The organism is Burkholderia sp. S-53 (assembly GCF_025560745.1).
Classification (GTDB): Bacteria; Pseudomonadota; Gammaproteobacteria; order Burkholderiales; family Burkholderiaceae; genus Burkholderia; species Burkholderia pyrrocinia.
The window spans coordinates 173015-288357 of the sequence record NZ_CP090482.1; the positions used below are offsets into that span (position 1 = coordinate 173015).

General features: G+C 67.0%; 68 protein-coding genes and 7 pseudogenes (2 of these 75 running past the window's edge). 37 read left to right on the plus strand and 38 right to left on the minus strand.

What is annotated here, in order from left to right:
* From LXM88_RS00660 to LXM88_RS00710, 11 genes and pseudogenes are all read right to left on the minus strand, one after another.
* Positions 1-20452 carry the 5' portion of an SDR family NAD(P)-dependent oxidoreductase gene (locus LXM88_RS00660; protein ID WP_262531134.1) on the minus strand. 10103 nt of this gene lie to the left of the window's left edge, so the window shows 20452 of its 30555 coding nt (coding positions 1-20452); the start codon lies at positions 20450-20452; its stop codon lies beyond the left edge, outside the window.
* On the minus strand, positions 20453-30142 hold the full coding sequence (locus LXM88_RS00665) for an SDR family oxidoreductase (protein ID WP_262531136.1): 9690 nt from the start codon (positions 30140-30142) through the stop codon (positions 20453-20455).
* A complete protein-coding gene (gene asnB / locus LXM88_RS00670; RefSeq protein WP_262531138.1) occupies positions 30135-32132 on the minus strand; it encodes an asparagine synthase (glutamine-hydrolyzing) in 1998 nt (665 codons plus the stop codon). Before asnB ends, LXM88_RS00665 begins: the two co-directional genes overlap by 8 nt.
* Positions 32133-32226: 94 nt before the next feature.
* Positions 32227-32469, minus strand: coding sequence for a phosphopantetheine-binding protein (locus LXM88_RS00675; protein ID WP_262531139.1), 243 nt, complete (start codon positions 32467-32469; stop codon positions 32227-32229).
* A 41-nt stretch (positions 32470-32510) separates the two neighbouring features.
* Complete coding sequence (gene fabD / locus LXM88_RS00680; protein WP_262531141.1) at positions 32511-35912, minus strand: ACP S-malonyltransferase; 3402 nt, start codon at positions 35910-35912, stop codon at positions 32511-32513.
* 78 nt (positions 35913-35990) lie between these two features.
* A complete protein-coding gene (locus LXM88_RS00685) occupies positions 35991-36692 on the minus strand; it encodes a histidine phosphatase family protein (protein WP_262531142.1) in 702 nt (233 codons plus the stop codon).
* A gap of 771 nt (positions 36693-37463) precedes the next feature.
* Positions 37464-37733 (minus strand): annotated as a pseudogene (locus tag LXM88_RS00690) (IS5/IS1182 family transposase); the annotation flags it as partial.
* A gap of 15 nt (positions 37734-37748) precedes the next feature.
* A pseudogene (locus LXM88_RS00695) lies at positions 37749-37909 on the minus strand (ISKra4-like element ISBusp5 family transposase); the annotation flags it as partial.
* 212 nt (positions 37910-38121) lie between these two features.
* Positions 38122-38433: pseudogene (locus LXM88_RS00700) on the minus strand (integrase core domain-containing protein); the annotation flags it as partial.
* Positions 38434-38437: 4 nt separating this feature from the next.
* Positions 38438-39835 (minus strand): IS30 family transposase, encoded by a 1398-nt coding sequence (locus tag LXM88_RS00705; protein WP_262531143.1) that lies wholly within the window; start codon positions 39833-39835, stop codon positions 38438-38440.
* A gap of 48 nt (positions 39836-39883) precedes the next feature.
* A pseudogene (locus LXM88_RS00710) lies at positions 39884-40980 on the minus strand (IS3 family transposase); the annotation flags it as partial.
* Between the two features lie 321 nt (positions 40981-41301).
* On the opposite strand from LXM88_RS00710, the gene LXM88_RS00715 reads away from it, so the two are divergent.
* Positions 41302-42015 carry a dienelactone hydrolase family protein gene (locus LXM88_RS00715; RefSeq protein WP_262531144.1) on the plus strand — a complete coding sequence of 238 codons (714 nt, stop codon included), beginning with the start codon at positions 41302-41304 and terminating at the stop codon, positions 42013-42015.
* 182 nt (positions 42016-42197) lie between these two features.
* Here the strand turns inward: LXM88_RS00715 and LXM88_RS00720 are convergent, their stop codons facing one another.
* From LXM88_RS00720 to LXM88_RS00730, 3 genes are all read right to left on the minus strand, one after another.
* On the minus strand, positions 42198-43169 hold the full coding sequence (locus LXM88_RS00720) for an aliphatic sulfonate ABC transporter substrate-binding protein (protein WP_262531146.1): 972 nt from the start codon (positions 43167-43169) through the stop codon (positions 42198-42200).
* A gap of 304 nt (positions 43170-43473) precedes the next feature.
* On the minus strand, positions 43474-44415 hold the full coding sequence (locus LXM88_RS00725) for a LysR family transcriptional regulator (RefSeq protein WP_096475729.1): 942 nt from the start codon (positions 44413-44415) through the stop codon (positions 43474-43476).
* Positions 44416-44714: 299 nt separating this feature from the next.
* The gene (locus LXM88_RS00730) at positions 44715-46013 is read right to left on the minus strand and encodes an adenylosuccinate synthase (protein ID WP_262531149.1); all 1299 of its coding nucleotides are present in this window, start codon (positions 46011-46013) and stop codon (positions 44715-44717) included.
* A gap of 140 nt (positions 46014-46153) precedes the next feature.
* Here LXM88_RS00730 and gcvA point away from each other — a divergent pair, with 140 nt between their 5' ends.
* Entirely contained in the window at positions 46154-47059 is a 906-nt protein-coding gene (gene gcvA / locus LXM88_RS00735; RefSeq protein WP_262531150.1) for a transcriptional regulator GcvA, read from the plus strand.
* 179 nt (positions 47060-47238) lie between these two features.
* On the opposite strand, the gene LXM88_RS00740 is transcribed toward gcvA, so the two are convergent.
* Positions 47239-47547, minus strand: a complete 309-nt coding sequence (locus LXM88_RS00740; RefSeq protein ID WP_096475725.1) for a hypothetical protein — start codon at positions 47545-47547, stop codon at positions 47239-47241.
* Positions 47548-50138: 2591 nt separating this feature from the next.
* Between LXM88_RS00740 and LXM88_RS00745 the strand changes: the two genes are divergently transcribed.
* Positions 50139-51455, plus strand: coding sequence for a replication initiation protein (locus tag LXM88_RS00745; RefSeq protein WP_174380715.1), 1317 nt, complete (start codon positions 50139-50141; stop codon positions 51453-51455).
* A 93-nt stretch (positions 51456-51548) separates the two neighbouring features.
* Here LXM88_RS00745 and LXM88_RS00750 read toward each other — a convergent pair whose 3' ends face one another.
* The 3 genes from LXM88_RS00750 to LXM88_RS00760 all read right to left on the minus strand — a co-directional run bounded on the left by LXM88_RS00750 (position 51549) and on the right by LXM88_RS00760 (position 56480).
* A complete protein-coding gene (locus LXM88_RS00750) occupies positions 51549-52580 on the minus strand; it encodes a ParB/RepB/Spo0J family partition protein (protein ID WP_262531154.1) in 1032 nt (343 codons plus the stop codon).
* Positions 52573-53268, minus strand: a complete 696-nt coding sequence (locus tag LXM88_RS00755) for a ParA family protein (protein ID WP_069750801.1) — start codon at positions 53266-53268, stop codon at positions 52573-52575. Before LXM88_RS00755 ends, LXM88_RS00750 begins: the two co-directional genes overlap by 8 nt.
* A gap of 2084 nt (positions 53269-55352) precedes the next feature.
* Positions 55353-56480 carry an MBL fold metallo-hydrolase gene (locus tag LXM88_RS00760; protein ID WP_262531156.1) on the minus strand — a complete coding sequence of 376 codons (1128 nt, stop codon included), beginning with the start codon at positions 56478-56480 and terminating at the stop codon, positions 55353-55355.
* A gap of 83 nt (positions 56481-56563) precedes the next feature.
* Here LXM88_RS00760 and LXM88_RS00765 point away from each other — a divergent pair, with 83 nt between their 5' ends.
* Together LXM88_RS00765 and LXM88_RS00770 are read left to right on the plus strand one after the other, a co-directional pair.
* Positions 56564-57220 (plus strand): TetR/AcrR family transcriptional regulator, encoded by a 657-nt coding sequence (locus LXM88_RS00765; RefSeq protein ID WP_262531158.1) that lies wholly within the window; start codon positions 56564-56566, stop codon positions 57218-57220.
* 176 nt (positions 57221-57396) lie between these two features.
* A complete protein-coding gene (locus LXM88_RS00770; protein ID WP_262531160.1) occupies positions 57397-57888 on the plus strand; it encodes a flavodoxin family protein in 492 nt (163 codons plus the stop codon).
* A gap of 97 nt (positions 57889-57985) precedes the next feature.
* On the opposite strand, the gene LXM88_RS00775 is transcribed toward LXM88_RS00770, so the two are convergent.
* Positions 57986-58570: a DUF2889 domain-containing protein gene (locus tag LXM88_RS00775; RefSeq protein ID WP_262531161.1), complete on the minus strand. Its 585-nt coding sequence runs from the start codon at positions 58568-58570 to the stop codon at positions 57986-57988.
* Positions 58571-59326: 756 nt separating this feature from the next.
* Here LXM88_RS00775 and LXM88_RS00780 point away from each other — a divergent pair.
* Both LXM88_RS00780 and LXM88_RS00785 read left to right on the plus strand, forming a co-directional pair.
* On the plus strand, positions 59327-60010 hold the full coding sequence (locus LXM88_RS00780; RefSeq protein ID WP_262531162.1) for a ProQ/FinO family protein: 684 nt from the start codon (positions 59327-59329) through the stop codon (positions 60008-60010).
* Between the two features lie 494 nt (positions 60011-60504).
* On the plus strand, positions 60505-61566 hold the full coding sequence (locus LXM88_RS00785; protein WP_262531164.1) for a DMT family transporter: 1062 nt from the start codon (positions 60505-60507) through the stop codon (positions 61564-61566).
* Positions 61567-61755: 189 nt separating this feature from the next.
* On the opposite strand, the gene LXM88_RS00790 is transcribed toward LXM88_RS00785, so the two are convergent.
* The 8 genes from LXM88_RS00790 to LXM88_RS00825 all read right to left on the minus strand — a co-directional run bounded on the left by LXM88_RS00790 (position 61756) and on the right by LXM88_RS00825 (position 68820).
* A complete protein-coding gene (locus LXM88_RS00790; RefSeq protein WP_262531165.1) occupies positions 61756-62121 on the minus strand; it encodes a bleomycin resistance protein in 366 nt (121 codons plus the stop codon).
* Between the two features lie 59 nt (positions 62122-62180).
* Positions 62181-62783, minus strand: coding sequence for a nitrogen fixation protein NifQ (locus LXM88_RS00795; protein ID WP_262531167.1), 603 nt, complete (start codon positions 62781-62783; stop codon positions 62181-62183).
* Positions 62784-62867: 84 nt separating this feature from the next.
* Entirely contained in the window at positions 62868-63293 is a 426-nt protein-coding gene (locus tag LXM88_RS00800; RefSeq protein WP_262531169.1) for a TOBE domain-containing protein, read from the minus strand.
* A 190-nt stretch (positions 63294-63483) separates the two neighbouring features.
* Complete coding sequence (locus LXM88_RS00805; RefSeq protein ID WP_262531171.1) at positions 63484-64983, minus strand: efflux transporter outer membrane subunit; 1500 nt, start codon at positions 64981-64983, stop codon at positions 63484-63486.
* Complete coding sequence (locus tag LXM88_RS00810; protein ID WP_262531173.1) at positions 64980-65975, minus strand: efflux RND transporter periplasmic adaptor subunit; 996 nt, start codon at positions 65973-65975, stop codon at positions 64980-64982. Before LXM88_RS00810 ends, LXM88_RS00805 begins: the two co-directional genes overlap by 4 nt.
* A gap of 1 nt (position 65976) precedes the next feature.
* Positions 65977-66189 (minus strand): DUF1656 domain-containing protein, encoded by a 213-nt coding sequence (locus tag LXM88_RS00815; RefSeq protein ID WP_039369242.1) that lies wholly within the window; start codon positions 66187-66189, stop codon positions 65977-65979.
* A gap of 34 nt (positions 66190-66223) precedes the next feature.
* Positions 66224-68356, minus strand: coding sequence for an FUSC family protein (locus LXM88_RS00820; protein WP_262531186.1), 2133 nt, complete (start codon positions 68354-68356; stop codon positions 66224-66226).
* On the minus strand, positions 68353-68820 hold the full coding sequence (locus LXM88_RS00825; RefSeq protein WP_262531187.1) for a MarR family winged helix-turn-helix transcriptional regulator: 468 nt from the start codon (positions 68818-68820) through the stop codon (positions 68353-68355). Before LXM88_RS00825 ends, LXM88_RS00820 begins: the two co-directional genes overlap by 4 nt.
* Positions 68821-69133: 313 nt before the next feature.
* On the opposite strand from LXM88_RS00825, the gene LXM88_RS00830 reads away from it, so the two are divergent.
* The 10 genes from LXM88_RS00830 (at position 69134) to LXM88_RS00875 (ending at position 81886) form a co-directional block, all read left to right on the plus strand.
* Positions 69134-69991 carry an FAS1-like dehydratase domain-containing protein gene (locus LXM88_RS00830; protein WP_262531189.1) on the plus strand — a complete coding sequence of 286 codons (858 nt, stop codon included), beginning with the start codon at positions 69134-69136 and terminating at the stop codon, positions 69989-69991.
* Between the two features lie 410 nt (positions 69992-70401).
* Positions 70402-72870, plus strand: a complete 2469-nt coding sequence (locus tag LXM88_RS00835; protein WP_262531191.1) for a type VI secretion system Vgr family protein — start codon at positions 70402-70404, stop codon at positions 72868-72870.
* Positions 72871-72896: 26 nt separating this feature from the next.
* Positions 72897-73757 carry a DUF4123 domain-containing protein gene (locus LXM88_RS00840; protein ID WP_262531192.1) on the plus strand — a complete coding sequence of 287 codons (861 nt, stop codon included), beginning with the start codon at positions 72897-72899 and terminating at the stop codon, positions 73755-73757.
* Between the two features lie 50 nt (positions 73758-73807).
* Positions 73808-76336 carry a T6SS effector BTH_I2691 family protein gene (locus LXM88_RS00845; protein WP_262531194.1) on the plus strand — a complete coding sequence of 843 codons (2529 nt, stop codon included), beginning with the start codon at positions 73808-73810 and terminating at the stop codon, positions 76334-76336.
* Positions 76337-76339: 3 nt separating this feature from the next.
* A complete protein-coding gene (locus tag LXM88_RS00850) occupies positions 76340-77410 on the plus strand; it encodes a DUF6708 domain-containing protein (protein WP_262531196.1) in 1071 nt (356 codons plus the stop codon).
* 112 nt (positions 77411-77522) lie between these two features.
* Positions 77523-78596: a DUF6708 domain-containing protein gene (locus tag LXM88_RS00855; protein ID WP_262531198.1), complete on the plus strand. Its 1074-nt coding sequence runs from the start codon at positions 77523-77525 to the stop codon at positions 78594-78596.
* Positions 78597-78609: 13 nt separating this feature from the next.
* Positions 78610-78870 carry a PAAR domain-containing protein gene (locus LXM88_RS00860; protein ID WP_262531199.1) on the plus strand — a complete coding sequence of 87 codons (261 nt, stop codon included), beginning with the start codon at positions 78610-78612 and terminating at the stop codon, positions 78868-78870.
* Positions 78871-78930: 60 nt separating this feature from the next.
* Complete coding sequence (gene tssF, locus LXM88_RS00865; protein WP_318654673.1) at positions 78931-80922, plus strand: type VI secretion system baseplate subunit TssF; 1992 nt, start codon at positions 78931-78933, stop codon at positions 80920-80922.
* A gap of 155 nt (positions 80923-81077) precedes the next feature.
* A complete protein-coding gene (locus LXM88_RS00870; protein WP_262531200.1) occupies positions 81078-81365 on the plus strand; it encodes a DUF1330 domain-containing protein in 288 nt (95 codons plus the stop codon).
* A 50-nt stretch (positions 81366-81415) separates the two neighbouring features.
* Positions 81416-81886, plus strand: coding sequence for a hypothetical protein (locus LXM88_RS00875; protein ID WP_262531202.1), 471 nt, complete (start codon positions 81416-81418; stop codon positions 81884-81886).
* Positions 81887-81920: 34 nt separating this feature from the next.
* On the opposite strand, the gene LXM88_RS00880 is transcribed toward LXM88_RS00875, so the two are convergent.
* The 3 genes and pseudogenes from LXM88_RS00880 to LXM88_RS00890 all read right to left on the minus strand — a co-directional run bounded on the left by LXM88_RS00880 (position 81921) and on the right by LXM88_RS00890 (position 84705).
* Complete coding sequence (locus tag LXM88_RS00880) at positions 81921-83621, minus strand: dihydroxyacetone kinase family protein (RefSeq protein WP_262531203.1); 1701 nt, start codon at positions 83619-83621, stop codon at positions 81921-81923.
* A 233-nt stretch (positions 83622-83854) separates the two neighbouring features.
* Positions 83855-84058, minus strand: a pseudogene (locus tag LXM88_RS00885) (sigma-54-dependent Fis family transcriptional regulator); the annotation flags it as partial.
* Complete coding sequence (locus tag LXM88_RS00890; protein WP_262531205.1) at positions 84058-84705, minus strand: LysE family translocator; 648 nt, start codon at positions 84703-84705, stop codon at positions 84058-84060. The pseudogene LXM88_RS00885 and the gene LXM88_RS00890, both read right to left, overlap by 1 nt.
* Positions 84706-84811: 106 nt before the next feature.
* Here LXM88_RS00890 and LXM88_RS00895 point away from each other — a divergent pair, with 106 nt between their 5' ends.
* Positions 84812-85663: a LysR substrate-binding domain-containing protein gene (locus LXM88_RS00895; RefSeq protein WP_262531207.1), complete on the plus strand. Its 852-nt coding sequence runs from the start codon at positions 84812-84814 to the stop codon at positions 85661-85663.
* A 37-nt stretch (positions 85664-85700) separates the two neighbouring features.
* Here LXM88_RS00895 and LXM88_RS00900 read toward each other — a convergent pair whose 3' ends face one another.
* Entirely contained in the window at positions 85701-86591 is an 891-nt protein-coding gene (locus LXM88_RS00900) for a LysR substrate-binding domain-containing protein (RefSeq protein ID WP_262531209.1), read from the minus strand.
* A gap of 152 nt (positions 86592-86743) precedes the next feature.
* On the opposite strand from LXM88_RS00900, the gene ydiJ reads away from it, so the two are divergent.
* Entirely contained in the window at positions 86744-89791 is a 3048-nt protein-coding gene (gene ydiJ, locus LXM88_RS00905; RefSeq protein WP_262531211.1) for a D-2-hydroxyglutarate dehydrogenase YdiJ, read from the plus strand.
* A gap of 86 nt (positions 89792-89877) precedes the next feature.
* On the opposite strand, the gene LXM88_RS00910 is transcribed toward ydiJ, so the two are convergent.
* The 3 genes and pseudogenes from LXM88_RS00910 to LXM88_RS00920 form a co-directional block, all read right to left on the minus strand.
* Positions 89878-90180 carry an XRE family transcriptional regulator gene (locus LXM88_RS00910; RefSeq protein ID WP_262531213.1) on the minus strand — a complete coding sequence of 101 codons (303 nt, stop codon included), beginning with the start codon at positions 90178-90180 and terminating at the stop codon, positions 89878-89880.
* 87 nt (positions 90181-90267) lie between these two features.
* Positions 90268-91422 carry a branched-chain amino acid ABC transporter substrate-binding protein gene (locus LXM88_RS00915; protein ID WP_262531215.1) on the minus strand — a complete coding sequence of 385 codons (1155 nt, stop codon included), beginning with the start codon at positions 91420-91422 and terminating at the stop codon, positions 90268-90270.
* A gap of 636 nt (positions 91423-92058) precedes the next feature.
* Positions 92059-92211, minus strand: a pseudogene (locus LXM88_RS00920) (EamA family transporter); the annotation flags it as partial.
* On the opposite strand from LXM88_RS00920, the pseudogene LXM88_RS00925 reads away from it, so the two are divergent.
* From LXM88_RS00925 to LXM88_RS00940, 4 genes and pseudogenes are all read left to right on the plus strand, one after another.
* A pseudogene (locus LXM88_RS00925) lies at positions 92197-92925 on the plus strand (LysR substrate-binding domain-containing protein); the annotation flags it as partial. The pseudogenes LXM88_RS00920 and LXM88_RS00925 overlap by 15 nt on opposite strands.
* A gap of 171 nt (positions 92926-93096) precedes the next feature.
* The gene (locus tag LXM88_RS00930) at positions 93097-93759 is read left to right on the plus strand and encodes a nitroreductase (RefSeq protein WP_262531217.1); all 663 of its coding nucleotides are present in this window, start codon (positions 93097-93099) and stop codon (positions 93757-93759) included.
* Between the two features lie 112 nt (positions 93760-93871).
* On the plus strand, positions 93872-94333 hold the full coding sequence (locus LXM88_RS00935) for a sodium:proline symporter (RefSeq protein WP_262531611.1): 462 nt from the start codon (positions 93872-93874) through the stop codon (positions 94331-94333).
* Positions 94334-94557: 224 nt separating this feature from the next.
* Entirely contained in the window at positions 94558-95091 is a 534-nt protein-coding gene (locus tag LXM88_RS00940; RefSeq protein WP_262531218.1) for a hypothetical protein, read from the plus strand.
* On the opposite strand, the gene LXM88_RS00945 is transcribed toward LXM88_RS00940, so the two are convergent.
* From LXM88_RS00945 to LXM88_RS00955, 3 genes are all read right to left on the minus strand, one after another.
* Positions 95088-96557, minus strand: a complete 1470-nt coding sequence (locus LXM88_RS00945) for an acyltransferase family protein (RefSeq protein WP_262531220.1) — start codon at positions 96555-96557, stop codon at positions 95088-95090. The genes LXM88_RS00940 and LXM88_RS00945 overlap by 4 nt on opposite strands.
* A 136-nt stretch (positions 96558-96693) precedes the next feature.
* Positions 96694-97866: a porin gene (locus LXM88_RS00950; RefSeq protein WP_262531221.1), complete on the minus strand. Its 1173-nt coding sequence runs from the start codon at positions 97864-97866 to the stop codon at positions 96694-96696.
* Between the two features lie 161 nt (positions 97867-98027).
* Positions 98028-98861 (minus strand): helix-turn-helix transcriptional regulator, encoded by an 834-nt coding sequence (locus LXM88_RS00955; RefSeq protein ID WP_262531223.1) that lies wholly within the window; start codon positions 98859-98861, stop codon positions 98028-98030.
* Between the two features lie 240 nt (positions 98862-99101).
* Between LXM88_RS00955 and LXM88_RS00960 the strand changes: the two genes are divergently transcribed.
* The 9 genes from LXM88_RS00960 to LXM88_RS01000 all read left to right on the plus strand — a co-directional run bounded on the left by LXM88_RS00960 (position 99102) and on the right by LXM88_RS01000 (position 109625).
* A complete protein-coding gene (locus LXM88_RS00960; RefSeq protein WP_262531225.1) occupies positions 99102-100223 on the plus strand; it encodes a polyamine ABC transporter substrate-binding protein in 1122 nt (373 codons plus the stop codon).
* Positions 100224-100234: 11 nt separating this feature from the next.
* Positions 100235-101368: an ABC transporter ATP-binding protein gene (locus tag LXM88_RS00965; protein WP_262531226.1), complete on the plus strand. Its 1134-nt coding sequence runs from the start codon at positions 100235-100237 to the stop codon at positions 101366-101368.
* A gap of 10 nt (positions 101369-101378) precedes the next feature.
* On the plus strand, positions 101379-102362 hold the full coding sequence (locus LXM88_RS00970) for an ABC transporter permease subunit (protein WP_262531228.1): 984 nt from the start codon (positions 101379-101381) through the stop codon (positions 102360-102362).
* On the plus strand, positions 102359-103288 hold the full coding sequence (locus LXM88_RS00975) for an ABC transporter permease subunit (protein WP_262531230.1): 930 nt from the start codon (positions 102359-102361) through the stop codon (positions 103286-103288). Before LXM88_RS00970 ends, LXM88_RS00975 begins: the two co-directional genes overlap by 4 nt.
* A 21-nt stretch (positions 103289-103309) precedes the next feature.
* Positions 103310-104875, plus strand: coding sequence for a DUF3138 family protein (locus LXM88_RS00980; protein ID WP_262531232.1), 1566 nt, complete (start codon positions 103310-103312; stop codon positions 104873-104875).
* Between the two features lie 26 nt (positions 104876-104901).
* Positions 104902-106194 carry an NAD(P)/FAD-dependent oxidoreductase gene (locus tag LXM88_RS00985; protein ID WP_262531234.1) on the plus strand — a complete coding sequence of 431 codons (1293 nt, stop codon included), beginning with the start codon at positions 104902-104904 and terminating at the stop codon, positions 106192-106194.
* Positions 106195-106265: 71 nt separating this feature from the next.
* Positions 106266-106646 carry a cupin domain-containing protein gene (locus LXM88_RS00990; protein WP_096476330.1) on the plus strand — a complete coding sequence of 127 codons (381 nt, stop codon included), beginning with the start codon at positions 106266-106268 and terminating at the stop codon, positions 106644-106646.
* A gap of 47 nt (positions 106647-106693) precedes the next feature.
* Positions 106694-108109 carry an amidase family protein gene (locus tag LXM88_RS00995; protein ID WP_262531237.1) on the plus strand — a complete coding sequence of 472 codons (1416 nt, stop codon included), beginning with the start codon at positions 106694-106696 and terminating at the stop codon, positions 108107-108109.
* 25 nt (positions 108110-108134) lie between these two features.
* Positions 108135-109625: an aldehyde dehydrogenase gene (locus tag LXM88_RS01000; protein ID WP_262531239.1), complete on the plus strand. Its 1491-nt coding sequence runs from the start codon at positions 108135-108137 to the stop codon at positions 109623-109625.
* A 63-nt stretch (positions 109626-109688) separates the two neighbouring features.
* Here the strand turns inward: LXM88_RS01000 and LXM88_RS01005 are convergent, their stop codons facing one another.
* Entirely contained in the window at positions 109689-111542 is a 1854-nt protein-coding gene (locus LXM88_RS01005; RefSeq protein ID WP_262531241.1) for an ABC transporter ATP-binding protein, read from the minus strand.
* 290 nt (positions 111543-111832) lie between these two features.
* Between LXM88_RS01005 and LXM88_RS01010 the strand changes: the two genes are divergently transcribed.
* The 5 genes from LXM88_RS01010 to LXM88_RS01030 all read left to right on the plus strand — a co-directional run.
* Positions 111833-112399, plus strand: a complete 567-nt coding sequence (locus LXM88_RS01010) for a TetR/AcrR family transcriptional regulator (RefSeq protein WP_262531242.1) — start codon at positions 111833-111835, stop codon at positions 112397-112399.
* A 223-nt stretch (positions 112400-112622) separates the two neighbouring features.
* On the plus strand, positions 112623-113048 hold the full coding sequence (locus LXM88_RS01015; RefSeq protein ID WP_034182523.1) for an organic hydroperoxide resistance protein: 426 nt from the start codon (positions 112623-112625) through the stop codon (positions 113046-113048).
* A 57-nt stretch (positions 113049-113105) separates the two neighbouring features.
* Positions 113106-114140, plus strand: a complete 1035-nt coding sequence (locus tag LXM88_RS01020; protein ID WP_262531244.1) for an alpha/beta hydrolase — start codon at positions 113106-113108, stop codon at positions 114138-114140.
* 340 nt (positions 114141-114480) lie between these two features.
* Positions 114481-114852 carry a CidA/LrgA family protein gene (locus LXM88_RS01025; RefSeq protein WP_096476319.1) on the plus strand — a complete coding sequence of 124 codons (372 nt, stop codon included), beginning with the start codon at positions 114481-114483 and terminating at the stop codon, positions 114850-114852.
* Positions 114849-115343 carry the 5' portion of an LrgB family protein gene (locus LXM88_RS01030; protein WP_262531246.1) on the plus strand. Its footprint extends 240 nt past the window's final position, so only the first 495 of its 735 coding nucleotides appear in the window; the start codon lies at positions 114849-114851; its stop codon lies beyond the right edge, outside the window. The genes LXM88_RS01025 and LXM88_RS01030 overlap by 4 nt, the downstream gene beginning before the upstream one ends.

Here is a 115343-nt window from a genome sequence, read left to right on the forward strand (position 1 = left end):
CGTCCTCGGCCTGCAAGTCGATATGCGCCGCCTGCGGCGTGCCCGGCTCGACCGTGAACGGCCGCGACCAGACCACCTGATTCAACTGGACGCGATCCGAGGCGCGGCAGGCGCCCGAGCGCACCAGCGCGGCATGCGCCATCTCCAGATAGGCGACGCCCGGCAGCACGCGCCGGCCCTGCACCTCGTGATCGGCGAGGAACGGCTCGCTGCCGTCGAACTGCGAGCTGAAACGCTGCGCCTCCAGGCTCGAGGTGTTGGCATGCAGCAGCGGATGCAGTTGCGCTGCGCCGAGCACCGGCGCCGCGCCTGCCGTCGTCGTCGCGCCCGGCTCCACCCAGTGCCGTTCGCGGGCGAACGGATAGGCCGGCAGATGCAGACGGCGCGGACGCGGACCCTGATAGAGCCGGTCCCACTTCACCGCGATACCCTTCGCCCACACGCCCAGGAGGCGCGTGAACTTGCCCTTCTGCTGCCAGCTTTGGAGCAGCACGGCCATATCGTCGTCGCCGGTCAGGCCGGCGAGCGCGTCCTTGTTGCGCTTGACCTGACCGCGCACGCCGCTGCCGAGCCGGCCGTCCTGCGTGAACGCGCCGAGCCGCTCGCGCAGTTCGTCGAGCGAATCCACCGCCCAGGCCAGGCGTTCGTCCATCGCGTCGCGGCCCACTTGCAACGTATAGGCCAGCGCGTACAGATCCGCGTCGGGGTTGCGTTCCAGCCACGCGAGCAGCTGCGCCGCGCGTTCGGTCAGCGCCGCTTCCGTGCGGGCCGACAGCACCACCAGCGCCGGGCCGCTTGGCCGTGCCGCCTGCTCCTCCGGCGCCACGTACTCTTCGAGCACCACGTGCGCGTTCACGCCACCGAAGCCGAACGAGCTGACACCCGCGCGACGCGGCAGCGGTCGGCCCGCCTCGTCGACCGGCGCCACCCACGGACGGTTTTCACGCACCACATAGAACGGGCTGCCCGACAAACCGATATACGGATTCTCCGGCTCGCTGTGCAGGCTCTTGACCAGCGTGGCGTGCTTCATCTGCATCACCACCTTGATCACGCCGGCCACGCCCGCGGCCAGCTCCAGGTGGCCGATGTTGCTCTTGACCGAACCGAGCCCGCAGAACGGCTGCTCGCCCGACTCGACGCCGAGGTTTGCGAACGCGCTCTTCAAGCCAGTGATCTCCACCGGATCGCCGAGCTTGGTGCCGGTGCCGTGTGCCTCGATATAGCTGACCGTGCGCGGATCGACACCCGAGCGGCGATACGCGTCCGTCAGCAGGGCCGCCTGCGCCTGCGGGTTGGGCGCCGTCAGCGAACTCGCCCGGCCGCCGTGGTTCTCGGCGCCACCGCGGATCACGGCGTAGATCGCATCGCCGGCCGCCTGCGCGTCGCTCAGACGCTTCAGCACCAGCATCCCCACGCCCTCGCCGCGCACGTAGCCGTTGGCGGCTTCCGAGAAGGTCTTGCAGCGGCCGTCCTCGCTGAGCATGCCGGCCTTGCTGAAGCTCACATGCGCATCGGGCGTGACGATCGTGTTGATGCCGCCGACGATCGCCATCTCGCAGGTGCCGTCGCGCAGCACCGCGATGCCGCGGTTGATCGCCACCAGCGAACTGGAGCAGGCCGTCTCGATCGGCTCGCTCGGACCGTGCAGGTTCAGGAAGTAGCTCATCCGGTTGGGGCCGATGGACGGCACCACCGAGGTCGCGCTGTAGCCCTCGCCCGCCCGCGCCTCGGCCGAGAACAGGTTCTGGTAACCGCTCAGCCCGGTGCCGACGAACAGCGCCGTGCGGCTGCCCGAGATCGACTCCGACGCATAACCGGCATCCTCGATCGCCTTCCAGACGTAGGTCATCAACAGGCGCTGCTGCGGATCCATCACCAACGCCTCGCGCGGCGAGATGCCGAAGAACAGCGGATCGAACTCGTCGACGCCGTCGATGAAGGCGCCCCACTTCACGCGCGTGCTGCCTTCGCCGCCCGCCAGCTCGGCGGCCACCGCGCGCCAATCCCAGCGCTTCGCCGGAATCTCGGTCACGCAATCGCGGCCGTCGAGCAGGTTCTGCCAGAACGCGTCGGCATCCTCGGCCATCGGCATGCAGGCGCTCAGGCCCACGATCGCGATCGGCTCGTTCGCGTGGGCCGTGGCGGTGCCTTGCGTCGTCGCCGCAGCGGGTGTGACCGCCGCCGCTGCCACGACCGTGGCAGCCGCCGACGGTGCCGCCACGGCGTGGCTCGCCACCGTCGCTGGCCAGACGCGCGCGAGCCGCTCGCGCTCGGTGCGCAACAGATACTGGGCGAGCGCTTGCAGCGTCGGGAATTCGAAGAACAGCGCCGGCGTCAATTCGAAGCCGAACGCCGCGTTGAGTTGGTTCGTCAGCTCGGTCAACTGCACCGAGTCGTAGCCGTATTCGCTCAGCGCCGTGCCCAGCTCGATCTGCTCGGGCGTGACATGCAGACGCCCTGCCACGTGTTCACGCAGCGCGCCGCACAGACGATCGCGCAGCTCGGCGTCGGCGCCGGCCGATGCGGCCGAAGCCGCGGCGGCCACGACCGGCTCGCGCGCCGCCATCGCTGCCTCGACCTCGACCTCGACCGCGATGGCCGATGCCGGCGTCTCATGGACCGTCGCGGCCAACGGTGCCGGCGCGAACCTGTGCGTCAGCGGCACGGCATGCGCCTCCACCAGATGGCCCGCCAGCCCTTGCAGGCTCGGGTATTCGAAGAACAGCGCCGGCGTCAGTTCGAGCCCGAGTTCGCGATTGACGCGATCGGCCAGATCGGTCAGCGAGATCGAGTCGTAACCGTATTCGCTCAGCGCCAGATCGAGGTCGATCACGTTGGTCTCGACCTTGATCAGCGCGGCCGCCTGCTCGCGCAGGTAGGCGCCGACGCGATCGCGCAGCTCGGTCGCGGAGATCGCGACGGCCGGCGCCACGGGCGCGGCGACGGCTGCCGGCACCGTCGGCGCCTCCGGGACGGCAACCGCTGCCGCCGGCGCGAGACGCGCCGCGAGCGGCGCGCGCTGCGTGGCCAGCAGATGCCCGGCCATGCGTTGCAGCGTCGGGAATTCGAAGAACAGCGCCGGCGTCAGGTCCAGGCCGAACTCGCGGTTCAGGCGATTAGCCAGTTCGGTCAGCGACACCGAGTCGTAGCCGTATTCGCTCAGCTCGGCGTCGAACTCGACGAGCGTCGGCTCGACCTTGATGAGGCTCGCCACCTGCTCGCGCAGGCGCGCCAGCAACCGGTCCAGCAGCTCGGAGTCGGCGATCGCGGCCGGCTGCGCGACGGGTACCGTCGCGCTGGCGGCCGGTGTGATGCGCGCCGCGGCGGCCGGCGCGGGCGCGCCGTTGGCCTCCTCGCGCGAGCCCGGCTTGCGGGCAACCACGCCGAAGGTGTCGATCAGGCGCCGACGCTCGCCGGTGGCGACCAGCACTTGCGCGTGACCGCTCGCGAACGCCGCGTCGAACGCGGCCATCCCGGTGGCGTCGTCCATCGTCGCGAGGCCGAAGTTGTCGAACATCAGCTTGACGCTGGTCTCGTCCGGACGCATCCCGCCGTCGGCCCACAGCGGCCAGTCGAGCGAGAGGCTGCGGCCCTGCCGCTCGCCGCTGCGCACCCGCAGTTCGCGGCCGGCCATGTAGTGGTCCATGAACGCGTTGCCGGTGGTGTAGTCGGCCTGCCCGGGATTGCCGGTCACGCCGGCCAGCGACGCGAAGGTCGCGAACACGTCGAGCGGCGCGGCGCGGGTGGCGAGATCGAGGTTGACGAGCCCCCGCACCTTCGGCTCCAGCACCGCGACGAAATCCGCCTCGGACTTCTTGAGCAGATAGCTGTCGCGCAGGAAGCCGGCGCCGTGCAGCACGGCGGTGAGCGGCCCGAACTCGGCGCTCAGGCGGTCGACGAGCGCGTGCACGGCACTTGCGTCGACCACGTCGAGCGAGCGGTAGACCACGCGCGGGCCGAGCGCCTCGAGCGCCGCCAGCCGCGCGCCATCGAGCTGCGAGCGGCCGGTCAGCACGACCGTGCTGGTCGGGCTCGCGGCCAGGATCGCGCGGGCGAACACCAGCCCGATCGCGCCGGCCCCGCCCGTGATCAGCACCACGCCGTTGTCGCGCCAGACCGGCGTGGCGGCCGGCGCGGGTGCGATCTCGACCAGCGAGGCGAGCTCGCGGCGGCTGCCGCGATAGCGCAGCAGCTGTCCGCGCGCGGGCAACTGCGCGCGCTCGGCGCGCAGCAGCCCCGCGAGCCTGGGCAGGCCGATGCCGTCGGCCACCAGCACCACCTGGGTGCGGATCCGCGGATTCTCGAGCTGCGCGGTGCGCAGCAGGCCGGACAGGCCCGCGAACGCGGCCGCCTCGCCGGTGGCCGGCAGCACCAGTTGCAGCAGCGTCTCGCCGCGGCGCTTGTCCTGCAGGATGCCGCGCACCGTCGCGAACAGCTGGCGCGACAGGCTCATGAAGCATTCGCCGGCATCGGCGCCCTCGGCTTGCAGCGTCTCGCACTGCGCGTCGCCCAGACGGTTCGCGAGCGCCGGCGCGTCGATGTCGGGCAGCGCGTACAGCAGCACGCGCTGCACGCCGCCCGTCGGCACCGTGGCGGGGAACGCCAGCGGCTGGTCGACCCATTGCGGGCGCGCCAGCAGCACGCCGTCCAGCGCGGCCGCGGCCGGCTGGGCGGCAGCGGGTACCGATACGGGCGCGCGCGGCGCGCTCACGGCCGCCGCCGGGCCGACCACCGGATCGAGCTCCACAGCGGCAGCCGGCGCCGGCTGCCCGGCTTGCAGCCCGGGCACCCAGAAGCGCGTCTTCGCGAACGGATAGCCGGGCAGGCTGAGGCGGCGCGGCCGCGCGTCGCCGTACAGCAGCGTCCAATCCATCGCCAGGCCCTGCACCCACATCGCCAGCAGCTTGTCGAACTTGCCCTTGGCGATCCAGCTGTGGATCGCGTCGCGCAGATCGTCGTCGCCGCTGAACGCGGCCAGCGTCTGCCGGCCGGTGCGCACGTTGCCGCGATGCAGATCGGCGGTGGCGTCGTCGCCGCTCAGGAACGCGTCGAGCCGCTCGCGCAGCTCGGCCACCGAGCCGACCACCAGCCCGAGCCGTTCGTCCATCGCCTCGCGGCCGGTCTGCAGCGTGAACGCGAGTTCGGCGAGTGCCGGCTCGTCGAGCGCGAGCCGATCGCGCAGGCGCCGGGCGGCCTCGCGCAACTGCTCCGGGTTGCGCGCCGACAGAACCGCCAGCGCAGGCCCGCTCGCGGCGGGCGCGGCTTGCGGCGCGCCCCGGTATTCCTCGATCAGCACGTGCGCGTTCGCCCCGCCCGCCCCGAACGAGCTGACGCCCGCGCGCAGCGGATATTCGAGCAGCTCGCCGTCCACCTCGAGGCACGGCCGCTCCCAGGCGGCAAGCTGCTGCTGCACGACGAACGGCGTGGCGGCGAAATCGATGTGCGGATTGAGCTGCGCGGAATGCAGCGACGGCACCAGTTCACGGTGACGCATCTGCAGCAGCACCTTGGTGACGCCGGCGATGCCGGCCGCGCTCTCGCAATGGCCGATGTTCGATTTCACCGAGCCGATCGCGCAGAAACCGGTATCGCGCGTCTGCCGGCGGAAGCTGTTCGACAGGCCGGTGATCTCGATCGGATCGCCGAGCGAGGTGCCGGTGCCGTGTGCCTCGATGTAGCTGATGGTGCGCGCATCCACGCCGGCGCGCTCCAGCGAGCGGGCGATCACCTCGGCCTGCGCGCCGGGGTTGGGCACCGTGTAGGCGTTGGTCTTGCCGCCGTGGTTGACGGCGCTGGCCTTGATCACGCCGTAGATGTGGTCGCCGTCGGCCTCGGCCTGCGCGAGCGGCTTGAGCAGGATCGAGCCCACGCCCTCGCTCGGCACATAGCCGTCGCCGCTGTCGCCGAACGCCTCGCAACGGCCCTTGCTCGACACGAACTTGCCCTGGCCGAGCGCGAGATACTTGTTCGGATGCAGCGTGAGATTGACGCCGCCCGCGATCGCCATCGCGCATTCGCCGTCGCGCAGGCTCTGGCAAGCCAGATGGATCGCTGTCAGCGACGACGAGCACATCGTATCGAGCGCGAGGCTCGGGCCGCGCAGGTCGAAGTAGTAGGACACGCGATTGGCGATCGACGCCTGGCTGCCGGACAGCGCCATGCGGCGCCCCTGCAGGCTCTGCTCGGCGCCGTAGAGCTGGTATTCCTCATACATCACGCCGACGAACACGCCCACCTGGCCGCCCGCGCGCGCGAGCGACTGGCGCGTGTAGCCGGCATCCTCGAAGGTATGGAACACGTTCTGCAGGAACACGCGCTCCTGCGGATCGATGATCTCGGCATCGCGCGGCGAGATGTTGAAGAACAGCGGATCGAACTCGTCGACGCCGTCGATGAAGCCGCCCCACTTGCTGTTGACCGTGCCCGGCTGCGAGCGGTCCCGGCTGTAGTACGGCGTGTGGTCCCAGCGCTCGGCCGGCACCTCGGAAACGCAGTCGCGGCCGGTGCGCAGGTTGTCCCAGAACGCGTCGACGTCGGCTGCCATCGGATAGCGGCCGGCCAGGCCGATGATCGCGATGTCGCCGCCCGCCGCCGGCTGACGCGACGGCGTCGCGGCGGCCGGAGCCGGGGCCGCGGCGCGCGCGACGGGCTTCGCCGCCGCTGCCGGCACGGCGCGCGCGGGTGCCTTCGCGGCCGGGACCGGAGCCGGCGTCGCGGCGGACCGGGCCGGCGCGGGAACGGCCGCCGCCGTGCGGCGCGAGCTGCCGAGCAGCGTGTCGAGCTGCTCGGCATGGCCCTCGACGAAGTAGCCGGCGAGTTCGGCGAGGCTGCCGTACTCGAAGAACAGCGTCTTCGACAACGCGCCGAAATGCTTCTCCAGCTCGCTGGTGAGCTTGATCACCATGATCGAATCGAGCCCGTATTCCTCGAACGGAACGTCGGGCGTGATCTGCTCGGCCGCCATGCGCGTCGCATTCGCGAGCAGCGACTTCAGGTAACGCTCGGTGCGTTCATGCAATTGCGTATCGGTAGTCAGGGGAATCTCCTCGGCGGACGCGTCCGCCACACGGTTCGATGTCACGGCCGGCTCTCCGGCCAGGGCCATGCTCGCGAATTCGGCGTCGGCGTCGGCCGGCAGGCCGGGCGCCGCCACGGCCTGCGCGGTGCCGCCCGCGGACGGCTGGCCCGCGAAGCGGCGCGCGGCGAAACCGAGAATGCGCGCGCACACGGCGCCCTGCGCGTCGCAGACCAGGAACTCGAGCTTCTGCACCGCGCTGGCGGCGGTCGAGCCCGCCTCACGGCGCACCCACACCCACATGTCGTCGACGCACGGCGCCAGCGCCTCGACGCGCGCGGCCGCGAACGGCAGCACGGTGGTGCTGTCGCGCAGCCTGCCGTCGTCTCCGAGCAGGAACGCGACGCTCGCCTGCAGCGCCGAGTCCATCACGCCCGGATGCAGCACGAATGCCGGCACCCCGCCGGGCGCGGCCACCGGCAGCGCGAGGCGCGCCAGCACGGCGTCCTCGCCCGCGTAGACGGCGGCCAGCCCGCGATGACCCGGCCCGTAAGCGAGACCCAGTTCGGCGAACGCGTCGTAGCACTGCGCCGGACTGAACTCGGCGCGGCCCATCGAGGCACGCAGCGCGTCGAGATCGAGCGTCTCGGCCACCGGCGCCGGATCCCAGCGTGCGCTGCCCTGGCTGTGCACGCCGTCGTCGCTGTGGATGCTGAACGCGAGGCGCCCGTCCTCGTGCGGCACGAGCCCGATGTGCAGGCTGGCCGGCGCGTCGTCGAGCGCGAACGGCCGCGACCACACCACGTTGCTGAGCACCGCGGCGGCGCCTTCCGGCGCGGGCGACAGCTCTGCGAGCGCGGCACGCGCCATCTCCAGATAGGCGACGCCCGGCAGCACGCGCCGGCCCTGCACGACGTGATCCGCCAGGAAGAACTCCGCGCCGCGCAGGCGCGCGCTCAGGCGCAGGCCGTCGAGATTCGAGGTGTTCGCGTGCAGCAGCGGATGCAGCACCGGTGCCGCGCGAGGCGGATCCATCGCGCCCGGACGGTACGGCAGCGTCAGCCAGAAATGCTCGCGCGCGAACGCATAGGTGGGCAGGCTCACCCGGCGCGCGCCGGGCGTGAGCGCGTAGGCGGCCCAGTCGAGCGCCGTGCCGCTCACCCACAGCGGCAGCAACGCGTCGTAGCGGCGCTCGGCGGCCCAGGCCGCGCAGCGCGCCGGCAGGCCGTCGTCGCGCGCGGCCGTGGCGCCGCGGCGCGTCTCGCGGCGGCCGAGCCAAAGGCCGGCCTCGTCGTGGCGGCCGGCCAAATAGGCGGCCAGCTTGTCGCGCGCCTCGTCGAGGCTCGCGGCCACGAAGGCCAGCCGCTGGTCGAGCGCGACCCGGCCGACCTGCAGCGTGTGCGCGAGATCGGCCAGCGCGGGCGCCTGCGGCTCGCCGAGGAAGTCGTGCAGCGCCTGGGCCATCTCGCGCAGCCGGTCGGCGTCGCGCGCCGACAGCAGCACCGCGTGCGGGCCCGCGTCGGCCACGGCCGGCGCGGCGGCCCGCTGCGCCGGCCGGTATTCCTCGACGATCACATGGGCGTTCGCGCCGCCCGCGCCGAACGAACTGATGCCCGCGCGCAGCGGCACCTCGCGGCCGTCGATCACGGGCCGCTCCCAGGGGCCGAGCGCCTGCTGCAGCACGAACGGCGTGGCGGCGAAGTCGATCTCCGGATTGACCGTCTCGGCATGCAGCGACGGCGCGATCTGGCGGTGCTTCATCTGCATCAGCACCTTGGTCAGGCCGGCGATGCCGGCCGCGCTCTCGGCGTGACCGATGTTCGACTTGACCGAACCGATCGCGCAGAAACCGGTGTCGGCGGTGTGCTCGCCGAACGCGCGCGTGAGCCCGCTGATCTCGATCGGATCGCCGAGCGAGGTGCCGGTGCCGTGCGCCTCGATGTAGCTGACGGTGCGCGGATCGACGCCGGCGCGCTCGAACGCGGTGCGCACCAGCGCGGCCTGCGCCGTGGGGCTCGGCACCGTGTAGCTGTGAGTCTTGCCGCCCGCGTTGATCGCGGTGCCCTTGATCAGGCCGTAGATGTGGTCGCCATCGGCGATCGCTCGCGACAGCGGCTTGAGCAGCACCGCGCCCACGCCCTCGCCGTCGACGAAGCCCTGCGCGCCGGCGCCGAACGAATGGCACTTGTCCGAGGCCGTCAGCATCACCATCTCGGAGAGCGTGATGTAGTGCTGCGGCACCGAGATCAGGTTCACGCCGCCCGCGATCGCGCAATCGCTCGCGCCGCTGTGCAGGCTCTCGACGGCCAGGTGCAGCGCCGTCAGCGACGACGAGCACGCGGTGTCGACGGCCAGGCTCGGGCCGGTGAAGTTGAACAGGTACGAGACGCGGTTGGCTGCCGACCAGTAGGCCGCGCTGGTAGCGTAGCGGCCGTTCATGATGCCGACGAACACGCCCATGCGCGGATGCGCGTCGGCCAGTTGCGCCGGCGTGTAGCCCGCGTCCTCGATCACCGCGTGAGCCTGCATCAGGAACAGGCGCTCCTGCGGATCCATGCGCTCGGCTTCGGCCGGCGAGATGCGGAAGAACAGCGGATCGAACTTCGAGAAGTCGTCGAGGAAGCCGCCGTACTTGCTGTACATCGCGCCTTCCTTGCCCTTCTGCTCATCGAAGTAGTCGCGCCAGTTCCAGCGCTCGGCCGGGATCTCGCCGATGCAGTGACGGCCGTCGCGCAGGTTTTCCCAGAAGCGTCGCACGTTCTCGGCCTTCGGATAGCGGCCCGACAGGCCCACGATCGCGATGTCCTCGCGCGGCACCGCCGCCGGCAGGGCCGCCGCGACGGCGGCCGGCGCGGTCCGCTGGACCGGCGGCGTGGCGACGGATGCCTCGACTGCGGCCGGGTCGGCCGCCTCGACCGGCGACGCGGTGACGGGGGCTGCCGCCTCGGCGACAGACGCCGCCTCGGCGCCGGCCAGCAGCGCGCGCAAGGCCGGCGCGTGCGTGACGAGCAGACGGTCGGCCAGCCCGGCGACGCTCGCCACCTCGAACAGCAGCGTGCCGCCGATGTTCGACAGCACGCTGCGCAATCTGGCCGTCAGTTGCACCACCAGCACCGAGTCGATGCCGTAGCTTTCCAGCGGCTCGGCCGGATCGATCTCGGCGGCCGGAATGCGGATCACCTCTGCCACCAGTCCGCGCAGGTAGTCGAGCGCGCCGGCGCGCAGCGCGGCGCCGCCATCGGCGTCGGAAGACGCGGCGGGCGCCTCGGACGCAACTGCGGCGGCCGGCTCGGCCGCGACGGGCGCCCGTGCCGCCGGCACGACGGCCTCGCTCACCGCGCCCGCCGCGTCGGCCACGACCGACGCCGCCGCCTCGGCGCCGGCCAGCAGCGCGCGTAGCGGCTCCGTATGTGTCGACAGCAGGCGCTCGCTCAGCGCGTCGATGGTCGCCACCTCGAACAGCAGCGTGCCGCCGATGTTAGGCAGCACGCTGCGCAGCCTGGCCGTCAGTTGCACCACCAGCACCGAGTCGATGCCGTAGCTTTCCAGCGGCTCGGCCGGGTCGATCTCGGCGGCCGGAATGCGGATCACCTCCGCCACCAGTTCGCGCAGATAGTCGTTCGCCGCTCCCCGCGACGGCGCCGCCTGCGCCGCCTGCGTCGAATCGACAGCGGCGGTCGCCTCCGCGCTTCGCGGCGCGACGCTCACGCTGGCACGCGCGACGCTCGACGCCGCGCTGGCGAGGAGCGGCGCCCGCCGCTGCGCGGCGCGCGCCGGCAGGCGCATCGCCACCGAGGCGCCCGGGCCGACCGGCTGACGCGCCAGGCCGTCGCCCTCGCCGACGATGATCTGCTGGGCGAGCGCGCGCGCCGAGGCGGCCGGCAGGCGCACCGAGCGGAAGCCCTCGGCTTCCATCACGGCCTGCCAGACCTCCGGATAGAGGCCGGGCGAGCCCGGCAGCCGCAGCGCGGGATCGTCGTAGAGCCACCAGCCCTCGAGCAGGCCGAAGGTCAGATGGCTGAACAGCAGGTTGTCGCTCATCTCGTTGAGCAGCAGCATGCCGTTCGGACGCAGCGTGGCCTTCACGTTGCGCAGCGTGTTCCGGATGTTCACGGTGGCGTGCAGCACGTTGGTGGCGATCACCACGTCGTAGGCCTGCGCGTCGATGCCCTGCCCGTCGAGCGGCTTGCCAGCGTCGAACAGCCGGTAGGCCAGATACGGATTGGCGGGCCCGAACTCACGCTGCGCGTGCATCAGGAACGCCTTCGACAGGTCGGTGTAGCAGTACTCGGCGATATTGTCCTGGTACGGGCGCAGCGCCGGGAACACGCGTGCGCTGGTGCCGCCGGTGCCGGCTCCCACCTCCAGGATGCGCACCCGCGCGGCCGGATCGCGCGCCACGCGCGCCTTCACCCAGGCCACCAGCGCGTCTACCAGCACGGCGTTGAAATGGTCGGAGACGGGGTTGTTCTTGTACACCCCCTCGACCAGCTTCAACGACGACTTCGGGAACATCACGGCGGTGGCCGGACGACGCTCGCCCAGAATCTCGGGCAGCGCGCGCAGCATCGCCTCGACCAGCTGCACGCGCGAGCGCCGGTTGTCGTCGGACAGCCAGCCGGCGGTGTCGCGCTCCCAGTCGGCCCAGGCCGCTCCGGCATCCACCGGCTGCAGCGCGTGATAGGCACCGTCGGCGTGCCGCGCGATCCAGCCATGGCGTTGCAGCACGGCCAGGGTCTCGTCGAGCCAGCGCTCGTACATGGCCGGCAGCCGTGCGCGCAGGCCCGCCAGCGTGGCACCCTCCGCGCCGAACAGACCGAACTCGCGCAGTTGCGCGTAGAGCAGTTTGGCGAGATGGCGGTCCATCTCCGCGGTCTGCGCGACCACGCGCTCGCACAGGCTCGTCACGCCGACGTCGGCGGCCGGGCCCGGCAGCGTCGCGACCAGCGCGGGCAGCGGCGCGGCGGCGGCCGTCACGGCCTCGCTCCGGCTGGTGCCGTCCATCGCCGACAGGCGCGTGACCTTGATCAGCGCGAGCTGCCGGCTGGGGCCGGCGAGCAGCACGTCGAGCGCCGTCATCGCCTCGGGCGGCTCGACCGAGGCGATCCCGGCGCGCGCCATGCGCGCCTGATAGTCGGCCGTCGCGGCCACCCCGACCTCGCCCCAGTAGCCCCAGTTCATGATGCGCACCGGGAAGCGGCCGGTCTGGTCGAGATAGGTCGCGAACGCGTCCTTGAACACGCAGCCGGCCGCGTAGTTGGCCTGACCCGGCATGCGCGCGAACGACTGGATCGACGAGAAGAACAGCATGAAATCGAGCGGCAGCTCGCCGAACACCTGCGCCATCCGCACGCTGACGTCCGCCTTCGCGCGATAGCTCGACAGGAACGCCTGCTCGTCCATGCGCGCGAGCGTGCGGTCCTGCAGCACGATCGCCGAATGCAGCACGCCGTCGATGCGGCCGAAGCGGCGCAGCACCTCGTCGCGCGCGGCCTGCAACGACGCGCGGTCGCCGGCGTCCGCGCTCAGGTAGAGCGGGCGCGGGCCGTGCGCCGCGAGCGCGTCGAGGCGCGCCTCGACGCGCGCGTCGGCGGCGGAGCGGCCGAGCCAGACGATCTGCGCGCGATGGTCCTGCACCAGCGCCTCGCTCCACGCGCCGCCCACTCCGCCGGCACCGCCGATCACCACGTAGATGCCGCCCTCGCGATACGGCGGCAGCGCCTCGGCCTGCGGCACCAGCGGCACGTATTGGCGCCGATACCACTGACCGCCGCGATACAGCCACGCGTCGCCGTGCGCGTCGAACGGCAGTTCGAACACCTGCTGCAACGGCGCGTCGCCTCGCGAGTCGAAATCGATCACGCGCACCGGCCAGTTCGGATATTCACGCGCGAGGGAACCGAACAGGCCGTGCAGGCCGGCGTCGGCCGGCTGCACCGCGTCGTTCGCGTCGAAGCCGTGGGTGCGCGTGGTGAGCAAGGTCCAGTGCAGCGGGTGCTCGTCGCGGCCCGCGGCCAGCAGCGCCTTGATCAACCGGAATGCGCGCAGTACGCCGAGGGGCTGACGCGCCAGCAGGGCGTCCTCCTGGCCCGGCACGGTGGGTGCCGTGTCGCCGGCCCACACCACGTGATCGAAGCCGCGCAGCGCGGCCAGCCGCGCGACCAGCGCGTCGCGGCTCTCGTCGGCCGCGAACGCGAGCGTCTGCAACTCGGGATCGAAGCGCCGCAGCGCATCGACGAGCGCCGGCTCGGCGCCGATCACGAGCAGCCGGCCCACTTGCAGCGCGGCGCTCGGCAGCGGCGTGACGTCCCACACCGGCTGCAGCAGCACCGGGAACGCCGAGTCGTCGGCGACGGCGTTCGCGCCTTGCGCCGCCGTGCCCGCCGGTGCCGCGTTGCCGCGCGCGGCGGATGCCGCGTTCGCCGCGCCGTCGGCGTCGGGACGCGGCGCGAGGATCCGCGAGCTGTAGCCGCTCAGGCGCGCGCACAGCGTGCCCGCTTCGTCGCACAGCTCGATGTCGAGCTCCTGCGAGCCCGCGCGCGGCTCGTGCAGGCGGATCGCCGCCCACAACGTGCCCACGCACGGCGCCAGCACGTCGAGCGAGCGCAGCGCGAACGGCAGCGCGGTGCGGTTCTCTCCCATCAGCAGCGCGATCGAGGCCTGGATCGCGGCGTCGAGCAGGGCCGGATGCAGCACCACGCCGCCCGCCTGCGCGCCGGCCGGCTGCACCAGCCGAGCCAGCGCGAGGCCGGCGCCGGTGCGTACCGACTCGATGGCGCGCAGGCTCGGGCCGTGATCGATGCCCATCGCGCGGATCGCGTCGTAGCAGCGCTCGCGCGAAACCGTCGCGCTCGCGCAACGCGCGTGCCACTCGGCCAGATCGAGCACGGCCGGCGCGGCCGTGCCGGCCTGCACGAAGCCCTGGGTATAGATGAACTCGGCGTCGCCGGCGGCGCGCACGCGGAATTCGTAGCGGCCCGCCGTGTCGGGCAGCAGGTCGACACAGACCTCGGGCATCGGCTCGCCGGTCACGAACGGCCGTACCCACACCACGTCGGAGATGTTGACGCCGGTCTGCTTGCCGGTGACGGCCGCGAACGCGGCGCGCGCCAGCTCCAGCGAGACGACGCCCGGCATGATGGTGCGCCCCTGCACGACGTGATCGACGACGAAAAACTCTCGCCCGCTGAAGCTGGCGCGCAGCGACGGCGTGCCGACGCCGACGGCGCCCGCCGCGAGCCACGGATGCGCGCCCGCCACCGCCTGCGTCACCGCCGAGGCCGGCGTGGGCAGCGGGACCGGCAGCGCGCCCGGCTCGATCGGACGCGCGTCGAGCGCCAGCGTCATGGCCGCCGCGTCGAGCCAGTAGCGCTCACGCGCGAACGGATAGGTCGGCAGCGGCATGCGTCGATAGCCGCCGTCGGCGTACAGCTTGCGCCACTCCGGCTCGGCGCCCTGCAGATAGGCGTCGGCCAGCGCGCCGAGCGCGGCGCGGTACTCGCCGTCGGAGCCTGCGGCGGCGAGTGCCGCCACCTGCTCCGCCCAGGCGCTCGCCGGCGCCGCGACGGCCGCGGCCTCCGTCTCGCGGCCCGCGTCGAGCGCGGTGCCGAGCGCCGCCACCAGCTCGGCGAGATCGCGCACCACCCAGGCCGCGCGGCGGCCAAAGTGCTTGCGGCCCGCCAGCAGCGTGAAGCTGAGGTTGCCGAGGTCGAGCGACGGCTTGCGCAGGCAGTGCGCGCGCAGGCGTTCGATCTGCTGGCGCAGCTGACCCGGGGTGCGGGCCGACAGCGTGACGAGCCACGCCGGCTTGTCGGCATGGCGCAGCGTGCTGGCCGGCGCGTCGCCGATCACCAGATGCGCGTTGGTGCCGCCCGCGCCGAACGAGCTGACCGCGGCCAGCCGCGGCCGCTGCGCCTCGCGTGCCCACGGCTGCAGGCGCGTGTTGACGTAGAACGGGCTGTCGGTGAAGCGGATCGCCGGATTGCCGCTACGGTAGTGCAGCGACGGCGGAATCTGCTCGTGCTCGAGCGCCAGCAGGATCTTCATCACGCCCGCCACGCCGGCGGCGTACTGGGTGTGGCCGAGATTGGTCTTCAGCGAGCCGATCGCGCAGTATTCGCGGCGCTCGGTGTCGACGCGGAATGCACGGGTGAGCGCGCCGAACTCGATCGGGTCGCCGAGCCGGGTGCCGGTGCCATGCGCCTCGACCATGCCGATCTCGCCGGCGTCGATGCCGAAGCGCTCGTAGATGCGGCGCAGCAGCGCCTCCTGAGAGCGCGCGCTGGGCGCCGTGATGCCGTTGGTGGTGCCGTCCTGGTTGACGCCCGAGCCGCGGATCACGCCGTGGACGTGATCGCCGTCGGCCAGCGCGTCGGAAAGCCGCTTGAGCACCAGTACGCCCACGCCCTCGCCCGGCACGAAGCCGTCAGCGCTGGCGTCGAAGGTGTGGCAGCGGCCGGTGGCCGACAGCATCCCGGCGCGATGGGCGGCCGTGTAGAGCTTCGGCGTGGCCTGCAGGAACACGCCGCCCGCCAGCGCCATGCGCGTGTCGCCGCTGCGCAGGTCCTTGCAGGCCAGGTCGATCGCGACGAGCGAGCTGGAGCAGGCGCTGTCGATCGCCATCGAGGGGCCCTTCAGGTCCAGGTAGTAGGCGATCCGCGACGGGATCACCGAGGCCATGTTGCCCCACAGCGATTGCGGCGACGGCTTGCCGAGGAACAGATCCTGGTAATCGCCGCCACAGCAGCCGACGTACACGCCGCAATCGGTGCCGGCCACCTGCGAGCCGGCGTAGCCGGCGTTCTCCAGCGCCTTCCAGGCTTCCTGCAGGAAGTGCCGCTGCTGCGGATCCATGTAGGTCGCCTCGAGCCCCGAGATGTTGAAGAACAGCGGGTCGAATTCCGCGATGCCCTCCACGAAACTGCCATGACGGCAGGCGGCCTCGCTGGCTTCGGCGTCGGCCGGTAGCGGCCAGCGCGTGACCGGCTCGATCAGGTCGCGGCCCTGCGCGAGGTGCTCCCAGAGCGCGTCGAGATCGTCGGAGCGGCCGAAACGGCCGCTGATGCCGACGATCGCGATGGCGTCCTCCCGCGTCGCCGCCGCAGTGACGGACGCCGCGCCGGAGGCCGCGGCCACGGCCGCCTCGCGCGGGGCCGCCGCCGCCGCGACCGGCCCCTTGTATTGCGAGACGAGGTGCTCGACGAGCCGCTGCAGCGTGCTGTAGTCAAACAGGCAGGTGGTGTCGAGATCCAGGCCGAGCGTCGCGTTGAGGCCGTCGACCAGTTCGACGCCGAGGATCGAGTCGAGGCCGTAGTCGGCGAACGACTGATCGGCGCGCACCTCGTCGGGGCGCAGGTCGAGCGAGGCGCAGAGCCGCTCCACCACGATCCGCTCGACGTACTCGCGGGTCTCGGCGGCGCTGGGCGCCGCTGCCGGCGCGACCGGTGCCGCCGGCCCGAAGGCGGCCGCCTGCGGCGCGACCGATGCGTCCGACGCGATCGACGAGGGCGCGAGGCCGCGATAGCGTTCCGCGATCCAATAGGTGTTGCGGGCGTACGGATAGCTCGGCAGATGCATGCGGCGCGGTCGCGCGTCGCGATGCAGCGCGGCCCACTCGATGCGCTGGCCGCTCACCCACAGGCTCGCGAGCGTGCCGAGGTCGCGCGCGGCCACCGCCGCTTCGACGGCGGACTGGTTGCGGCGCGCCAGCGCCTCGCGCTCCTCGCCGCCCTGCGCCGCCTGCCCGGCGTGGACGCCGGGCGCGCCGACGTCGCCGGCCAGATACTGCTCGAGGCGCGTGGTCAGTTCGGCGAGGCTGCCTGCCACGCAGGCCAGCCGCCATTCCATCGGCTCGCGGCCGACCTGCAGCGTGTAGGCGATGTCCTCCAGGCGGCCGCCGTCGACGGTGGCCGGCTGCAGGCAGGCCGCCAGCTCGGCGACGCTGCCGCAGTCGCGCCACGCATCGTCGGGCGCCACCAGCCCGGCGATCTCGGCCAGCCGCTCCAGCAGTTGCCGCAGTTCGAACTCGCCGGCCCCGTAGTCGCTGAAGCCGACATCGGCCTCGATCTGCGCCGGCGCGACGTGCAGCAGGCCGGCCAGCTGTTCGGCGATCAGCGGTTCGAGGTTGACGGCCGGCGTGCGATCGGTGCGCGACAGGTACGACAGCAGACGCCCGGTGCGCCCGCGCAGCGCCGCCTCGGTGCGCGCCGACAGCACCACCAGGCTCGGCGTGGCGGCGGCCGCACGCGCGGGCAGCGCAAGCGGCACGAATTCCTCGACGATCACGTGCGCGTTGGCGCCGCCCGCGCCGAACGAGCTGATCCCGGCGCGCAGCGGCCGTTCCCCGCGCGGGCCGGCCATCCGCCGCCATGGCGCGGAGGTGCGCTGCAGCACGAACGGCGTGCGCGCGAAATCGATGTTGGGATTGATGACATCGGCGTTGAGGCTCGGCACCAGCTGGCGATGCTTCATCTGCATCACCACCTTGGTCAGCCCGGCGATGCCGGCGGCCGCCTCCAGATGGCCGATGTTCGACTTCACCGAGCCGATCGCGCAGTAGCCGAGCGCGTCGGTATCGCCGCGGAAGGCCTGGGTCAGCCCCTCGATCTCGATTGGGTCGCCCATCTCGGTGCCGGTGCCGTGCGCCTCGACGAAACCGATGCTGCGCGCGTCGATGCCGGCGCGCTCCAGGGCGGCGCGCACCACGTCGCGCTGCGCCGACGGGTTCGGCACGGTGTAGCCGTGGGTCTTGCCGCCGTGGTTGATCTGGGTGGCGAGGATCACGGCGTGGATGGGGTCGCCGTCGGCCTGCGCCTGTGCCAGCGGCTTGAGCAGCACCGCGCCGACGCCCTCGCCCGGCACGAAACCGTTACCGCCCTCGCCGAAGCTCTTGCAGCGGCCATCGGACGAGAGCATCTGCGAGGCGCTCAGCTCGACGAAGCTCGACGGATGCAGGTAGAGGTTCACGCCGCCCGCGATCGCCAGCTCGCAGTCGCCGGCGCGCAGCGCGCGGCAGGCCTCGTGGATCGCCGTCAGCGACGACGAGCACATGGTGTCGAGCGGCAGGCTCGGGCCGTTCAGGTTCAGCGTGTAGGAGACGCGGTTCGCCACCGAGCTGAAGCTGGTGCGCGGATGCAACGTCTCGCCGTCGCGCCACAGCGCGGGGCCGTACAGGTTGAAGCCGGTCTTGGTGATGCCGGCGTAGACGCCGACCTTGCCGCCGTATTGCGTGGCGAGCGTCTCGCGGCTGATCGCCGCGTCCTCCAGCACGTCCCAGCAGGCCTGCATGAACAGACGTTCCTGCGGATCCATGCCGCTCGCCTCGCGCGGCGAGATGCCGAAGAACAGCGGATCGAAATCGGCGAAGCCGTCGAGGAAGCCGCCCCACTTGCCGTAGCTCTTGCCCTGCGCGAGCGCGAGCTTGCGGTCGGCCTCGTAGAAGCCCTCGAGCGGCCAGCGCTCGGGCGGGATCTCGCCGATGCAGTCGCGGCCGTCGCGCAGGTTGTTCCAGAATTCGGTCGGCGACGCGGCGCGCGGATAGCGGCCGCTCAGGCCGATGATCGCGATCGCGTCGTCGTGCGCCTCGGCCGCGCGGCCGGAGGCCGTGGCGGCCCGGGCCGGCCCGGCGGCGGCCACACCGGTGACGGCGCCGCGCGCCGGATCGGCCGCGTCGGCACCGGCCGCCCGCACCGACGCGGCCGGCGCGGCATCGAGCCCGGCCCAGCGCCTGCTCGCCGCCGCGTGCTGGTCGAGCAGATAGCCGGCCAGCGCGGCCAGCGTGCGGTGCTCGTAAAGCAGCGTCTTCGGCAGGCTCGCGTAGAACGCGGCGAGCCGCTGGTTCAGCCGCGTGATCATGATCGAATCGATGCCGTAGCTCTCCAGCGGCTCCAGCGCGTCGAGTTCCTCGACGCCGTAGCGCGTGCACTCGGAGAACAGCGCCTTGAGCCGCGCGAACAGCGCGGCGCGCAGCTCGGCCGCCTCGGCCTCGGGCGCGGCCGAGGCGGCGGCCCCGGCGGCCTCGAGCGCGGGTGCCGCCGTGACGGGCGCGGCGCCGTTGAAGCGCGCGGCCAGCCTCGCCAGATCGCCGCAGGCCACCAGCACCTGCGGCCGGGCGGCGGCGAGCGCCTGATAGAACGCCGCGAAGCCGCGTTCGCTGTCGATCGGCGCGAGGCCGAGGTTCTCGCGCAGCGCACGTTCGGTCTCCGCGTCGATGCGCATGCCGCCCTCGCGCCACAGCGGCCAGGCGATCGAGATGCTGCGGCGGGTCTGCAGCGCGCGGCGGTCGAGAAACGCGTTGGCGAGCGCGTAGTCGGACTGGCCGACATTGCCGAGCACGCCGGCCAGCGACGAGAAGCTTGCCAGGAACTCGACCGGCAGCGCGCGGCTGGCGCGTTCGAGGTTCAGCAGGCCGCGCACCTTGGGCGCGCAGACGGCGGCCAGATCGGCGGCCGACTTGCCGAGCGCGAAGCCGTCGCGCAGCGTGCCGGCGGCGTGGAGGATGCCGGTGAGCGTGCCGTGCTCGCGGTGCAGGTCATGCAGCAACGCCTCGACGGCGCCCGCGTCGGTCACGTCGAGCGTGCGCAGCTGCAGCCGCGGCCCCAGCGGGGCCAGCGCGGCGCGTGCCGGGTCGGGCCAGCCAGCACGCGTGGCCAGCACCACCCGCGCGCCGGGCGCGTGACGCAGGATCTCGCGCGCGAACAGCGCACCGAGGCCGCCCGCGCCCCCGGTGAGCAGATACACGCCGCCGTCGCGCCACGGCGCCGGCGCACCGGCGGCGGCCGGCAACGGCGCGTAATGCAGCACGCTGCGCGCGCCGTCGCGATGAAGGATCGCGGCCGGACCCTGGTGCGCACGCTCGGCGGCCAGCAGGGCCGCCAGGTCGGACGCGTTCACGCGTTCGGGATCGACGCCGATCACCTGCGCGCGGATCCGCGGATTCTCCTGCTCGACGCTGCGCAGCAACGCGGCGAGTCCGAACAGCGGCTCGTCCTCGGCCGCGGCGGGGATCACCAGTTGCACCCGCAACGGTGTCGACATCGGTTCGCGCAGCGGCGCCTGCAAGGCCGCCAGTACCTGCGCGGCGAGCGCCTCGTAGCGCGCGCCGAGATCGCCTTCGGGCCGCGCGAACACCTGGCAGCGCGGCGCGGCCGGCAGCGCGGCGAGCGCCGCCCGGGCCGCCGTGAACGGCTCGGTCAGCAGCACCAGCCAGTCGCCGCCGGTGGCCGCGGACTCGTGTTCGAGCGGCTGCTCGCGCCATTCGACGGCGTACAGGCCGACCTCCGCCGCCGTGCCGGCCCCGGCCGGCGCGGCCGCTTCCAGGTCGTGCGCGGCGCCGTCGCGCCGTGCCTTCAGCAAACGCAGCCCCTCGGCCTTGTCGATGCGACCACTTTTCAGATCCTGCAAGATTCGCTGCAACGCGTCCACGATCCTCTCCATTTACTCGCCGCGGCCGTGATCGGCCAGCGTCAATGCATCCATCGCCTCGTCGACGCTCAAGGTGTCGCTCAGCACGTTGTCCAGCATCCGCTCGAGCGCCGCGTCGTCGAGCGTCGGCAGCGCCGCCTGCGCGGGAATCCAGTGGCGTTGCCCCGCGAACGGATAGGTCGGCAGCGCGACGCGCCCCGGCACGTGCGCGTGGCGCGTCGCCCAGTCGATCTCGGCGCCGTCCACCCAGGCACGCAGCGTCTCGCGCATTGCGGCGCCGGCCGGCGGGACCGCCGCTGCCGCCGCGCGCCGCGTCGAGCCGCGCAGCACGGCGCCGGGCAGGTCGTCGAGGTAGTCGGTGAGCGTGGCCACCAGTTGTGCCAGCGAGGCGGCCTCGAAGCCGAGACGCTCGTCCATCGGCTCGCGACCGACCTGCAGCGTGTAGGCCACGCGCTCGATCAGCCCGGCGTGCGCGTCGCCCTCGGCCTGCTGAGCCCAGGCCAGCAGGCGACGCGCGACGACGCGCAGCTGCACGTCATTGCGCGCGGACAGTACGATCGCGTGCGGGCCCGCGGCAGCCGGCGCGGCAGCCGGCGCCAGGTACTCCTGCAGCACCAGATGCGCGTTCGCGCCGCCGAAACCGAAGCTGCTCACCCCGGCGCGGCGCGGCCGCGGCTGGCCCGCGGCATCCACCTCGCGCGGCCATGGCGTGAGTTCGCGCACGATCCGGAACGGGCTGCCGTCCAGCTCGATGTAAGGGTTGAGCGGCTCGGCGTGCAGGCTGGCCGGCAGCGCGCCGTGGCGCATCGCGAGCAGCGCCTTGAGCACGCCGGCCACGCCCGCCGCCGCCTCCAGATGGCCGATGTTCGACTTCAGCGAGCCGATCGCGCACCGGCCCGCCGCGAGCGGCGCGCCGTCCTGGGTCGGCAGCTGCGCGTAGGCCAGCTTGAGGCCGTTGATCTCGACCGGATCGCCGAGGCTGGTGCCGGTGCCGTGCGCCTCGACATAGCCGATGCTGGCCGGATCGATGCCGTGCATCGCGCGCTTGATCAGCTCGGCCTGCGCGCGCGGGTTCGGCGCCGTCAGCGAGTTGGCGCGCCCGCCGTGGTTCTCGGCGCTGCCGAGGATCACGCCGAGGATCGAATCGCCGTCACGCTCGGCCGCGCGCAGCGGCTTGAGCACCAGCGCCGCCACGCCCTCGCCGCGCACGTAGCCGTCGGCATTCGCCGAGAACGTCTTGCACTGCGCCTCGGGGCTGAGCATGCCGGCCTTGTAGGCGCCCACGAAGGTGTCGGCGCTCAGCGCAAGGTTCACGCCGCCGGCGATCACCATCTCGCACTGGCCGGCGCGCAGGCTCTCCACAGCACGATGCAGCGCCACCAGCGAACTGGAGCAGGCGGTGTCGATCGCCTGGCTCGGGCCGTGCACGTCGAGGAAGAACGAGACGCGGTTGGCCAGCATCGAGTGCGCCGTGCCGGTGGCCGTGTAGGCCTCGGTGGGCACGCCGTGGGCGGCCAGCAGCGTCGCGTAGTCGTTGCCGCTCACGCCGACGTACACGCCGGTGGCCTCCGGCAGCCGGCTCGCGCGATAGCCGGCATGTTCGACCGCGGCCCAGGCCGCCTCGAGGAACAGCCGGTGCTGCGGATCCATCAGCTCGGCCTCGGCCGGCGAGATGTGGAAGAACGCGGCGTCGAAGCGGTCGATGTCGTGCAGCACGCCCGCGCGGTGCGGGAAGTCGGCCTGCTCCATCTGCTCGCGATAGGCGCCGCGATACCGGCTCATCGGCAGCGGCACGATGGCGTTGCGGCCCTCGCGCAGGTTGCGCCAGAACGCGTCGAGATCGTCGGCGCCGGGCAGCCGCGCCGACATGCCGATGATCGCCACGGCGCGCTCGAGCAGCGGATCGGACCCGGCGGCGGGTGCCGCCGGCGCGAACGCGGGAGCCGCAGCCGGAACTGCAGCGGGTGGCGCCAGCACCGGTGACGACTGGACGAGCGGCGCGGCAGCGGCCGGCGCGACCGCCGGGGCCGGTGTCGCCTGCGCCGCGCGGCGCCGCTCGCGCAGCGTCGCAACGTGGTTCGCCATCAGATGCCCTGCCAGTTGCTCGACGTTCTCGACCTCGAAGAACACCGCCGGCGTGAGGGCCACGCCCAGGTCGGCGCCGATGTGGTTGGCCAGCTCGGTCAGCGAGATCGAATCGAAACCGAGGTTGTAGAACGGCGTGCGCAGGTTGATCGCGTCGGGCGCGAACTTCAGGATCGGCGCCATCCGCCCGAGAATGCGGGCCACCACGTCGGTGCGGATCTGCGCGAGGTCGTCGGGCGCATCGGGCGGCGCCGATACCATCGGCGCGGCTGGCGCCGCCGCCGGTGCGGCGACGAGCGCGACCGGCGCGTACGCCGCGGTGCTCGCGGCGGCGGCCTGTACCACGGCAGCCGGTCGCGCCACATCCGAGGCCGCCGGCATCGCCGCGAGCCCGAAGCGCGCGCCGCGGATCGCGCCAAGCACGCGTCCGGCGTCGTCGAGCAGGGCAACCGTATGGCGGCCCTCGAACCGTAGGTGCCGCACCGTGCCGCCGACGAATTCGAGCGCGTCGGCACCCACGAAGCCGGCGTCCGGCCAGGCCGTCTCGCCGGCCTGCCGCGCGAGGAAGTGCGCGACCTGCTGCACGGCGCCGAGCACGGCCGGCGTGAGCGCGACGCGCGCGGCGAAGTGGTGCTGCTTCGGCATCGCTTCGCGCAGCGTGACGAGGCAGGCGCCGTCGGCGCTCCAGCCGAGCCGCTCGACACTCTCCAGGTACGGCAGGTAGTCGAGCCCGCCCTCGCGCAGCGTGGCGTAGAAGGCGGCCGCATCGAGCGCGGCGGCGACGCTGCCCGGATCGAGCCCGAGCGTCGCCGGCCATTGCGGCGCGGTCGTCTCCTGCAGCGCGAAGCGCGCGAGCGGCCGGACCTCGCCGTCCTCGCCCGTGTATCGCACGCCGACTTCGTGGCTGCCGGGCGCGCGCGTGGTGAGCGCGAACTCGAGCCGCGCGGGCCCGCTCCAGTCCGGATCCGGATTCAGCGCCAGGTCGCGTACCGCGAACGGCGCGGCGAGCCCTGCGATGCCGCCCAACGCCCACGCCGCGTCGAGCACGAAGGTCGGCACGATGCGGCGCTGGCCGTCGCGGCGATACGCGTAGTCGAGCAGATCGTCGGGCCGCGCGTCGGTCTCGTACGCGATTGCGGACAAGTCCGACAGGTTGCGGCCGATGAACGGATGCAGCTTGCCGCGCGAGGCGAGCGGATCGAGCACGCTCGGCGCGTCGGGATGCACCTCGTACCAGCAGCGCACCTTCTCGAACGCGCTCGGCGGCAGCGACAGGCGATGCGGCGCCCGCTCGGGCCACAGCAAGCGCCAGTCGAGCTGCGCGCCGTCGGCCCAATGGCGCGCGAGCCGCGCCAGATCGCCGGCCGCGAGATCGCGCTCGACCTCGCCCGCGCCGGCGCTCGGATCGATCGACAGCACGTTGTCGACGAACACCGCGCCCGGCGCGAGCTGGTCGCGCAGGAACGCGTCGAGCGCCGCGACGAACTCGTCGAGGCTCGACGCCACCATCGCGAAGCGGCACGGCTGCACGTTGCGGCCCACCTGCAGCGTGTACGCCACGCGCGCCGGGTCGAGCCCGGGCTGTTCGCGCAGCCGCGCCAGCAGCCGCTGCATCCAGTCCTGCAGCAGCGTGCGCGTCATTGCCGAGAGCACGAACAGGCGCGGCGCGGCCGGCCAGTGCTCGGGCTCGGGCGCCGCGTATTCCTCGATGATCATGTGCGAGTTCATGCCGCCCGCGCCGATCGAGGTGACGCCGGCGCGACGCGGATAGGTGGTCGCGACGCCGTCGGCGCCGACAATGGTCGGGCGCCGCCATTCGGCCAGCTCGCGCTGCACGCGGAACGGCGAATCGGCGAACGGGATCGCCGGATTCAGCTCCTCGGCATGCAGCGACGGCACCAGCGTGGCGTGCTTCATCTGCAGCAGCACCTTGGTGAGGCCGACCACGCCGGCCGCCGCCAGCAGGTGCGCGATGTTCGACTTGACCGAGCCGATCGCACAGAAGTTGCGCTCGTCGGTGTGGGTGCGATACGCATGAGTGAGCGCCTTGATCTCGATCGGATCGCCGAGCTTGGTGCCCGAGCCGTGGCCCTCGACGTAGCTGATGGTGCGCGCGTCCACCCGCGCGTCGGCCAGCGCCTTCTCGACAGCCTTGGCCTGCATGGCCGGCGTCGGCACCGTGAAGCCGTTGCGCACCCCGGCGTTGTTGATCGCGGTGCCCTTGATCACGCCGTAGATGTGATCGCCGTCGGCGATCGCCTCGGCCAGCGGCTTGAGCAGCACCGCACCGAGGCCCTCGCCGAGAATCGTGCCGTCGGTGCCGAGGCCGTAGCTGCGGATCACGTCGGCGCTCTTCGACGTGAAGTGCTCCTGCGAGCTGGAGATCAGGTTCTGCGGATGCAGCAGCAGGTTGACGCCGCCGGCCAGCACCATCCGGCACTGGCGCGTGCGCAGCATCCAGACGCCCTGATCGATGCAGGTGGAGGCCGCCGAGCACATCGTGTCGAGGAAGATCGACGGGCCGGTGAAACCGTAGAAATACGACAGCATGTTCGGCAGCGTGCCGGTGTAGCTGCCGCTCGCGCGCGAACCGCGCGTGAGCATGTTCTGGAAGCCGAGCAGGTTGTAGTGGTTGCTCATGGTGCCGACCAGCACGCCGACGTCGCCGTCGTAGCGCTGGCGCATCTGCTCGCGCGAGTAGCCGGCGTCCTCGAACGCCTCCACGCCCACCTGCAGGAACAGCCGCACCTCGGGCGACATCAGCTCCGCGTCGCGCTGCGAGATGTTGAAGTAGCGCGGGTCGAACTTGTCGATGTCGTCGAGGAAGCCGCCGGTGCGGATCGTGCTCTTGCCGAGCACGTCGCGCTCGTCGTGGTAGATGCCCGCGTGCTCCCAGCGCTCCGAGGGAATCTTCTCGAACACGTGCTCGCCGTTCTTCAACAGCTCCCAGAACGCATCCAGCGTAGCCGCGCGCGGATAGCGGCCGGCCAGGCCGATCACGGCGATGTCGTGGAGATCGGCGTCGTACATCGCCACCGGTGCCGAGGCCGGCGCGCTGAAGCGGCTCGTGGTGCCGGCCGGACCTGCGGCGATCGCCGCCGGAGCCGGTGCTTGCGGCGCGTCGGGCGCGGCGCTGGTCGCCGCGGCCGCCGGGCGCCTTGCCGCCAGGGCCGCCGCGAGCGCGTCCGCGTGCTCCTCCTGCAGGTAATCGGCGATGCCTTGCAGGTCGACATATTCGAAGAACAGCGTCTTGGGCAGCGAGCCGACCAGTTCCTCCAGCTGCAAGGTCATGTCGACCGCCATGATCGAGTCGAAGCCGTATTGCTCGAACTTTTCGCCGGTGCGGATCTTGGCCGGATCGAGCTTCAGCACCTTGCCGAGCGTCTGCTTGAGCAGCACCAGCGTCTCGCCCATCAGGTCCGCCGGCGACGGCGCGGAGGCCGCGGCGGCCGCGGCGGGTTGCGCGGCCGGCACCGGCTGCGACGACGGCGCCGGTTGCGGCGCCGCCTCGACGCGCGCGTGCCCGTAGTTGACCGACACGTGGCCGACCCGCCTGGCGGCGACCACCGCCGCCAGCGCGCCGAGCCCCACCTCGCTCGGCAGCGGCTCGCCGCCGGTGCGACGGCGCATCGCGTCGATGTTGGCGGCATCCATGCGCATCCCGCCGTCGGCCCACAGCGGCCAGTCGATCGCGACCGTCACGCCGTGCGCACGGCCGGCGCGCACCTGCGCGTCGCGGTAGTCCGCATAGGCGTCGAGGAAGCGGTTGGCGACCGCGTAGTCGGCCTGGCCGGCGGCCGGATCGACCGCCGCCACCGACGAGAACAGCAGCATGAAGTCGAGCGCGAGCCCGCGCGTGGCGGCGTCGAGGTTCGCGAGCCCGCGCGCCTTCGGCGCGAACACGGCGCTGGCCTGCTCGGCCGTCTTGTTGACGATCAGGCCGTCCTGCAGCACGCCGGCGACGTGCAGCACACCGTTCAGGCGGCCGTGGCGGCGCAGGATCTCCGCCACCACGCGCTGCGTGTCCTCGGCGTTGGCGACGTCGGCGACGAGATAGTCGAGCGTCACGCCGCGCGCGCGCAGTGCGGCGTCGCGGCCGTCGGCCGGGCCGCGCCCGCTCAGCACCAGCACCACGCCCGAGAGGCCGGCCACGGCCTCGGCGATCAGGCGGCCGAGGCCGCCCAGCCCGCCGGTCAGCCAGTAGACACCGCCCGGCTTGAATACCTCGCCGAGCGAGCCGGTCGGCAGCGCGAGCGGCGCGACCACGCTCGCCTCGCGCTGTCCGGCAAGGTCGTAGCGAACCTCGTGCATCGCGCCGGGCGCGCCGAGTTCCGCGCGGACGCGCTCGGCCAGCGCGGCGGCGGGCAGCTGCGCGAGGCCGGCCACCATCATCAGCCGTCCGCGCAGACGCGAGCTTTCCTGCAGCGCGACCTGCAGCAGCGCGGCCAGCGGCGCAAAGAGGCGCCCGGCCTCGTCGTCGGGCAGCACGATGCAGACGTCTGCCTTGCGGCGCTCGCCCATCACGCGCTGCACGCCGCGCAGCACCACCTGGAAGGCCGCCTCGAGCCCCGCCGCCGCCTGTTCCGCCGGCGGCAGCGCGAGCGCCTCGACGCTCGCGCCGAGCGCCTCGGCGAGTTGCCGGTCGCGCTGCGGATCGGGCGCGGCGCCGGCCACGAACACCAGCCCGCCGGCGTTCACCGGCGCGGCCGACGCGGCCAGCGGGGCGACCCGCCATTCGCGCACGCCGTAGCTCAGCGCGGCGGCCGAGGCCGCCGCCTCGCCCGTTTCCAGCAGGCGCAGCGAGAGGCCCGCGAGCCGTACCCGGACGACGCCCTGTGCGTCGCACATGTCGATGTCGAAGGCCGGCATCGCGGCACTCCCGGCCGCGCCGGCGCTGGGGCGGATCCAGGCCCACATGCGCGTGGCGCACGGTCCGTACTGACGCAGCTCGCGCAGCGCGAACGGCAGCGCCGGACGCTCGCCGCGCAGCAGTACCACGGTGCCCTGGATCGCGGCGTCGAGCAGCGCCGGATGCAGCCGGTAGGCCTCGGCCTCGGCGTGAAGCGCCTCGGGCAGGCTCAACTCCACCAGCACCTGCCGCTCGCCCTGGTAAAGGCCGGTCATCGCCTGCAGCGACGGGCCGTGCACCATGCCGGCCGCGCGCAGCCAGCCGTGGGCCTCGTCGAGCGTCACCGGGCTCGCGCAGGCGCCGCGCAGCGCGCTCAGATCGACGGCGGCCGGCGCCGCCGCAGGCTCGGCCTGCGCCACGATGGTGCCCTGGCTGTGCACCGTGAGCGCGTCGACGGCACCGCTCGTCACCTCGTAGGCGACGTCGCCGCGCGTCTGCGGCGTGAGCTGCATGCGCGCGTCCACCGGCTCGGCGCCCACCCGCAGCGGGCGCATCCAGACCACGTTCTTCAGCGTGCAGTGCTCACCCGCCTCCAGCGCGAGCGCGGCGGCCGCGCGCGCCATTTCGAGATAGGCGACGCCGGGCAGCACCATGCGCCCGGACACGTGATGATCGGCGAGGAAGAATTCGGTGCCCGAGAAGGCGGTGCGATAGGCCTGGCGGCTCAGCGTGGAGACGTTCTCGTGCAGCAGCGGATGCAGCGTGGCGGGCGCGGTCGGGGCGGTCGCGTTCGTCGTGTCCCGAGCGGCCGTCGCGGCCGCGGGTTCGGCGTCCGGCAGCCAGTGGCGCACGCGCGCGAACGGATAGGTCGGCAGCCGCAGCCGTTGCGGACGCGCGGCGCGATGGAGCCGCTGCCAGTCCACCGGGCCGCCGCCGCACCAGTGCTCGGCCAGCTTGTCGAGGCGGCACTTCTCGATCCAGTGCGAGAGCAGCAGCTCGGTATCCTCGTCGAGCGCCGCCTGCTTCGCGTCGTGCTTGCCGCGTCGCGCCGGCACCTGCCCGCGCCAGCTGCGCTCGACCGGCGCCGTGGCCGCGCGCGCCGCGTCCAGGCGCGCCGTCAGCTCGGCCACCGAGTCCGTGACGAACGCGATGCGCTCGACCATGCCCTCGCGGCCGACCTGCAGCGTATAGGCGAGCGCGGCCAGATCGAGGTCAGGATGGGCGCGCAGGTGCGCCGCCAACTGCCGGATCTGCGCGTCGAGCCGCTCGCCGTTGCGGGCAGACAGCGGCACCAGCACCGGCGTACCGGCGACATGGGCCGCATCGGGCGCGTCGGCCTCGGCGAGGCCCGGGCCCTCCTCCAGGATCACGTGCGCGTTGGTGCCGCCGAAACCGAACGAGCTGACGCCGGCGCGACGCGGCGCCGTGCCGTTGGTCGCCCACGGCCGGCTCTGGCCGACCACGTAGAACGGGCTGCCCTCGAACTTGATGAGCGGGTTGAGCTGGCGGAAATCGACGTTGCCCGGCAGCGTGCGATGCCGCATCGCCGCGATCACCTTGACCATGCCGGCCACGCCGGCGGCTCCCTCGAGGTGGCCGATATTGGTCTTGACCGAGCCGATCCCGCAGCTCTGCGGCACCGGCTCCGAGCCAGCTTCCTGGTGCATGTCGCGGAACGCTTCCTTGAGGCCCAGCACTTCCACCGGATCGCCGACCGGCGTGCCCGGGCCATGCGCCTCGATATAGCTGACGCTGTCCGGCGCGATGCCGGCGCGGGTGTAAACCTCGCGGATCAGGCGCGCCTGCGCCTTGGCGTTGGTCACCGTCAGCGAGGTGGTGCGCCCGCCGTGGTTGGTACCGATGCCCTTGATCACCGCATACACCGGATCGCCGTCCTCCAGCGCGCGCTGCAACGGCTTGAGCAGCAGCATTGCGCCGCCCTCGCCGCGCACGTAACCGTCCGCCTCGCGATCGAACGCCTGGCTGCGGCCGCGCTTCGAGAGCATGCCGTTCTTGCCAAACGCGATGAAGTGGTTGACCGACCACGCGAGATTCACCCCGCCGGCGAGCGCCGCGTCGCATTCACCGTTGCGGATCGCGCGCACGGCCTGATAGACCGACACCAGCGAGCTCGCGCAGGCGGTGTCGTTCACGATGCTCGGGCCGGCCAGATCGTAGTAGTGCGAAACGCGATTGGCGATGATCGAATAGGCGGTGCCGGTCGGGAAGTACGCATCCACCTTCTGCCCGGTCTTCTCGAACAGCTCGGCATAGTCCCAGTGGCAGACGCCCATGTATACGCCGGTATTGGTGCCCGCGAGCTGCCCCGGCCGATAGCCGGCGTCCTCGATCGCCTTCCAGGCCAGCTCCATCGCGAAGCGCTGCTGCGGATCCATGTACTGCGCTTCGCGCGGCGAGATGTTGAAGAACTCCGCGTCGAAGCAGTCGGCGTGCTCGATGAAGCCGCCCCAGATGCTGTTGGTCTTGTCGTCTTCCTTGCGCGGATCGCCGTAGTAGACGTCCTTGTCCCAGCGCTGCGGCGACACTTCGCTGATCAGCGAGCGCTGCGCCGCCAGCTCGGTCCAGAAGTCGTCGAGCGTCTCGGCGCGCGGCAGGCGCAGCGCGAGGCCGATGATCGCGATGTCGTCGGGCTGCGGCACCGGGCCCGCCGAGGCCGCGTCGACGAGCGGCAGCGCGGCGGCGGCATGGGCGTCGACCGGGGCCGGCGCCGAATCGGCCGGGCTGCGCTTGCGAAGAAACTCAAACATGTTCCACTCCCGAACGAATTGCGCTGCGACGATCGACGACGCGGGACAGCACCCGGTCGACCCGCTCCAGCGGCATGGGCGGCAGGCCCTCGCGACGCACGTACTGGCGATGCAGCATGGCGGTGGACAGCAGATAGATGAAGGTCTGGTTCTCGCGCGTGCTGATGGTGCCGGGCTCCCCGTCGAAGATCTTGCGGGTGAGCGCCTGCGCGAAGCGGGCGTCCAGGTGAGGCACCTTCTTCAGCTCGTTCTCCGAGAGCAGCAGCTCGACGTAGTCGGCGCGGTGATCGACGAACGCGGCGCTGTCGGGAGCGCGATAGGGATGCTTCGACTTGGCGGTGATCGACGGCGGAATCACCGCCTCGAACGCCTTCTTGACCAGGTACTTCTCATTGCTGCCGTCGTCGAACTTGAGGTTGACGGCGGCCGACAGCGCGACCACCTCGGGATCGAGGAACGGGCAGCGGTTCTCGACGCTGTTGGCCATGCTCATGCGCTCGCCCTGGGTGGAAAGCAGATAGCCTGGCAGCAGCGTCTTGAATTCGAGCCATTGCGCCTTCTCGATCGGGTTCAGGCCAGCGAAGTGCGGATCCTCGGCGGTGTAGGCGAGTAGCTCGGCGAACGGGTCGGCGTCGGCGTCGCGCTTGAGCAGGCGGTTGGCGAAGCGCCCGTTCTGGAAGCGGATTTCGTGCGAGAAGAGACCCGGCAGGCGCTCCTCACTGAATTGCTGGAACAGGCCAAGCAGGCGCGTGGACTCGTCGCCGCCGAAGTGGCGCAGGTACGGATACATGCGCGAGAGCTGGCGCTTGCGTTCGTCGTTGTCGTATGCGTTCCAGTTGCTGCGCAGCAGCGTTTCCTTGAACAGGTCGTAGCCGAGAAAGGCCTCGTCGGCGCCCTCGCCGCTTAGCACCACCTTGATGCCCTTGTCGCGCACCGCGCGCGAGAGCAGGAACATCGGCACGAACGCGGTGCGGAACGCCGGGATTTCAGCGTGATAGACCGCTTCCGGAAACGCCTGCACGATGTCGGCATGGCCGATCGTGATCGCCGAGTGCCGCGTGCCGAGGAAGCGGCTGACCTCGAGCTGATGCTCCGATTCGTCGAAATACTTGTCCTCGAACGCCACCGAGAAGGTATGCAGCGGATGTTCGGACATGCCGCCCGCGAGCTGGGTGACCACCGTCGAATCGAGTCCGCCGCTCAGGTACACGCCCACCTCGACGTCGCTGCGCATGCGCAGCCGCACGCTCTCGGTGAGCGCATCACGCACCCGCTCGATCGCCTCGGCCTCCGAGCCCACCTCGTGACGCGGCACGAAATCGAGCTGCTCGTAGCGGCCCGCGCGCAGCTCACCGTCGCGCACGCGCAGGAAGCCGGCCATCGGCAGCTGGCGGATGCCGCGAAAGCCGGTCTGGTGCGGCAGCGGCGTCCACTGCGCGAAGATCGACGAGAGCTGCCCGACGTCGGGCTCGAACGAGAAGCCGTCGATTGCCAGGAACGCCTTCATCTCGGAGGCGAACATCAGCATGCCGTCGTGCTCGGCGACGAACAGCGGACGTTTGCCGAAACGGTCGCGCGCGAGGAACAGGCGGTGCTCCCGGGTATCGTAGACGGCGAAGCCGAACGCGCCGTTGAAACGCCGCAGACAGCCTTCGCCCCACTGCAGCCAGGCCTGCAGCATCACCTCGGTATCCGACTGGGTGCGGAACACCCGGCCCTGTGCCTGCAGCTCGGCGCGCAGCTCGCGGTAGTTGTACAGCTCGCCGTTGAAGCAGATCCAGTAGCGGCCGGACGCGTCGCTGAGCGGCTGTGTGCCGGACGCGAGATCGATGATGCTGAGCCGTACCGTGCCCATCGCCACGTGGTCGTCCACGAAGTAACCGACCTCGTCTGGGCCGCGATGATGGATTCGCGCCAGCATCGGCTTGATGAAATCAGCATTCGGAAGCGCCCCCGGGCGCATAGAGATGAATCCGGCGATGCCGCACATAGAATCGGTTCCTTTGCGAATTTTGGGCAAGCAGGCTCCCGCCCCCTTTCGCGAAGGGGGTTGGCGGGAAGCGGGTCGTGAGAGTGGGGTGCGGCTACGCGAGCGCGACCTTGTCGCGCACGGACTCGACGAGGCTGTCGAACGTCGTGAGGATTTGCGTGAGCATTTCCTCCTCGGTGTACTTGATGCTGAACTCGCGCTCGATGAAATGGATCAACTGCACGTAGCCGAACGAGTCGATCACGCCGGCCTTGAAGAGATCGGTGTGCTCGTCGATGTCGGTGCCGAACTGGACGAGGAACGTGGCTTCGATGAACTCGCGAATCTGGTTTTCCATGGAGATTTCCATTAACGAAGAGACGAAATGACCGGTCCGGCTCAGGCGACGGCCTCGGGCTCCGAGGCCGGAGTCGTGGCCGCCTGCCGGAGCAGCTGGGCGAAGCGGGTGTTGAGCAGCGTGGCGGTGGTCTCCATCAGCCACACGCCGATCTCGTCGACGTGGCGGTTGCGCCAGCTTTCGAGCGGCATGCCCTTCACCAAGCGGTTAAAGCCGCCGAGCGCGGGGCCGCAGTGGACCTGGAAATCCACCTTGCCGCCTGGCTCGCCCTTCAGCGCAAGCCGGTTGCTGTGGGCGAAATACCATTTGAAGACGAGCGCCATCTTCTTCTTGGGCGCCTGGTCGGCGGCGGCGATGACCTCCGCAGGGTAGTGCTTGCGGCACTCGTCGTACACGGCCTCGAAGCTGCGCTGGAAGTACTTGTCCTGGATCATGCGGGCCGTCTTCTCGTCGATCTGGTCGAGCGAATCCACGCTGCGGTAGACGTCGTAGAGCTTGTTGGCGCGCGCGGGAAAGAACACGCCGCGCTTGAGCACCTGTACGCGCGCGCCGATCTCGAACATGTCGCCGGCCGGCGCGTAATCGGTGTCCTGCACCTCCATGTCTTGCAGCATGTCCTTCACCAGATCGCTGGTGCCGGCCTCGACGGTGCATTGGTTGATCGAGCCGGTAAGAATGAAGTCCGCACCGAGCACGAAGGCGGAGGCCGCCGCCTCGGGCGTGCCGATGCCGCCCGCGCTGCCGATGCGGATCAGCTTGGCATAGCCGTGGGCGGCCATCGCCTCGTCTCGTTGCGCGATGATCACCGGGAGCAGCGCGGCGGCCACGCCGGAATCGGTATGGCCGCCGGAATCGGCTTCCACGCAGATGTCGTCGGCCATCGGCAGTTCGCGCGCCCAGGCGGCCTGCTGCGCGGTGATCGCGCCGCTTTGCAGCAGCTTGTCGACGATCGCGGCGGGCGCCGGCTTCAGGAAGCCGGCCGCCACCTCGGGCCGCGAGAGCTTGGCCATGATGCGGTTGCGCGCCACCGGCCGGCCGTCGGGGCCGGCCTGCAGGCCGCGCAGGCGATACAGCACGAGGCCCGGCGAGATCTGCATGTAGGCCGAGGCCTCCACGTTGCGCACTCCGTGCTTGAGCAGCAGCGCCACCACGGCCTCCTCGCGCGAGCCGTTCAGCAGGTTCATGCCGAACGTCGCGTCAGGCCCGAGCGCGTCGCGGATCTCGAGGATCGCGCGCTCGACGTCGGCGGGCCGGAGGCCACCCGTGCCGAAGAACGCCAGCATGCCGGCGCGCGCCATGCGCACCACCATCGCGACCGAGGCGATGCCGTGCACCATCGCGCCGCCCACGTAGGCGTACTTGAGGTTGTAGTCGGCGCGGAACGCCTCGCTCCCAAGGCTGGTGGCGCGGATCTGCGCGACGCCGGCACGGCCGCTCGCGGCTGGCGCCGCCGCGCGCGGTTGAGCGGCCGCGAGCGGCGCCGGGGTAAGCGGCGCGGCAACTGCCACGACCGGCACCGCGGCGAGCGGCGCAGCCGGCGCGGCAGCTCCCCGCGACGCCGGCTCGACTCGCGCGCTCGGGGGCGCCTCCACGAGCGGCGTGGTCTCGTTGCGGATCTTTGCGACCAGGTTGGTCAGCACGCGTCCGTGGCCGAGTTCGCGGAACGTCTCGACGCCCTGCCCCCACATGTAGCGCACCGAATCCACCCAGTTCACCGAGTGCGTGATCTGCGTGGCCAGCAGCCGCTTCGCCTCGCCCGGCTCATAGGGCCGCGCGGTGACGTTCGAGATCACCGGGATGCGCGGCGCCGCCAGCTCGAAGCCGGCCAGGAAGCGCTCGAACTCGCGCTGCGCGTCGAGCATCAGGCGCGAGTGGAACGCGCCGCTCACCGCCAGCTGGATCACGCCACGGCAACCCGGTGCCTGTTCGAGCACCGGCTTGACCGCCGAGACCGCATCGAGCGGGCCGGAGATCACGATCTGCGAGGGCGTGTTCAGGTTCGCGATGTCGATCGCCTGACCGCCGTTCGCGTCGAGCAGCGCACGCAGCGTCGCCCGGTCGAGCCCCAGCACCGCCGACATGGCGCCCGCCGTCGCCTGCGACATCAGCGTGGCGCGCTTGTGCACCAGCCGCAGCCCGGTCTCGAAGTCCACCATGCCGGCGGCGAACAGCGCCGCGTACTCGCCGAGGCTGTGACCCGCGACGAAGGCCGGCGGCACCGCCTCCTGCTCGCTCGCGTCGAGATACGACAGCGCGTTGACCACGTACAGCGCCGGTTGCGTGTAGAGCGTCTGGTCGAGCTGACCGTGCGGATCGTCGAGGCACAGCGAGGCGATCGAATAGCCGAGGATGCGGTCGGCGCTGGCCACCTGCTCCGGGTACTTCTCGAACAGCGCCGCGCCCATGCCCTTCTTCTGCGCGCCCTGACCAGGAAAAACGAATGCGTACATGTTCTGCGGTTCTCCAACGGTGGTGGCCCGCGGCGCGTCGGAACGCGGCGCGAGCGCGTGCAGGCCGTCCAGCTCGCCGGCGAACGGCGACAGGAGGGCACGGATTGAATGGGGATGCCCGGCTGGCACCAGGCGTTTGAGGAAGCCCGACAGCGTCGCGCCGGGCCCGACGTCGATGAACTCGACACCGTCGGGCTCGGCGCGCAGCAAGGCGGCCACCGCCTCGCGGAACAGGATCGGACGACGGCCGATCTGCCAGAAATAGTCGTTGCCCGGCGCGGCGGCCAGCCGGTCGCCGAACAGGCACGAGATCAGCGGGATGCGCGGCGCGGCCAAGTTTTGCGGCTCGACGGCGAGAAGCGCCGGCAGGCACGGATCCATCGCGGACGAGTGGAAGCCGTGCGAGATCGGCAGCATCAGGCAGACTACCTGCTGCGCCTGCAGGTGCGCATGCACGCGCTGCAGCGCCTCGCGCTCGCCCGACAGCACGAAATGCTGATCATGGTTTACGCCGGCCAGCGTGCTGTTGCGATGAAGCATCGGGTCGCGCTCGTAGCGCGCCGGGTCGTCGAGCACGGCGAGCATCGCGCCCGGGCTGCAATGCTGCTCGGCGAGCCGCGCCTTGTGCAGCAGCGTGCGCAGCACCTGCTCCGGCGACGCGATGCCCGCCAGCGCGGCGGCGACGTATTCGCCGAGACTCGTGCCGAGCAGGTAGTCGGGCTCGATGCCGCGCGAGAGCAGGGTCTGCGCGAGCGAGTACTGCACCATGAACAGCGCGGGGTGGGTGTGCAGCGTGCGATCGAACGGCGTGGTGCGCCTGGCGTTCTCGCCGTAGAGCACGGCCAGGAGCGAGAATCCGGCCGCCTCGGCGACCACCGCGTCGAGCGCTTTCATCGAGCGACGGAAAACCGGCTCCGCCGCATGGAGATCGACCCCCATGCGGTAGTACTGGGAGCCCTGGCCAGACATGAGAAACACGGTCTTTCGCTTCACGACGGAACCTGACGAACGAGCGACACGCATCCACCGCGCGCGCCGGTGAACGGAGCGCGCAGGCATGGACGTGCCGGATTACCGATAAGTAAGAAAGCGCCCGTCCGACGTATCGAGATGGGCGATGCAATTCAGGTAGCCGAGCTGGAGGTACCCGTCGTCGTCGACGAGCAGGCGGGTGAGCCCGCCGTTGTAGAGGCTCCAGATCAGATCGAAGATGCGCTCGTCGGGAATGCCGAGCAACCGCTGGCAGATCGCGCCGATCACGCCGCCTGACGTAAACGCCATCACGGGCCGCGTCGCGTCGTGGCGCGCCGACAGGTCCGTGAGCGTGGCCCAGCATCGATTCGCGAACGTCGCCCACGATTGCGTGTACTCGCCGTCGAACCTCCCCGACGCCCAGCGGGCCGCCGCGTCGGCGAACATCCGCTGAAACGCGCGTGGTGGATCGTCCTGCATCGCGACGTGGGCCGACAGCGCTTGCAGATCCGGGAATTGAGGCGCGGCACGCAACAAGATCTCGGTGTGATCGTATTCGTCGAAGCCGGCATCGACCAGGCAGTCCGCCGCAAGCGCCGGGCCCCATGCTTCGGCGCACGCCAGCGCGCTTTGCAGGTGACGTCGATGGCTGCCGCCCGCGAGCGCCGGCCGTTGCGGAAGCAACGAGTTCAGTCGCTCGCCGAGCCTTGCGCACTGACGCACGCCGACATCCGTCAGGCGGTCGTAGTCGTCGGAGCCGAAAGCGGCTTGCCCATGTCTTGCCAGATAAAGACTTCGCATGTATTCGATCGAGCTATCAAATGGATCGTTTCGTTAATTCGCGCAGCGCATTATAGATCGATCAATTAATTCAAGTCCATGCAACATTAAGATAAATTAATAAAATAATTTTGATTTTCAATCCAATCCCATTCGCTGTTGATGCGAAATCGTTTCCGTGGCCCGTCGATTTCAGACAGCTCGACAGCCACGCTGCATCGCACGAAAAACCAAGCCCGTCAAGGCTAAGGCGGTTGACGAACGGAGCCGGCCGGTTCGCTGCGCCGCGACCAAAAATGCCCACCGGCGCGCTTCCTCAAAAATAGTCAAGTCCAAATTCTATTAAAATCAAAATCATCATCAATCGATGAGATCATTCAATTTCGGCCCTTCTTTGAAGGGGGTTTGAAACATTCCATGAGCCAAACATTAATTTTCCCGTGATGGCGAGACTCGGATGTCGATGGGCGAGGCTGCGTATTGTTTTGAAGCAGAGATTTATTGAATTTTGGAAATTAAAATTGCGGGTTTTTCGGTTCGGCACTCCCGCGGATGTTCCGGATTGCCTTCGTTGACGACAAGCACGACTCGCGCTCGGATCGGTCCAGGCTTCCTGGAGCGGATCGCCCTAACAGGCTGTTGAAAAGCGCCTCGTTTTGACGGCCGGGGCACTGTTTAAACGGGTTTCGTATGCGATTGGCTGCTGAGTTGCGGATCAATCGTCGCGGCGGCCCTGCTGGTGAGCGGGCCAGCAGGCGCGTTGCCGCGCGACGACCACGCTTGGCCGGCCCATCGCATCGCCCCTTGTGGCACCGCCGACAGTATTCGGGCCATTCGAGTCAGGTTGCTCGCCAGCATCGTCAGCTTGCCGCCTTGATGCGCGTCGTTGCGCACGACATGCGGCGTCACCTTGCGCGCACGACAGTCCCGCACAAGGTCGCGCATGTCATAGCCCTTGTCGGCGCCGAGCGTCTTGGCGTGACGGCCCCGCACGCGATCGAGCAGGCGCAATGCGCTCGCGCGTTCGCCAACGCCATCGGCATGGCTGACCACGGCGCCAACTGTTGAAGGAAGCCGTTAAAAACGCCGGGATGCCTTCTGCCAGGACCACGTAACGTGCCGCTGTCCAATCCAGGGAAACGGTCGTTGCGCGAGGTCGTGAAATTCTCGGTTCAACAGCGCGACCCGCAACTTCACCACGCCATGCGCCCAATGCGACTCCAACGCATATGCTGGCTGTAGGAGTTCACAATCAATGCTAGCCGTGCCCAAAGAAGTGCTAGCAATGTTCACTAATACTGCTAGCGTAGTGTTTTGCTCAGCCTAAGCGGTGGGCATCGATAACGTGATATCGCCCGCAGCGAGGCGTCGAAATTCGGAGCTCTGGCGAAAATCGATTGCGGAACAGTCTCGATCTGAACCGCACCGAGAATCGTGGAGGCCGGTTGGTTTAAGTTAATGCAGGCACGTCAGCGGCATTTCTGAGTTGCCTGTAGTAGTTTGCCTCAGCCTCAGCGGGCGGGATATAGCCGAGCGGTTCCATCAGCCGATGATGGTTGTACCAGGCCACCCATTCCAGGGTCGCCAGTTCGATGGATTCCCTCGTTTTCCACGGGGCGCGCCGATGAATCAGTTCCGTCTTGTACAGACCGTTGATCGTTTCAGCCAGCGCGTTATCGTAGCTGTCGCCTCGGCTGCCGACGGACGGCTCGATGCCAGCCTCAGCCAGCCGTTCGCTGTAGCGAATGCTGACGTATTGGGCGCATTCAACCGGTCGTCGCAACACTGCATTTTTGAACGGATTTTAGGTACTCGTCCAGTGCTTCCGCAGGCGTCTTCCAGCCGAGAGTTTTCCGCGGCCTGGTGTTCAGTGTATTGGCAACTGCCTGGATCTCTTGAGCACTCCATCGGGATAGGTCAGTGCCCTTCGGGAAGTATTGTCGTAGAAGGCCATTCGTGTTTTCGTTCGTACCGCGCTGCCATGGACTATGCGGGTCGGCGAAGAAGACTTTCACGCCGGACTCAATCGTGAAGCGGGCGTGATCGGACAGCTCCTTACCGCGATCCCAGGTCAATGATCGCCACAGCTGGGCAGGCAGGTCCGCCACGGTCTTCTTGAGCGCGTTGGCCATCGTGACAGCTCCGTAGCCGGCCAGTGGGGGCCCATTTTTCGTGCGCGGAATCTGCCCATAGCCTTTTTCCCGAGGTAGGTGCACGAGCATTGTGAAACGGCTTGATCTTTCCACCAGTGTCCCAATGGCGGATCGGTTCAGGCCGATGAGCAGGTCGCCTTCCCAATGGCCCGGCACAGCACGATCCTCCGCCTCTGCAGGCCGGCTGGAAATCATCACATCCTCGCTGACATGCGCCCAAGCCTTCGCACGCGCTCTCGCTCGAGGAACGCGCAACGCGCGCCCGGTGCGCAGACAGCCCACCAACTCACGCTTGAGCGCACCGCGCCCTTGAATACAGAGCGCTTGGTAAATCGCTTCGTGAGAGATGCGCATAGATTCATCGTCAGGGAAATCTACCTGCAGTCGATTGGCAATTTGCTCGGGTGACCAGCCGTTGACCCACGTTCGGTCACCGCGATGCGGTTTATTTCGTCCCTTGAACGGCGCCTGCCTCGGTCCGGCAATTTCACGACCATCAGCGTCATATACTTTGCCCTCCAAGCGTTCCTGTACATATTGACGCAGCCGTGCATTAGTCGCCAGCTTCGATGGCTTTGGTCGTTTAGCGAATCGTTCCGCCTTCCACTGCGCGACTGAAGCACGATACTCGAGGTACCCGCCACGGGTCGCAGCATTGCGCGTGAGTTCTCGCGAAACGGTTGATGGACTGCGTCCGATACGGCGAGCGATTTCGCGCACCCCGAGGCCTTGGACAGAAAGCAATGCTATCTCTTCTCGCTCAGCGAACGACAAGTATCGACCCGCAATAGGTTTCGACATGAATAGTGGCATACCGCCACGATAGCGGAACCAGCGCGAACCTACCGCTTGAGACACGCTGACCGCCTCCGCTGCTTTCTCACTTGTAATGCCAGTCGCGATCTGTTGCCAGAACCGACGCTCGATCTCATGTCCAAGTGATGGTGCGCCCGGTGAATACATCGCCTCACGTCCTGTCAACCGATACACCTGCTTCGCACTGCGTCTCATGCAACACCTCCTCGATCAAAGGTGTTGCGACGACCGGTTGAATGCGCCTTGCCATCCTTGATCGGAGTGCAATAGCGGCCGGTCCTTTTGCCCGAGTTTGGTCAGCGCCTTCTTCAACATACCGCTGACCAATTCAAAGCTTGGCCGCTGATCCATTTGGTAGGCGACGATCTCCGCGTTGTACAGATCCATCACCGGCGACAGATATAACTTCTGGCCGCCGACGTTGAACTCGGTCACATCCGTTACCCACTTTTGATTCGGCCGCTCGGCATCGAACTGACGCTGCAGCAGATTGGGCGCAACCCGGCCGACTTCACCTCGCCAGGAACGGTATTTCTTTGGACGTACCAGCGACTTCAACTGCAACTGCTCCATCAGCCGTTGCACCGTCTTGTGGTTGATCACGTGCCCTGCCTGCCGGATCGTGGCGGTGATCCGTCGATAGCCGTAGCGGCCTTGATGATGGTCGTACACGGTCCGGATCTTCGCTTTGAGCTCCGCGTACCGATCACCGACGTCCAGCGCCTTGAGTTGGTAATAGAACGTGCTGCGCGCCAGACCTGCTGCCTTCAGGAGCGCGGCCACCGGATGGCGCTGCCTCAGTTCATGCACTATTTGCGCTTTTTCTTTGGCGCTGCCGCCTTCTTTGATTGCAGCAGCGCATCGAGTTTTTTTAGGTACGCCACCTCCGCGCGCAGATACTCGATCTCCTTGAGCAATTCCTCGCGGGGCCGCTCGTCCGGCGTGGGTTCTTCACTGACAGATTGGGGCGGCAGAGAATCGGGCATTTTCCTGGGACGCCCGCGCGGGCGGGGCGCCAAAGCGGCTAGACCGCCGTCATGATACAGGCGCTCCCATTGCCCGATGCAGTTCGGGCTGCGGATGTCGAAGACAGTTGCTACCTGCCTGTACGACAACTCGGCCCGCCACATATGGAACAGCACCGCGAGCTTGAACTGCGCATCGTACTGACTTGTCTTCCTGCGCAATCCGTCATCGCCATGCAGACGATAGGCCGCGATCCATCGGCGTATCGACGATCGATCAATACCGTGACGCTTTGCCAATCGGATCGAGCCAAGCCCTTCCGCCAGATGCTCTTGAACAACTTGCCGTCGAAGCTCTTCGCTGTACTTCGTCATGAAAAAACACCCCAAAGGTCGGATCAAATTCCAACTTTTGGGGTGCAGTTCACTCCCGTTCATCGGGAGCGGGGTGTTTGCTTTTCGGTCGTCCGCTCCGTGACCGGATCGTGACCGTCGAGCGGTACGCCCCCGCCGATCGCGCGCCGCGCGGTGCCGTTCGCGCAGGCAGCCGGCGTTTGCGCATAGAATGGCCGCGTGGTCGGCGTCGGCCGAAACGATCGCGAGCGGTACCACGACGCCCGGCATGCCGGATCGTCCCCGCGCCCGCTGGCCGGCCCGATGCCGCACTCATCGCATTTTTCGAAAAGGAGCGGTTTCATGTCTCAAGCATCCGGTTCCATGATCACGTTTCGCCGTCCGGACGGCCAGGAACTGCAGGGCTACCTCGCCAGGCCGGAAAAGACCGAAGGCGCGCCCGCGGTCGTCGTCATCCAGGAATGGTGGGGGCTGAACGACCAGATCCGCGGCGTCGCGGATCGCCTTGCGCGCTGCGGCTATTTCGCGCTGGTGCCCGACCTGTATCGCGGCAAGTCGACGGTCGAGGAAGAAGAAGCGCACCACCTGATGACCGGCCTCGATTTCGGCGACGCCGCATCGCAGGACATTCCCGGCGCCGTCACGTATCTGAAGACGCTCGCGCCGCGCGTCGCGGTGACGGGCTATTGCATGGGCGGTGCGCTGACGCTGCTGTCGCTGCAGTTCGCCGACGCGGACGCGGGTGTCACGTGGTACGGCTTCCCCCCGCTCGACTACCTCGATCCGGCAAAGCTGAAGGTGCCGCTGATGGGCCATTGGGCCACGCAGGACGAGTTCTTCGCGATCGACCAGGTCGACGCGCTGGAAAAGAAGCTGACCGATGCGAAGGTCGGTGTCGAATTCCATCGCTATCTCGCGCATCACGCATTCGCGAACGAAACGGCTGTCGGCCCCGGCCGCATCTCCGCCACGCAGTTCGATCCGGTGTGGTCGCAACTCGCGTGGGATCGCACGCTTACGTTCTTCGGCCGCACGCTCTGGGCGAAGCAGCAGTAATACGGCGGCCGGCACGCTCGCGGCAAGCCGGTGCAAAGAGAAACGCCACGGACTTTCATCCGTGGCGTTGTTGTTTTACCGATACCGTCGAGCAGCGCGGCGGCCGGCCGTGCGTGTGCCCGATTCCGGACGACGTCGCGCTGCCGTTCCGCCGTCGAGCGATTCCCCGGGATGCTGCGCCGTCACGCGAGCGCGGGTGGTGCAGCCTGACCAACGTCGACGCGTTTGGGCAGGATGCCGGCCCGGTGGAACACGTCCGCGATGCGCTGCTGGTACGCGAGCGTGTCGCGCGTGACGGGTTCGACGCCGAAACGCGCACGGCGAAACGCGAGCGCCACGGCCGGCTCCGGAATCCCCCACAACTTCGAGAATTCGGCGGCGCCCTGCGCGCGGTTCGCATCGAGCCATCGCTGAACCGTCGTCAGTTCCGACACGGCCGCGTCGAGTACGTCGGCATTGCGGTGCGCATATGAGCGCGACGCGAAGTAGTAGCCGCGATTCTCCACGAGCCCGGTGCCGTCCGCGATGATGCGCGCGCCGAACGCCTGCTGGACCACCGCGAGAAACGGATCCCAGATGATCCATGCGTCGACCGAGCGGTTCTCGAACGCGGCCCGTGCATCGGACGGCGACAGCCAGACCGGCGTGACGTCCGCATAGTCGAGCTTCGCGGTCTGCAGCAGCCGGACCAGCAGGAAGTGCGTGTTCGATCCCTTCACCAGCGCGATGCGCTTGCCGCGCAGGTCCGCAAAGGTCCTGACCGGCGAATCCTTCGCGACGACCACGGCCTCGGCCGCCGGGCCGGCCGGCGTCTGTGCGTAGTAGACGAGCGGCGCGCCGGCCGCGAGCGCGAAGATCGGCGGCGCCTCGCCGACATCGCCGAAGTCGATCGATCCGGCATTCAGTGCCTCGAGCTGCGGCGGCCCCGACGGGAACTCGGTCCACGTGACGTTCACTCCGAGTGTCGCGAGCTTGCCCTGCAGCGTGCCGCGCGCCTTCAGCAGGCTGAGCGGCCCCTTCTGGTAGCCGATGCGCAACGTGCGCGCGCCGGCCGTGCTCGCCAGCGCGAAGCCCGGATGCGCGGCAGCACCCGCCGCGATCGCGAGGCCGGCCTGAAGGAGCCGGCGGCGGGTGGTGAATAGTCGATCTGCCATGTCGTTTCGGGTTCGATGGAGAGGGTGCGGTTTCGCGCACGCAGGCTTCGGGGGCGCGGCGGCAAACATCGCCGCGCGAACGCGATGAAGCAGGTCGAACCGATTCTAGGGGGTTGGCGCCGCGCATCGAACCAACGATGTTCGATATCGAAAGCAAGCGATTTCATAAGGACGGGCCGGTTGCCGGGGCGTCGTTTCCCGGGCCGATCGCGAACACGTCGACAACGCGCACCTGAAAGGCAGGATTGCAGATTATTTTATTTCGTGGAGCAAAGCGCCGTTCACATACGGCGCCCGTGCTGCCTCAGGATTTGCAGGACGCGTTCAGCGCGGCCTCGTCGGCGGCCAGCATTTCGGGCACGCATTCGCGCAGGAAATCGACGAACGTGCGGATCTTCGCATCGAGATACTGACGCGACGCGTACAGCGTGTAGACCGTCAGCTTCTGCAACCGGTATTCGGGCAGCACGCGTACCAGCGCACCGCTCGCGAGCGCGGGCAGTGCGGACGACATCGGCAGCGAGCCGATCCCGAGGCCGGCGCGCAATGCGCCGCCCAGCGCATCGGCGATGTTCACCTGGAAATCGGGCAATGGCAGGTCGAACGTCTCGTGGCCGTCCGGGCCGTCGAGATGCCAGCGATCGCGCGGGAACACCGACGTGACGATCTGCAGGCACGCATGCCCTTCGAGCTCGCGCACCGTGCGCGGCGTGCCGCGCTCCTTCAGATACGCAGGCGACGCGCACAGCACGCTGTGCACGTCGCCGAGCCGCTGCGACACGAGCCCCGAATCGGGCAGTTCCGTCGTGCTCAACTGCAGCGACACGTCGTAGCCTTCGTCGATGATGTCGGGCACGTGCTGCGACAGCGTCAGCTCGACCGCGACCGACGGATAGCGCTGACGGTAGCGCACGACCGCGGGCACCACGTACGCCTGGCCGAAACTCGTCGTCGCATGAACGTGCAGCCGCCCGGACGGCTTCGCCTGTGCGTCCGCCGCTTCGGCTTCCGCTTCGTCGATATACCCGAGGATGCGCTGGCAACGATCGAGATAACGCTGTCCGGCGTCGGTCAGTGCGATGCGGCGCGTGCTGCGGTTGAGCAAGCGCGTGCGCAGATGCGTTTCGAGCTGCGCGACCGAACGCGATGCGTACGCCGTCGTGATATCCAGGCGCTGGGCCGCGCTCGTGAAGCTGCCCTCCTCCGCGACCCGGACGAAAATGCGCATCATCTGTAACGTGTCCATCGACCTGTCCCCGGGATTGAGATCACGTCGCGCCGGCGTGCGGCCCTGGTACCGGCCGCTCCGGCGCAGGCCGGCCTGGCGCGAATTGTGCGGAACAGTACAGCAGCGTTGCAGGCGTGTCCAGTTCGCCGTACGCGGCGTGATCCGGACGCCGAATCGTGTCGCGGCGGTGCCATGCGTGCGGTATCGGAGCCCGGCGTATACGCGATCGAACCTACCTGCATGCAAACGGCATCGGGTCGGCAAAAACTACCCGGTGACCACGATGCCGATTCGCAATTGACGCGAACAACGGCACGTTACGCGGCAGCCGCCGCATCGAATGGATTACGCAACACGATCGTGTCGTCACGCTCCGCACCGGTCGTGATCATCGATACCGGCGCGCCCGCGACCGCTTCGATGCGCGCGATGAAATCCTGTGCGGCGCGCGGCAGCGCCGCACGTTCGCGCACGCCCTTCACGGTGCCACGCCAGCCGTCGAACCGTTCGTAGACCGGCTTCGCGCGCGACTGTACATCGAGGCTCGCGGGCAGATGGTCGACCCGAGCGCCGTCGAGTTCGTAACCGACGCACAGCTCGATCGACTCGAAGCCGTCGAGTACGTCGAGCTTGGTGAGCGCCAGCGAATCGATGCCCGAGATCCTGACGGCCTGGCGCAACTGCGCGGCATCGAGCCATCCGCAGCGTCGCGGCCGGCCGGTGTTGACGCCGAATTCCTGCCCGCGCGCACGCAGCGTTTCGCCGGTTGCGTCAGTCAGCTCGGTGAGGAACGGGCCGCCGCCGACACGCGTCGCATACGCCTTGGTCACGCCCAGCACGTGGCCGAGCTTCGACGCGCCGAGGCCCGTGCCGGCCGCTGCCGCCGATGCGACGGTACCCGACGACGTCACGAACGGGTACGTGCCCCAGTCGATGTCCAGCATCACGGCCTGCGAACCCTCGAACAGGATGCGTTCGCCGCGATCGGTCGCGTCGTTGAGGTCGGCCCAGACGGGGCGCACGAACAGCAGGATCTTCGGTGCGATATCGACGAGCGTCGCCAGCATCGCGTCGCGCGAACACTCGTCGAGCCCCAGACCACGGAACCACGCGTTGTGATGGTCGACGAGCACGTCGAGCTTGTCGCCGAGCCGGCCGGGTTCCGCGAGATCGCCAACGCGCAGCCCGCGGCGCCCGACCTTGTCCTCGTAGGCCGGCCCGATCCCGCGCAGCGTGGTACCGATCGGTTCGCGACGCAGGCGCTCCTGCGCCTGGTCGATCGCGCGGTGAATCGGCAGCACCAGCGTCGCGTTCTCGGCAATCGACAGGTTGTCCGGCGTCACCGACAGCCCGAGCTCGGCCATCCGCGCGATCTCCGCGAGCAGCGCTTCCGGATCGAGCGCCACGCCGTTGCCGATCACGCCGCGCTTGCCGCGCACGATGCCGCTCGGCAGCAGCGCAAGCTTGTACGTCTTGCCGCCGACGACCAGCGTATGACCCGCGTTATGGCCACCGTTGTAGCGTGCGACGAGGTCGGCCTGTGCCGCCAGCCAGTCCACGACGCGCCCCTTGCCTTCGTCACCCCATTGGGCACCCACTACCACCACGTTCGGCATGCTCCGCACTCCATGTGAGAAATTCAGACACTCGTTCGGCCGAGCCGGCCGTTTGTGTGCCATATTGGCGGAGCTGGATCGCCCGATCAAACGATTAAACCTGAACAATCGCGTGAGAAAATATCACGCGAAACGACGCAATGGCCCGACGTCTCCCTCCGTTGAATTCGCTGCGCGCGTTCGAAGCAGCCGCACGACTCGGCAGCTTCACGCTTGCCGCCGACGAGCTGTGCGTGACCCACGGCGCGATCAGCCGCCACGTGCAGCAACTGGAGGCGTGGCTCGGCCGGCCGCTATTCGAACGCCACAATCGGCGGGTCGAACTGACCGACGCCGGCCGCGCGTATCTCGCCGAGGTCGGTGCATCGTTCGACCGGATCGCGCTCGCCACCGCGCAGCACTTCGGCCACGCGCAGCAGCGCGTGCTGCGCGTCAGCGCGCCCGCAACATTTTCGTTGCGCTGGCTCGTGCCGAAACTGTCGTCCTTCCAGGTCGCCCATCCGACGATCGAGGTGCGGCTGTCGACGTCGAACGAGCCGATCGAGAAACTGCGCGACAAGGTCGACCTGATCGTTCGAGGCGGCCCGCAGGCCATCGACGGCTACGTCGCGGAGGAATTCCTGTCCGAAGTCCGGCTGCCGGTGTGTGCGCCTAAGCTGCTGGAGGGCCGGACGTTGCTTACGCCCGCCGATCTCGCCGGCTTCACGCTGCTGCACGCGGCGACCTATCCCGGCATGTGGCCCGAATGGCTCGCGGCGGCCGGGCATCCGAACCTCGTGCCGCGGCATTCGCTCACGCTCGAGCATTTCTACCTGACGCTGCAAGGCGCACTCGACGGGCTCGGCATCGCGATGGGACCGATCGCGCTCGTCGCGGACGACATCGCCGAAGGCCGGCTCATGCAGCCGTTCAGCGAACCCGCGCTGCCGCCGTGGCGCTACTTCACGTACGTGGCATCCGCGCGCGCTGGCGACGATGCCGTGCGCGCGTTCAAGGACTGGCTGAAGGTGACAGGGAACGCAGCCGCATCGGGCGCGCGGCACTGACCGTATCGACCTGCCGGTCATGCCAGCCATGAAATGCAGGATTCCGAATCAAATGACGCAAACGCGCCGATCGGGTGCGCGGTCGTTCATGACGGGGATTCTGCTTTCGACGTGCATCGCGTGATCGCAATGCACGCGGCAAGCCGCGGATCGTACCGTGGCTTGCCGCCGAACGGCGCTTACTGGCTTGCGCCGGCGGCCTTCTTCTCCGCGTTCTGCAGGTTCTGCGGATAGTTCGGGTCGTTGGCCGCCGGCTTGTAACCGGCGTCTTCGAGTTTCTTCAGCTCGGCGGTGTTCTTCGCGCGCGCAGCCTTGCGCTCTGCCTTGTGTTGGGCCTTGGCCGCCTTGCGTGCCTGGCTCTTCGCCGCCTTGGCGTCCTGTGCAGCGGGCGCACTGGCGTCGGTCTGGGCAAATGCAGGAACTGCCGAGCCGAACAGGAACGCGGCTGCGGTAGCAGCCAGCGTGAGTTTTCTGATCTGAATTTGCATCGCTGAACTCTCTTTTCTGATGATTATCACGGATTGAAAGACCATCGAGATACCGCCCCTGTCCTGATCGGTCGTCATGTCGCGATCAGGACCTGTGCATCATAACCGCGTCGCGAAAAATGTGGCGTCAACGTGCAGACGGCATTGGGGATACACGTATGGGAGAACACGCGGACGTCGCTTCTCCGGTGCCACGCTCGTGAAGATCGTGTGGTCGACGCAGTAGAAACGTCCGATGTACGGCACGCTTCGGTAAAGTAAATCGATCACGCGGTGCGATGCGAGATGCCGATGACCGTCGTTTCCTCGTGTCTTGCTCGTATGCCAATGGCTGTTTCATAGGGGGTGTTGGCGACACGCATGTGCTCGACGTGAACTTCATCACGTGAAGCGCAATCACCGCAGCAGTTGTCAAACTGTGCGTCACGTTGGCATGTGACGCGGCTCGAGCGACGGTTTCTCCCATAAACGGTCACGATTCGATTCGTCCGACGGTCGATGCGGTCGTCTTGAATCGCCACACCGGGTGGTGAACAGTCGGGGAACCGGTCGCTGCACTGTGACGTGTATGGTTACCTTGGCTGGTGGAACTCATCGTCGTTCGGTGTGTATGACGAAAACGAGAATCGTCTTGCGTAGGGTGAAGATGCCGACCGGAACGACCTCACGAATGCGCGGACGGAGCCGGGCATGCGTTGCGTCACTTGTCCCGCAAACGTTGCGTATGGCGTTGACGTTGCCGCAGCACTTGGCGGTCGGCCCCACTCCGCCGGCGAACGCATCAGGCAACGCGCACGTGGGTCACAGATTTTTCATTCGATGATTTTGCCCTCGGGTATCCCGTGCGCGTGCCGCTGCCACACAGCTTGCATATACCTGCAAGGTCACCTTGGCGGTGAGCTTTTACGGGATCGATAAGCTTCCGAGGGTGAGAATGTTCGGGATCGTTGCTCGAATTCGACTGCGGTGAGTTTCGTCAGCGACAGCATCGTCACGTTCGCTCGTAACTTCCCCGAGATCGACCCAGGAACCGGCGAACTGTGCCGGCGATGGGGAAGGCGGCAATACTTGCATCCGGGAGGCTGTGCTGGCCTCTCGTGGCCATCCAGGGGCACAGCGTTGTTCTTCGGTTGATCCAAAGGTAGAAAGTTGCGGTACCTCAGGGCGGCGGAGCAAGCTGCATCCATTTCCTCTGTGCACAGTTCGCAGGCTGAATATGACGAGCGTCGTCGCCAGGCGATTGGCAAAAAACTTGTCCACAGACCGGGAAGCATGAGTACAAAAATCCACTCGCGTGCAGTCCTCGATGATTTCGAACTGCCGTGGGTGAAACCGACGATGTTCGTGCGTCCGGTAGCAGATCCGATTTGCCCGTCGATCACGGGAGCGTGGGCGGTCGCAGCTCCGGCCTTTTGGTCCCATAGACGGGAACCTGAACGTGGAAACCAGTGATTTCTGCCCGATTTCCTCCCATAGGTTTCTACTTTTAGGCGTTTGTGAGTAGGCGCTCACCTCTTCGGGAAGCCTTGTCGGGCCTGAAGCCTTGGTGGGACGAGGCGTCAGACAGCTGTCCAGCAGGCAAAATCGAAGGATCCAGGTGCCTGGCGGACCGCAAACGGATCCGATGGGTAGCGGTTTATGGGGCTTGTCTTTCTGTGTCAGCACACGTGTGTTTACATCTTTGGTAAACCACGTTTACTTCTTTAACTACTTTTAGACGGCTCACAGCCTTATCTGACAAGGGTTTGAGGGGTGGTCGGTACCCATTTATGGGAGCACAGGTGGAAGGGTCTGGGGTTTCAGGTCTGTGGATTTGGGGTTTCGGGTACCGTGTTGTGGGGAATCGGGGGTGTGGATATGGGGCAACCGTACCCGGTTATGGGAGATTCGCCCGGATACTCGTTGGGTAGTCGTCTATGGGAACGCCAGCAGGTAGCCTTTTATGGGGCTGTTTTCTTGATTCATGAATGCCTGCCCGCACAGTGATTTTCTTCGGGTAGTCGTTTATGGGGCGTCTCGAAGGTAACCGTTTATGGGTGGCCGGTCGGCCCGGACGTTCGCATTTCACAGAGGCCCTCTGCTGGCGTCTCCCATAGAGAGGATCGATGCTGCAGACAGGTAACCATTTATGGGGAAATCAGATGGTTACCGTTTATGGGAGCGATTTCTACCTTCAAGACCGCAAGTAACGCAATTGACGATGACGCTGCCTGTCGACAGGTACCCTTCCATGGGAGTCGACGAAGGTAGCCCGTTATGGGAGAAAAACGGACCCGTGCTGCAGGGCACCACGAATCTGCCCGCCGATCGAAATTCCGCTAGTTTGCTCCCCATGGATGGGTACCTTCCCGGGGCAAATCTCGTGCCGGGTTTCTGTGCCGGGACACGAAAGGTAGCGCCTTGTGGGAGGGATTTTGGTCAAAAGGTAGATGGATATGGGGCTTCGCGTAGATCGCTTTCTCCAGAATTTCCCTTTTGCATCTGAAGCTTAGCCGCGATAGTGCAAGTGATGCAGGAGCAAGGACGTTGCCCCGCGGCTTGAAAAGGTATAAAGTCCGCTCTCAACAAGGTCACCTTATCCGGACATCACGATGCCGCGCAAGCCCGCAAGCAAAGGCTCAGATAAACAGGTTTCGCTGTTTCAGACACCAGAGCCTCCCGACTTGCTGCGCAAGGCGGTCCAGGCGATTCATATCGCACCCAAGTCGGGAAAGATCGGTCTGCAGCAGCGCAAGATGTTCAGTTCGCTGATCAAGAACGCGCTTCGGCAGGAGGCATTCGAGCCGGGCCGGACGAGCTTCTCGATCTCGATTGCGTCGCTTTCGCACGAGAGCGGGCTGAACAGCAACAACACGAAGTACGTGAAGGATACGGTCAACTCGCTGATCAGCACCGTCGTCAACTGGGACTACCTGGCCGCCGACCGATCGACGGTCTGGAAAGCGTCGGGCCTGCTCGCGGGCGCCGAGCTCGAGCAATCGGTGCTGAAGTACAGCTTCTCCGACCAGATTCGCAGCGAGCTGCTCAATCCGGAAATCTACGCGCTGATCGATATGCGGATCGCCCGCGAGTTCCGGCGCTCGCACTCGCTCGCGCTGTGGGAAAACACGGTGCGCTACGAAGGGATCGGCATCACCGCGAAGATTCCGCTGCCGAAATTCCGTGACCTCATTCTCGGCCAGGACAAGGCGTCGCAGTCGTACAAGGAATACAAGCTGTTCAAGAGCAAGGTCCTGGTGCCGTGCATTCAGGAGGTGAACGAAGTATCGGATCACACGCTCGAGCTGATCGAACACAAGTCCGGCCGCAGTGTGGAAGCCGTTCAGTTCAAGGTGACGCGCAAGCAGAGTGCCGATACGGTCGAAGATGGCGACGTCAAGAACGAAGCGCTGGTCGAGGAGGTCGCGAAGTTCGGCATTCCGCGGTCGGAAGCGCGCCGGCTGATCACGCAATATGGCGTGCAGCGCATCAAGGCGGCGATTGCCTACACGCTCAATCGGACTACGAAGAAGAACGCAGCGCCGGTCGACAACGTGGCCGCATATTTCCGCAAGGCGCTGACGCACGGCTACACGCTGGCCGACGGGCAGGGAGCAGAGGCGGCCGCACCGGCGAAGGAATCCGCGCAGAGCAAGCAGGAGCAGATTCGCGACAAATATCTGGCGGCCAAGGTCGAGGAAGCAGGCGCGTATTTCCGCGAACTGGAGATCGACGACCAGACCAAGCTGATCGAGCGCTACAACGAGACGGTAGCGGGCTCGAAGGATCTCACGCTGTCGCCGAAGAAGAAAGCGAGCAAGCTCGCACAGACCAGCTTTTTCCGATGGCTCGCGCTGGATACCTGGGGCGAACCGACCTCGGACGACCTGCTGGAATTCCTGCTCAAGAGCAGTCTCGCAAGCAACTGAACAAGGCCTCGCAACCGGAGGGGCGTCGTGCGCCGGATTTCATCGTCCGGTTTCGCGGCGCAACGCGGATGCGAGGCCTTTTGCTTTGGTGCGTTACTTTTGCGTGGCCGCCGCCAACTCGGCGACGTAGGCATCGATGACGGTCTTGAGCTTGTCGGCGAGCGCTTCCTGGTGGGACGTGTCGACGCCCTTGAGTTGCAGGTCCAGACGCCCGTCCGGGTAGGTCTTCAACTGGCCGATCGCCTGCGATTCGAGCGCGAAGTCGTGACGAACGCTGTAACGCGTGCGTCCTGCTTTCTTGTTGCCGTCGCTCTGCGCACGCAGGAAATTCTCGAGATCGCGGACCGATTTCTTCCGGTCGATCACGGCCGTGAGCAGCCGGTCGGCCGTCGGTTCGCCCAGGCGTTCGAAGATCAGCTTCAGGAAGTACGCGGCCTGCAGGCCGACCACGTCGTTCGCGCTGGCCATCCGCTCCAGCAGCGTGTTGGGCAGTGCGTTGAGCGACAGCGTCTTGCTGATCGATGCCTTGTCCTTGCCGATCTTCTCCGCCAGCGTGTTCTGGTCGAGAAAGACCTTCTCGTCGAGGAGACGCTTCCACGCGACCGCATCGTCGAAGATCGTCTGGCGTTCGTGATCGTGGTTCGCCCGATACGCGATCGTATAGAGCTGCTCGGGCGTGTGGTCCGTGCGGAACGTGGCGTTGATGGTTTCGTCGCCGTTGATGCTCGTCGCGCGCAGCCGGCGCTGCCCGTCGATCACGACGAGCTTGCCGGGAAACTCGGGGAGCCGCGTGACCTTGATCGGCTCGATCTGCCCTTCCCGTTTCAACGTCAGTGCGAGCTCGTGCAGGCTGGACTCCGAATAGAACACGCGCGGGTTGAACGGGTTCGGAATGCAGTCCTTGACCAGCACCTTCTGCGGCGCGCCAAGATCCGGCGTGCCGGCGGGTGCGGCCGCGGCCAGGGGCACGGCGGGCGCCGCTTCGGCTGCGACGTTCGGTGCGGCCGGCGGCTCGGGCAAGCGGGTTTCCAGTGCCGCGTTTTCCTGCGCGAGCCCGCGCAACAGGCCGGCTGCGAGATGCAGGTTGCCGGTCGGTTTCTTGTCTTTCGATGTGTCCTTAGCCATGGGCGGCTCCGGTAGCGCGAGTCGACGCGATGTATTGGGCCATTTCCGTGACCAGCCTTTCGATTTCCGCGCGGGCTTCCTTCAGCCCCTTCAGGTATCGATTGTGATGATGGATCGTGGTGCCGAGTGCGAACGTCTGGCGGTAGACCTCGCGTTGCGCGATCTGGCTGTCGAGCAGATGCTCCCCTATTTCTTCAGCCCTTAGAATTTTTAAAATTTCTTCACGCATTTTAGTTTTTCCATTAACGCTATTCAGCATTAATGCGGAAGAAAGACTTGGGTTACGAACGGCTCGCATCGACTCGATCATGCGAATCATCGCGACGGTGCTGTACAGGTCCGCCGGCGACGGAGACAGCGGCACCAGGCAGAAGTCGGCTACTTCGAGCACGGACGCGATGCGCGGATCTTCGAGGTTGCCGGGACAGTCGACGACGATCACGTCGAAGTTCGCGTCCTGCTTCTTGATCTCGCCGCCGATACCGCGACCGGCGGGGGCCAGCGAAAGGACCGTCATCGGCAGCGTGTTCTCGCCGCTCGTCACCCATCGGACGGAAGTGCCTTGAGGGTCGGCATCGATCAGCGCGACCTTGTTGCCGCCGGCCTCGAACGCAGCCGCGATATTGACGGAGATGGTTGTCTTCCCCGTCCCACCTTTTTGATTACTGACGGCGATCTTGAAAGCCATTAAATTCCTCCAAGGAGTTTTGCGTAATATATGCAGATGTTATCGAAATGTCCAGAAAAGCGTTTGACTTGATACATCTCTTGACGATCTCTGTGGTTGTCACGTGACAAGTCGGTCGAATGGCTAACGAGTCATTCGTGATTAGTGATCGAGTAAAAATAAAATTGTCGGTTACGGGCATGAAGAATTTACAAACGGCGGATGAAAATTCGACTGTTTTTGGCGTCGTTGAAGATGCGTCAGCGAACCGCCGGCGTTCCGGCGCGGATCGGTTGACCGGCAGCGATCGGTCGCAGAGGCTGGTTGGATGACCGTGTCTTTGGTTCTGACAGCATCCGTTGCGAATCGGAATGGTTGATTCACCGATGTCGTCGAGATACATAGTTGTCACGTGACAAGCCGGCAGGAGTTGGTCGCATTCGATGTTGCTCTTCCACAGGAAGATCCTTATTCGATCGAGATGTGGGTTGCGGATGTGGCTACGAACGCCTGATACGCAAGCGTTCGGCTGGTTCGATTGCTTAGGCGCGGGGTGAGTTGTCACGTGACAAGCAACTCAGGGTGTAACGCAGCGGCGTTGCCAACTTCTCGAGAGCGATTGCGATCGATCAATCTTAAGACGCGACAAGCAAATCAAAGCGAAGCGAATTCATGTGGCGCTTGTTGCCAATTTCTGTGGCCACATATGGTCGCTGGGGAGTTGTCACGTGACAACAAGGACAACCGGTACCTCACGACGAAAGCAGGATGTCTCTCGTGGCTGTCGCAACGGTCAAGGACTCTTGTCCTTCTATATGACGATGGCTGGGGCTACTTTGCCTGAGTGGCCCGGCCCTTCCGCCGGAGCGACACTCCAACATTCATGTGTCGACGACCGCTTCCGGTCGCGCACCGTGTCTCACTTTGGTACCGGCAGTTATTGATGGCGATGATGCGACCCTATTTAACCCGGATGATCATCACCAGTGTTGTGCGTGTGATCTGGCAGGGGAGGGGAGCGAAGTTTCGTCGGGTCTATCCAGCGCTACAACCGGCGCGATGCCATATCTATTGGCAGCCGTGGCGGCGGAAGGCGCCGGAATGAAGGGCGATCCATACGTCAAAGGCCGCGTGCCAATACAAACGACACGGATCGTGAAACACTGACGAAAAATGGGGCATTCTCGGAAATCCTTGTCCGGCAATGGTTTGCGCGGGATTCTTCATGTTGTTTCACGCAAAACGAGCTTGATCGTGCTCCGAAATGGGGGCGCATGAGGTTTCTGACTGCTATTAACGTCTTCGGTCAGTCAGAAAGCGTGATTTGTCGCTTTTGATACGTATTTGGTGGTTTTTGATACGTTTCTCGCGTGGCGCCGCGCTGGGCAGCACTATGTGAGTGTCGGTCCGCTGCATGACGATGACCCAGCAAGTCTCTGATCTTGATGTCAGGCACGAACGTTCAACGGGAGTTGTCACGTGACAACGCAATTCACCGACCGCGCGATACATAGCGTTGTGGAACTTTCGAGAACCGACTTACGGCTCATCTGCCGTCGCAAATCGGTCGGACGGCAAAGTCCATCTATTTCTACTTCTGCGGACTTATGCCGGTGAGCTGGCGGAAGTGATGACGGAAAATCGAACCGCGCATCTGGATTTTCCTGAGAGCACATCGACTCGTAACGACTTATCGAGCAGAGGGCGGTTGAAGCGGTCGATATAAGGTAAGCACCTGCGAATTGCGCGCTTCGTGCTCTGACCCACGAGGCTGAAGCCCGATTCGACCACGCAGCTTATCGGCTGGTGCGGCGCGTCCCTTCGATGGCAACCGGATTCGGAACGGCAGTCGCGAGGCATTCATCGTCTTCGGCCGAATTTGCAGATGCGACCAACCAGCATTTGCTGAAGCCCGCTCTCGCGATTGGTCCCTCCGCGCCCCGTATTGTCGGATGCAGATATCGGGCCGCCGCCGAGTGCACCATTTCCGGTTCAAGTGATCGGGTCGGCAGACAAACCGCCAACGTGCAGATGCCCCGAGTGCGCCATGTCCGGAAACGCGGCACCGCCGCGCTCCCGAATGCACGATGTAACGACAGGAAAACCTACTTCGTCGCTTGCGTCGCGCAAAACTGCCACCGACGCGATTTCGTTGTTGCCGGTGCCTTCGCGCGCTCGTCTACCGTGCGCCACCACCGCTCGCCTCGATGCGGTTCGCACAGATCGACGCGCTCGCCCATTCTTGGCGTCGACAGTTCGACGCCGCGCACGATCGCCAACGCCGTGACGCGCTCGAACGGCTCCTGCCAGCGATGCATCGCGAGATCGAATGTGCCGTTATGGATCGGAATCAGCCAGCGCCCGCGCAAATCGATGTGCGCCTGAACGGTTTCTTCCGGTTGCATGTGCACATACGGCCATTGCGCATCGTATGCGCCCGTTTCGATCAGCGTCACGTCGAACGGCCCGAGGCGTTCGCCGATCGCCCGGAACCCGTCGAAATAGCCCGTGTCGCCGCTGAAAAACACGCGGAGTTCGTCGTCGACGATGACCCACGACGCCCACAGCGTGCTGTTGCCGTCGAACAGGCTGCGCCCGGAGAAGTGTTGTGCGGGTGTCGCGGTCAGCGTCAGGCCGGCTACGTCGACACTCTGCCACCAGTCGAGCTGACGGACCTTCCTTGCATCGATGCCCCATTTGATCAGGCGGTCGCCGACGCCCAGCGTTGTCACGAACACGTCGGTGGTGGCCGCAAGCGCGAGCACCGTGTCGCGGTCGAGGTGATCGTAGTGATCGTGCGACAGGATCACACCGCGCAACGGCGGAAGATCATCGAGCGCGATCGGCGGCGCATGGAAGCGCTTGGGGCCGACGCGCCGAAACGGTGATGCGCGTTCGGCAAACACTGGATCGGTCAGCCAGAATTCGCCGCGCAGCTTGAACAGCAGCGTCGAATGGCCAAGCCGATACAGGCTGCGATCGGGCGCCGCGTCGAGCTGTGCTCGGGTCAGCACATCAACGGGCAGTGCGCCTGCAGGCACGGTATTGCGCGGCTTGTTGACCAGCATGTTCCACGCGATTCCTAGCGTTTTGCCGATACCTTCGGCGGGACGCGGCGCGACATTGCTGAAGCGCTCACCATTGTGTTGCGGCGAACCGCCGGACAGCGCGCGGCCGCGCCTGGCGGCCGCAAAACCCAGAATACGGTGAATCAAAACGAGAGGCGATGCCATGTCGGTTCGTCCGAGGAAGAAAGTACACTAAACAGTGTAGTTTATTTCTGGGATAAGTAAACTGCCCGGTGTAAAATTTCCGTATGGATACCAGCACTCCCCCTCAGCGCCTGACCGATCGAAAGCGTGCGGCCATCATCGACGCGGCCATCGAGGAATTCCTCGCGTCCGGCTACGATGCGACCAGCATGGATCGCATCGCTGCGCGCGCAGACGTGTCGAAGCGCACGGTCTACAACCACTTTCCCGGCAAGGAAACGTTGTTCGCCGCGATCCTGCACAAGCTGTGGGATGCGACCCAAACCGGCAGTTCCCCGACTTATCGGGCCGACGTGCCGCTGCGCGAGCAACTGCTCGCATTGCTGGGTCGCAAACTGCGCCTGCTGAACGACGAAGCGTTTCTCGCGCTCGCGCGCGTTGCGATCGGCGCGGCGATCCATTCGCCGGAGCGTGCGCGCGACATGGTCGAACGCCTCGGCGAGCGCGAGGAAGACCTGATGGTCTGGGTGCGTGCGGCAGCGGCGGCCGGCCGCCTGTCGGTCACCGATCCGGTGTTCGCCGCGCATCAGTTGCATGGTGTCGTGAAGGCATTCGCGTTCTGGCCGCAAGTCACGATGGGCCAGCCGCCGCTCGCGGCGCCCGAGCAACAGAAAGTCGCGGAATCCGCGGCCGACATGTTTCTCGCGTACTACGCGCGTCCGGACGACGGCGACGCAACACGACGCACCGCGCCGGATTGACCGAACCTCGGGAAGATCATGCACGCGATCGACGCAAGCCTGGCACCGCTGAGCCGGCAAACCGACGGATCCGCAAAAGCGAATGCAGAACCGCTCCCACACACGCGATGACGGACCATCCAACGGAAACCGGCGCCGCCGCCGGTTCACCTGAAGCCGAACACGAGCGACTACGAATGAAGACGCTGTTGATCGTCTATCACACGATGACCGGAGGCACGCAACAGATGGCCGAAGCGGCCGCCGATGCGGCGCGCGAGCAACCCGGCGTCGACGTCAGGCTGCAACGTGCGGACGCGACGAGCGCAGACGATGTGCTGGCCGCCGATGCATACCTGTTTGCGACGCCGGAGAACCTCGCGGCGATGTCCGGGCTGATGAAGGACTTCTTCGATCGTTGCTATTACCCGGCGCTCGATCGTGTGAACGGCCGTCCGTACGCGGCGATGATTTGCGCGGGAAGCGACGGACAGAACGCGCTGCGCCAGATCGACCGGATCGCGACCGGATGGCGGCTGAAGAACGTCGCGCCCGGCCTGATCGTCTGTACTCACGCGCAAACGCCTGAGCGCATCCTCGCGCCGAAGACGATCGACGACGATGATCGTGCGCGCTGCGCCGAACTCGGTGCGGGCCTGGCCGCGGGACTCGCGCTGGGTGTCTTCTGAATTTCGGTGAGGCGGCGGTGCCGGTCCGCGCAGGCAACGCACGCATCCATGTGCGCTGCCGATCCTGCGGACGCCGAACCGGCCGATTGCCGAGACCCTAGCTGACTTTTGCCGTCGCCGAAGGCTGGTGATATTCGGGCCAAAGACGTTTCACGAGATCGCGCGATGCGCCATACGCATGGCAACTGTCGATCTTGAGCGGCTTGCCTTCGCTGTCGCGCGCGTCGAGCGACGACCGTCGCACGCCGACCATCGTCTGATAGGCCGTGGTAGCGACCGGGCCAAGCAATTCCTTCAGATGCGTGCACGTATCGCAGGACGGCAGGCGCTTGCGGATCTCGCTGTTCCAGCCGGCACCGATGCTCAGTCCGACGAGCGCCTGCAGCGAGTCGCCGCCGCCCGGGCACTGCGCATACGGATGCGACCGGATGAACGTGGATACGGCGCGGACGACCATGCCGGCATCGAAGACCAGCGTCACGCCGAGGTCGTGGATCGGCGACAGTGCCGCGACCGTCCGCGTGCCGCCCGGTGGCGTGAAATCGCTGGTCTTGCGGTCCGCGAGGCAGGCCGTCACTTCGAACAGGCCGTCGCTGCGCCGATAGCCGCGCATGTCGATCTGCCGATGGTGAATTTCCTCGCGCGTGATGCCGTCGCGCGGGATGTCGTGTGGGGGAACCATGTATCTGCTCCGTTTCGTACATCCGGTTCTTTTGGCAAGCAGGACGGATGTCGCCGGCTGACCGGGTGCGCAGCGAAACGGGTCGAGGTACGCTGCCGACGACGTCGACCCGGCTATGCTACGCACTTTCCGGCATCTTCGTACGCCACGCTATCGATGCGAACGCAACGAGTTGTGCACGGGGCCCGGTGTAATCGATGGGTGTCCGATATGTCGCGACAGGCTGCGTCGATCCATCGCCGCGAGCCTCCCGTCGTCACGATCGTCGATTCGCACGCAGCCGACGGCGCCGCCCGCGATCCGGAATCGTCGCCGCGGCCAGCGGTGCGCTCGCGCGGCACGATCGCTTTCGATTCCGCAAGGTGGAACACCATGCGTCGGGCGTCGGTCAGTGCTGCCGCAGAGCCGATCGTATCGCACGAGGCTGCCCCGATTTTCGATGAGGGCTGTGAACGACGTGACTTCCGGAAACGTATCCATATAATGCGCAACACGACCGCGCGGACGCATTTCTCAACCCCCGAATCGGGCAAATGCAGACCGGCGAGTCAACCGGCCGTCGCGCGTACCGGTATACTTCCACTCCTGCCTTGTCCGGCATCGTGGCCGGGTGCCTGAAAACAGAGTGGCGTGCGCGATGCGGCCCCGTAGTGTTCCGCATCGGCGGCAGACGGGGCGCACGCATGGCGGCGAAGCTTTTGCGCCGCGCGGAATGGCCGCACGAACCACACCTTATATTCCTGGTGGATTGAATTTATGGGTTTTGAACAACTTGCCGAATTGCGGGCTCAGCTCGCAGCGAAGGCCAAGCAGGAGCGCAACGCGAAGCAGCCGGCAGCGCCGACGGACGTCGGCGCGAAACCGAAGTCCGGCGACCGGCCGGCCCGCGGGGCCAAACCGGGTGCCGGCGCCAAAGCGCAGCATCGCGCGAAGCCCGCTTCGGCGAAGCCGTCGGCACCGGTCGATCCGGTCATCGTCGCGATCGGCAAACTGCAGCGGAAGTTTCCGCGCGCGTTCCCGAAGAATCCGGCCCCTAAAGTGCCGCTCAAGGTCGGCATCTGGGACGACCTCGCGCGCGAGGCACAGGCCGTGGGCCTCAACGAAGCCGAACTGCGCGAAGCGATGTCGACGTGGTGCCGCGGCAATCGCTACTGGTCGTGCCTCGTCGAAGACGCGGTGCGGGTCGATCTGCAGGGCAACGAAGCAGGGCGCGTGACGCATGACGACGCAGCTCGGGCGCGCCGGCTGAAGGCACGCCGCCCCGGCAAGGGTGCGGCGCAATCGGCCAAGGGTGCGCAGCAGCCGCCGAAGGCCGAGCAGCAGGCAGAGGCCGCCGCCGCGCCGGAATCGGCAAACGCGGAAGTGCAGACCGACGTCGCGCCGCAAGTCGAGCAGCAAGTCGAGCAGCAAGTCGAGCGGCAAACGGCAGGAAACGAGTAACACATACCGCGTCGCCGTCGACTGCACGGCGCTCGCCCACATGCACGTTGCATGCGGCGACTCACACGACAGACTGACCTGCCTCGATAGAGGCAGGTCAGGACTGCCTCCACCGGCGGTTGACCTGCCGGCGCTCCCTCCTCCAACGCCAGACAGACAACGCGACCGGACGAAGAAAGTCCGTCGATCGAGACAGCATGCGTGATGCGTCGACGTTGAGGTGTGCGCATGGCCAGTACGCATGCCTGATGGCAATGACGGTTCAATCAGATAATTCGGTTTCCTAAAATAGTGATATCGGCATCGTTGATCGGCACGTGACCGATCACCCCCGGCCATCGTGACAGATTGACGCGCGATAATCCCGGCTGGATCGTCAGACCACGCGCAGGTTGTCCTGCGATGCAGCTTGCATTTCGAAAGGTTCGGGGCGCTTGCTCCGATACGACCCGAATCCACCGCCACCGCCTTTCAACGTCAACTCAACCCGGATCATGAACTCGAGACATTCCGCGATTCTCGTCGCGCTCACCGCGGCCGCACTGTTCGGCGCCGCGACACCGCTCGCCAAGGCGCTGATCGGCGCGATGTCGCCGTTCATGGTCGCCGGCCTGTTCTATCTCGGCAGCGGCGTCGGGCTCGGCATCGGGATGCTGCTGCGCGGGCTGCACAACCGTCGCGCACCGGCCGCGGCAGCCGCGCCGCTGCAGCGCGCCGATCTGCCGTGGCTGGCGGGCGCGATCGCGGCGGGCGGCGTGGCCGGTCCGGCGTTGCTGATGCTCGGGCTGTCGAGCACGCCGGCGGCGACAAGCGCGCTGTTGCTCAATCTCGAAGGTGTGTTGACGGCCGTCATCGCGTGGGTCGTGTTTCGCGAAAACGTGGATACGCAGGTGTTCCTCGGGATGGTCGCGATCGTCGCGGGCGGCACGTTGCTGTCGTGGGCGCCGGGCCGGACCGGCGTGCCGGTCGGTGCGCTGCTGATCGTCGGCGCATGCCTGTGCTGGGCGATCGACAACAACCTGACCCGCAAGGTCGCCGCGAACGACGCGATGGTCATCGCATGTATGAAAGGGCTGATTGCCGGGCCTGTGAACATCGGCATCGCGCTGGCGACCGGCGCGACTCTGCCCGCCGTGCCGGTCACGGCTGCCGCGATGCTGACGGGGCTCGGTGGCTACGGGATCAGCCTCGTGCTGTTCGTCGTCGCGCTGCGTCATCTCGGCAGCGCGCGCACGGGCGCGTATTTTTCGATCGCGCCGCTGTTCGGTGTCGTGCTGTCGCTGCTGATCTGGCCCGCGCTGCCGCCCATGACGTTCTGGATCGCCGCCGCGCTGATGGCGCTCGGCATCTGGCTGCACGTGCGCGAACGGCACGAACACACGCATGAGCACGAGCGGCTCGAGCACACGCACCGGCATCGACACGACGAACATCACCAGCATACGCACGACTTTCCGTACGACGGCAACGAACCGCACACGCATCCGCATGTGCATCTGCCGATCACGCATAGTCACGCACATTTCCCGGACATTCATCACCGGCATCGGCATTGACTATGTCGTGAACGGTGAACGGTGAACGGTGAACGGTGAACGGTGAACGGTGAACGGTGAACGGTGAACGGTGGGCGGCCAGGCCACCTGCGATGCGCATCGCAAGGTGACCGTTTATGGGGCGTGCGTCGCATCGCGTGCCCATGCATTTCCATCGCTCGATCGCAGCGGCGACAGCGCGAACAGGCCCTAGTCTTCCGTCTGAATCAACCGGATCAGCGAACCGTCCGGATCGATCAATGCGCCGACCGTGCCGCCCCACGCTTCGCGTGTCGGCCGGTGCGCGCGCGGCCAGCCGGTCGCTTGCTCCGGAATGCCGGCGGCGAGCACGTCGTCGAAGAACGCGCCGAGATCCACGAGCCGGAAACAGCAACTGAACCAGCTCGTGGCCGGATCGAGTTCGGGGTGCGGAAAGAATTCCAGCAACAGGTCGCCGCGCTTGAGGATCATCCAGCCGTCGTCGCGCCACGTTTCGACGAACCCCAGTTTTTCGTAGAAGCGGGACGTGGTCTCGAAATCGCGCGACGGCAGGTTGGGGCTCGCGATGTCGGTCAAGGCAGTTTCTCCGGTTGGCGATGCGATGAAACGCGCGGGCAGCGCAGCCGCCGCGGTGGCTATCGCGCGTGAGGAAAGCAGAAGCCGAAATCTTCGCAGCCCGGGCATCCGGGTGCGGGGCCCGGCGGCATGCCGAGCGATGCCGCCACTTCCTGCGCGAGGAATTTTTTCCAGCGCAGATGAGCGACGTTGCGCGCGGCGAGCGCGGGGAAATAGCGATCGAGCATCGCCGATACCGCGTCGCGCCCGTCGAGCCCGAGGTCGCGCCACAGATGGTCGGGACGCAGGCACGCATGCGCGATGATCGACGCAAGACAGTCGGCGTCGTCGCGGGTAGCGGCGGGATTCGCGTTGTCCATCAGCCGCGCGTGCAGCGTCGCGACGAATGCCGCGTGGGCGGATGGCAGCAGCGCGATCGCAACCGTCGACACGAGTGCGGCGGCATCGACGGAAGGCAGGTGCGGAAACTGCCGGGCGAGCAGCCCGGCCAGTTGACCCTGAGACAGGCCGAGCAGCGCGAGTTCGTTGCGGCACGCGCGTGCCGCGACGAGAGCGCCGAACAGGCGTGCGTCGGGAGTGTCGGCGTTGGCCGCCGCGAGCAGCAGCGACTGCACCGCCGGGTCATGCGAGGACGGATCGGCGCGATCGAGTGCGGTGGTCATCGTCCGCACCCGCGTGACAGCAGCGTGACACGATCCGCGCGAATGCGCGGCACAAACCGGATCACGATCGCGCGTGTCACGCGATCACTCGACGCCGACGATCACGCTCGATGCCTTGAAGATCGCTGACGCGGCGTTGCCGCTCGCGAGGCCCAGGCGATCGACGCTGTCGTTGGTGACGATCGCGACGATCTCGGCGCCGCCGGCGGACTTGATCACGACTTCCGAATTGACCGCGCCCTTTGCGACCGACGCTACGGTGCCCGCGACGCAGTTGCGGGCCGACACCTTGCTGCTGTCGACGTCGACCATCACGATGACCGACGATGCCTTGACGAGCGCGAACGCCTTCGAGCCGGCCGCGAGGCCCAGCGAAGCCGCGCTGCCGTGGGTGATCACCGCGACGATGTCGAGGCCGTCCTGCGTGCGAAGCGTGATTTCGTCGTTGACGGCACCGGGCTTGACGACGCTGACCTGGCCGGCGAAATGGTTGCGTGCGCTGGTTCGCATGATGACTCTCCGAGTGGATGCCGCTGCCGGATCGGCAGCGGAAGATGGATGGAAATGCATCGACCAGTTTACCCTTCGACGCACGCGTTCGTCGCGCTCGGAATGCTATGACGCGAATCAGGAAAACCCGCCAGCAGCGGGCGTTTCGCGATGCTCGCGTTATGTAGTGAAGGTAATAACGTTGCGGCGATTATTCGCTGGCCGACGGTGTCGCGGCACCACGCGCGGTCGCGGGGCGCGCATCCGCTGCAGTCGCCGCGCTGTCGGGCTCCCATCCGCCACCGAGTGCGAGAAAGAGCCGCACCTGATCGGCCGCGACCTGTCCCTCGGCGGCCGCGACCTGCGCCTGCACGCTCGTCAGCGTGCGCGTCGCGTCGAGGTCGGAGATGAACGACTCGCGGCCGGCCGCATAGAGACGATGCGTTTCGTCGGCGGAATTGCGCGCCGATTCGTAGGCCGTGCGCAGCGCATCGGTGCGCTGCACGTCCGCTGCATAGGTCGCGAGACTCGACTGCGTTTCGCGCAGCGCGTTCAGCACGACACCGTCGAAGTGCGCGAGCGCGCCGCCCGTCGCAGCCTCGGCTTCGCGTACCCGCGCACGCTGGCCGTTGACGGGGAATGACCAGCTGATCAGTGGTCCGAACGACCAGCGATTGGTCGTGGACGAAAACAGGTCGGCGGCGAGGCCGACCGAGCCGGCCGACGCACCGATGCTGATCGACGGGTACAGCGCGGCGGTTGCCACGCCGATTCGCGCGGTTGCGGCGGCGAGCTGCCGCTCGGCTTCGCGAACGTCGGGGCGGCGGCGCAGCAGCGCGGCGCCGTCGCCGATCGGAATCGGCTGGCGCAGCTTCGGCAGGCGTTCGCATTCGGCGACGGCCTTCGGCAGGTCGGCCGGCGAGCGCGCGAGCAGTGCGGCGAGCTGGTATTGCGCGACCTTGCGGCGGCCTTCGAAGCGCGGGATATCGGCGGCGAGCGTGCGCACCTGCGTCACGCCGCGCGTCACGTCGGTCTGGTTGCCGCGCCCGGCATCGCGCAACCGCTGCGACAGCGCCACGCGCTGCTTCTGCAGCGCGAGCGACTGCTTCGCGATCGCCAGCTCGTCGCCGGCCGAGCACGATTCGACGTACGCACGCACGACGTCGGCGACGACCGTGATGCGCGCCAGGTCGCCGGCTGCCCTGACGGCTTCGCTGTCCGCACGGGCGGCTTCGACGCCGCGCCGCAGCTTGCCGAACAGGTCGATCTCGTACGACACGTTGATGCCGACCGTACCTTCGTTGACGACCGGCAGCTTGTTTTCGAGCAGGAATTGTTCAGCCGATTCCTGCGCGCGTTGCACGGCCGCCTCCGCGCCGCCCGAGAACCCGCCCTGTTGGTTCGCGACTTCCAGCGCCGCGCGCGAGCGCGCGAGGTTGGCCGCGGCGACGCGCAGGTCGGTGTTCGACTTAAGCGCGCTGCGCACGAGCGCGTCGAGTACGGGGTCGTCGTATAACTGCCACCAGTTGCCGGGCACGGCGTCACGCGATACGAGCGTGTCGTTCGCGTCGTCGAGCGCGTGGTTCGCGAGCGGCGCATTCACGTATGCCTGTTGCGGCAGCGTGTAATCGGGGCCGACAGACTTGCACGCGCCGAGGGCGAGCGCGAGCGGCGCGAGCGCTGCCGCGAGGCGCAGACCGTGCCGCATCATTGCGATGCTCCCGCTGAGCTGGCGGCCGCACCGGAAGCCTTCGAAACCGGCGTGACTGCGGACGTCGCGCCGGCAGTTGCGGCCGACGCACCGGCTGCCGGCTTCGCTTTGTCGTGGCGGCGCGTGTCGGATTCGCGCATCGAAACCGTCGCGGTGCGGCCTGCGATCATCCGGAAGTCGTCGGGTACCTCGTCGAGTACGACACGTACCGGCACGCGCTGCGCCAGCCGCACCCAGCTGAATGCCGGGTTCACGTTCGGCAGCAGGTTCGCGCCCTGCGTGCGGTCGCGATCCTCGATCGCGGCGACGATGCTCTGCACGTGCCCGCGCAGCGAATGCGGTTCGCCCATCACGATGATGTCGACCGGCTGGCCGATATGGATGCCGCGCAGCTTGGTTTCCTCGAAGTAGCCGTCGACGCGGAACGAATTGCGGTCGACGACCGACAGCACCGCGCGGCCGGCCGGCACGTACTCGCCGACGCGCGGCGCGCGGTCGTTCAGGTAGCCGTCTACAGGACTGACGATCGTCGTGCGCTGCAGGTTCAGCTTCGCGGTGTCGAGCGACACCTGCGCATCGGCGACGGCGGCCTCGCCCTGTTCGACGCGCGTGCGGCTTTCCTCGACCTGTTCGCTCGCGACGAGGTTGCCGAGCTGCAGGTTGCGCGCGTATTCGCGTTTCGCCTGTGCGAGGGTCGCGCGACGCTGCGCGAGCGTCGCTTCGGCGAGCCGCTCCGCGAGCGTGTAGCGGGCCTGGTCGATCACGAACAGCACCTGGCCGCGCCTGACCTCCTGGTTGTCGGCGACTTGTACCGACGTGATGAGGCCCGACACGTCCGGTGCGACCTGGATCACGTCGGCGCGCACGTGCCCGTCGCGCGTCCACGGCGAGAACATGTAGTAGTTGATGATTCGCCACAGCACGAGGCCGGCCACGACGACGACGATCAGGGTGAGCAGGATTTGTCCTGCCGAAAGCCAGGATTTTTTCACGTTAGGTAGCCACGAGATGGTGGGAAACGATCACGACGGCGGCAAGCACGAACACGTAGATGCCGAGGTCGAAGATCGAACGGTGCCAGACGAGGCGGTAGAAGCCGACGCGCTCGAGCACCGCGCGCACGACGATGTTGATCAGGTAGGCGATCAGCATCAGCACGAGCGGAGCCGGCACGAATACGCCGAAGATGTCGATTTCGCCGATCATGGTCGCGCTCGGAAAGACAGGTTGGAAAGCCGGGTCATGCGCGTGCTCCGTCCGGTGCCTGCGGCGCTTGCGCGGCCGAGGCCGGATACAGCGACAGGCGCAGGCCGACGAGCGCGTGCAGCGTATCGCGCAGCCGGCGGTGCGTCGCGGGCGTGGCCGGCGCTGCGGGTGCCGTGCCGCCGTCGGCCGGTGCGGCGCCCGGCAGGTTGCGGCCGGCCACGCGGTGCAGCGCGTCGTCGATTGACACGAGCAGCGCCGGCGGCGCGGGCTGGCGCGCGTTCGCGGCCGCGCAGCGCGCGTAGTGGTCGGTGACGCCGGCCAGTACGCGGTCGATCGCGTCGGGCACGTCGCCCGACAGCCGGCGGCGCGCGCGGCGCAGGTCGAGCGCGTTCAGCGCGATGCGCAGGTCGCGGAAGCTTTCGATCGACGGGTGACGGTGGTCGTCGGATGCGCCGAGACGCGGCAGCAGTTGCGTGACGCGATCGAGCATTCGCGATGCGTGGTTGCGCTGGTCGTCGAGCGGCTGCGTCGACGCGGAGCGCACGACGTCTTCCCAGCCCGAGCGCAGCAGGCGCCGCACCGCGAGTTCCGCGCCGAACGGCCGCGTTGCGCGTGTCCACAGGTACGCGAACAGCAGCCCGGCTACGCCGGCGAGGTTGCTGTTCAGGAACACGAAGAAGTCGGCTTCGTACGCGCTCTGGATACTGATGAAGGTGGCCGTGTTCACCGCGACGAGCATCGTCACCATGTTGAACTGCGGGCGGGGCAGCAGCGTGCCGATCAGGATGAACGGGCCCGCGAACATCAGCACGAGCATCGCGAAGTCGTGCACGTGCGGCAGCACGACGAACAGGTACAGGCCCGCGAACACGACGCTCGCGGCGGTCGACAGGAAGAACTTGAACACCAGCGGCGCGGGTTCGTCGAGCGCGGCGAAGAAGCTGCACGACACGGCCACGAGCGTGACGGCAGCCGCGCCGTCGTGCCAGCCGGACGAGATCCACAGCCAGCACGCGAACACGATGGCAAGCATCACGGTCAGCGTCGAGAACAGCATCATCCCGCGATCGAAGAAGCGTTCGGTGCCGCCGAGCCGCCAGTGCCGGTAGCGCGGCTGCCAGACGCCCGACTCGTTCGCGATCAGCGCGCGCAGCGAACGGCAGTCCTGCCAGATGTCGATGACCTGGCGCAGCCGCCACAACGCGTTCGACAGCAGCGCGCCGTCCCAGCTCGTCAGCGCGCTGTCGGCGGGCTGCAGCGCGGCGATGCGCTCGCGCAGGTTGTCCGCGACCGGGTCGTGGGCCATGTCGCCGTCGGTGCCGGATTTCACGGCCGGCAGCGGCGCGTCGAACCATTTCGCGGCGTCGGCCAGCAGTGCGTCGAGCGCGGGCGGGCGCACGTGCAGGTCGCGCATCAGCGCGATCAGCGGATCGGCGAGCGACGACATCAGCGGCAGGAACAACTGCATCCGGCCCGCGAGCGCTTGCGCGCGCGCGAGGATGCGCGGATGCGCATGGTCGTAGCTCAACTGGCTCAGCAGGAACTCGAGGCCGTTGATCGTCATCGCGAGGCGTTGCCGGCACGCCGACAGCGCCTTGCCGGCGATGTGCCCGGACAGCGTTTCGCGGCCGTAGAACGCGGCGTCCTTGAACCATGCGTCGGTGCGTTCGATCAGCGTCGGCGCGAGCCGGTTCGGGAACACGGCGCTGCCGACCACGCTCGCGCACACGATGCCGAGCACGATTTCCTCGGTGCGGGCGATCGCGACGTCGAATACCGTGGACGGATCGGTCACGGTGGGCAGTGCGATCAGCGGCATCGTGTAGCCGGCGAGCATGAACACGTAGCTGCGCGCGGTGCGATCGGAGATCGCGAGGTAGAGCAGCGTGCCGCACCAGGTGGCGACGATGATCGCGAACAGCAGCGGCGTCTCGACGAACGGCGGCACGAAGAGGATCGCGGCGGCCGCGCCGAGCGCGGTGCCGAGCGCGCGATACAGCGCCTTCGAGCGTGTCGCGCCGACGAACGGGTTCGACACGATGTAGACGCTCGCCATCGCCCAGTACGGGCGCGGCAACTGGAAATAGAGGCCGAGGTACAACGCCAGCATCGACGCGGCGAAGGTCTTGCCCGAGAACAGCCAGTCGCGAAGGCTCGGGTAGGTCATGGCGTGGAATCGGCGGCGTGGGGCGGGTGCACCGCGTCGGATGCGTTGAATGCGTTCAGCACGCGCAACGTCGTTTCGAGATCGGCGCGGGTGACGCCCTTGAGCACCTGCGCGCGCAGCACGCGCAGGTCTTCCTCCATCTTCGCGGTGACCGCGCGGCCGGCGGCCGTCAGCGAGATCGTTTTCGCGCGGCGGTCATGCGGATCCTCGTCGCGGCGCGCGAGGCCGGCCGCGCACAGCTGGTCGAGCAAGCGCACGAGCGACGGCCCTTCGATGCCGACGTGTTCGGCGAGCGTGCCTTGCCGCACGCCTTCGCCGAGGCGGCCGGCGATCAGCAGCGGCGTCGCGCAGGCTTCGGACACGTTGTACGCGTTCAGCACGCCGTCGCTGGTACGGCGCCACTTGCGCGCGGACAGCACGAGCAGGCTGCTGACGGCGAGACGGAGATCGTGCAGATTGGTCATGGGCGAGATGATAGGGGCAAAAACATTCGATAGCAAACTATCGGTTTTTGTCACCCGCCTGTCATGTCGCGCGTGGCCCGGCCGGGCCGTTTGAAGCAATTTAGGCGGCGTGCCGGCACGGGTCAAGCTGTAAGGTTGGGGGCGGGCGGCGCACGCGGCATGCGCGGCGACTATATTGAATGGTCAGACGAGATCCGTCGGGCAGGGCAGCGTGTCAGGGAAACGCGAAGCAGGGGTTCGGGAAAACTGACTTCGCGAAACGGCGCATGGCGTGCATATTAGGGCCATGGCAATCGCAACGGAGATTCCGCACGTGTCTACCTCATCCTCCCCGCCCACCGCCGCGTCGATCGACGCATGGCTCGGCAAGACCGAAACGCTTGGCGACGACATCACCGCGTTTCCACTGAACGCGCTGGCCGCCACGCTCGATCGCCCGTCGCCCGGCGATGTCGTGCCGCCGCTGTGGCACTGGCTCTACTTCTTGCCCGTCGCGCCGCTGGCCGAGATCGGCCCCGACGGCCACCCCAGGCGCGGCGGCTTCCTGCCACCCGTGCCGTTGCCGAACCGGATGTGGGCGGGCGGCCGCCTGACGTTCCATGCGCCGCTGCGCGCGGGGCACCGCGCGACGCGCGAATCGACGATCGCGAACATCGAGGACAAGACGGGCCGCAGCGGCCGGCTCGTGTTTGTGACGGTGCAGCACCGGATCGAGTGTGACGGCGAGCTGTGCGTCGAGGAAGAGCACGACATCGTCTATCGCGACGCGCCGCAACCGGGCGCGAGCGCGCCGAAGCCGATCGCGGCGCCCGTGGGCGAAACGTGGGCGCGCACCGTCACCGCCGACGCGGTGATGCTGTTCCGCTATTCGGCGCTGACCTTCAACGGTCACCGCATCCACTACGACCGCAGCTACGTGATGCAGGAGGAAGGTTATCCGGGGCTCGTCGTGCACGGCCCGCTGATTGCGACGCTGCTGGTCGATCTCGTGCACCGCGAACGGCCCGACGCGACGCTCGCGAGCTTCGCATTCCGCGCGGTGCGCCCGACCTTCGACGGGCAGCCGTTCACGCTGTGCGGCAAGCCGTCGGAAGACGGCAGCACGATCGAGCTGTGGGCGAAGGATCGCGACGGCTGGTTGACGATGCAGGCCACCGCGACGCTCGCGTGACGCGCGTCCTTCCGTTCGTCGACGAACGACCGGGCGGACGATGCAACGAGATGGCACGCATCGCAACAGCAATTCTTGCTATCGGCATGCACCTGGGCGGGCGCCGACGGCGATCATGGTAATCCCGCCAATTGGCATGGCTGATGTCATGGGACGACGTGAGGGGCGGCGTGTTGCCGTGCGGCGGATGACGGTTTGCCGGCGTGGCTGCGTAGCGCTGACGTCGACATTGAGTCGTGCGAAAGCGATCGGCGTTTCAATCGTTGACATTCACTGGCGGCAGGTGTCCGACGCAGGATGCGCTGTTCCCATGGGTCGACCTGTTCCGCACCCAATTCTTTCCAAATGCATTCTGAAATATTACAAAAACATTATAGAATGCCCGGATCGAGGGATACCGAACAACAACCATGTCGAATTCAGCACAAGACCTGAGAGGGCTGGCGCTCGAGTCCCAACGCCACCGCCTGCTGCAGTTGACGTTCCACGACGAAGCGCCTTACCGGCTCCTGCTGCCGAACGGCATTGAAGGAACGGAATCGCTGTCGCGAGATTTTCAGTTCAGGATCGAGATCCTGTCGGACAACGCGCTGCTCGAGCCGAAGGATTTCATCGGCAAGCGAGTGACGGTTCGCCTGCTGCGCAACGACGGCAGCCACCGGTATTTCAACGGCTACATTTTCACTTTCCGGCACGTCAAGACCGATGGCGGTTGCGCGTTCTACGAAGCAGTGATCGGCCCGTGGCTGCACTATCTCAAGTTTGGCCAGCACAATCGCCTGTTTCTCGACCAGAATCTGCACGACCAGACCGCAACCGTTTTCCAGGACTACGGTGTGCTGTCCGATTGGACATGGCAAGTCAGGGAAGACGATCCGCCGTTGACGATGGCCTGCCAGTTCGACGAGGACGACCACAATTACGTCCATCGGCGCTGGGAGCATGCAGGACTCGTCTACTGGTACGAACACACTGCCGACTCGCACAAACTGATTGTTTCCGATCCCACGCGGGCCGCGCCGGAGATCGACGGCAGGACTCGGGATATCCGCTTCCATAACGGCATGGGGCCGGAAGAGGCGGACAGTATCGTGAGTTGGTCCGCGCACCAGCAAACCACTCCGAACCACACCGAGTTTTCACGTTTCGACTTCAAGACGCCGACTCCCACTCATGTTCAAACCAGCCTGTCCGAGCCGGACGCCGCATTGCCGGTACTGGAATGGAACGAGTACGCAGGCGCGTACGGTTATCGGAACATGGAGCACGGTTATCAGGTCGCGAATCGTCGCATGGAAGAAATCGGCGCGACGATCAAACGATTCGATGCCAAGGGCAATAACCGCTTCGTGATGCCGGGTCGATGGTTTCGGCTGACCGACCATTACGGATCGGCGTTGAGCCGCAATCAGCAGGATGACGAATATCTGATTGTGTCGGTGCGCCACGTCGCGACGAACAATTATCTGGCTGGCACCAGTGTGCCTGCGGAGTATCGCAATGAATTCACGTGCGTTCGCAAGGCGACGCCGTGGCGACCGGGGCGCCGGTTCAACAGCGTCGATACCCGGATACTCGCGCCGCAAACGGCTACGGTCGTCGGCCAGTCGGGAACCAGCATCCATACCGACGAACATGGCCGCGTCCTCATTCAGTTCCACTGGGATCGCGAAGGCAAGTTCACGACGTGGGTGCGCGTCGCCAGCGGGTGGGCCGGTGGCAGTCAGGGGATCGCGGCGTTGCCGCGGATCGGGTCCGAGGTGATCGTGCAATGGCTGGACGGGAATCCGGACCATCCCATCATCACGGGCCGCGTGATGAACGCGCGCAATCAGCCGTCCTGGAAGCTGCCGGAGCAAAGCGCGCTGATGGGGATCCGCAGCCGGGAACTCGGCGGTGCGGACGGAAATGCATCGGCAGGCCGCAGCAACCACCTGATTTTCGACGACACCGCGAATGCCATTCAGGCGCAGTTGCGGTCCGATCATGCGTCGAGCCAGCTTTCGCTGGGCAAGATTACCCGTATCGAGGATTGGCAGGGCCGACAGGATGCGCGGGGTGAGGGTTTCGAACTGCGCACCGACGAAGTGGGCGCGATTCGGTCCGGCAAGGGCATGGTGATCAGCACCGAGGTGCGCCCGATGGCGAAGGGACATCTTTCGGACGTCGGCGAACCGGCGGCGCGCCTGATGAAGGCGCAGACGCTGCACGGACAACTCGGCAAACTGGCGCAGCACCACCAGGCGCAGGAGAACGGTGCCGACCAATCCAGAATTGCCGATGCGCTCCAGTCGCAGGTCGACGGCATTCAGGGAGCAGGAGCGAGCGGGAACGGCGGCGACGGCAGCTTTCCCGAACTGGACGAAGCGCAACTGCTGCTGGCAGGGGCTGCCGGCATAGCCGTCACGACGCCGGGTACGGCCCACGTCACCGGCGGCCAACACGTCGCCGTGACGGCCGGCGACACGCTGTCGGTCGCGACCGGCAAATCGTTCCTGGCGAGCATCTCGGACACGTTCTCGTTGTTCGTGCACAAGATGGGCATGAAGCTGATCGCGGCGAGCGGCAAGGTCCAGATCCACGCGCAAAACGATGAACTCGAGCTACTGGCAAAGAAGGTGCTGTCCATCATCAGCACAACGGACTGGATCAATATCACCGCGAAACAGGGCATTCGCCTGACCGCGGGAAACAGTCGACTCGAGGTCAGTGCGCAAGGCATCGTCGGCTACACCCCAGGAGAGAACCGGATCCACGCCGGCAGTCACGACACGGTGGGCCCGCAGAGCGTTCCTGCGCAATTCCCCGGCGCGGACCTGTGTTCATCATTGACGAACGGCGCAGCGCAGGCCGGCAGCGCGGCAGTTGCACTGTCGTAGTCGCGATGAGATCCACGACTCTACCGATGCAAGCGGTCGTCGACGTGCGTGAACCGTTGACGCACGGGTTTCTGTTGATCGAACCCGCTACGCTGATTGAAGCGCCTGCACTGGCCGAACTGGACATGCGTCCTTGTACGCCACGTGTGCTGGCGCATCGCGAGGAATTGATGCCGCGACTGATCGCGCTCGCCGAGCTGGATGAGCAAGCCCGAGCCGCAGCGACCGATGTCTGGCAGGCCGAGCCTCACGCCGAGCGCCCTCCGGTCGTTTGCGCGTGGCTCGACAGCGATGACGGCATCGACGTGCTCGCCGAGCACGTCGCCCGCTATCTCGTCGGCCCGGGTGTCGACGGCAAGCCGGTGTTCTGGCGTTACTACGATCCACGCGTGCTGACCCTGGCGCTCACGGTTCTCGAACCGGCGCAGCGACAGGCATTGCTCGGTCCGATCCGGACCTGGCAGTTTGCATGGGCCGGACATCGGTGGGCCATGCGAGGGCCGGGCATCGCGGCAGACGCGCTCGAGGGCCATGTGCCGGCATGGCCGACCGCCGAACAGTGGCTGCGCCTGAATCGTAGCGAGGTCATGACGCAGGTCCTCAACCGTTTGCCGGTGCCGTCGGTCGACGATGCCGCACTTCTGCCGTCCGAGCTGGACCGGATCTTGAGCGACGCAATGCGACACGGCCTTACCGATGACGATGCCCTGACGGACTACGCATGGCATTGCGTGAAGTACGGGCCGGCATTCGAACGACATCCGACACTCGTCGACGGATGGCCGCTCCTTGCCGCTGGCGAGATCACCTGGCCCGACATCGTGATGCGCTTCACGCCCGATGACTTCGCTTCCCTTGAACCCTCGCGCCATTCGCGAAATGCCTAACGCAGAAGGAACCGGAAATGGCGACTTGCCCCTTATGTGATCGTCAGTCGTTGCTGATCTATCCCACGCGTTACGCGGTCGCCAGTCCGCGCGGCGCGGCGAAGGCCCCGGCATTGTCGGGCAATTTCAGGATCGACGGCCGTGCGCCTCAATCGATCGGCACCGCCAAATATGCGCTTCGTGCGCTTCGCCCCGGCTACTTGTATACGTTTGATGAAAAGCGCCGGAGACTGCGCGCGTACATGGTGCTGGACAATGGCATGTTGTGGAGCTTTCCGCCCGGCTCGACACCACCGTCGGAAGGCGCGGAACAAATGCAGACGCAGGGATGCGCGTACAACGGCGACTTTCGCTTCGAGGCGCTCGGTCGCTGCGTCGACGTTGAACACACGCCCGGCGGCGACGAAGCGACCAAGCTGTGGATCGGCTGGTCGAACGTGCTATGGACCAAGGCGCTGGTCGACAAGGCGCTCGACGTACAAGCGGGCCCGGCATGGCGCAAGCAGCACATGCAGTGCATCGACATTCCCGCGATGGTCGCCGGTAGCGCTGCCGATACCGGCGAGTTCGAGGCGACACGGGGCAAGATTGCGCATCTGTCGATGGACGAATCTGCGATGAAGGCTGCGTTCGGCTTCAGCAATCGCGATCCGAAAAGCGAGACGCAGCAACGTCGCAAGGATGTCGCGAAGCGTATCGGCGAAGCCATGGCGGCATCGCCCGGCAAGAAGGGCTTCGTCGTGGCGGTCAATGATCCCGTCGGGATCACGAACGATCTGGCCGAGTTGACGGTCCCGACTCTGGACAACGGTTTCGACGAGCAGATGTACTGGAAGTGGACGTCGGCACAGCTGCTCGAGCGGGCCGAAGCCGGCATCCGCGCCAATGCAAGGGCCGTGACCGGCTTCACGTACGGCGTATCGAAAACCGTCGCGGATGCCAATATCGCGAACATGAAGGCCGGTCAGCGCGGCATTCCCGATGCGGCCGGACTCTATAACCTGGTGCGTGCGTGGGTCAAGACAGGCGATTTCGATCAGGCGGCCAAGGAGGTCTCGCGCAAGGCGGAGAACATTCCGGCTACCCAGGACGAAGCGGCGAACGACGCATGGGAGGATGCGGCGACCAAGATCGGACCCGATGGCAAGCGAACCAGCGTGCTCGACGAAGACGCGCTGAAGCGTTTCCCGCAGGAGTATCAGCAAGCGCTCGACGCGTTCAAACCGAAATGGTTGCCGCTGGTGCAAGCGCATGCCGACTGGCTGAAATCGCCGTTGCTCGCCGAATGGATGGTCGGGGTCCACGATTCCAACGATTTGCGCAGCGGCTATGCGTACAGCGAGTCGTGCGCACAGGTGATCGGTGCGGCCGTCGGCACCGAGGCTTGCACGAAAGTGCTCGACGAGTGGTTGAACGGTCAGGCCGCGAATGTCCGGAATCTGTACGTGCGCGCGCTGCTGTTCAACCAGGACGCGTTGATGAAGGCCGCGGATGCACAGGTACACAAATCGGACATCCAGTACGAGCAATTCCTGAATCTCTACAAGGAAGCTTTCAAGAAGATCGAGAAGCTTGGTAACGCGGCCAATTTGCGCGACCGGTTGATCGTGACGACCGGCAATCACATCGTTGGCGTACTCGCGAAAGGCACGCGCGGTGCCGCGCTCGGTTTCGTGACCATCCGCCTCTCGATCCAGGCCGGTGTCCGGCTCAAGCCGTCGCAGGTCAGCAAGCTCGCGATTCGCGACTGGGCGTTGCAGCAGGCGCGTGTGCTGGGCGTCAAGCTGGACGGTAACCGAACCGAACAGCGTGCTTCGGCGACCCAGGTCGGGAAGCAGGTCATGCGAACGGCACCGCCGGTCGATCCCAATGTTGTCGTATACGAGATGGACGTCGATGCGCTGGTCCGGAACGGGAAGCTGGACGCCGGCGCAATCAAGGCCGTACGCGTGCCGGGTGTCGATACGGCGAAAAAATGGCTCGGTTCGTCGACCGACTTCAACCTGGGTGTCGCGACCGTGATCTTCCAGCTCGCAACCCTTGTGCTCGCGGCTAACGATTGGCGCGGCAGCGATCAGTTCAATGAAGGGGAAACCGGCTGGAAGTCGATCGGCGCCGTCATCGCGGTCGTCGGGAGCGTCATTGAATACTCATCGGAAACGGCGTTGAAGGCGCCGGCTCATCCGTTGTCGGCCTATCTGATGAAGGGGTGGGCCGGGAAATGGGCGGGGGTGGGTGTGACGGTTGGGCGTGGCTTGGGGGCGGTCGCGGGGTTGATGTTGGCTGGGTTGGATCTACTCAAAAATGCTCCTGAGGCGTATCGCAATAAGGAGACTAACCTGTGGGTGCTTTACAACCTGAGTGGAGCGCTCGGCATATATGTTGCCGCAGCAGCACTCTTTAGTCTTCCGCTCTTCTGGCCTGCCTTGATTCTCTCCATTCTTGTAGGTATCGCGATCGCAATTTTCAAGGCGTCAGCCCTTAAGGACTGGGTGTCGCATTGCAAATTCAGTAAGGGAGAACATTATGATTCGCTGGAGGCCGAGCTCAAGGCTTTCAGTTCAGCGGCAGGAGGCTGACAGATGGATGAACGAGTAATGAAGAAATGTATTGGCAAGCCGGTGCCGGAATGGGATCTGAGTCATCGTCTGACGATTGACCGATCGGTCGGACCAGACGTCCAAGACTTCGGGTCGACGTTCTGCATTAATTCTACCTACATGGATGTGATTGAACCGTCATTTTTGAATAGGCAGTGGTTTATTACCGGGGTGTTTGTTGTATTTATGGCTGCCTTATACGGCCCATATATGTACAACTATACTCACACCGACGACGCTTCTGCTTCTATATTGTTTGTGGCCGATTTGATGGCCTTATCATTCGTACTAGTATTCGGTGGAATCGCCTGGAAACTCGGGCGCGGCCTGTTCTTCGGCTTGCGCTATCGCCCAATCCGCTTCCACCGCGAAGCACGCAAGCTTTACGCGATGCGTGCGCGGCGCTTTTTCGCGAAGGCCGGTGAAGGCGACGTGGTTTGGGAGGCACCGTGGACCGAAGAGTCGATCTTCTGCCTGCATCGCGAGGACACATCCTTCGGCACGGTCTTCCACATTCGCCACTACACGGTCGACGACCACGGTAACGTCACGCGTGTGTTCTCGATCGGCCGGGAATGGGCCGGAAAGCGGGAGGTCGAAATGGCGCTTGCGCAGTGGAATTACTGGTGCGCGTACATGAACGATGGGCCGAACGGTCTGCCCAAGCCGATGTTGTTCCACACGCAGCACGAGACGCTGCGCGAATCGTTCCTGTTTTCGCTGTATGGCTTCGGGATGCAAGCACCGATCGTGGTCCGCCTGCTGATGATGCCGCTGATTCTGGTCTTCACGATCATGCGTTTCGTGGCGAACGCTACATGCCGCGCCCCTTTATGGCCCGACACGATCAAACAAATATCGACGATTGCCTCCGACGATCCTTACGCAGAACCCCGCCCCGGTACACCAGTCGGTTGGGGCGACACGGTTCTGGCTCAGCAGCGTGGGGAGTACCCAAACGATTCCAAATCGCGGGCTCGAGGCTGGACCGGGGAAGCGGACGGCGAGCAAAACGCAGCGGTCTGGCTCGACAAACCGCCACGCGCTGTGTGAAGAAAGGAATGCAAATCAAACGGGGTCCATGCCGCCGGTTTAGCGTCGAGGACCATGGCGACTCGTTCGAGACAGCACGGACGTGTTCGATTCCGTGGCAAGAGGCTGACGCATGGACGAACGAGTAATGACGAAATGTATCGGTCAGCCGATACCGGTGTGGGACATGACACATCGACTGCCAACAAATCGTTCCGTAGGTCCGGACGTCAAAGATTTCGGATCGACGTTCAGCGTTAACTCAACCTACATGGACGTGATCGAACCATCTTTTCTCGAGAAGCAGTGGTTCGCGACCGGAGTGGCGCTAGCCCTCCTATGTATCGGGATTGGTCCGTATATTTATTTGCTGACGCATGCCGATCCGGCGCCTGCGTTTTGGATGTTTGTATTTAATTGCATAGCGCTTCTCCCGGTAATCATTTTCGGCACGATTGTCTGGAAACTCGGGCGCGGCCTATTCTTTGGCCTGTGCTATCGCCCAATCCGCTTCCACCGCGAAGCACGCAAGCTGTACGCGATGCGTGCGCGGCGCTTTTTCGGGAAGGCCGGTGAAGGTGACGTGGTTTGGGAGGCACCGTGGACCGAAGAGTCGATCTTCTGCCTGCATCGCGAGGACACATCCTTCGGCACGGTCTTCCACATTCGCCACTACACGGTCGACGACCACGGTAACGTCACGCGTGTGTTCTCGATCGGCCGGGAATGGGCTGGAAAGCGCGAAGTCGAAATGGCGCTCGCGCAGTGGAACTACTGGTGCGCGTACATGAACGACGGGCCGAACGGTCTGCCCAAGCCGATGCTGTTCCACACGCAGCATGAGACGCTGCGCGAATCATTCCTGTTTTCGCTGTACGGCTTCGGGATGCAAGCGCCGATGGCGATCCGCTTGCTGATGATGCCGTTGATTCTGGTCTTCACGGTCATGCGTTTCGTGGCGAACGCAACTTGCCGCGCCCCAGTGTGGCCCGACACGATCAAACAAATCTCGGCGGTTGCCTCCGACGATCCTTACGCAGAACCCCGCCCCGGTACACCAGTCGGTTGGGGCGACACGGTTCTGGCTCAGCAGCGTGGCGAGTACCCGAACGATCCCAAGTCGCGGGCCCGCAACTGGACCGGAGAAGCGGACGGCGAGCAAAACGCAGCGGCCTGGCTCGACAAACCAACCGCACGCACTGCATGACGATGGAGCTTCGATGAAAGACGAAAACGGGCGCGGCGTGATCCGCCTGCATGACAAGACCACCCACGGTGGCCACGTGATTTCCGCGAGCGACGACCTGAAGGCTCAGGGCATCCCCGTCGCGCAGGCGGGGGATTTGACGGAATGTCCGAAGTGCGGCGGCCAGTTCCGGATACTCCCGGAAAACAGCACACGCAATCATCACGGTACTGCGATCGCGTTCGACAACGATCCGACGGAATGCGGTGCGCGTTTGATTTCATCGATCGAATAACCGGGCACAACGGAAGGATGACAGTTCGCATGAGGAATGTGCCATGGATGGCGACAACGCATGATCGCAGTGGTGTTGTCGCGCCGAGGATACTTCGCGGTACTCGCAAGCCAACCTGCGCAGCGCGGCCCGCCAACCGCGTGCGGTGCGACCGACCGAGGCTATCGCCGGATGGATGAACTGCGGTCGCATTACGAACACGAACTCGGGTTGTTTGCGCGGGCTCTCGCCGCATTTTCCGTGCGCTATCCGAAGATCGCGGCGCGACTTGGCATCCGGGGTGGGCAAGCCGATGATCTCCATGTGGAACGACTGATCCAGACGTTCTCGTTCCTCGCCGCGCGCCTCGACTCGAAACTGGCCGACGACTTTCCGGAATTCACCGAAGCGTTGCTCGAAGTCGTTCATCCGCATTACCTGCGTGTCGTGCCATCATGCGCGATCGCCCGATTCGAACCGGCTGCGCTGGTCGGGCAGTTGACGGCGCCGCTTGTCGTCCCGCGCGGCACACCGCTGAATGCGCGCACGGCACCCGTGCGGTTCCGGTCGGCCTATGACGTGACGCTCACGCCGCTGCAGATCGTGTCGGCGCAGTATGCACCGGCGACGCTCGCGCCGTCGGCCGCCAAACTTCCCGCAGACGCGACCGGCATCGTGTCGATCACATTTCGCGCGGCAACCGGCCGGTTCACTTCCGCGATACCGGATGGCCCGGTGCGCATGCACGTCACGGGAGATCGCCCGCTCGTCGCGGCGCTGGTCGATGCGTTGCTGCTGCGCGCTGCGGCAGCGTATGTGGAGGTTGACCAGAGCCGCCGGTGGACCGCGTTGTCGAAAGTGCCATTCGAGTCAGTCGGCTTTGCCGACAACGAACGTTTGTTGCCGGCCAGTCCGGCGTCGCGCGGCGAGGCACCGGCGTTACGCTCGTTGCTCGAGTACTTCGCATTTCCCGAGATGTTCGACTTCGTCGACCTCGACATCGGTCGCGTACGTCGGGCGGCGCGCGCGCCCGAAGCCCAAGCATTGACGCTGCATGTCGTGTTGCGCGACACATCGCCGGACTCGTATACGGCGCAGATGCTCGAGTCGGTGGACGCGAACGCATTCAAGCTGTTCTGTACGCCGGTCATCAACCTGTTTCCTCGGCCCGCGACACCGATCGTATTGACGGGAGCGGCGGCATATCCCGTTCGTCCCGTGCCGCTGACTGCGCATGCTCCGCTCGATGCGTATTCGATCGAAGCCGTTTATCTGAGCGAGCAGACCAAAGATCAGGGAGACGGGAAAAGGCCGAAGCCGCTGACCGAACACGAGACACCGCGCATACCGGTCGCGCCGTATCAGGCATTCAGCCACGCCGGGCCGGCGGACCCGTCCCGGATGTATTGGGTCGCGTTCCGGGATCGCGACGTAGGACTGAACACGGTACCCGCCACGATGCTGTCTCTGGTCGGGCTGGACGGTCACTCGGCACGGTCCGCGCTGCCGCAACTCGACGTCGTGACGATCGCGACCAATCGCGCTCTGCCGTCCCGCTTGCCGATCGGCAATCCGCTTGGGGACCTGTTGCTCGAAGGCAAGACGGTGGACTGTCCGATTCAGTTGATGACACAACCGACCTTGTCAGCTCAGTTGCCGCGTGGCGATGGTGCGCTGTGGCGCGTGCTTTCCGCGCTGACATCGCATCCGATCGATCTGACGCGTGATGGACTGTCGGCGTTCAAGGCGTTCCTGCGGTTGCACGCGGTGCGCGGAACGGCGGCACAGCGTTGCATCGATGCGATCACGGACCTGACCTACAAGCCGGCGATCAGGTGGATGTCATTGCACAATCAACCGCCGTCGTTCGTACGCGGCATAGAGATCGTGTTGTCTGTCGACGAAGCAGCCATGCGGGACGCAAGCCTGATTGTGTTTGCCGCGGTGCTGGAGCGTTTCTTCTCGCCTTATGGGCAGACGAACAGTTACGTGCAACTGGTGATCCGCGCGGCCCGGACGGGCAAAGAACTGATTCGTGGCGCCGCGCTGCCGGGCACGCAGCCCGTTGTTTGACGGCACCGGTCGGGCGCGCTCTCGATCGGATCGTGCGTTTTTCCGGCGCGCATCTATAATCCGCACAACCGGCCGCGCGGCCGGCGCGGCGCATGAAGCCGGCGGAACGGCGACCTGCGTCCGATCTCCCAACCATCGCACAAGGGGTATGCATCTTGGCAACCTACATCGTGTTTACGCGGGAAAGCACACAGGATCAGCACGAACTCGACGTCTACCAGAGCAAGGTCGGCGCGACGCTTGCCGGTCATCCGGTCAAGGTACTCGCCGCTTATGGCCCGCAGGAAACGCTGGAAGGCGAAGGGCCTGAGGGTGTCGTGATCGTCGAGTTTCCGTCGAAGGAAGCCGCGCATGCGTGGTATCACGGCCCCGACTACCAGACCGTCGTCCAGCACCGTTTCAAGGGGGCGCGCTATCGCGCGGTGCTGGTCGACGGCGTTTGAACGCAACGCATCGGGCGTTGCTTTCGACGCGATCCAACGCCTGACCCATCATGAACGCGACGACTTCGTCCGCCGAATCCGCCCGCCCGCCAATGGGCCGCGCCGTCACATCGTTGCTGGCGCTCAGCGTGCTGTTCTATCTGGTCGCGATGTTCACCGCGCCGTTTCGCACGGGCGCGCCGGATCCGCATCCGTGGGCCGATGGCTGGCAGGTGCTGCTGACCGGCTGGATGGGCGTGTTCTTCGGCATCTTCGCGTGGCTCGCGAACCCGCTCGTGTTCGCGGCCTGGTGGCTGACCGTGAAGCGCCTGCGCGCGCACGCGGTCGCACTGGCCGCACTCGCGCTGCTGTTCGGGTTGAGCTTCCTGACGCAGCATCAGATCGTCGTCAACGAAGGCGGCGGGGTCGAGCCGGTGCATCTCGATGCAATCGGTTACTGGTGCTGGCTCGCGAGTTTCGGCATGGCCGCGATCGGCGCCGCGCTGTTGCCGGGACGAACCGGGACGCGCGCGGCAGGTTGATGCTGGCGGCGCGCATCGCGCGCGCCGCCACCGCTTACCGCACGTGCGGCTGCAACGCGCGCAACCAGTACGACACTGCAACGGCACCCCCATCCGGCGTGCCGATCGCCCGCTCGCCGAGATAGCTCGCACGCCCCGCGCGCGGCGTCATGCGCGCCGTTTCCTGCGCGCCGTGTTCGGCGGCCTCGACGGCTGCCGCCCATGCGCTCGCGGGATCGCGATCGCTGTCGAGTGCACGGTCGAACGCATCGGCAGCCGGCACCAGCGCATCGAGCATCGTCCGGTCGCCGGCGTGCGCGCCGCCGAGTTCGCTGATCGAATCCACCGCGTTTCGGAACGCCGCGGCCCAGTCGCGCGCCGACGGCTCGGCGATCTCGGCCAGCCGGCGCGACGCGCGCACCAGCGCGGTCGCATAGAACGGTCCCGAACTGCCTGCAATGGCACGGCGCAACGCGGCGCCAAGCGCCGCGAGCGTTCCGGCCGGCGTGCCGTACGCGGTTTCCGGCAGGTCGAGGATCGCCTGCGCGGCACGCAGCATGCTCGCGCCGAGATCGCCGTCGCCGGCCGCCGCATCGAGGTCGGTCAGCGTCTGCTCGTGATCGATCAGCGTCTGCGCGACCGCGTGCAGTGCCGGCTGCAGGCGCGCGGCCCACGCGCGGCCGGCCGCGTCGAGCGGCGGCAGCGGTGCGTCGTGCGAGTCGGCCGCGGCCACGCGGATATGCGTGTTCACGGCGCCGCCGCCCGGCCATGCACGTGCCTGCGTCGGCGCGTCGAGCAGCGCCGCGCGTTCTTCGTTCAGCCGCAGCACCGAGATCGAGCAGCCGGGCATGTTCAGCGCCGACAGGAACGTGCCGGCCCACGCGCGCGCGACGACGATGCCGCGCCGGCTCAGGTTGTCGTACGCGTCGCGCAGCACGACCGCGAGTTCCATGTCCGGCGTTGCACCGAGACCGTTGACGAACAGTGCAACGCGTTCGCCGCTGTCGAGCACGAGATCGGCGACGATGCTCGACAGCAACGTGTCGACCAGCGCGTCGGCGGGCAGCGGCGCGCGGCGTTCGACGCCTTTCTCGCCGTGGATGCCGAGGCCGAGCTCGATCTCGTGATCGGCGAGGCTGAAGCCCGATTTGTCGGCGCCCGGGATCGTGCAGCCGTCGAGCGCGACGCCCATCGTGCCGAGTTCGGCCGCCGCGTCGCGCGCGATTCCCGCGACGCGGGCGAGCGGCAGCCCGCGCGCGGCGGCCGCGCCGGCGAGCTTGTGGATCAGCACGGTGCCGGCGATCCCGCGCCGCTGGCCGCGCTCGACACGGCCGCGCAGCGATACGTCGTCGGCGACGATGACGGTCTCGACCGGAATGCCCTCCGCCCGCGCGAGCTCGGCGGCGAGCCCGAAATTGAGCCGGTCGCCCGTGTAGTTCTTCACGATCAGCAGCGCGCCGTTCGGGCCGGCACTCGCGCGAATCGCGGCGAGCACGGCGTCGGTGGACGGCGACGTGAACACTTCGCCGCACACGGCCGCGCTCAGCATCCCTTCGCCGACGTAGCCGCCGTGCGCGGGCTCGTGGCCGCTGCCGCCGCCGGAAAGGACGGCGACGGGCCGCTGCGCCGGCTCGGGCAGCGGCTGGCGGACGAGCACGTGCTCGTCGCCGAGGATCGCGAGATGCGGCGACTGCCGCGCGATGCCTTCCAGCATTTCTCGCACGACATCGGACGGGCGGTTCACAAGCTTTTTCATGGCGACGGTTCCTGACGGGTGAACGGGGCTCGGTCGGGCCCGCGCGGGCGCCGGACGGCTCTCGTGCAGCGGATGATCGTGCGGGCGCCCTGTCGCCGGCATGGCCGGCACCGCCGGCGGCACGCGGCGACGTGTACGCGCTTCGCGCCACGATACATCAGGTCGGGACGTCAATGCACGGATCGCGGGCGCGATCGTGCCGTACCACGGGCGGTGGCCCGCCCCGGATGCCGCTACTTCGCCGCCGCGATCTCCTTCGCACGAATCAGTCGCGCGCGCAGCACGTTGCGGCTGATGCCGAGCAGCCGCGCGACCTGGATCTGGCTGCGGTGGCTGAATTCGAACGCGACGCGCATCACGGTGTCCCCGATCCGTTCGAACAGGTTGCCGTGATCCTCGTCGAACAGGTCGCGCAGCGCTCGTTCGAGCGCGGCCGTCACGCCACGCCCGCCATCTTCGATGCATCGACAACCATCTGCACGCCGAGGCCGCCGAGGATGAGGCCCATTGCCCAGCGCTGCGCGAGCAGCAGCGTCGGGCGCCCGTGCAGGAACTTCGCGATGCTGCTCGAGCAGATCGCGACCAGCCCGTTTGCCGACGCGAACGCGGCGATCAGCAGTGAACCGAGAAACAGCGACTGGCCGAACACGCTGCCTTGCCGGTAGTCGATGAACTGCGGCAGCAGCGACACGAACAGCATCGCGAGCTTCGGATTCAGCACGCTGGTCGTCGCGCCCATCGCCAGCAGCCGCAGCGGCTGCTCGTTGGGCAGCGCCCGCACCTCGAACGGCGAACGCCCGCCGGGCCTGACCGCCTGCCATGCGAGGTACAGCAGGTACGCCGCACCGATCGCGCCCAGCACGCTGCCCGCATAGGGCACGCTCATGAACAGCGTCGTGATGCCGAACGCCGCGCCGAACATGTAGAACAGGTAACCGATCATCACGCCGGCCAGCGAAATGAGCCCGGCCGCGCGCCCTTGCGCGATCGAGCGCGACATCACGTAGACCATGTTCGGCCCCGGCGTGACCGCGAGCATGCCGCCGATGGCGAGAAATCCGTAGAGCGATCCGGACGTATGCATGTTTTCCGCTTCCTGCGACGAGTGCTGACGGGATTGATTGTCCAGCCGTGGAGGTGAACAGTAAAACGGGATAAACTGAATCGATTGATCAGATTTTCTGAATGAAATGAAAAAGCTCGACCTCGATGTGCTCGCGATGGTGGTGGCAGTCGCGGAATCCGGATCGTTCGCGCAGGGCGCGCAGGCCGTGCATCGGTCGCCGTCGGCGGTGAGCATGCAGATCAAGGCGCTGGAAGACGCGCTCGGCAAGCCGCTGTTCATCCGCGATACGCGCAACGTGACGGCCACCGACGACGGCAGGACGCTCGCCGAATACGGCCGCCGGATGCTGGCGATGCGCGACGAGGCGTGGGCGTCGGTCGTGCGCCCGGAGATACGCGGCCGCGTGACGATCGGCGTGCCCGACGACTACATTTCGTCGCTGCTGCCGCAGGTGCTCGGCAAATTCGCCGCGATGCATCCGCGCGTGGAATTGCGTGTGATCGGCCAGCCGAGCAGCGCGCTCGTGCCGATGCTGAAGGACAACACGGTCGACCTCGCGTGTCTCACGCGGATCAAGGGCGTGACTGGCGAGCTGATCCGGATGGAGCCGATCGTCTGGACCGGGTCGCCGAAGCGGAACGTCTGGGAGGAGCGGCCGCTGCCGGTGGCCTTTTTCACGCACGGCGGCAGCATGGCGCGCGATCACGCGATCAAGGCGCTGAACCGGCAGCACATCCCGTTCCGGATGTCATACGAAAGCCCGAGCTACCTCGGGCTGCTCAGCATGGTCGAGGCCGGGCTCGCCGTCGCGCCGCTGGCGCGCTGCTGCGTTCCCGAACACCTCGTGCAGCTTTCGGAGAGCCACGGGTTGCCGCCGCTGGGGGAACTCGAAGTCGTACTCGCGCGCAGTGCGCAGTCCGCGCGCGCACCGTGCGACTACCTCGCCGAGCAGATTCTCGACGAATGGCGCGCTTGACCGGCGATCGCCGGATCGCGGCGTTACCCGCGGCGCGTCAGCACGACTTCAGCAACCATTCGCGGAACGCGACGAGCGACGGCAGCGTATCGTTCCCCGGCGGGTAGACGAGGTAATAGCTGCGCTGGCTGGTAATCGCGTCGCCGATCGACACGAGCTCGTGGCGGCTCAACTCGTCTTCCACCAGCACCTTCGGCACCAGCCCGATCCCCATCCCGGCCCGCACGGCCTGGATCAGGTGCGACGTCAGCTCGAAGCTCGGGCCGATCCGCATCTGGCGATGATCGAGCCGATAGTGCGAGAACCACTCGGCCCACGCCTGCTGGTTGCTCGTCACGCCCAGCAGCGTCTGCTGCGCGGCCCAGGCCGGCGTGCGTGCTGCGGCCTTGCGGCGGCTGCTCGTGTCGGGGCTCGCGATCGCGATCAGGAACTCGTTGTACAGCCGATGCGCGTGCAGGCCGGGCCAGTCGTCCGCGCCGACGGTGATGGCCGCGTCGAGGTCGTCGTCGAGGAAATCGATCGCGCCGATCCGCGAATGAAGGTGGACGGTCACGCCCGGATGCGCGGCGTAGAAGTCGTGCAGGTGCGGCAGCAGCCATTTCGAGCCGAACGTCGGCAACGTCGCGAGCCGCAGCGTGCCGGCGCCCGCCTGGTGGGACATCGCCTGCAGCGTCGCGCCGCGGATGCGCCCCAGCGCGCCGCTCAGCTCGACGAAGTAGCGGCGTCCGACTTCGGTCAGCTTCACGGAACGGCCCTCGCGCCGGAACAGCGGCACGCCGAGTTGATCCTCGAGCGTCTGGACCTGCCGGCTGATCGCGCTCTGGCTCAGCGACAGTTCCTCGGCCGCGCGCGTGTAGCTTTCGTGCCGTGCGGCTGCCTCGAACACGAGCAGCAGCGACATCGACGGGGTGAGGCGACGGTAATTCATGAGTTTTATGCAATATTCGCCGGGCGAGAATTCGTTTGTTTCTCAGGGAATTTACAAAGATACTGGAATTCCCGGTCGCGTGGAAACTTGCTCAAAACTCATGTTTCCGAGCACGCGAACACACCGGTTCACCCACCTTGCGCCTTTACCCCATGTCGATCGCCCCGTTGCCCCGCCCCGCCAGCCCGCCCGCGAACGCGTACCGTGACTTTCTCGCCGCGCTGCGGGCCGCCGGATTCGCCGGGGAAATCCGCGCGGACCATGCGAACCGGACGGTCCAGGCCACCGACAACTCGATCTACCAGCGCCTGCCGCAAGCGGTGATCTGTCCCGCGCATGCGGACGACGTCCGGCTGGTGGCCCGGCTGCTCGCGGAACCCGCGTATCGCGATGTCGCGGTCGCCGCGCGCGGCGGCGGCACGGGCACCAACGGGCAGTCGCTGACCGACGGCGTGGTCGTCGACCTGTCGCGGAACATGAACCGGATCCTGGAAATCGACGTCGAGCAGCGCTGGGTGCGCGTGCAGGCCGGCGTCGTCAAGGATCAGCTCAATGCGGCGCTGAGGCCGCACGGGCTGTTTTTCGCACCGGAGCTGTCGACGTCGAACCGTGCGACCGTCGGCGGGATGATCAACACCGACGCGAGCGGGCAGGGCAGCTGCACGTACGGCAAGACGCGCGATCACGTGCTCGCGCTGGACTTCGTGCTGATGGGCGGCGAGCAGCTGCACAGCGACGCGCTCGCGAGCGACGAGCTGGAACGCCGCTGTGCGCGGCAGGACCGCATCGGCAAGGTCTACCGCACCGCGCGACGCATCAGCGACGACAAGGCGGCGCTGATCGAAGCGAAGTTTCCGAAGCTCAACCGCTGCCTGACCGGCTATGACCTCGCGCACCTGCGCGAACCCGACGGCCGCTTCAACCTGAACAGCGTGCTGTGCGGCGCCGAGGGCTCGCTCGGCTTCGTCGTCGAGGCGAAGCTCAACGTGTTGCCGATCCCGAAGGTTTCGGTGCTGGTCAACGTGCGCTATGCGGGCTTCATGGACGCGCTGCGCGATGCGCGCGCGCTGATCGAGCACGAGCCGCTGTCGATCGAGACGGTCGACTCGAAGGTGCTGATGCTCGCGATGAAGGACTTCGTGTGGAGCAGCGTGGCCGAATACTTTCCGCAGGACGACCGGCGGCCGACGCTCGGCATCAACCTGATCGAATTCAGCGGCGACGATGCGGAAGAAGTCGATGCACGCGTGCGCGCGTTCGTCGACCATCTGCGCACCGATACGAGCGTGGAGCGGCTCGGCCATACGCTCGCGGCCGGCGACGATGCGGTGAAGCGCGTGTATGCGATGCGCAAGCGCGCGGTCGGCCTGCTCGGCAACGTGCAGGGCGAGGCGCGTCCGCAGCCGTTCGTCGAGGACACCGCGGTGCCGCCGGAGAACCTCGCCGCATACATCGCGGAATTCCGCGCGCTGCTGGACGGCCACGGGCTGCAGTACGGAATGTTCGGCCATGTCGACGCGGGCGTGCTGCACGTACGCCCGGCGCTCGACATGAAGGATCCGCGGCAGGCCGCGCTGGTGCGGCCCGTGTCGGATGCGGTGGCGGAGCTGACGCAGCGTCATGGCGGCCTGCTGTGGGGCGAGCACGGCAAGGGCGTGCGCTCCGAATATGCGCCGGTCTTTTTCGGCGAGCTGTATCCGTCGCTGCAGCAACTGAAGGCCGCGTTCGATCCGCACAACCAGTTCAACCCGGGCAAGATCGCGACGCCGCCGGAGAACACGATGCGGCTGCTGAAGATCGACGAAGTGCCGACGCGCGGCGACCACGACCGGCAGATCGACGAGCGCGTGTGGCAGAGCTACGGCACCGCGATGCACTGCAACGGCAACGGCGCGTGCTACAACTTCGATCCGGACGACGCGATGTGCCCGTCGTGGAAGGCGACGCGCGAACGCGTGCATTCGCCGAAGGGGCGCGCGTCGCTGATGCGCGAATGGTTGCGCCTGCAAGGGCAGGCCGGCGTCGACGTCGTCGCGGCGGCGCGCGCGCGGCAGCCGTTCCTGAGCGGCCTTGCCGCGCGCTGGCGCAACAGCCGCGCCGCGCGCAACGGCGAGGCCGATTTTTCGCACGAGGTGTACGACGCGATGGCCGGGTGCCTCGCGTGCAAGTCGTGCGCGGGGCAGTGCCCGGTCAAGGTCAACGTGCCCGAGTTCCGTTCGCGTTTTCTCGAGCTGTATCACCGTCGCTATCAGCGGCCGCTGCGCGACTACCTGATCGGTTCGCTCGAATTCACGATGCCGTGGATGGCGCGGGTGCCTGCGCTGTACAACGGGCTGATGCGGGCGCGGTGGGTGCGCGCGCTGCTGGAGCGCCAGGTCGGCATGGTCGACAGCCCGCTGCTGAGCCGCTTCGATCTCGCGGCCGTGATCCGGCAATGGCACGTGACGCCGGCCGACCCGCACGCGCTCGCGGCGTTGAGCGACGCGCAGCGCGCGCGCAGCGTCGTCATCGTGCAGGACACGTTCACGCGCTATTTCGATACCGAGCAACTGGCGACGCTGATCGAGCTGGCGGCGCGCGTGGGCTTTCAGGTATGGCTCGCGCCGCTCGCGCCGAACGGCAAGGCGCTGCATGTGCAGGGCTTTCTGCAGGCGTTCGAGAAGGCGGCGATCCGCAATGCCGCGCAACTCGCCGCGCTCGCGCGGTCGGGCGTCGCGCTGGTCGGCCTCGATCCGGCGATGACGCTCACGTATCGGCAGGAATACCTGAAGGTGACGGGGCTCACCGATGTGCCGAAGGTCGCGCTGCCGCAGGAATGGCTGTTGCAGGTGCTGCCGGAGGCCGGCGCGGGCGGGGTGTCCGGGGCGTACCGGCTGCTGCCGCACTGTACCGAGAAGACCAATGCGCCGGACAGCGGCAAGCAATGGGAACAGGTGTTCGCGCGGCGCGGGCTGCGGTTGCAGGTTCAGGCGGCCGGGTGCTGCGGGATGTCCGGGACGTATGGGCACGAGGCGCGCAACCTGCAGACGTCGAAGACGATCTATTCGCAGTCGTGGGCTGCGCATGTCGATGCGCCGGACGATCAACGCGAAGCGCTGGCGACCGGGTATTCATGTCGCAGCCAGGTGAAGCGGATGGCGTCGACGCAGTTGCGTCATCCGCTGCAGGCGCTGCTCGATCACGTTCGTGCGGCGGGGTGACGATCGGGCGGCGCGCGTCGCGTTGCCCATGAGGTGACATCGAATGTCGAGCGGCAAGCCGTGCCGCACTCGACGCATGCCGCGTCTCACGCGTCGGCTTTCGCGGTTTTCCTTGCACGCGGCTTGTCGGCCGCGGGAAATACGCCGACGCCGCGCGGCCGTTTCGGTTCGATCCGCATCTGCCGGATCACGCGCCGGAAGTCGATCTCGTGCGCGGCCAGCGCGCCGATCAGCTTCGCGATGACCGCGAGGTGGGAGGGCACCGTGCCCTTGCTCGAATAGTTCGTGATCGAGCTTTCGTTCATCCGGATCAGTCGGGCGAACTCTCGCGCAGTCAGCTGCGCCTTTCTCAACTCCTGCTGAAATTCGGTATACGCCATTGCACACATGTTGCTTCGTCTCCGTGATTCAGAAATCGGCCCGCGCGGCGCCGGCGCCGACGGGTGGCGTTCCCGTCGTGCCGGCGCGCTGGCGGGTTACATCTTGACCTGGTCGAGGAAGGTCTTCTTGCCGGTCTTGTAGCCGTAGATCGAGATGATCCCGTGGGTCAGGTCGCCCTTCGCGTCGAACGTCGTTGTGCCGATCACGCCGTCGTACTTCGTCGCCGGCATCGCCGCGAGGATCTTCGCCGGGTCCGTCGAGTTCGCACGCTTCATCGCGTCGACCGCGATGTAGACCGCGTCGTACGCGAACGGCGCATCGAACTTGATGCCCTGGTTGAAGCGCTTCTCGTACTTCGCGACGAACGCCGCGCCGCCCGGCATCTTCTCGAGCGCGGCGCCGGCTTGGGAGCACAGCACGTTGTCGGCCGCCGGGCCGGCCAGCTCGGCCAGCGAGTCGGTGCACACGCCGTCGCCGGACAGGATCTTCGCGCGCAGGCCGAGCTGCTTCGCCTGCTTCGCGAGCGGGCCGCCGGTGGCGTCCATGCCGCCGTACATGATCGCGTCGGGGTTCTCGCCCTTGACCTTCGTGAGAATCGCGCGGAAGTCGACCGCCTTGTCGTTGGTCGCATCGTGCGACAGCACCTTCAGGCCGAGCGCCTTCGCCTTCTTCTCGAACTCGTTCGCGAGACCCTGGCCGTAGGCGGTCGAATCGTCGATCACCGCCACGCTCTTCACGCCTTTCGACTGCGCGTAGCTCGCGAGCGCCGGGCCTTGTTGCGCGTCGGTCGCGACGACGCGGTAGGTCGTCTTGAAGCCTTGCTGCGTGTAGGTCGGGTTCGTGGCCGACGGCGAGATCTGCACGATGCCGGCGTCGCTGTAGATCTTCGACGCCGGGATCGACGTGCCCGAGTTCAGGTGGCCGATGACGGCGACGACCTTGTCGTCGACGAGCTTCTGCGCGACCTGCGTGGCCTGGCGCGGGTCGGCTGCGTCATCCTGCGCGTCGAGCTGCAGCGTGACCTTCTTGCCGCCGATCGTCAGCCCCTTCGCGTTGATTTCCTCGACCGCGAGGCGCGCACCGTTCTCGTTGTCCTTGCCGAGGTGCGAGATGCCGCCCGTCGTCGGTTCGACGCTGCCGATCTTCACGAACTGGTCGGCCATTGCGCTCGACGCGGCCGCGAATGCGGCGGCGGCCAGTGCGACGGTGATCAGGGGTTTGCAGCGCATGCCGACAGTGCTTCGTTCCATCTGCCATCTCCGAATTGAATGTCTTTCTAATGACGTCTCGACCGGCCGGCTGCGGGCCGGGGCGATCGGACGAGTCTCCATACCCATCATGGGCGTCACTTGCATCACGCCCGGCCGTGTGACGGGCCGCCCGGGCGAGCGGGAGGGCTGTCGCCTGGCGCCATGCAATTCGTATGAATATATATGAAGCCGATTTTGCGCGCTGCGGCGAACCGCGCAAAGGGGCGAGCACGGCACGGTTTGCGCCCGGATTTCGACGGTTCCGGATGCCGGAAATCGTGCGCCGCAGCGGGCCACCGGCTGCAGTTCGCTGTCGATGGCCTTACGTCCGCATCCATTATTCGGCCGGTCGCAGGGGCGAAGCCATGCACACTGATGCGCGGTCAGTCGGGAACTGTTCGGTCGATTTGTCTGCACAGTTTGGGCACTCGCCATCGCGCAGCCAGGAACATGGAATAGCTTCATCGAGTTCGATATCCGTCACATGCAACTAACGGTCAAGTCCGGCGATGCCAACGAATTGGCGCAGGTCGAAAGCCCGTACAATGCACTCGGTTTTGCACATGCCGGGGCTCGCGTGGACCGGCCCGCTTCCGGATCGTCGGGCGGGTAACGTCATCCGATGCAACCGCGATCCTACGAACGCCCGCGCAATGCGACGAAGATCACGCCTGCAATCGCCAGCAGGCCGCCGCATACCGTCGCGATGCCCGGCCGTTCGCCCGTCAGCACCATCGACAGCGCTGTCGCAACCGCCGGCGTCAGGTAGAGAAAGCTGGCGGCGTGCGCCTGACGCTGGACGGGCAGTGCTTCGTCGGCCGGATCGAACAGGCGTTCGCGATCATCGACAGCGCGGCCGATCAGTGGCGCTCGCCGCGTACGCCGCGACTGGTCAGGATGAGCGTGGTGCCGGCATTCGCGCAGCTCTGGCTGCTCGAGCGGCAGCAGGCGCTCGAGAGCGAGGCACCGGCGTTGCGCATCGAACTCGGCATCGAGCTTCGCAACGTGGATATCGCCGGCGGCGAAGCGGATCTGTCGATCCGGTATGGGCGCGGCAACTGGCGTCAGCTCGAAACCCGCGCGTTCATGCCGGAACGGCTTTATCCGGTCGCGCATCCGCGGCTCGCCGCGCAACTGGCCAAGGTGCGCCGCAGGCGCGGGGATGCGGCGCTGCTCGAGATGCCGCTGCTGCACGATTCCGACCTGACCGGATGGCGCACCTGGTTCGACGCGCTGGGCATTCCGTTCAAGCCGCGGGCGCAGGATCGCCGTTTCGAGGATTACAACCTGGTGCTGGCGGCAGCCGAAGCAGGGCTCGGCGTGGCGCTGGCGCGGACGCCGCTCGCGGACACGTATCTGAAGCGCAGCGCGCTCGTTCGGGTGAGCCGCCATGAGGTCGATTCGCAGCTCCGGTATCACTTCGTGCATGCGAAGGGGGAGAATCGGCCGGAGGTGCTCGCGTTGATGGAGCGGATGCGGGCGGCGTTGGGGGAACAGAGTTAGGTTGTGGGGGCGTGCGGGCTTGCTTCGGCGGCGCGCTCGGGGCCCTGTGCCTGAGTACATACAGATGGGCCGCGGGATCGTCGACAATGCGACCGCGGAAAACGAAGAGGTTGGAGAGATGAACGTAAATCGAGCAATTTTGCAGTCGTTCGGATGCACCGGAGGGTCACGATGAACAGACCAGACAAGTCGTCGAAAGCGCGTGCCGCGCTCGATCAGTTGTTCTCGGGCATTGCGCCGGCGGACGCGAAGAGCGCGTCACGCCCGGGCAATCCGTTCGATGCGGCGGGAGACGATGCGTCCGCCGGCGCCGACGGCCGGGTCGAAGTGACGCTGTCGACCAGAATCCAGCTGCGCGGCTATCCGGGTGCGGATGCGTTCATGAAGCGCATGGCCGAAGCGTGGGGCCTCGAGTGGGGGACGTACGACAGCGTTCAGGCCATCGCGAAGCTGCCGGCCGGATGGCGATCGCGCCGGCTTCCGGAAGTCACGCAGATCGTCGACGGACACGATGTGCTGCGCGCGGAGAGCAGCCTGCAGGGCGGCGAGATGTCGTATCTGAAAGTGAACCCGCGGTACTACATCGACGCGCGCAAGGGGTTCGGCTGGGGCAAGTCGTCGAAGGCGTCCGACGATCCGGATCTCGATGGCCCCGACTGGAACTGCTTCGTGATCGATCGGGAAAAGTCCATCGAAGTGCACGAATTGACGACCTCGTCGTTGAAGGCCGATATGGACAATGCCCGCGCGACGTTGCTGAAATGGCTTGACGAGAATTATCCCAAGCACCGCGATCCGTTTGCGTACTGGACGGACTGCGAAGGGGCATCGTAACGTTGCGTGGTGGCCCGGGTCGGTATCGCGGGCACGCGTTGCCCGAGCGTAATCGCAGCGGATGGGCCGCACGCCGCTTCGATGCATCGGCCGGTCGCCATGGGGGCGCCAATTGAAACGAACCAGACCGGTCCCGATTCTCTGGGCAGCGTTTGGCGCGGCGGTCGGGTCGACCGTCATCGAGCTGCTGCTCTGGTCGATCGCCGGCGATGACGCCATCCGGAACCTGTTTCGCGACGCGCGCCTGACGGCAGCCATCGTGATGGGGCGCAGCGTGCTCGGCCCGTCTGCCGGCTTCGATCCGATCGTCATGGGTGTCGCGACACTCGTGCATGCCGTGCTCTCGCTTGCCTATGCGGCCGTGCTGGCGAAGGTGGTCCGGAACATGTCGCTCGGGGCCGCGCTTGTCGCAGGCAGCGCGTTCGGGCTCATCCTGTACGGCGTCAACCTGCACGCCTTCACGGCGATCTTCCCGTGGTTCATCCCGGTTCGCGGCGCGATCACGCTGGTGGCCCATCTGGTATTCGGGGTCACGGCAGCGGCTACCTTCCACGTCGTCAGACGCCCGGTTTGACGCTGACCGTCGCAACGATTGCCGGCGGTTCCCGCTTCCGTCATTCGCATCCCGACCCCTGGAATAACCGGGCGTGCTGCTTCGTTTAGCCGTCAGGAGACCCGATACGAAGCGGCGGCCCGTTACCGCCGCGCGATGAATCCTGCGCAAGCAAACCGGCGTGCCGGGCGCCGCCAGTGACACCGGCGGTCAAATGGTCGGGGGCTACATTGCGGGAGCCGATCATGTACAACATGTTTCGATTCGGAATAGGCATCGTGTGTCTTTGCCTTTCCGCGCCTGTCCTTGCGCAAATGGATGACGAATTGCCGGACTACGGAACAAACTGCCGCGCAGTCGTCGCGCAAGCGAACATCGACGGCACGGAGCAGCAAATCGTGGGGCGGGCGTGCCTGCAAAGCGATGGCACATGGCGGATCGTGCAAAGTGACGACGGCAGCGTGCTGTGGTACCCGGCGGCGGCCTACCCGTATCCCGACCCGTGGTATTGGGGGCCGCCGCTTTTCATCGGCGCGGGCGTGAGCTTCATCTTCGTCGATCGTTTCCATCGTTTCCACCACTTCAATCACTTCGATCACTTCAACCACTTCAACCGGATGGATCATCGCCACTTCGGCATGCCGGTGGGGGCGGGCTTTCACCATGGCCCGTTCATCGGCGGCGGCGGCGGGGGCCACGGGTTCGGCGGCATGCATCAGTTCGGCGGCATGCATCAGTTCAACGGCATGAACGGGGGTGGCGGAATGCGGCGGCATTAGGCCGGCGCTGCCGGCTGGATCGCGCGTCCTCTTGCGCATCCGTCGGGAATGCCTGTCTTTACAGGATCGACTCGAGCCTCGGCAAGCGAAGCAGGAGGCCGGCAATCAGATAACACGCCACGCAAGCGACGCAGCCGGTCACGGCGAACTTCAGGAGCGGGGCCGCCGGCACGTCTCTCCATGCGAGGGCGGTCGCCACCAGCACCGGCGGATGGATGATGTAGATGGTGTATGCACGTCGTGACAGTGGCCGCCACACGCCAGTCAGTCGATCGAAACGCCGCTGAAAAATGGCGGGCGAGAAACAGTATCGTTCCCCATGCGACCAGCGGTTCCCAAAACGCGTAGACCACTGCCTGCAGACGGCCCCGCAATTCGGGAACGTGTTTCGCGAGCAGGTAGGCGAGCGGCAAGACAGGTAGCGCCAGCAGCGCGACGCGCCACCACCGGCCGACCTGTCGCGCTGGCAGATGCTCGATCCAGTGCACGCGGGCGGTCCGGATACCGGCTGCGTACAACACGACATAGCTGGCGAAGTACCCGAGCTGAAGCCCCCATACATTGACACCCACCGGCCATCGGGACCGCAACGCCAGTGCCGCGCTACCCGTCAGCAATGCCGCGGCGGCCAGGGTCCCGTCGGACGGGAAGGGTTGCCGAACGGTTCGGTCCGTGTCGCGATCCGCGGTGCGCGGGAATGCGATGCGCCAGAGCGCTGCAGCCGCACTGAAAATCAGCAAGGCCTCGGCGAACCACATGGGACCGTTCTCGAACGTGCCTTTCCGCCACAGGCGCGCCAACGTATCGGCAAACGAGTGGCCCGCGCCCGACCGTGCCAGTGCGATCGTCGCGGGGCCGATCAGAAAGCCGTACACCAGCAAAGGCAGGCCGAGCCTGAGAAACCGGTCCGCCAGGAAACGGGCGGCACCCTTGCGATCGATGGACCCTGACGTGTAGTAGCCCGCCAGGAAAAAGAACAGGCCCATGAAGAACGCCTGGTTGATCGCACAGAAGAGCGTCAGCAGCGCGGATTCCACGGCGGGGCTTGCTGCCACCTCGTGGTAGTACCACCCGCCTATCGCGCCGTACGTGATGGCGCAGTGGTGAAATACCACCAGCAACGTCAGGCAGGCCCGCGACGCGTCCAGACCGGCGTTTCGATGTGCGGCAACCGCCTTGTCCGGCTCGAACGCGAGGTCGGCCGGGACGTCTTGAGCGTTCATCACATTGCCTGTGTGGTTGGTCAGCCATGACCCGTACCGGGACGAGATTCGTCGCGGCGATGCGTGTGCATCTATCGGGCGTACCGCTCGGAAAAATACGCTGTTGTTCTTACAACCTTCCAACAAGCGGGGCCGCTGTGCGCCCGCCTGGTAATCGAGCGGCCCGCGCAGGCCGTCGAACGGGATCATCTCGTGCGTGCGATACGCGGGCCGGGCCTTCTGCCGTTCATACCACGCTTCCACATGCGACACGTGCGGCCGCGCGATGTCGAGTTCGAAATAGCGATACAGATGCGTGCCGGCTGCGATGTCGGCCGTAAACGGCGCAGGCGTGCACCATGGTGCGCGCCTGCCCGGCTGTCGCGATGCGACTTCGCGATCAGAACTTGTGGCGAATCCCGACGATTGCGAGTTCCTGAGTATCGGTGCCGGAGTTCACGCCGTACGAGCCGACCGACGCGGCGGCCTTCACGGTCGCACCGCTCGCGTCGAGCGTGTTGCCGCTCGCCTTCTGATAGCCGAACAGTGCATACAGGTCGGTGCGCTTCGACAGCGCGTAATCCGCGCCGAGGTTCACCTGGTTGTAGTGCGCGGAAGCCGGGCCCGTCAGCGACGTGTAGTTGTAGCCGACGCCCGCGCGCAGCGCCGGCGAGAACTGCCAGTTGAAGAACGCCGAGCCGTTGTTGAACTTCGCGTTCTGGCTGAACGCCGACAGCGTGTCCGCGCCGTACTGCGTGTTCGAATACGCGAGGCCGAAGGTCGCCGGCCCGGCCACGTACTGGCCGGCCACGCGCACGATCTGGATCGACTTCGCGCTCGAGAAGCCCTGGTTGATCACGGTGTTGAACAGCGTGTCCGAGCTGCTCGACCACGTGCGCACGCCATTCGCGACCGTCGAGCCGCCGTTCGCGTAGAAGAAGCCGGCGCCGAGCGACAGCGGGCCGTTCGCGTAGCTCGCGCCGAAGCTGTACGTGCGGCCGTTGCCGGTGGCGCCCGCGACGCCGCCGAAGCCGTACAGTGCCGCGAACTGGAAGCCCGAGATCAGCGGGCTCGTGTATTTCACCGAGTTGCTGACGCGCAGGCTGTTGTCGTAGTTGTCGAGGTCGCCCGGCGTCGAGAAGACGCCGCCGAAGTAGTTGTCCTGCGTGAGGCCCTGCACGAGATCGACGATCGGATCGTACTGGCGGCCGAGCGTCACGGTGCCGTACGTGCTGCTCGCGAGGCCGACGACGGCCTTGCGGCCGAATTCGCGCTGGCCCTGGCCGAGCGCGCCGGTGCCGATGTTGAAGCCGTTCTCCAGCTGGAACAGCGCGGACAGGCCGCTGCCGAGATCCTCGATGCCGCGCAGTCCCCAGCGGCTGCCCGACAGGTTGCCGCTGCTGAACTTGACGAGGCTCGACGCGTTGCCGCCGCTCGCGTCCTGCGCGTTGTGCACGTAGGCGATGCCGGCGTCGGCGATGCCGTACAGCGTGACGCTGCTTTGCGCGTGCACGCCGGCGGCATGGAGCGCGGCCGGCAGCGCGAGCAGTGCGAATGAGCGGATTCGTTTCATGGTCGGATTCCCCCGTTGGTCGATTTGTCTGACGAGTCGGTGAACGATACGGACAGCGCATCGTCGAGGGAACCAACAAATTTTCGAATCGTTATGAGGCGGCGCGAAGATGGATGCGCGCGCAACGGACCGGCGGTCGGCGCCCGGTGCGCGGGGGGAACCTACGCGTCGTGCCGCCGCGACGCGTTTCTCAGCACGAGCGTCATCAGTTGCCTGCGCGACTCGACGCCGAGCTTCGCGAATGCGCGTTTCGCATACGTGTCGATGGTAGACGTCTTGAGCCCCATCGCCTGCGCGATTGCGGCCGACGTCATGCCCTGGATGAACGACGCGCACACATGCATCTCGCGAGCGGTCAACCGTTCCTGCCATTCCGGCAGCCATTGCGCGACGAGATCGAGATCGAGTTCGTCGCGTTGCCCTTCGTCGGCGGAGATCGCGCCGAGCAGGCGCTTGTGCGTGGACGCCATCGGCAGCACGACCTGCGACAGATGTTTCAGCAGGCTCAGCTCCTTCAGCGAAAACGGCGGCAGCCGCCGCGAACGCGCGATCGAGATCGAGTAGCGCGTGCCGCCCGTCACGCCCGCGACCACGCATTCGTCGTGAATGTCGCCGGCATCGAAGAACAAATGCCGGAGCTCGCTCGCGACGCGCTGCGACGATACCTGCAGCAACTGCACGTCGCTTTCGGTTTCGATCGCCGCGTACGTGGCGTCGTCGCTCGCATAGCTGCGGTAGTAGTGGCGCATCACCTGCGCGACCAGCTCGGGCTCGCGGCCGAAGCTGCCGATCCAGCCGACGCTGCGTCGGCCCGACGACGCGCTGCGTTCGTAGTCGAGATGCACGGCGTCGAAGTCGACGTAGCGCACGAGGGTGTCGTAGACGGCGCGCATGAACTGCGGCGTCCCGACGGCTTGCGCGATGTCGCCGAGCGTTTCGGTCACGAATGCGACGTGGCTCAGCGGGAGATCGGGGGCGGGCAGCGCAGCGCTCATGGCGTGGTGTTTCGAAGATTTCAGGTGGCGCTACAGGTATCACGAATATTTTCGACTGCCTACGCGGGAATCTACCCAAGCGGCCCCGGCCGACGTCGACGTTTGTCCCGGTTTTCGGGACTGACGCTGCAGGCCGCGATCTCTACATTGACCCTTGTGCTGAACACCGCTCGACGGCGTTGACGCGAGTCCGGACCGGACCGGGCGCAACGGCCGATCCCCATCACAAGGAGAATCCCCATGCGTATCCGTATCCGCCGTCGTCCGGCCTTCCGCGCCGCGCTCGCCACCTCGGCGGGGCTCGCCTTCGCGGCCGGCCTGTCCGCCCACGCGGGCGAGTCCAACCTGAACGTGTACAACTGGTCGGAGTATGTCGCGAAGGACACGGTGCCGAACTTCGAGAAGCAGACGGGCATCAAGGTCCGCTACGACAGCTACGACAGCGACGATACGCTGCAGACCAAGCTGCTCGCGGGCAGCTCGGGTTACGACATCGTCGTGCCGACGTCGAACTATCTCGCGCAGCAGATCCAGGCCGGCGTGTACCAGAAACTCGACAAGTCGAAGCTGCCGAATCTCGCGAACCTCGACCCGGCGCTGATGAAGATGATGGCGAAGGCCGACCCGGGCAACCAGTACGGCGTGCCGTGGGCGTGGGGCACGACGGGCATCGGCTACAACGTCGAGGCGGTCCGCAAGCGGCTCGGCGACGCGGCGCCGACCGACAGCTGGGCGTTGCTGTTCGACCCGGCGAACGCGGCGAAGCTGAAAGGCTGCGGCATCTCGCTGCTCGATGCGCCGGACGCCGCGTTCGCGGCGGCGCTGCAGTACATGGGCAAGGATCCGGAGAGCAAGATCCCGGCCGACTACCAGGCGGCCTACGACGTGCTGAAGAAGATCCGCCCGTACGTGACGCAGTTCAGCTCGGCCGGCTACGCGGACGATCTCGCGAACAACGACGTGTGCGTCGTGCTCGGCTGGTCGGGCGACGTCAGCATCGCGCGGCGGCGCACGCAGGACGCGAAGCGTTCGTATGAAATCCGCTATGTGAATCCGAAGGAAGGCGGCCTGCTGTGGTTCGACGTGATGGCAATCCCGAAGGATGCGCCGCACCCGGAAGCCGCGCTGAAGTGGATCAACTATATCGAGGATCCGAAGACCAACGCGGCGATCACGAACGAGATCTTCTATCCGAGCGCGAACAAGGCCGCGCGCGCGTTCGTGACGCCGGCGATCGCACAGGATTCGAACGTCTACCTGCCTGACGGCACGCTCGCGAAGACGTCGCTCGCGATGCCGAGAAGCGCCGACATCGCGCGGATGCAGAACCGTCTGTGGCTGCAGCTGAAGTCGGGCGGTTGAGGGCGACGACGATGATCCAGCTCCTCCCGGATGCGCCGGCCGCGACCGGCGCGCGCCACGACGCCTTCGTGCGCATCGAAAACGTCGTGAAGAAATTCGGCGACAGCACGGCCGTCGACAACGTGAACCTGACGATCGCGAAAAACGAACTGTTCGCACTGCTCGGCAGCTCGGGCTGCGGCAAGTCGACGCTGCTGCGCATGCTCGCCGGGCTGGAAACGGCGACCTCCGGCAAGATCTTCGTCGACGGCGAAGACCTCGCATCGCTGCCGCCGTACCGCCGCCCGGTGAACATGATGTTCCAGTCGTACGCGCTGTTCCCGCACATGACGGTCGAATCGAACGTCGCGTTCGGCCTGAAGCAGGAAGGCACGCCGAAGCACGAGATCAAGGAGCGCGTGGCCGACGCGCTCGCGCTCGTGCAGATGAGCAAGTACGCGAAGCGCAAGCCGCACCAGCTTTCCGGTGGCCAGCAGCAACGCGTCGCGCTCGCACGCTCGCTGGTCAAGCGCCCGAAGCTGCTGCTGCTCGACGAGCCGATGTCGGCGCTCGACAAGAAGATCCGCCAGAAGACCCAGCTCGAACTCGTGAACATCATCGAGAAGGTCGACGTGACCTGCGTGATGGTCACGCACGACCAGGAAGAAGCGATGACGATGGCGAGCCGCCTCGCGGTGATGAGCGAAGGCAAGATCGTGCAGATCGGCTCGCCCGGCGAAGTCTACGAATTCCCGAACAGCCGCTTCTCGGCCGAATTCATCGGCTCGACGAACCTGTTCGAAGGCCGCGTCGTCGAGGACGAGCCCGATCACATCTTCGTCGAGAGCGACGACCTCGAGGCGCGCATGTACGTGAGCCACGGCGTGACCGGCCCGCTCGGGATGCCGGTCGGCATCTCGGTGCGCCCGGAACGCGTGCACGTATCGCGCGACAAGCCGGGCTCGAAGCACAACTGGGCGCGTGGCGTCGTCACCGACATCGCGTACATGGGCAGCTACTCGCTGTACCACGTGCGCTTGCCGAGCGGCAAGACGGTCGTGTCGAACCTGTCGAGCTCGCACCTGATGACCGACAGTGCGCCTTCGTGGAACGACGACGTGTTCGTGTCGTGGTCGCCGGCCAGCGGCGTCGTGCTGACGCAGTGAGGACGACACGATGAGAACCTCCGCTTCCACTCCGTCCGCGCCGGTGTCGACCGGCGCATTAGCTGCTACGGCAGCAGCCTCGCACAACAACCGTTTCGCCGCACTATCGCGCTTCCTGCCATCCGGCCGCAACGTCGCGATCGGCGTGCCGTTCCTGTGGCTCGCGGTCTTCTTCGCGCTGCCGTTCGTGCTGGTGCTGAAGATCAGCTTCGCCGACCAGATGCTCGGCATTCCGCCGTACACCGCGCTCGCGCGGCTGGAGGCGGGCACGGTGCAGGTCGTGCTGTCGCTGAAGCACTACGCGCTGCTGCTGCAGGACGACCTGTACCTGAACACCTACGTCAGCTCGCTGAAGATGGCCGCTGCGTCGACGCTGATGTGCCTGCTGGCCGGCTATCCGATCGCGTACTGCATCGCGCGCTCGGCGCCGGCCCGCCGCAACCTGCTGATGATGGCCGTGATGCTGCCGTTCTGGACGTCGTTCCTGATCCGCGTGTATGCGTGGGTCGGGATCATGAAGGACGACGGGCTGCTGAATCACGCGCTGGCGGCGCTCGGCGCGATCGCGACGCCGCTGCGCCTGTATCACACCGACGCGGGCGTCTACATCGGGATGGTCTATTCGTATCTCCCGTTCATGGTGATGCCGCTGTACGCGCACCTCGTGAAGATGGACCTCACGCTGCTGGAGGCCGCCAACGATCTCGGCGCAACGCCGTGGTCCGCGTTCTGGCGCATCACGCTGCCGCTGTCGCGCAACGGCATCGTCGCGGGCAGCCTGCTGGTGTTCATCCCGGCAGTGGGCGAGTACGTGATTCCCGAGCTGCTCGGCGGCGCGAACACGCTGATGCTCGGCCGCGTGATGTGGGACGAGTTCTTCAACAACATGGACTGGCCGATGGCGTCCGCCGTGACGGTGTCGATGGTGCTGCTGCTGCTCGTGCCGATGGCGCTGCTCCATTACAGCCAGACCGAAGCGGAGGCGCAGAAATGACGCGCGCGAATCGCATCCTGTCCGCGTGCGTGCTGGGCGCGGGCTTCCTGTTCCTGTACGTGCCGATCGTCAGTCTCGTCGTTTATTCGTTCAACGAGTCGAAGCTCGTGACGGTGTGGTCGGGTTTCTCGCTGAAGTGGTACGGCGCGCTGCTGCACGACGGCGAACTGCTCGCGGCCGCGTGGCTGTCGCTGAAGATCGCGCTGCTGACGGCGACCGCGTCGGTCGCGATCGGCACGTGGGCCGGCTTCGTGCTGGCCCGCATGGGGCGCTTTCGCGGCTTCACGCTCTATGCGGCGATGATCAACGCGCCGCTGGTGATTCCGGAAGTGATCCAGGGCATCTCGCTGCTGCTGCTGTTCGTCGCGATGCAGCAGACCTTCGGCTGGCCGGCCGGGCGCGGCTGGCTGACGATCTGGATCGGCCACGTGATGCTGTGCCTGTCGTTCGTCGCGGTGATCGTGCAGTCGCGCGTGAAGGAGCTCGACCGCTCGATCGAGGAAGCCGCGCTCGACCTCGGCGCGCGGCCGTGGAAAGTGTTCTTCGTGATCACGCTGCCGCTGATCGCGCAGGCGCTGGTGTCCGGCTGGCTGCTCGCGTTCACCGTGTCGATCGACGACGTGATCCTGTCCGCGTTCCTGTCGGGCCCCGGTTCGACGACGCTGCCGCTCGTCGTGTTCTCGCGCGTGCGGCTCGGGTTGAATCCGGAAATGAATGCGCTCGCAACGGTGTTCATCACGGTCGTGACGATCGGCGTCGTCGTCGTGAACCGCGCGATGCTGGCCCGCGAGCGGCGGCACGCGCGCGATGCGCGTGCTTGGCACGCGGCGTCCGTGCCGGACGCTGCTTCATCGTCCGCATCGCCGCCTGCGCGCCCGTCGGCCGCGCACCCTCGGCACGCCCCCGCACCGCATCCCGTGAAGTGAAGAACGACAAGGAGACTTTCCATGAAGAAGAAGTATCTCTGCGCGCTGATCGCCAGTGCGCTGCCGGGGCTCGCCGCCGCGAATTCGAGCGCCGACCAGATCAGGGCGCTGCAGCAGCAGCTCGCCGTGCTGCAGCGGCAGATGAGCGCGATGCAAGCGCAACTCGCCGCGAAACCGGCGGCCGCGCCGAACGCGTCGAATGCGGCGACCGGCGCGGCCACGGCCGATGCGTCGGCGCCCGGCTACGGGCAGGCGCCGGCCGTGCTGACCAATGACGACGTGACGGAACTCCGCCAGCAGGTCGCGAACCAGCAACTGAAGGTCGATTCGCTGACCGACGCGGCGCGCACGGGCCCGATCGCGGGGCTGTCGGTGACCGGCTACCTCGACCCGACTTACGTATACAACCGCGGTGCCGGCACGTCGTCGTTCCAGTTCGCGAACCATGAGAACGCGTACACCTATTACAACAGCACGTTCGGCGACGTATTCCTCGACATCAAGAAGACGTTCGGCGTTGGCCCGACCGCGCCATCCGCGGAAATCACGCTGATGCCGAACCGCGGCGCGGGCCTGTCGATGATGACGGGCAGCGGCGCGAGCGGGCTCGACATCGTGAATACGGCGGTCGTCACGGTGCCGCTGTCGGGCACGACGGCGTTCGTCGGCGGGCTCGTGCTGGGCTTCGGCGGCTACGAGTACCAGCAGTCGAGCCAGATGCTCACGCTCACGCACAACCTGCTGTACGACTTCTCCGATCCGGGCTCGTCGATCGGCGCGGGCATCAACTACCAGAGCGCGGACGGCCACTGGGCGTGGAAGTTCTTCGTCGGCAACGAGCAGTTCCGCAGCGCGGGCGCGGTCACGCAGACGGGCGTCAACGCGCTCGGCGATCCGATCACGACGAGCAACAAGGTGCCGACCTTCACCGCGCGCGTCGACTACATGCGCGGCAGCGCGCTCGATATCGGCGGCTCGATCAACATCGGCCGCCAGACGCTGCCGAGCGCGATCGATCCGGCGACCGGCAACGTGCGCTACGGCGTCGGCGGCAACGCGCCGAGCGCGTACGGCGCGTTCTTCTTCGGCGAAGCCGACGCAACCTACACGCTCGCCGACGCGCAGTACAACGCCGAGATCGACTACGGCCAGCAGCAGCACGGCGCGTTCAACGGCGGGCTCGCGCAGTGGTTCGGGCTGTCGCTGCTCGCGCACCGCAAGTTCAATGCGCCGGTGGTCGGCCGGATGGGCGCGACGCTGCGCTACGACCTGCTCGTGAACCGGAAGAACGGCGGCGGCGGGTCGTCGATCGGCCTGAACGGCAACGGGATGGATCCGAACAACGGCTTCGGCATCGACGCGGACTGCCTCGCGCTGTCGAAGGCGAACGGCGGCGTCGGCTTCGAGTGCAAGGGCGCGACGCGTCAGGCCGCCGCGTTCGACCTGCTGTTCTATCCGACCCAGCAGGTGACGGTGAAGGTCGAATACCGGCACGACTGGGCGAGCAACAAGGTCTTCCTGCGTCACGACGGGTCGTATGCGAAGTCGAACGACCTGCTCGCGACCCAACTCATCTACGCATTCTGACGCGACGCCGTTCGCGAGTCTCACTCATGCTCAAGTTCAAAAACCAGCAACATGTTCAGTCGTACTATGCAGCGACGGCCAGCAACCTGGTGCGTCATCCGTCGCTCGACGGCGCCGTCACCGCCGATGTCTGCGTGATCGGCGGCGGGCTCACGGGCCTGTCCGCGGCGCTCGATCTCGCCGAGCGCGGTCATTCGGTCGTGCTCGTCGAGGCGTCGAAGATCGGCTGGGGCGCGAGCGGCCGCAACGGCGGCCAGCTGATCGCCGGGTACGCATGCGACATCGATACGTTCTCGGCGTACCTGCCGGACGACGACGTGCGGCGCGTGTGGGCGATGGGGCTGGAGTCGGTCGATCTTGTCAGGCAGCGGGTCGAGCGGCACGGCATCGATTGCGACCTGACGTTCGGCTACCTGACCGCCGCGAACAAGCCGCGCCATCTCGACGGGCTGCGCAAGTGGCGCGATACCGCGGCGAGCCGCTTCGGCTATCGCGGCTACGAAATCGTCGAGCGTGCCGACATGCAGCACTTCGTCGCATCGGACCGTTACGTCGGCGGGCTGCGTCACGACGGCAGCGGCCACCTGCATCCGCTGAACTACACGCTCGGCCTCGCGCGCGCGGCACGCGAGGCCGGCGTGACGATCCACGAGGACTCGCCCGCGCTCGCGCTCGAGCGTGCCGCGCCGTACCACCGCGTCCAATGCGCAAGCGGGCACGTGGACGCCCGCTACGTCGTGCTGGCCGGCAACGCGTACCTCGGGCAGCTTGCGCCGGCGCTCGCGAGCAAGATCATCCCGGTGGCGACCTACCTGATCGCGACGGAGCCGCTCGGCGACACGCGCGCGGCCGGGACGATGCCGGCCGACGCGGCGGTCTGCGACAGCAATTCGGCGCTCGACTATTTCCGGCTGACGCGCGACCGCCGGCTGCTGTGGGGCGGCAAGGCCAGCAGTTCGACCCACACGCCGCGCGGCCTCGCGGCCGCGATGCGGCGCGACATGCTGAAGACGTTTCCGCAGCTTGCCGACGTGCGGGTCGACTACGCGTGGGGCGGCCTGATCGACGCGACGATGAATCGCGCGCCGCATTTCGGCCGGCTCGAGCCGACCGTGTATTTCGCGCAGGGCTTCTCCGGGCATGGCGTCAACGTGACCGGCCTCGCGGGGCGGCTGATCGCGGAAGCGATCGACACGCAGGCCGCGCGCTTCGACCTGTTCGGCCGGATTCGCCATCGCGACTTCCCGGGCGGGCGCCTGCTGCGCACGCCGATGCTGGCGCTCGCGATGGCGTGGCACCGGACGATGGACCTGCTCTGACCCGCGCAGGCTGGCTCGCCCGGCCGCGCGGCACCGTAACGTTTCGAATCATTCTTGCCCTGGAGGCACACATGACCAACATCACAAATCTCGTGGACCTGATGCGGGCGCCGGCGAAGCTCACGCAGAGCCGCGTGCCGAGCGGGCTGCTGCTCGACGGCAACCCGATGCAGACGCTGTCGCATCACTACATCAGCCCGTGCGGGCAGTTCAGTTGCGGGATCTGGGAATGCACGCCCGGCCGCTGGACGATCGAGTACGACGAGTCGGAGTATTGCGAGATGCTGAGCGGCGTCGCGATCGTGCGCGATGCGGACGGCCGCGAACGCGTGCTGCGCGCCGGCGACCGGTTCGTGATCCCGCCGGGGTTTCGCGGCACGTGGGAAGTCGTCGAAACGTGCCGCAAGATCTACGCGTCGCACGCCCCGCAGGCCGGACCGTTGAGCGCGTAGCGCGAGGCCGGATCAATCCAACCATCGAGATCAACGAGGAGCAACCCATGACCCAGGAACTGTGGCGTCTCAGTGCGGCCGAGATGGCCGCGCATGTCGCGCGGCGCGACGTGTCGGCGACGGAACTCACGCAAAGCTGCCTGCAGCGGCTCGAACAGGTGAACCCCGTCATCAACGCGATCGTCGACGTGCTGGCCGACAGCGCGTTGCAGGCGGCGTCCGTCGCCGATGCCGCGATCGCGCGCGGCGTGCCGCTCGGCCCGCTGCACGGCGTGCCGGTGACCGTGAAGATCAATGTCGACACGGCCGGCCGTGCGACGACCAACGGCGTGCGGGCGTTTTCGGACTTGATCGCGCACGAGGACAGCCCGGTGACCGCGAACCTGCGCAAGGCGGGCGCGATCGTGATCGGGCGCAGCAATGCGCCGGCGTTTTCGTATCGCTGGTTCACCGACAACGCACTGCACGGCCGCACGTCGAATCCATGGAATCCGGCGCTGACGCCGGGCGGTTCCAGCGGCGGCGCGGCTGCCGCGGTGGCCGCCGGCATCGGCGCGATCGCGCACGGCAACGACCTGGGCGGCTCGATCCGCTACCCGGCGTATGCGTGCGGCGTCGCCGGGCTGCGGCCGAGCACCGGGCGCGTGCCCGCGTATAACCCGACGCAGTCGAAGGACCGCACGCTCGCGGTGCAGCTCGCGTCCGTGCAAGGGCCGCTCGCGCGTACGGTCGGCGATCTGCGCCTCGCACTCGACGCGATGGCGGCCGGCGATGCGCGCGACGCATGGTGGATGCCGGTCGCGCCGGCCGCGCGCGACGCGGCGTTCCCCGCGCGCGTGGCCGTGTGCCCGGCGCTGCCGGGCGTGCCGTCCGATCCGGTAGTCGTCGACGCGATCCGGCAGGCCGCGCGCTGGCTCGAGGATGCCGGCTGCGTCGTCGAGGAAGCGGAACCGCCGCGGATCGCCGAAGCGTGCGAACTGTGGGTCGACCTCGTGACCAACGAAGCGCGCAGCGGGCTCGGCGACGTGATCATGCAGCACGGCGACGCGGCGATCCGCACCGCATTCGCGAGCCAGCGCAAGCTCGCGGCGCCGCTGGATCTTGCCGGCTACATGAACGGCCTCGCGCGCCGCACCGCGCTGCTGCGCGACTGGCAGCAGTTCTTTACGCGCTATCCGCTGCTGCTGATGCCCGTATCGTGCGCGCAGCCGTTCGCGATCGACGCCGACCAGCACGGCGACGACGCGATGCGCGAGATCGTCGACCGGCAGGGGCCGCTGCTTGCGACCGCGCTGCTCGGGTTGCCGGGGCTGTCGGTGCCGACCGGCATCCGCGACGGCGTGCCGACCGGCGTGCAACTCGTCGCCGGACGCTTCCAGGAGGCGCTGTGTCTCGCCGCGGGCGAGGCGATCGAGGCGCGCGCGGGCATCTTCACGCCGATCGATCCGGTCACCGGATCGTGATGCACGACTTTTCACGGGAATACGAATGAATCAACGGACATTCGAAGACTGGCAGGCCCGCGCGGCGCTGCTGCGGATCGAAGGGCGCGCGTTCATCGACCGCGAAGCGCGCCACGCGCATTCCGGCGCGACTTTCGCCTGCGTGAGCCCGATCGATGGCTGCGTGCTCGCGCACGTGGCCGATTGCGGCGGCGACGATGTCGACGCCGCTGTCGCGGCTGCGCGCCGCGCGTTCGACGCGCAGGTCTGGGCCGGCATGAACCCGCGCGCCCGCAAGGCCGTTTTGCAGCGCTGGGCCGCGCTGATGCGCGAGCATCTCGACGAACTCGCGCTGCTCGAGACGCTCGACACCGGCAAGCCGATCGCCGATACCACGGCGATCGACGTGCCGGCGGCCGCGCATTGCGTCGAATGGTATGCGGAAGCGATCGACAAGGTCGGCGGCGAGGTCGTGCCGGCGGACCATCATCTCGTCGGGCTCGTCACGCGCGAGCCGATCGGCGTCGTCGCGGCGGTCGTGCCGTGGAATTTCCCGCTGCTGATGGCCGCGTGGAAGTTCGCGCCGGCGCTCGCTGCCGGCAACAGCGTCGTGCTGAAACCGTCGGAGAAGTCGCCGCTGACCGCGCTCCGCGTCGCGCAGCTCGCGTGCGACGCCGGTATCCCGCCCGGCGTGTTCAGCGTCGTGCCGGGCGGCGCGGAGCCGGGCAGGGCGCTGGCGCTGCATCGCGACGTCGACTGCATCGCGTTTACCGGGTCGACGCGCACCGGGCAGCAGATCATGGCGTGCGCCGCGCAGTCGAACCTGAAACGCGTGTGGCTCGAACTGGGCGGCAAGTCGCCGAACATTGTGCTGCCCGATTGCCCCGATCTCGACCGCGCCGCGCAGGCGGCAGCGGATGCGATTTTCTTCAACATGGGCGAAGTGTGTACGGCCGGCTCGCGCCTGCTCGTGCATCGCGACATCAAGGACGCGTTCGTCGCGAAGCTGGTCGACGCGTCGCGGCGTTTCGCGCCCGGGCATCCGCTCGATCCGTCGGTGACGATGGGCGCGATTGTCGATCGCGTGCAGCTCGATCGTGTGATGGGCTATATCGGCGCCGGGCGTGAAGAGGGACGTCTCGTGACAGGCGGCGCGCGCGTGCGGGAGGAGACGGGCGGGTTCTACGTCGAGCCGACCGTGTTCGAGGTGAAGGCCGATGCGAAGATCGCGCGAGAAGAGATTTTCGGCCCCGTGCTATCGGTGATCGAGTTCGACGACGTCAACGAAGCCGTGCGGATCGCCAACGACACCGAGTACGGGCTGGCCGCGGCCGTATGGTCGGCCGATCTCGCGACGGCGCACCAGGTTGCGCGGCGGCTGCGCGCGGGCACCGTGTGGGTCAACTGCTACGGCGACGGCAGCGACGACCTGAACTTCCCGTTCGGCGGCTACAAGCAGTCTGGCAACGGTCGCGACAAGTCGCTGCACGCGCTCGACAAGTACACCGAGCTGAAATCGACGATCGTGCGGTTGTAGTGTCCGGCGCGACGCGCGGCCCTGGCAACGAGGCCGCGCGTCGCACGCATCGAGATGAGCGGCCTACTGCTCCGCGCCTTCCGCCTCCGCCGTTTCGCCGAGGAACCCGCCACTCTGGTGCGCCCACAGCGCCGCATAGATGCCGCCCGCCTGCAGCAGTTGCTGGTGCGTGCCTTCCTCGACGATGCGGCCTTCGTCGAGCACGATCAGCCGGTCCATCGCCGCGATCGTCGACAGCCGGTGTGCGATCGCGATCACCGTCTTGCCGCTCATCAGGCTGTCGAGGCTGCGCTGGATCGCGACTTCGACTTCGGAATCGAGCGCGCTGGTCGCTTCGTCGAGCACGAGGATCGGCGCGTCCTTGAGCATCACGCGCGCGATCGCGACGCGCTGCCGCTGGCCGCCCGACAGCTTCACGCCACGCTCGCCGACCTCGACGTCGTAGCCGCTGCGCCCGTGGCGGTCGCGCAGCCGGTCGATGAACTCGGACGCCTCCGCGCGCACGGCCGCGTCGTGCATCTCGCGCTCGGTCGCGTCGGGGCGGCCGTACAGCAGGTTCTCGCGCATCGTCCGGTGCAGCAGCGACGTATCCTGCGTGACCATCCCGATCGCGCTGCGCAGGCTGTCCTGTGTCACGTGCGCGATGTCCTGCCCGTCGATCCGGATCGTGCCGCCGCCCACGTCGTAGAAGCGCAGCAGCAGGTTCACGAGCGTCGACTTGCCGGCGCCCGAGCGGCCGATCAGGCCGATCCGCTCGCCCGGCCGGATCGTCAGGTTCAGCCCGTCGAACACCGAGCGGTCGTTGTCCTCGTGCGCGAACTGCACGTTGTCGAACACGATCCCGCCGCGTTGCACCACGAGCGGCTTCGCATCGGGCGCGTCGACCACGCTGTGCACCTTCGTCAGCGTGTTGATGCCGTCCTGGATCGTGCCGACGTTCTCGAACAGCTCGGTCATCTCCCACATGATCCAGTGCGAGTAGCTCGACAGGCGCAGCGCCATCGCGATCACCGCCGCGACGACGCCCGCGCTCACTTCGCCGTGCATCCACAGATAGACCGCGAGGCCGGACGAGCCGACCAGCAGCAGCGTCGACAACAGGTGGTTGACGATCTCGAACGCGCTGACGAGCCGCATCTGCGCGTCACCGGTCGCCTTGAACGCTTCCATCGCGCGGCGCGCGTGGTCGGCTTCGCGCCGCGTGTGCGAGAACAGCTTGACGGTCGTGATGTTCGAATACGCGTCGGTGATGCGCCCGGTCATCAGCGCGCGCGCGTCGGCCTGTCGGCTGCCGACCTTGCCCAGGCGCGGCACGAAATACGCGCACGCCGCGCCGTAGCCAAGCGCCCACAACACGAGCGGAATCATCAGCCGCCAGTCGAAGCTGGCCGCGAGCGCGAGGATGCCGATCAGGTACGCGGCGACGCCGATCACGACGTCGACCGACATGAACAGCGCGTCGCGCACGGCGAGCGCGGTCTGCATGATCTTGGTCGTCACGCGGCCCGCGAATTCGTTCGCGTAGAACGACAGGCTCTGGTCGAGCATCAGCCGGTGAAACAGCCAGCGCAGCCGCATCGGGAAGTTGATCGCGAGCACCTGGTGCTTGACCATCGTATGCAGCGCGATCAGCAGCGTACTGCCGGCGAGGATCGCCGCGAAGCCGGCAAGCGTGCCGAAGTGGCGGCCGCCGAACGCCGCCGGCGTCGCCGCCGACAGCCAGTCGACCACGCGCCCCATCATCGCGAACAGCGCGGCTTCGTATGCGGCCAACGCGGCCGACGTCAGCGCGATCAGCAGGATCCAGCCGCGCGCGCCTTTCGTGCACGCCCAGACGAACGAGAAAAATCCCTTCGGCGGCGTGACGGGATCTTCGAGCGGGAAAGTCGGCAGGCGCCGTTCAAACCACGAGTACATCGACTGTTCTCCTTATGCGGTCCGACGAAGCGGGCGGACCGGTGATGCATGTGCAGGGCGCGACGCGATGTCGGGGCGCTGGCGCGCACATCCGACCGACGGACGATTGCGTCGTGGTCGCGTCGCCCGGCTGCGAGTGTCGCATCGATTCGATTAGGCTGCAGGCCGGTTGTAAACAGTCGCGGCCGAGCGGGACGGCGCGGGTCCGCGCCGCCGGACTTTTCAGGCTCTTCATCCCGCCCCGAAAAAAGTCCTTGACTGTCTATCTATGAGTAGATAAAGTTCGGTCCATGGAAACGAAACCGACCGTCCGCGAACAGATTCTCGACCACGCGATCACGCTGATGATGCTGCGCGGTTACAACGGCTTCAGCTATCGAGACCTGTCCGACCTGGTTGGCGTGAAGACGTCGAGCATCCACTACTACTTCCCGTCGAAGGACGACCTCGTGCTGGAAGCGGTGGCGGCGTACAGCGACGAAGTTCTCGCGGCCATGCGGGCGATCGATCCGGCGTTGCCGGCCGACGTGAAGCTGAGCCTGTACACGAAACTGTTCGGCCGGACGCTTGGCGACGGCAACCAGATCTGCCTGTGCGGGATGCTCGCGGCCGACATCGAATCGTTGCCGGAGAACGTGCGGCAGGCCGTGCAGGCGTTCTTCAAGGGTAACGAGAACTGGCTCGCGGAATTGCTGGCGCAGGGTGCGAAGGAAGGCACGCTGCAGTTCAGCGGCAAGCCCGAAATGGCGGCGCGCACGCTGTACGCGGCGTTCCAGGGCAGCGTGCTGGCCAGTCGGCTGTTTCACACGAGGGCGCGTCTCGAGGATGTCGAGGCCGTCTGGAAAACCCGGTCCTGACGGACGGGGCAAGCAGTCAGGCGGTTCGCCGCCTTTTGTTGGGTTTTGTTGTCTATCTGTTGGTAGATAGATATTCGAGGCAGGTGGATCGACCACCTGCATTTTTTGGGGATGTTTATCTATCTATGAGTAGATAAATAAGTGCGATGCCGGCGGCCATGCTGCCGGCGCGCGGTCCCGGGTTGGAAGGCTGTTTCACTCACTGATTGAAAAGGAGTCTGTCATGTCGATCGAAAAAGTGCTGTACCGCGCCCATGCAAAAGCCACCGGCGGCCGCGACGGCCGTGCCACGGTGCCCGAAAGCGGCCTGGACCTGAAGCTGACCACGCCGCGCGAACTCGGCGGCGCGGGCGGCGCAGGCGCGAACCCCGAGCAACTGTTCGCGGCCGGCTATAGCGCGTGCTTCATCGGCGCGATGAAGTTCGTCGCGGCCCGCGACAAGATCGCGATCCCCGCGGACGCCGCCATCGAAGGCAGCGTCGGCATCGGCGCGATCCCGAACGGCTTCGGCATCGAAGTCGAACTGAAGATCTCGCTGCCGGGCCTCGATCGCGATACCGCGCAGACGCTGATCGATCGCGCGCACGTCGTCTGCCCGTACTCGAATGCGACGCGCGGCAACATCGACGTCACGCTGACGCTCGTCTGATCGCACGCACTACGAACCATTCATCGCCATTCACCGGTTAAGCCAAGGAGTTTCATCATGAAGATCGTCAAGCCGCTGCTGATCGTCGCCGCTGTTGCAGCCGCGTTGTCCACCGCGTCTACCGCATTTGCCGCCGGTGCCGAAGCTGTCCGGCCCGATGTGGCGACGAGCGGGTTCCTCGCCGCGCTGAACGGCCAGAAGGGCCCCGGCCTCGAAACATTGAGCCCCGCGAAGGCGCGCCAGGTGCTCGTCGACGCGCAGAACGGCACGAAGGTCGACCTGTCGGGCATCGACGTGTCGAACCGCACGATCGAGCAGGACGGCTTGTCGGTGCCGGTCACGATCGTTCGCCCGCAGGGTGCGACGGGCACGCTGCCGGTGTTCATGTTCTTCCACGGCGGCGGCTGGATTCTCGGCGACTTCCCGACGCATCAACGCCTCGTGCGCGATCTCGTCGTGCAGTCGGGCGCCGTCGCGGTGTTCGTGAATTACACGCCGTCGCCGGAAGCGCATTACCCGGTCGCGATCAACCAGGCGTATGCGGCGACGAAGTGGGTGGCCGCGCACGGCGCGGAGATCGGCGTCGACGGCAGCCGCCTCGCGGTGGTTGGCAACAGCGTCGGCGGGAACATGGCGGCTGTCGTGTCGCTGATGGCGAAGGACAAGGGCGGCCCCGCGATCCGCTTCCAGGGCCTGATGTGGCCCGTCACGGACCACGACTTCAACACGGGCTCGTACAGCGCGTATCAGCAGGGCCACTTCCTGACACGGCCGATGATGAAGTGGTTCTGGGACGCCTATACGAAGAACGAGGCGCAACGTAACGAGATCTACGCGTCGCCGCTGCGCGCGAGCACCGCGCAGTTGAAGGGCCTGCCGCCCGCGCTGATCCAGGTCGCGCAGTTCGACGTGCTGCGCGACGAAGGCGAAGCGTACGGCCGCAAGCTCGACGCGGCCGGTGTCGACGCGACGACCACGCGTTATGACGGCACGATCCACGATTTCGGTCTGCTGAACGCGCTGGCCGCGGACGCACCGACGAAGGCCGCGACGAAGGCGCTGGCGAATGAAATCGCGACGCGGCTGAAGTAACGCGGCGGGTGGCATTCGAATGCGTTCGAATGCGAACGACGAAACGGCGGGCTCGTGCCCGCCGTTTCTGCATCCGGACGACGGGCGCGGTGAACGGCGACGCCACTGGCGTCCGGACCGGCGCGCCATCGCGCCTGCGTGTTGCCCGGTTCCGTCCGATCTCTTGCCTGATCCAGCCGGATTGAAGCGCTCGACGCGAGATCGTGCGATTGCGCCGTCGCGACCGGCCGCGGACATTGTTGATACGATCGCGCATATCGTCCACGCCGGCGCCGCAAGCCGCCGGCTTGTCGGTCGCGCGGCCGCCCGGTATCGCGGCCACCTTCTGGAGAAGCGGTTCATGCTGCAGGCGTTCGCGGTCTTGCTGGTCTTTCAGTGTCTCGGGGAAGGCGTGTCCTATCTGTTCGGCCTGCCGGTGCCGGGCCCGGTGATCGGCATGCTGCTGCTGTTCGGCTTCGTGATGCTGCGTCCGCAGGTGGCCGACGCGATCGAGCCGACCGCGCTCGAGCTGCTGCGCCACCTGTCGTTGCTGTTCGTACCGGCCGGCGTCGGCATCATGGTGTCGGCCGACCGCGTGCGCGGCGACGCGGTCGCGGTCGTCGTCGCGCTGGCCGTGAGCACCACGCTCGCGATCGCGGTGACGGCGCTCGTCACGCGTGCGCTGCTGCGGCGTCAGCGCCGCGCGGGCGGCACCGCGGAGGGTACGCAATGACGGCCTTCCCGAAACTCGGCGCGATCTGGGTCTATCTCGCCGCGAGCCCGTTGCTGGGCCTGACCATCACGCTGGTCGCGTATCTGTTCGCGCAGGCCGTCTATGCGCGGGCGCGCTTCAACCCGCTCGCGAACCCGGTGCTGATCGCCGTTGCGCTGATCGTCGGGCTGCTGACGCTCACGCATACGCCGTATCCGACCTATTTCGAAGGCGCGCAGTTCGTCCATTTCCTGCTCGGCCCCGCGACCGTCGCGCTCGCGCTGCCGCTGTACCGCCAGTGGTCGAAGCTGCGGCGCACGGCGCTGCCGTTGCTCGTCGGCCTGCTCGCGGGCTCGCTGACTGCGATCCTGTCGGCGGTCGGCATCGCCGCGCTGTTTGGCGCGTCGCACCAGACGATCGCGTCGCTCGCGCCGAAATCGGCGACGACGCCGATCGCGATGGCCGTCGCCGCGGAGATCGGCGGCATTCCGTCGTTGACCGCCGTGCTCGTG

Coding starts and splice junctions, on each gene's coding strand:
- LXM88_RS00975 (WP_262531230.1), top strand. CDS start 102,359: ATGACGCGCGCGAATCGCATCCTGTCCGCGTGCGTGCTGGGCGCGGGC.
- LXM88_RS00880 (WP_262531203.1), bottom strand. CDS start 83,621: ATGAAAAAGCTTGTGAACCGCCCGTCCGATGTCGTGCGAGAAATGCTG.
- LXM88_RS00755 (WP_069750801.1), bottom strand. CDS start 53,268: ATGGCTTTCAAGATCGCCGTCAGTAATCAAAAAGGTGGGACGGGGAAG.
- LXM88_RS00705 (WP_262531143.1), bottom strand. CDS start 39,835: ATGAGACGCAGTGCGAAGCAGGTGTATCGGTTGACAGGACGTGAGGCG.
- LXM88_RS00890 (WP_262531205.1), bottom strand. CDS start 84,705: ATGCATACGTCCGGATCGCTCTACGGATTTCTCGCCATCGGCGGCATG.
- LXM88_RS00895 (WP_262531207.1), top strand. CDS start 84,812: ATGAAAAAGCTCGACCTCGATGTGCTCGCGATGGTGGTGGCAGTCGCG.
- LXM88_RS00750 (WP_262531154.1), bottom strand. CDS start 52,580: ATGGCTAAGGACACATCGAAAGACAAGAAACCGACCGGCAACCTGCAT.
- LXM88_RS00875 (WP_262531202.1), top strand. CDS start 81,416: ATGAACGCGACGACTTCGTCCGCCGAATCCGCCCGCCCGCCAATGGGC.
- LXM88_RS00770 (WP_262531160.1), top strand. CDS start 57,397: ATGAAGACGCTGTTGATCGTCTATCACACGATGACCGGAGGCACGCAA.
- LXM88_RS01015 (WP_034182523.1), top strand. CDS start 112,623: ATGTCGATCGAAAAAGTGCTGTACCGCGCCCATGCAAAAGCCACCGGC.
- LXM88_RS00840 (WP_262531192.1), top strand. CDS start 72,897: ATGCAAGCGGTCGTCGACGTGCGTGAACCGTTGACGCACGGGTTTCTG.
- LXM88_RS00825 (WP_262531187.1), bottom strand. CDS start 68,820: ATGACCAATCTGCACGATCTCCGTCTCGCCGTCAGCAGCCTGCTCGTG.
- LXM88_RS00665 (WP_262531136.1), bottom strand. CDS start 30,142: ATGTTTGAGTTTCTTCGCAAGCGCAGCCCGGCCGATTCGGCGCCGGCC.
- LXM88_RS00985 (WP_262531234.1), top strand. CDS start 104,902: ATGCTCAAGTTCAAAAACCAGCAACATGTTCAGTCGTACTATGCAGCG.
- LXM88_RS00785 (WP_262531164.1), top strand. CDS start 60,505: ATGAACTCGAGACATTCCGCGATTCTCGTCGCGCTCACCGCGGCCGCA.
- LXM88_RS00720 (WP_262531146.1), bottom strand. CDS start 43,169: ATGGCAGATCGACTATTCACCACCCGCCGCCGGCTCCTTCAGGCCGGC.
- LXM88_RS00745 (WP_174380715.1), top strand. CDS start 50,139: ATGCCGCGCAAGCCCGCAAGCAAAGGCTCAGATAAACAGGTTTCGCTG.
- LXM88_RS00955 (WP_262531223.1), bottom strand. CDS start 98,861: ATGAGCGCTGCGCTGCCCGCCCCCGATCTCCCGCTGAGCCACGTCGCA.
- LXM88_RS01005 (WP_262531241.1), bottom strand. CDS start 111,542: ATGTACTCGTGGTTTGAACGGCGCCTGCCGACTTTCCCGCTCGAAGAT.
- LXM88_RS00805 (WP_262531171.1), bottom strand. CDS start 64,983: ATGATGCGGCACGGTCTGCGCCTCGCGGCAGCGCTCGCGCCGCTCGCG.
- LXM88_RS00730 (WP_262531149.1), bottom strand. CDS start 46,013: ATGCCGAACGTGGTGGTAGTGGGTGCCCAATGGGGTGACGAAGGCAAG.
- LXM88_RS00900 (WP_262531209.1), bottom strand. CDS start 86,591: ATGAATTACCGTCGCCTCACCCCGTCGATGTCGCTGCTGCTCGTGTTC.
- LXM88_RS00965 (WP_262531226.1), top strand. CDS start 100,235: ATGATCCAGCTCCTCCCGGATGCGCCGGCCGCGACCGGCGCGCGCCAC.
- asnB (WP_262531138.1), bottom strand. CDS start 32,132: ATGTGCGGCATCGCCGGATTCATCTCTATGCGCCCGGGGGCGCTTCCG.
- LXM88_RS00915 (WP_262531215.1), bottom strand. CDS start 91,422: ATGGAACGAAGCACTGTCGGCATGCGCTGCAAACCCCTGATCACCGTC.
- LXM88_RS00940 (WP_262531218.1), top strand. CDS start 94,558: ATGTACAACATGTTTCGATTCGGAATAGGCATCGTGTGTCTTTGCCTT.
- LXM88_RS00765 (WP_262531158.1), top strand. CDS start 56,564: ATGGATACCAGCACTCCCCCTCAGCGCCTGACCGATCGAAAGCGTGCG.
- LXM88_RS00855 (WP_262531198.1), top strand. CDS start 77,523: ATGGACGAACGAGTAATGACGAAATGTATCGGTCAGCCGATACCGGTG.
- LXM88_RS00800 (WP_262531169.1), bottom strand. CDS start 63,293: ATGCGAACCAGCGCACGCAACCATTTCGCCGGCCAGGTCAGCGTCGTC.
- LXM88_RS00980 (WP_262531232.1), top strand. CDS start 103,310: ATGAAGAAGAAGTATCTCTGCGCGCTGATCGCCAGTGCGCTGCCGGGG.
- LXM88_RS01025 (WP_096476319.1), top strand. CDS start 114,481: ATGCTGCAGGCGTTCGCGGTCTTGCTGGTCTTTCAGTGTCTCGGGGAA.
- LXM88_RS00850 (WP_262531196.1), top strand. CDS start 76,340: ATGGATGAACGAGTAATGAAGAAATGTATTGGCAAGCCGGTGCCGGAA.
- tssF (WP_318654673.1), top strand. CDS start 78,931: ATGATCGCAGTGGTGTTGTCGCGCCGAGGATACTTCGCGGTACTCGCA.
- LXM88_RS00715 (WP_262531144.1), top strand. CDS start 41,302: ATGTCTCAAGCATCCGGTTCCATGATCACGTTTCGCCGTCCGGACGGC.
- LXM88_RS00815 (WP_039369242.1), bottom strand. CDS start 66,189: ATGATCGGCGAAATCGACATCTTCGGCGTATTCGTGCCGGCTCCGCTC.
- LXM88_RS00950 (WP_262531221.1), bottom strand. CDS start 97,866: ATGAAACGAATCCGCTCATTCGCACTGCTCGCGCTGCCGGCCGCGCTC.
- LXM88_RS00930 (WP_262531217.1), top strand. CDS start 93,097: ATGAACAGACCAGACAAGTCGTCGAAAGCGCGTGCCGCGCTCGATCAG.
- LXM88_RS00760 (WP_262531156.1), bottom strand. CDS start 56,480: ATGGCATCGCCTCTCGTTTTGATTCACCGTATTCTGGGTTTTGCGGCC.
- LXM88_RS00860 (WP_262531199.1), top strand. CDS start 78,610: ATGAAAGACGAAAACGGGCGCGGCGTGATCCGCCTGCATGACAAGACC.
- LXM88_RS01000 (WP_262531239.1), top strand. CDS start 108,135: ATGAATCAACGGACATTCGAAGACTGGCAGGCCCGCGCGGCGCTGCTG.
- LXM88_RS00675 (WP_262531139.1), bottom strand. CDS start 32,469: ATGGAAAACCAGATTCGCGAGTTCATCGAAGCCACGTTCCTCGTCCAG.
- LXM88_RS00685 (WP_262531142.1), bottom strand. CDS start 36,692: ATGCGAAGTCTTTATCTGGCAAGACATGGGCAAGCCGCTTTCGGCTCC.
- LXM88_RS00740 (WP_096475725.1), bottom strand. CDS start 47,547: ATGCAAATTCAGATCAGAAAACTCACGCTGGCTGCTACCGCAGCCGCG.
- LXM88_RS01010 (WP_262531242.1), top strand. CDS start 111,833: ATGGAAACGAAACCGACCGTCCGCGAACAGATTCTCGACCACGCGATC.
- LXM88_RS00775 (WP_262531161.1), bottom strand. CDS start 58,570: ATGGTTCCCCCACACGACATCCCGCGCGACGGCATCACGCGCGAGGAA.
- LXM88_RS00795 (WP_262531167.1), bottom strand. CDS start 62,783: ATGACCACCGCACTCGATCGCGCCGATCCGTCCTCGCATGACCCGGCG.
- gcvA (WP_262531150.1), top strand. CDS start 46,154: ATGGCCCGACGTCTCCCTCCGTTGAATTCGCTGCGCGCGTTCGAAGCA.
- LXM88_RS00820 (WP_262531186.1), bottom strand. CDS start 68,356: ATGACCTACCCGAGCCTTCGCGACTGGCTGTTCTCGGGCAAGACCTTC.
- LXM88_RS00725 (WP_096475729.1), bottom strand. CDS start 44,415: ATGGACACGTTACAGATGATGCGCATTTTCGTCCGGGTCGCGGAGGAG.
- ydiJ (WP_262531211.1), top strand. CDS start 86,744: ATGTCGATCGCCCCGTTGCCCCGCCCCGCCAGCCCGCCCGCGAACGCG.
- LXM88_RS00910 (WP_262531213.1), bottom strand. CDS start 90,180: ATGTGTGCAATGGCGTATACCGAATTTCAGCAGGAGTTGAGAAAGGCG.
- LXM88_RS00835 (WP_262531191.1), top strand. CDS start 70,402: ATGTCGAATTCAGCACAAGACCTGAGAGGGCTGGCGCTCGAGTCCCAA.
- LXM88_RS00970 (WP_262531228.1), top strand. CDS start 101,379: ATGAGAACCTCCGCTTCCACTCCGTCCGCGCCGGTGTCGACCGGCGCA.
- LXM88_RS00780 (WP_262531162.1), top strand. CDS start 59,327: ATGGGTTTTGAACAACTTGCCGAATTGCGGGCTCAGCTCGCAGCGAAG.
- LXM88_RS01020 (WP_262531244.1), top strand. CDS start 113,106: ATGAAGATCGTCAAGCCGCTGCTGATCGTCGCCGCTGTTGCAGCCGCG.
- LXM88_RS00990 (WP_096476330.1), top strand. CDS start 106,266: ATGACCAACATCACAAATCTCGTGGACCTGATGCGGGCGCCGGCGAAG.
- LXM88_RS00960 (WP_262531225.1), top strand. CDS start 99,102: ATGCGTATCCGTATCCGCCGTCGTCCGGCCTTCCGCGCCGCGCTCGCC.
- LXM88_RS00995 (WP_262531237.1), top strand. CDS start 106,694: ATGACCCAGGAACTGTGGCGTCTCAGTGCGGCCGAGATGGCCGCGCAT.